Source organism: Gammaproteobacteria bacterium (genome assembly GCA_016200485.1).
GTDB lineage: Bacteria > Pseudomonadota > Gammaproteobacteria > Tenderiales > Tenderiaceae > JACQEP01.
This window is the reverse complement of sequence record JACQEP010000010.1, coordinates 173,015-285,756: the sequence shown is the minus strand read 5'-3', so window position 1 is coordinate 285,756 and position 112,742 is coordinate 173,015. Positions and strand designations below refer to the sequence as shown.

The following is a 112,742-nucleotide window of genomic DNA, read 5'->3' as shown; positions in this document are numbered from 1 at the left end:
ATCCCGGATAACACCAGTGTCCTGGTCATCGCTGGGCCGCAAGTGGATTATCTGCCGGGCGAGGTCAAGCTGATCGAGCAATATCTGCGTCGTGGCGGCAATCTGTTATGGCTGGCAGATCCCGGCCCAATGTTTGGACTGAAATCGATAGCCGAGCAATTGGGAATAGAGTTTGTGCCGGGTGTCGTCGTCGATCCCACCACCCAATTGTTCAAAATCGACGATCCTACTTTTGCTATCGTTGGCGATTATGGCCGGCATGCGATCACGCAGGATTTTAATGTCGTCACTATTTTTCCGCGCGCTGCCGGATTGAATTTTGAAGCGCAGGATGATTGGAAAGGTGAACCTTTCTTGGTGACCAGCGCCCGCAGTTGGTCCGAGACCGGCAAGTTACAGGGGCAAATCAGTTTTGATGAAGGCGTGGATGTCGGTGGCCCGCTTAATATCGGGATAGCGGCGGTCCGTGATCGTAAATTTACGGCCACGCCTTCCGCGAAAACGTCAACCGATGCTGCAGGAGAGCAGCGAGCAGTGGTGATCGGTGACGGTGACTTTTTGGCAAATGCCTATCTCGGTAATGGCGGTAATCTGAACATGGGGATGAACATGGTGAATTGGTTAAGTCGCGATGATCAACTGATTGCTATCCCGGCGAAGACCGCACTCGATACCGCACTCAGCTTGTCGCAGACGCAAATGGTATTGATTGGATTTGGCTTCCTGTTGTTATTGCCCTTGTTGTTGCTGGGCAGCGGACTCGGCATCTGGTTGCGGCGGCGTAAGGCTTAGGGCGCGCGCTATGGGGAAAAGGGCGTGGCTTAATCTGGTGCTCCTGGCAGTGATTCTGGGGTTGGCGGCGATCGTTTATTTTGAGCCTGGGATCAAGCAGCCCGTAGTTCAATCACTGACAAAGATTGACACCAGCGCTGTTAAGGAATTACAAATCAGCGTACCAGATCAGGCCCCCATCACCTTGCAGCGCGATGGTCAGCGCTGGCGTCTGACCGCGCCTAAGCAGATTTTAGCGAACCCAGTTCGCGTGCAGCGGATACTCGGGTTATTGGCAGTGAGCAGCGAGCAGCAATATGCCTCATCAAATCTAGATCTTAACAAATATGGTTTGGCAACTCCCAAGGTTAGGCTTCGAGTTGCAGGACAAGAACTTGCTTTTGGCGATCAGGATCCATTGAATTCACGGCGTTATGTCCTGATAGGACAGACACTGCATCTAATAGATCAGAGTGATATTGCAGTGCTTACAAGCGGCTGGCCAAGTCTGGTGGATTTGCGGCTGATTCCAGACGGGCAGGAATTGGCCGCGATTGAAATCACTGGTTTGGGTAAGCTAGAGCGCGGGAAGGATGGCTGGAAATATAGGGGTTCTGGTAAAACAAAAACGCCCGCTCAAACAAGGATTGATGAGTTGATTCAGTCCTGGCGTGAGGCGCAGGCAATGGAAGTTGCAATTAATGAAACTGAGGCCACTGGCGAGCAGGCCGTGTTGAAGTTTGTGGATGGTAGTGAGCTGAAGTTTGATGTTAATCGTTTTGCAGACCAAGTAGTATTCGGACGTGCCGATCTGGAGATTGAATATCATTTGAGCAGTGATCAAGCGCAACAATTGCTTGAATTCAAGCAGCCGGATGTTGGGACAGCAAAAGACAAACAAGGCGCGCCCCCGGTACGATAATCCATCATGCCTGAGCTGCCGGAAGTTGAGACTACCCGCCGTGGCATTGCGCCAATCATTGAAGGCGCGTTGGTCAGTGAAGTGATTCTGCGCAAGCGCCGTTTGCGCTATCCAGTACCACAATCCTTGATGAGCGAACTGCCCGGGCAGCGTATTCTTACCGTCGAACGGCGTGGAAAATATCTGCTATTGCGCACCGAACTGGGAACAGTGTTGTTGCATCTGGGGATGTCCGGCAGTCTGCGCATCGTTGATCCCGATCTCACCCCTGACAAACATGATCATATTGATATTGTCTTTGAAGGGCGGCGCTGTCTGCGCTTGCATGACCCGCGTCGTTTTGGCGCGGTGTTGTGGCTAGATAATACGCCGGAGCGGCACCCATTATTGGCTAATCTCGGCCCCGAACCATTGACGGCTGAGTTCAGTGGCGAATATCTCCATCAGCGTTCACGCCGTCGCACACAGGCGGTCAAACTTTTTATCATGGATAGTCGGGTAGTGGTGGGTGTGGGTAATATCTACGCCAGCGAGGCCTTGTTTCGAGCCGGTATTCGGCCGCAAACGTCCGCCAATAAGGTTTCGCAACAGCGTTATGTATTGTTGGCAGAGGCCGTCAAACAAGTGTTGGCGGCGGCAATTGAGCAGGGTGGAACCACGCTGCGTGATTTTGTCGATGGCGATGGCCGTCCCGGCTACTTTGCGCAATCACTGCAAGTCTACGGTCGCGAAGACGAACCCTGTATAACCTGCGGTGCCGCGATCCGCATGCTGCGGATGGGGCAGCGGTCTACTTATTATTGTTCGGCCTGTCAGCGCTAATTAACTAAAGGTAAACCTCCGGCTTTGCCGGAGGACTCATCAAGGTTTGACCGGTGCGGCGGTCGATGTATTGGTTTTTATCCCCTCCTCCTTTTTAGGAGGAGGGGATAAAGAGTTGTGTTACTGGCCATCTAAAGATGGCCCACGGTTTTAATGCGCCTTTGAGGCGCTTACCCAATTAAGCCACCGGCTTTGCCGGTGGTCATTTAACTTGAGCTTGAGTTTCCTGTGTGGCCGACTGGGAAACGGATGGCTCAATTTGTTTTCTCGGCTTAAGGATCGCCCCTCTCGATTGCTGAACCAGGGTTTCAATCGGCCCACTCAACGTCGCAAACTGTTCGCGGAGTTTGGCGTTACGCGGATCGAAGGGGTCGAAAACAATAAAATCGATCTTCCCCAGATTTTGCAATAATGCCTCTGGCGTGGCAGCGGGTGGTGGCAGCGGAAATACCGGGCGTTTCAGTGCCAACATGGTGCGTGCTGGCCATTGGCTGCTGGTAATAAAACCGTCTTTGATTTCTTCAGTCTGGATTACCAGTGTACGGATGATTTCGTCGTGAGGGTCCACGCTTTCGTTAATGATACTGCTGCGGTAACCGCGATCGCCCAGCATGAAGCTGGTGGAGGTGGCAAACAGCATGATCATCACAAATCCGCGTTGACCAGCGAAGCTGTGAGCACCCAGTGCGTTATTGGCGCGAATCAATAATGCTGTGCCGACGTAAAGAATAAACGCCAGCACCAACAAACCCCAGCTGTGGTCGGCGGCGGCCAGTCCGATTGCAATACCGAAAGTGAGCATCCGCAAAAACAGCGACGGCATGATTTGGTGGCGCGCGTAAAACAGCACGCAGAAAAATAACGCGGCCGGCAATATGCCTTCGGCCCAATGTGGGGGTGTCAAATCGCCAGGAACGCTGCCCATCACCAGGTCGCCCAAGGTGAATAGTGGATTGACTCCCCAGTCCAGGGCGGGCCAACCAAAGCGGAAGATGACGACAAACAGCGTTGCCAGGGCGATGCCCAGCCAAAACTGTTTTTGCTGGCGGCGGTCGATGGGGTTGCGCCACCATTCCCAGGCCAGGGCCGCAGGATAAGCGAGACCGGCAGGATGGATGCTGACCACAGTGACGATCAACAGCAGTTGCAGAAAGTAGCCGCCACTTAACGCCTTGGCCTTGGCGCGGTAGCTTCGATCCAACCATGCGCCGAGCGCGAAACCGAGCAACAGGAAAGGTCCGGCGCCGACGGCATTAATCTGCATCAACGCCAAGGGTGAAATCAGAAATAGGCCCGAGGCAAGCAGTGCGGTTTCATCGCCCCATTGTTCACGGCTCCAGCGATAAAGTAACGTAGTGGTGCCGAAAAAAATCAGCAACATGAAAACTTTCAGCGCTAAGAAACTCCCTGCCCAGTAAGCGCCTAATGGCAGAAACAACAATGCCCTGAAATCCGGTGCGCCGAGTACGACGATGGGATTAACGACGCGATCGGCAACTGTCCAATTGATGAGCAGAGCGTGGGCGGCGGTCTCATCGATCCCGTACGGCGATACGCGTATTAGTTGCAGGGCGATTATGGCGGCGCCCCATACGATAAGCGCGAGAATTCCCCAATAGCGACGAACTTTATCTAGATTCATGCAAAAATATCTTTGATATTACAAGTTTGGTTATGGTCTAGTGTGTAGTGGGGGCAAATCATAGCCGAATTTGCGAGCGGCCGCACCCATCGTTTGTGGAGTAATTTCGGGGTAAGCACTTGCATTAAGTTTGAGCATCGTGCTATACATCCGGACTAGTTGTTAGGGGTCTGTCTTTGTGGTCATAACAAAAACGGAAACGGTTTTAATACAGGGAGACACGCGATGCTGGAAAACAGTCAAATTCTCACCATTTATCTTTTGTGGTTCGTTTTTGCCCTTGGTTTGGCAGCTTTCATTCTGAAAAAAAATTCGTAGTCACTGCTGGTGTTGAGGCGGGCGAATTCCGACCTAAACACTAAGTTGTTTTAATTTTTTGGGGAACAATTGGGGAATTCTTGACCCGCGGTAATGCCTGGTTTGGGTATGCCTCCAGAAGCCGCGGTTAGGTTAAAGACAACACTGGGAGGGTGTCTTTTATATGCGCACAAATTTGTTGAAGTTTGGTTCGGCTTCGTTTATGGCCCTGGCAATGGTAATGGGATCGCCCGTGCAAGCGAATGAGGGTGGACCCACGGGGGCTGATAAAGGCAACGGTCAGAAAATTTTCGAAAACGGCAAGGGCGACGTCCCGGCCTGTAATTCTTGCCATGGCCCGGCGGGTTTGGGTGATGACAATATGGGTACGCCGCGTCTGGCGGGTCAGGGGTATCAGTTTGTGGTCAAGCAGCTGGAAGATTTCGCCACTGATCGCCGTCAGGATACGACCATGTTTGTCATGAATACCAATGCCAAGGGGTTGAGTGCGCAGGATCGCCGTGATGTTGCTGCGTATGTTAATTCGTTGAATAAGGTGACGCGCGGCAAACAATTGCAACAAGCCTCCGGTGGTTCCGATCTGGCGGCTCTGCAGGCGAATGGTGTAGCTGTTGGTCAGCCACATCTGGGTAAGGCGATTGTGAACTTTGGCGACACACATCGTAATATTCCTGCCTGTTTGTCCTGTCATGGTTTCAATGGTCGCGGAGTAGATCCTGTTTATCCGAAGATAGGCGAGCAAAAGTATGTCTATCTGACCAATCAGCTGAAGAAGTGGCGTGACGGCAGCCGAGCCAACGATCCTATGGCACAGATGCAGAAAGTCGCTCAGAAGCTGACGGACGAGGATATTGCCAATGTTGCGGCTTATCTGACCAATGCTCCACAGACCACCCTGGGCAACACTGGCGTACCTGTCGAGCATCTGCCGTAGGCGGAAGGTTCGTTCAAGGGGGCACGCAGTAAGAACCGTAGGGCGCCAATGTAGTTGGCGCCCTATTTTTTTGCAGTTTTCAAGTCATCTCAAGACAGTTATTATGTCACCTTCATTAAAGTTGGATTTGATTCATCGTTAGGTGCAGCGGGTTAAAATCTATGGCGGGTAAGCAAGGATTAAAGCAGGGAGAAAAGGTGTTGTTTGCCATTTTTGCCGCGTTTGTGGTGTTTGCGGTGATAGGTTATATCGCCATGGAAACGATACGCATGCGATCCGACAAACCCCTCTATGCGGTGACTACGCACTATGACTTTTCCACGTTGGGGAAAAAAGGCTCGAAAATTTTCCGCGAAGCGCGTTGCACGAGTTGTCATCGTGCGGTACGTAACGGTACCAACATGGGGTTGTCGCTGGATGGTGTCGGCTCGAAGCGGACTCAAGAATGGTTGTTGAATTTCATGCGTGATCCAGAAGCAACTTTTGGTTCGGCGACCCTTGATCATGGTCCGCTTCCAAAGGAGGCGTCTTATGTCGCTGAAATGCCGGTGGATCAATTGCAAGCAATTGCAGCCTTCCTTTCCGAGTTGCGCGCTGATCGTGGTTCGCCTGCGGCGGAGCAGCCGCCGGAGGGGCGTTCTGATTTTATCGACAATATGCTGAAATGGCTGGCGCCTGAAAATTGGAAAGACAAATACCAAGACGTGCGGGAAATACCAACGAAGTAGTTAAGAGTGAGAGGTGAGGTGTGAACGAACCGTGGACGCAGGATAAGGTATATACGCGTTACATCTTATGGTTTATCTATTGCTGTATTATTTACAGCATTATTGGATTTACCTGGGGCGCTCTCATGGGCGGGATCGCCGATTTTCGCCATTTTGTCGACCATCGACTCCACGGTAACCTCATTGTCCGTGCTCATACCCATATCAATCTGCTGGGATGGGTGGAGATGGCTATCTTTGCGGCGGTTTATTACATCGTGCCGCGTCTGGTGCGACGCCCGATTTTCAGTATCACACTGGTCAAGGTGCATTTCTGGACCCATAACGTGGGTTTGGTCGGGATGGTGGTCTTTTTCACGCTGGCAGGGATTACCGGCGGCCTGGCCAGCGTCGAAATGTCGCCCGAGGAGGTCGAGCTAGTCGTTAAACCTTGGCTGGCAACCATGGGGATTTTCGGAACCCTGGTGCTCCTGGCGAACTTGATTTGGGCGTATAATCTTTTCCGCACCTGTGTTGGTTGGGAGAAGAAATAATGCCTGTTGGGCGCCTGACGACTGCGTTGATAGCAATAGTCATGCTGGCGGCATGTAATGCGAACCCGGAAGGGGCATTACAGGTGGGGCAGCGTGCGCCCTTGGTCAAGACCAAGACCTTGGCCGATGTTGATGGCGACTTTAGTCGCATCACCAGTTATCGTTATCCAGACGAGCGCATGTACCAGTACTCGTTGGACGAGGCGCTTCAATCCGGTAAACCGATACTGCTAGAATTTGCCACCCCGGGGCACTGTACGGTCTGTGACGTGCAGCTCCAAATGCTCAAGGGACTACTAGTCGAATATCAGAACGATATTATTTTCCTGCATATGGATCAATACCAGAATCCAGAGGCTTTCAAGGCATTCCGGGTCAGGGGGGATCCTTGGACCTTCGTCATCGACCGAAATCAAGTGGTGCAGTACAAGCAGGCCGGACGCATGCTCTACAGCGAACTGGAGCAGGTTATCAAGCAGGTATTGCCGCAGGGATAAAGATGGCTGAGAACACGGTGTATCAGTTTGCCCCCGATAAAAAGGGCGCGATGTGGGATTCGTTGTTATATGTGCCAACCGTTTTGGCATTGGCTTCGATTGCATTGAAGTTATGGTTTGGCCCCAATCAGAATTTAGCGTATCTCTTATTGTTTCTTGCGAGCTTCTTTTTGATCGCGGGCACCAATCGTATTCTCAGCAGTCGCTTGATGTTGTTGCCGAACGCGCCGCGCGGACTGGAGTTGGGAAAAAAATCGGCGGCTGTTGTGCTCAAGAGCGGCGAGCGAGTGGAGTTGGTCAAAGATCTGCGTTATTTTCCTGACTATGCCGGTAAGTCTTTCGGGTTGACCGGGATGGATCTTGCAGGACGCAAGCGACAATTTGTGTTTCATCGCGGACAGTTTGAGAGTGAGTCCTTGTTCAGGGACATCCGATCATTGCTGGCCGCATACAAATAATCACCTTAAGAAGCCGACCGAAAAAACTCGGAAAGCCCCTTATTTACCGCTGCGGCGGCGTTGTGCCACATCCCATACCATATACCCAATGACCCCGGCGGCGGCCAAACAAGCGACGGCGATTAATGCCGCTTCCAGTTGTGAGCTTACCAAGCCTCCGATCAACATGTGTACTGAAAATCCGAATACGGTGATCGATGCGCATGCAGCTATTGTGTAAACAACTATTTCCTTCACTACTTTACACCTTAGAATCGGTTAAATAATTTTTGCATGCAAGAGTACGTGAGATTAGCGCAATTGCGGGCGAGAGAAAAGAATTCATCTAGAGTTATTGTAAGATTTTTGTTAGACACTAATGTCGCGTTTCAAATTCATTAATGACGACCAAAAAAGACTTGACTGCCTTAGTTGCGTATGCAAGTATCGGCAGTCAATATCGGTATTCATTTGTATAGTACCGGCGCGTTTTGGGTGCACACTTCTGAGGGGGAGGGTGCAGGCGAGCCGGAGGGGAATACCGGTCGTGGATTTTGTATCTGCCAAACCACAAACGGAGGGAATCATGGAAAACAACCTTACGCCAGGTAAGACCTTAATTGTGAGTCTGATCGCCGGCGTTACCACAGGAATGGGTAACGGTAGCGTATTCGGAGCCGCATTGATGTGTGCATTGGGCCGCGGCCGCTTTGAAAATTGGGGCGGTTGGGGTGGGCAGGCTTATGATCCAAGCACATTTCAGGGTTTTATCGACTGGTGCATGATCGTATTTGGTCTGGCCTTTACGGTGATCATGTTGATCGCCCTGAATCGCCACGGCCAGCTTGAAGCCGCTGGACAAAAGGCGCATTAACGCAAGTTAAGTATCTGGTGCATCGTGGCCAAGAGTGGCGGGACGCTGGGGATAGTCGCAATTAATCTAAATAAAATTTAAGGGGGTCTGCAATGGTTGAAATGGCAGCTACTGTTATGGGGATTCTGCTTGCGTTTTCGAGTATGTGGTTCTCCTGGTATCTGATGATGCCTGGTAGTCACAAATAACAGGATTTCTTAAGGGACTAAGTTTGGGTTTTTCCGCAAAGATTTAGGGGGAGGTTACATACCATGTTGAAATACCTTTTTGCGAAAAACGAGGATATCGCACCGGGCACGGCGGCGGTATTTTTTGGTTTTTCGTCTATTATCTGGTTCGTCATTGGCACGGGATTGGGCTCGTTCAATGCCGCAAAGCTCGCGTTTCCGGATTTTGTTACCGGTAGCTACTTGTTCTCGTTTGGTCACATGCGTCAGGTGCACGTTCTGGCGGTGATCTTCGGCTGGATCTCCATGGCCTTCGCCATGGCGATGATGTATATCACTCCCGCCTTGGGTAATACCCGTCTGTGGTCCGAAAAACTGGGGGTTTGGAACTGCTTCCTGTGGAACGTCGGTCTGTCGCTGGGTCTTACGTTGCTGTGGACTGGTATGAGCTCGGGTCGTGAATACTCAGACATGCCATGGTTCATCGATTTGTACATTGCTGCCTTCATTGCGCTGCCGATGGCAATTAATGTGTGGATGACCATCATCAAGCGTCGTACCCAGGGTATCTACACCACCAACTGGTTCTTCGGTGCCGGTGTATTCATGGTTACTATCGTCTTCATCGTCGGTAACAGCCCAGAGTGGTTCAATCTGACCGGTCTGAGTGAAGCCTATCTGACCTGGTGGTTCGCCCATAACGTATTGGGTCTGTGGATTACCCCGATAGCTGCGGCGATCGCGTATTACACAGTGCCAAAAGTTACCGGTAATCCGCTGTACTCGCATCGTATCGGTCACTTGCACTTCTGGTCGGTTGTGGTGTTCTACTCCACGCCTGCGGCTCACCACTTGATGTCGGCTCCGCTGCCAGAATGGCTCAAGTCATTCGCCTCTGTTGAAGGGGTGCTGATCCTGGTGCCTGCGATTGCCTTCGTGTCCAACTTGCTGTTGACCATGCAAGGTAAATGGCACATGTTCGTAGAGAACGTCGAAATCAAATACACCATCACCGGTGTGTTGCTGGCGGTTCCGCTGAACATGCAAGGTGGCTTCCAGCAGACGCGTGCCATTAACTGGTACGTGCATGGTACTGGCTGGATCGTTGCCCACGCTCACTTGGCGTTGCTGGGTTTCTCTACATTCCTGGAAGGTGCGGCGGTGTACTACGGATTGCAGACCATCCTGCGCCGTAAGCTGTATTCCTTGGCATTGGCTAACTTCCACTTCTGGTTCCTCCTGATCGGCTTCGCGATCTATTGGATCTCCATGACCATCGCTGGTCTGATCCAGGGTGCAGGCAAGATCTACGAGGTTCCATACATTGACGTTGTGATCGCTGAGCATCCGTACATGATCGCGCGTTGGGTCGGTGGCACCATGGTCTTCACTGGTAACTTAGTGTGGCTCTACAACATGTGGATGACTGCACGCGCTGGTGCCGTGATTCCAGAAGGTCGTCTGCCTCACGAATTGGCCTACGAACGTTAATAAAAAACCAGGGAGGATGCCAAAGTGGCGTTTAGAGAATATAAGATTGGATCACGCTTGTTCGGGGTTGCGCTGGGTGGCTCGATGATGATCACCCTGTACTTCCCAACGGTCGATATGACCTCGGTAGCTGCGACCGAAACCGGTCTACGCAAGCAGCTGTCCTACGGTCGTATTGGTGGTTTCTCCTATGAGGATCCATTTCTCAAAGGGGCTGGTAAGCCGAAGACTGTGGTTCTGAGTCAGGACCCCAAGACTGGTCAGCCGATTGAAACTGTTGAAGCTTATGTTTATGAAGCAGGGATTCCTTTCCCAAGCGGCATCAATCACCCCCGTACCTTGGGTCCGGGCGTGAAAGAGCTGAGCGAGGGCAAGGGTCAAATTGGCCAGGCTGACCACTCACAGGGGGCAGTATTTGTTGTGGCGCGGGACAGTGATAGCGTGTACGTCGAAAATGCGACGGCGACTCGTGGTTGGCAGCCCGCTGAAGTCCTGACGACGGGTGGTGATGCCAATACTCACTATGTGGGTTCCGGCAAAATCATGTTCGTGCGTGAGGGTTGCTGGTGGTGTCATACGTTGCTGCCTGAAGAAACCCAAGACTGGCAGTACTTCGGTGTGCCGCCACGTCTAGGCGACTATAACGGTGAGTCTCCGACTGCGTTCGGTTCCGACCGTAAAGCGCCTGACCTGTTGCATGTGGGGGCGCGTAACTCTTCCAAAGAATGGATGATGATGCACTTCTTCAATCCACGTTTGGTGCAACCGCATTCCATCATGCCTCGCTACGATTATCTCTGGGGCGAGAAAGATGGGAACGGTAACGCGATCGACTTTGCTGCCTGGAGACAGGCATACACGGATTATCGTGAAGGTAAAACGGTGTATCCGCCAGAGGTTCCATCCATGGCGTCGCAAAGCGAAATCCGTTACTTGGTTGATTTTGTCCTAAGCCTGAAGTGATATAGGGGAGAGATTACGATGGCATGGAATTTTGATAAACCGTTATATTCACTGACAGACGAGTCGCAAAACACTGCAGCACGTAAGACCTGGGAAAGCGAGAGTCTGGGTGGTATCACCGAAGACAATAATCGCCTGCCCCAGCCGGTGGTGTGGTTGTTGGCAGCGACGATTGTGACCGCGTTCTTGATCACCTTCCCGCTGTGGGGTCAACGTCCGAGTGCGGCTATCTTCTCTGAATACGTTCAGTTGATGGATACCCCTGAAGTTCAGGCGATTGCTGATGACAAAGGGAAGATGGATTACATCGTCAAAAATGTGAAGGACACCAAGTACAAGGCCTTGCAAGACCGTCACCCAGTTGAGATGGATGATCTGCGCATGGTCAAAGATCAAATCATCGAGCTGAACCGTCAGGGTGTTGATCTTGAAGAGTATACCGTCGTTGGGCAGCATGTGGTTCTCGCCAATTTCGAGGGCAATATGAAGCCAGATGGTACACGTCAGCGTAAGCAGCCGTGGTGGGATAAGGGGTATACCATCGATATCTTCTACGTGGCTTACTTCTGTATCGCGGTGGTGATCGTGATTAAACGTCTGCCGCACTTTAGCTGGCAGCCTGACCACAGCGTGGCGCACTAAAAAGGGAGATAAACCAATGATTGATATTGATAATCCACCGTTAGTATTACTGGGCGTTATTATTGTAGTCTTTGTGGCACCCTTTATTTACAGTTTCTTTGTGGATAATTACGACAAGGGTAAGCCTCAGATCAAGTCCTGATGGGGGGCTTGATGGGATCTGGGGGCGGGTTTTCCCAGATCCAAAAACTCAAAAATGCCGCTCTTTGAGCGGCATTTTTTTTAGCTATAATGTCCAGCTTGGTCAAGGTAACAGCGGTGGTTGGCGAGTGAAGGTGAGCTGAATGATGACGGGTGTTGAAGTGCCGATGAGAATGTTAGGCAGCATTCCAGAATTGGCTGTTAAATCTATTGTCGATGATCGCTGGGGGGTGGAGGGAATTTATAGTCAACAATTTAGCGTTGGCATTTTCTTTTTTCTGATCATTTGTATCCTGGTATTTACCGTGATTGTCATCAAGTTTATGCGTACCGGTACGGTGAACCCGGAGACAGGAATAAAGTCTAATGGTTTGAAGATGGGTGAAAAAATATTGTTTATTTGGATCTTTATCGGCATTGTGGTTGCGGTCATTATGGGGACGGTGCAATTGTTGCAAGGATATTTGTTCTAGAGGAGTTGAAAAATGGGTAATCTTGATAGTTTGCCGGATGGTTGGACCATATATTTGTGGCTCATTGCCGGGGTGTTGATCATTATTGCGGCAGCGGCGATGATCATCTGGGCCAAGAAAAATGAACAATTCGACGAAGATATTAAATACCTGGTATTTGATGAAAATGATCGAGACAAGATGTCGCCTGAGGAATTCAAGAAGAGTCAGGATGTCATGAAGGCGCAGATGAAGCGTCGTGAAGAGTTTCAGAAGGCAAAAGAAGAAAAACAGGCAAGGAAGTAGGATTGAATGAAGAAGGGAGAGAAGGGGATTTTGATCGCAATTGCGGTCATCGTAGTGCTGTTCGCGGGCATCAATATATACCGTCATGCGGCGGATCCTGCGCCGGATAAAGGAATCCCTTTTTATTCTACTGCACCTAAGGAAATGCAAAACACCGCCTCGGCATTGATGCGACAGCTTAAATGCCGTGAATGTCATGTGTTGTGGGCGGTGCGCGATGCGACTCAGGCGGTGCCTGCACCGTCGTTGGACGGGATGGGCTCGTTGCACGATGAGGCGTGGCTGTTTGCGTACCTGTCATCGAAAAAACCTCAAGAGATTTTGCCGTCACGGTTAAAGGCGGAATATCGAATGCCGTCTTATGCCCATTTGTCGGAGGCAGAGCGGCACACGCTGGCGTCATATTTGGCAAGTCTGAAGGTGCAGGATTGGTATCTGGCTGAGACGCGCAAGTCTGAATATGAAAAATTAACAGGGCAGGAATACAAACCAGAACTGGAGCAGGCGCAATGAATCAGCGATCAATGGCGATCTTGATGGGGGTGGTGGCAGTGGGTGCCGGGGCGCTGGTGAATTATGTGGGAGATCGCTTGCTTGGTGTGCGCCTGGAGTTGTTCTGGGGGGTGTCCACCTTTTCTCCAATCTGGGTCGTGGATATGTTTTTGGTGCCGTTTGTGGCGGGCACCGTGGTGGCGTTGATTTATGGATTGGGTGGCAAACTGTTGTGTTATTTCGCGCCAATTGTCACGCGCGGTATTAGTTATATTCAAATGATTAACTATGAAGGGCTGCCTGACGGGGTGACCGTGTTGCCGTTTTGGTATTGGATATTGGTATTGATCCTTGCCATAGAGGCGGCGGCGTTTGGTGGGGTTTTGGGCGAGATCGTCATCAAAAAAACCTATGGTCGCCGTCCGCGGCATACCCTTTATAAAAAATCCTCGGATACTGTTATAGATAGTAGCGATACGCAGTAATGGAAAAAACAAATCGATACCGTCCGCCGAGCGAGGCAGAACGGCGTAAGCGTAAACGTTATTTGCATGCCACCTTGGTCACCTGTGTTGCGCTGGCGATTATCGGTGGCGCCATCCATGTGGTGAAGCTGGGCTCGAACCGGATGTACGATATGCGCTCCAAGGCGACTTATGACTTGGCGGATATGCCGAATCGGACACGTGCTGCAGGTGAGGATATTACCCGTCATCAACGGCATGAAGTGGGGAAAATGCAAGTCGATCCGTATAGTGAGCAGGGGCTGTCGGCCTTATTGAAACCAGAACAGTGGCAAGCGCTCGATACAATGGTGACGGTCCCGGCGGGGACTTTTATTATGGGCTCCAATCAAGAGAGTACCAATGTACAGAATCGGCCACAGCATAAGGTGACCCTGCCCGCCTACAAGATCGATAAATATCCGGTGACTTATGCGCAGTATGCGCGATTTGTAGCGGCGAAGCATTATCGCCCCCCCTCGGATTGGGAGCAGGGCCGGATTGCAGTGGGGCGTGAAATGCAGCCGGTGACGATGGTGTCCTGGTACGATGCGCACAATTACTGCGCCTGGGCCAACAAGCGCCTGCCGACCGAAGCAGAGTGGGAAAAGGCAGCGCGAGGCACGGATGGCCGGCGTTGGCCATGGGGTGAGAAGATGGATACTTCGCGGTTGAATACTTATTATGTGGTGGGTTCGGCGACGGATGTGACCCGTTATCCTTCGGGGGTGAGCCCGTATGGGGCGATGGACATGGCCGGTAATATCTCTCAGTGGACCGCTGACGACTTTGTCGCTTATCCGGGTTCGGATGCGCCAGCGGAATTATTCAAGGCCAAGGTCGGCCGCGCAACCACGAGCGAGGATCGGGCAATGAAGGTGGTGGATTTGGTAGGTGTGGACGCGAAATACAAGGTGTTGCGGGGCGGTTCGTGGAAGAGTGATCCGTTTTCGACGGCGACTTATCACCGCAACTATTCCTTGCCGAATCTGGCGTCTGATTTTTTTGGATTTCGTTGTGCGGCGGATATCGCTGCTGTAGAGAAACGCTGATGAATGGTTTAATGAAAATAGTATCGCTGGTGGTGCTGTGGCTGGTGGTGCCGGTGGCCCAAGCGGATAGTTATCGTTACATGCATGTCTCGATCGAAACGCCGTGGATGATATTCCTGTTTTTGCTGGTGGCGGTGTTGATGCCTTTTATCTTGATGGCGATTCTGTATTGGCGTACGGCGATGCGGCGTAGCCGCGAAGCGGATGCGGCAGATGGAAGTGAGTAGTGGAATTAAGACCATGGGACTGATCAGAAGGTTTTTGATGTGGATGTTGTTCGCGGGTCTGATGATTGGCGGGGCAAGTGTTGCTGTGGCGCAAACCGGGCCTGCCAAGCCGGGGGATGACAGTCTGACGGTAATGCAAAAATTCAATGAACATTCCGAGGCTAAGGGCGGGGTGTTTAAGCTGACTGACAAGGCAAAGCATCAGGTTCTGTTTGTCATGGGTGCGTCTTTGCTGGTAATGATTGGATTGACCGCGTATTTTGGATTGTCGATGGCGTTTGGCGGCAAGGACGTGTTTGTAGGCCACATGATTTGTGCCGGTCTGACGGTAACGCTGGCGGTGGCGCATGCGGTGACATCCTTCGTCTGGTTTTTTCCCTTTTAATTGTTTTTTAGCAGCCGATTGACCGGTTGATGGGTTGGTATCGGTTCCCGCCATGAATCAATCCGTTAGTTCTCCTGGGATTTCCTTGAATCGTGGCGTTGGCCAAGCCATTGTCGCGCTCTATTTTGTGTCCGGCGTGGCTGGACTCGCTTACCAAGTGTTATGGGCGCGGATGTTGTCGCTGCAATTTGGCGTCAGCATCTTTGGCGTGGTGATTACTGCGGCCGCGTTCATGTTGGGGCTGGGGGGCGGCGCGCTCTATGGCGATCGGTTGGGCACCAGAATCCAGCAGCCATTGCGTTGGTTTGCGCTGCTTGAAGCGGGCGTGGCGGTTTATGCGCTGGCCTTGCCGTTCTTGTTGCAGGTGATTCAAAACACGGTGACGGGGCTGGCGCCGTCATCATTGCCCGGTTGGTATGGCCTGCAAGCTATCGCTGCTTTGATCTTGGTTATGATTCCCGCGTTTGCGCTGGGCGTCGGTTTTCCCATGGTGTTGCAGGCGTTACGCTCGACGCCGATTTCCTTGGCGCGTATTTATGGTGTTAATACTTGCGGCGGTGCTTTAGGCGCATTGCTGCCGTTATGGTTGTTGCCGAATGTGGGATGGGTGGCAGCGCTGTGGTTTAGTGCATTGCTGGGTTTGAGCGTGGCTGCGATCGCGTTTCTTTTGTCACGGCGTGTTGTTGCAGAAGCTGCAGTGGATTTGCCCGCCGGAGTAAATTCAGGTTCTTTGCCGTTGTCCTCAGTGTTGGCCTATGCGGCGGTAGGTGGCGCCGCGTTGATGCTGGAAGTGGGGTGGACGCGCCTGTTCGGGATGTTGTTGCTGCGCACTGAATACGTGATGGCGGTAATCCTGACCGTATTTTTGCTCGGTATCGGCATCGGTAGTTTACTGGCGCGGCGGCTGTGTGCGCCAATCTGGTTTGATTTGCTGCCAATGCTCGGCGCTGGCTTTGCATTGTTGAGTCTGTGGGGAATTGAGCCGTTGGCGGCGTGGGCCGAGGCAGTGGAGTTTTCCAGTCTGGCGCTGGCGATGTCGGCGCAGAGCGTAATGATTGCGTTATTGACATTGCCAGTGACGCTGATTCTTGGCGCCTGGTTGCCGCTGTTGAGTATTCGTTTAGGTGATGGCGGTGCCCGTTTGTATGGCGCTAATGCTTTAGGCGCAGCAACCGGTGCTTTGATTGCCGGTTTCGTGTTGATTCCGCTGCTGGGGACTCACGGTACCGTGATCGTGGCGGCGGTGTTGTTATTCATCGCCGGGATGACCTGGGCGCGGCGCAGTGTCTGGTTGGCCTTGCCGGTCATGTTGGTGTTGGCGTGGCCGGTGCGGAATTTGCCATCGGTCAGTGAATTGTTGCCGCAGACCCAGGCCAATAGCCGCGATGTGATGCTGCACGAAGATGTGCTGGGGATTACCCATGTTACACAACGTGCCGATGGTCAGCGTTTACTGCTGGCTGATTTGCAGCGCATGGATGCCTCAAGCGAACCCCTGGCGGTGATTTCGCAACAGAATCAGGCGCGCCTGCCGTTGTTGTTGCATCCCGCGCCGCATAAGGTGTTGTTCTTGGGGATGGGAACGGGAATCTCCGCGGCGGGTGCCTTGCCATTTCCAAATCTGGAGATTACAGCAGTTGAATTATCCGCAGGTGCGATCACGGCGGCAGAACAATGGTTTGCGCCGGTGAACGCAGATGTCAGCCGTAAGATACATGTCGTGCGCGATGACGCGCGGCGTTTTTTGCTGGTGGATAAATCCCACTACGATGTGATTATTGGCGACTTGTTTCATCCGGATCTGGTGGGGCGCAGCACCTTGTTGTCACGGCAGCAGTTCGCGCGGGCCAAGGCGCGGTTGAATGCGGGCGGGATTTTTGTGCAATGGCTGGCACTGAATCAATTCGATCCCGAATCTCTGGCCGCCGTGATCCGTAGTTTTCAGCGTGAATTTGATAATGCAGTATTTTTTGCCGATGGCTTCCGCTTGGCGATGGTGGGACGGCAAGGCGGCGCCATTGAGGCCGCCGCGACGCTGGGACAACTGGCCCGGTTGGCGCCTGAAGCTGCAGCACAGGTGACGGGTGGTGAGGGCGGCTGGACCTGGCTCGGCCGCTACTGGGGACGGCTTGAGGTCGGTCCGGGGCCGGTCCAGGACGAATGGGCGCCAGTGATTGAATATCGCCTGCCACGAGTGCGCTACGGCGGCGGCATGAATGTGGCGGACACGATGGAATGGTTGTTGGCGCGGCGGCCGGATCTGCCAACGGCCATGCGCGAACTGGCGGTGCCTGAGGGCGAACGTGAGCCCTTTGAGCGGGCCTTTGTTGCGACCGAGCTGTCTGCCCGCGCCTGGCTGGCGCAGTTCCGTGAGCGGGTGCGTGAGAGCCAGCAGCTATTACGCCTGGCCTACCAAGCCAATCCCCAGGATCGTTGGATCCGTGGTGCCGTGGCCGACCGGATGTATGGCAGTCTCGGACAAATGGCGGCCCAAGGGATGGATATGAGCCGTGCTCTCGAGGCCATCCTCAAAGTGAGTCCCGAGCATGCAGATGCCTTGCGTCAGGCCTGGCAGTTGGCAATCGAGGCTGGTCGGCTCGACAAAGCCGAGGAATATCGTAGTCGTTTGGTCCAGATTAGTCCCCTGGATGCGGCGCTAGCGGGGAAAGCTCAATCTCAGCCTTAGATCATTAAGGATGAAGTCTCTACCCCCAGCATGGTAAATTATCGCGATGAACTTAAGAAACCCCGTTTTACCACAGAGGCACGGAGAACACAGAGGAAAAACAGATGGGTGCTTTATTTCGGAAATTCACCTGCCGGAAGATCACCATCAGATCGTCAACCCATCGATTCTTGTTTTTTCTCTGTGCCTTCGTGCCTCTGTGGTGAGGAATTTAGGATGAATAGTTCTGACAAGGCCTTAGCCAAAATTCCCATTGTCATTGAGCGCGCGGCGCCCAGCCAGCGGCTGCATTGGCAGCGTCGCGCGTTTCAGATGTCGGTGATGGCGCTGCTGGTGTTGATCCCATTGACGGGCCTGTTTCGTATCGATCCGATTCAGGGCGCTTTTGTTGTACTCGGCCGCCAGGTCTGGTTTTCCGATTTCAGCATTGTGTTCGGATTCTGGGTGGCAGTGGCCTGTGCCCTGGCGATGACTTATTCGCTAGTCGGCACTGCATTTTGCGGTTGGGCCTGTCCGCAGAACACCTTGTCCGAATGGGCAAACCAGATGACGCATAAATTGCTCGGTAAGCGCGCCGATGTCAGTCTCGATGGCACGCCGATGCAACTGGCGCCTGCCAAAAACAAAATGGTGAATTGGCTGATCCTGATGGGACTGTGTATTTTGGTTGCCGGCGCAGTCGCGTTGATTCCACTATTTTATTTTTATGAGCCTGAAGCAATCTGGAAGTTTGTGAGCTTCCAGCACGATGCGCGTCTCGCGCCCTCGCTGCACTGGATCTACACCATCTTTTTCCTGATTGTGTTGATCGATGTCACCATGATTCGCCACTTCATGTGCCGCTTCATGTGTATCTATAAAGTTTGGCAGCATACCTTTAAAACCAGCCAGACGCTGCATATCGCCTATGATGAGAGCCGTAGCGATGAGTGTACCAAGTGTAACTATTGCGCCACGTCCTGTTTTCTTGGCATTGATCCGCGCAAAACCGAGGTCTATGACACCTGCATCAATTGCGGTGAGTGTGTCACCGCCTGCGATACACTGCATGCGCGCAAGGGTAAAGGTGTGAGCTTATTGAAATTCGCAGTGGGTGAGCGGCAGGGACGGCAGTTCAATGAATTCAAGACCAGTCTCAGCAGCCTGTTTGGACGCGCCACGTGGGTGTTACCGATATTTGTGTTGGGTCTCGGCATGTTTGTCTGGGGGCTGGCAACTTACGAGCGCTACCATATCGCCGCCTATCGCGCCGATACCCTGCAAGCTGATCAAGTCCTGGATTATCGAATTTCGCTGGCGAACAAGTTCTACGCACCGGCGGAATTTACGATCAAAATCGAGGGGCTGCCCGCAGGCAGTTACACGCTTGAGCGTAGTGTTGTCGCCAGCGACACGGCGGGCCGTATTAACGTCGCCCTGCATCTGAGTCCGGAATTACCCAAGGGCCTGTATCCGTTCCTGGTGCGGGTTAAAACCAACGATGGCTGGGAAGATAGTTTCCGCGTCCATCATTTTGTCGCAGGTAAAGTATGAAAGATGAAGAACACAAACCGCTAGCCAAAGAACAGCTCACTGAGATTCATAGTGAGTGGGAACAAGCCCCACAAGATCATTTTGGATACACAAGTGATGAAGAACGTCTTGCCAAGCGGGGCATGGAAGATTGGGAGTTAGTGAATTCGATTCCTGAATCGCAAAAACCCGTGCCTAAATGGTTCATCGGCGTGGTGCTGGTGGTATTGCTGGTCGCCATTGGCTTGAGCTTCCCGTTCTGGGGGGATCGCCCCGGTTACGAACGCGCCTGGGTGGATTGGGGATTTGCTGTTGCCTTGGTTTATATCTCCGTCGCGGCCACATTCGTTTATTACATGGTTCGCCTGTATGGTTCCTCGGCGGGAGGACGTCTCGATTCTGACAAGACTGACGGGCAGGATAGCTCCCAGCATGACACCAAGTAAGTGTCTGTGGTTTGGTACGGTTCTTGGTGGTGTCTTGACGATGGCGGGATGCGACGTTCCCGCTAACTCGTCGCAACATACGGTTAAGATCGTTGATCCCAGCTCGCCCGGGGCGGCGTTGTTTGTGAAGTTCTGCTCCGATTGTCATGCCCCGCCCAATGTGTTGACCCATACTGCCGCTGAATGGCCCAATGTGGTTTATCGCATGCAAGAGGAACGGCGGATGCGAGGTTTGCATTTGTTGAATGAGGACGAACGGGCAGCGTTGTTGGCCTACCTGCAGCAATATGCGAAAAATGGGTGATGTGATGCGTAATGGATTAGTGATGCTAATGATCGGATTGTTAACTGCCTGCAGTGGTTCTGGGTCAGCAGCACGCATGGCGACGCAGCAGTGGCAGGATATTGTTGTCGAGGTGCAGTCCCAGCCGGAACCGGTGCAGCCAGGCATGAATGAATTTCTGGTGCTGGCTACAGAAAAGCGTGGGCGGCCCGTGCATGACCTGGTCATCTCGATGCGGATTCGCGCCGATGAACCCTGGCGTCAGGCGATTCAGGATGGTTTCAGCGGCGTTTACCGCCGTGCCTTGAGTGTTACGGCGTCGGATACTGATCTGGCGGTGCAACTACACCGCAAGCGCGATAATGCTGAGACCGAATTGCATTTTTCGTTAGTGCCGCCCGGGGAACAAGTGCCAAGTTCAGAATCGAAGTAAAATTGAAATAAAACAAATAATCCCCAACGTCACGGCGACAAGAAAACACCAATACGCATAGCCGTAAAATTGTTGCGTCAGCACCAGTCGCCTGGCGATGTCATTGCGCAGATTTTCGACCTCGGTATATGGGACATCGCTCAAGCGGTCAAAAATTATCCGGCTCCTGATACCGGCCAGCAGCCCCTCCAGGAAATCCGTGATTCGCACGCAGTTCAGGATGTTCCCCAGGGAAAGGATCAGACACACGAGCGCCCCGCCGATAAGCCACTTTTCAAAGGCGCCGATCGCGCTGATGTTGTCGAAGTTGAAACCGATCGTGGCGATGATCAGCACAATGCCGCTCATTGATCCGCCTTGTAATTGGGTGAATACCTTGTGCGAGGATTCAAGCACCGGCTTCCAGGCATCCATGTAGGCGAAAAATTCCTCGCGCGAATAATCATTCTGCATATCAGCCTCCCCATGATTTGCGTGAGTGGTGGAGCAACTGTACAACGATTCCATGCCATCCCTGATTAAGTGTGGCACAGGGGGAGTGGTAGGGCTAACCCTTTTTTAACCTTTGTGCCAAACGTGCACTTTCTTCATAACGGCGCAACATCAGGACTTGATCGCCGCCGCGCTGGTCACGGCAATTAGGGCAGGTGAGGTAGGCGAGATAGAGATCTTTCGGCATGCGGCCGCTGTCCAGCAATTGCGATTGCATTTCGCGGACACTATTGCGAATCGTCTCCATACCACCTCGATGCAATTTGCCGCGTAGCTTTAGCGGGCTCGGCAGACGTTTCACCTGATGTGAAGGTGAATCAGCATTTTTCAGCAAGGCAATGATTTCACCTTTCCACCAACCGGTGCGGGTCAGTGTCAAGCCGGGCCAGCTTTCCGGCAATTCCAATTGTTGAATCAAGTGCCGCACTCGACCGCGATAGACGTCATAGCCCATAGGCATGTGCAGAAACGTCGGTAAGGGCAAGATCAACGCGGCATGCCCGCCCAGATCGATATCGCGATTGTTCCAATCGGGAACGGTTTCCGGGCAACCGCAGGGTAATGTCATGGTTTTTTAGGCATGCTGCGGATGGTCATGGCGACATTGGCCAGAAACAGCCACATGCCAAAACCCATCACCGAGGCGGAGGCCGAGGCCAAGGGGATGTATATCTTATGCACGCTGTCCATCTGCGGTGAATCCTGCAACAGCAATATTCCTTCCCAGGTGCCGAATATCATCAGTACGCTGTAGAAGCTGCTGACGCCGAGTACGGTCCACCAGAAGGAGTGTTCCACCAAACGCTTTGACCAAATGGGAGTGCCGGTCATTTTGGGTAGTAGGTAATACGTTGTGGCCATGGCCAACACCATCACGCCGCCGATGAGATTGATATGGGCGTGAGCCAGAGGATCAATCATATGGCCAGGGCCACCGTAGGGACTGCCGATGGAATCCAGCCAGGCGCGAATCGACGGAATCATCTGCAATACACCGTGGACACTGCCGATGAAAAAACTGGTGACCGAGACGACCAGGAATTTTACAAGATGGCGTTGCTCTGCCTGTGCTTCCATTGTGGCGTGACCGAAATAATGATGTTGGCGAACCGAGTTTTTAGGAGTTATTACAGTAAAAAAGCCCGGTCACCCGGGCTTTTTTACGCAACTGCGCCGTAGCGCAATTATTACCGCTTGATGTTCTTCACTGCTTCGCCAGACATGGCGTTGGACAGCAATACAGAAAGACCAAAAAACAATACGATCGGAACCAAAATACCTGGAAATATCATTTTATCCTCCTCCCTAAGCGGACTGGTTTAACCAAGTTCTCAACTTATCAGAACAACTCGGGCCAGTCTAGTCAAAATAAGCGGTGGGTGCAAGCCCTGCACGGTTAACGGTTATGCCTTGCCGGAGATCTTCAGGTACTTCGTGTACAGCTGGTCCTTGGTCTCGACGACATCGGGATTTTTGGGAATACAGTCCACGGGGCAGACATCCACGCACTGTGGGGTATCGTAATGCCCCACACACTCCGTGCAGAGGTTGGGGTCAATCACATAGATCTCTTCACCTTGGGAGATGGCGTTATTGGGGCACTCCGGCTCGCAGACGTCGCAGTTGATACATTCGTCCGTAATCATCAAGGCCATGGTTCTACTTCCTGCTTTACTGACAGCGCTATAGTTGAGTAATTTAGTCAAGTTTATCTGAATTTCGCCTTCAGGGCGAGATGTACTGCCGGGTGGACAAAGCTCGAAATATCTCCGCCCAAAGCGGCGACCTCCTTCACCAGGGTGGAGGAGATAAAAGCATATTGTTCGCAAGGCATCAAGAACATGGTCTCGATGTCAGGGGCCATTTTGCGGTTCATGCCGGCCAACTGGAATTCATATTCGAAGTCCGAGACTGCCCGCAGGCCACGCAGGATGACCTTGGCGCCTTGTTGGCGGGCAAAGTCTACCAGCAATGTATCGAAGCCGACCACTTCGATGTTAGGCATGTCGCCCAGTATTGTCCGGGCCAGTGCCAGGCGCTCCTCCTGGCTGAATGCGGGCGTCTTGCCGCTACGCGCGGCCACAGCGACGATGATCCGATCGAACAACGGCAGGGCGCGCTCAATCAGGTCCGTGTGGCCATTGGTCATCGGGTCAAAAGTGCCAGGATAGATGGCGATACGGCTCATGCAGGTGTGTGTCCGGGTAAAGATTAATTTCGAAATAATACCATGATGGCAGAGGGTGCGTTAGTTGCAGCACCCAAGGAAGGAGCCGATAACAAAAAGGCCGCGCCTTAATGACGCGGCCTTTTTGTTATCGGCTAATGCTATTTAAATGTCAGAGTCAGGCGGTCGTGTTGATGATACTGCCTATCGTGGAAGTGGAAGAAAGTTTATGGTTAGGTTCCTGTTGCTCAACTTCTCCAGTGTGGCTGCCATCATTATCGCCATCGTTGTCGCGCTTTGGTTGAACACGTTGGGCGTTGCTGTTTTGTTGTGGTATGGGGGTGGCTGCATTTGAAACACCGTGTATAGCCATTTCATGACCTCCTTAAGACAGGGCATAATGCCCATATGTTTATATCGACAATTTGTATTGTATCTTGAGCGCAGTAAAAAATATTGGGTCGTGCCATATCAATATTTAAATATTTGATTATTATGTATTTATATCGTTTCGTGGCAATTTTTGAGTAAATCTTTAATGAAACGTGAAGGGGGCATATTCGCCCCCTTTTTAGCGGAGAACTACTGAAGGGTATATAAACCTTAATTCTAATATGCAGATATCAGGCTTGCGGCACCGTGGCGAGGTGATAACCCACATCCCCTGCCGTCTTGCTGCGTAATAAATTCCAATTCGGCGGCAGCGCCGGCGGGCCTTGTTTGGAGGGGCTTTCGAGATAGATACGGGCACCGTCTTTGAGCCAGCCACGTTCAGTGAGTAGTTCGCAGCATTGTGTCAGGCAGTCGAGGCGATAGGGGGGATCAAGGAATATGACGTCAAATGGGGTAACAGGGCCGCGCAGGAAAGAGAATGCGTCGCTGGTGATGACGCGGCCGCAGGTGCTGTTGAGTGTGATGAGATGTTGCCGAATTTGATCAGCGACGCGTGGATTTTGTTCGACAAACACGACTTCGCTTGCGCCACGCGATAAAGCTTCCAGCCCTAGCGCGCCGCTGCCGGCGAAGAGATCCAGGCAGCGTGCGCCTTCGATAATGCCTTGCAGCCAGTTGAACAGCGTTTCGCGGACGCGATCCGGTGTCGGCCGCAGATCATCGGCGGTGGGGAAGCTCAGCTTGCGGCCGCGCCATTCACCGCCGATGATTCGAAGTTGGCCAGACTGCTTGCTCAAGGTGCAGCAGCATCAGCGTTGGCTTGGGCGCCGACGATGACGGTTAACATTTTGTCTGGGTGAATGCGACGCTTGAACGCATCTTTGATCTGCTCGGCAGTTACCGCTTCAATCTTGGCATTGAAGGTGTCGAGATAATCGAGCGGCTGATTATAAAAGCCGATTGCGGCGATGTTCTCGATAATCTTCTTGTTGCTGTCCAGTCGCAGCGCAAAACCGCCAGTGATATTTTGTTTGGCCTCGCGCAATTCTTCGGCTGTAGGACCGTCGTTCATGAAGGTTTGCAAGGTCTGCTGCAGGAGTTCCAGCGCTTGTGTGGCCTGATCTGTGCGGGTTTGCAGCCCCATCTGGAAAGGGCCAGCTTCGCGCATCGGGCTGAAATAACTGTAGGTGTTGTAAGAAAGGCCGCGCTTTTCACGGATTTCATCGCTCAGTCGCGACACCAAACCGCTGCCGCCGAGGATGTGATTACCGACGTAAAGCGGAAAATAATCCGGATCATCACGAGTGATAGCGGCTTGTCCGACCAGCAGGTGGGTCTGGGTCGAGGGGAAGTTTTTGGTAACGCGCACTGCCTGTGCACCCATTTTTACCGGTGGTAGCGCCGGCGCCGGTTCACCGGTGGGCAATTTGCCAATCAATTGTTGCGCGATTTTTTCCGCCTGCGCGCGATCGACGGCGCCGGTGATGGTGATGATGGCATTGCTGCCGACGTAATAGCGCTTGTGATGCTTGATCAGATCATTGCGTGTTAATTTTTTCAGCGATTGCTCGGTGCCGCTAGGGTCATGAGCATAGGGATGATCGCCATAAAGCGCATTGAAAAAGGCTTCATCGGCAATGGCCTCCGGCGATTGCTTCTTGGCTTGTAAGCCGATGAGTGCACGTTTGCGTTCGCGATCAAACGCATTTTGCGGGAAGCTGGGTTGGGTCAGAATCAGTGTCATGGTCTCAAGTGCCGGTTGCAGATACCGTGCATCGGTCAGGCTGCGTAGGCTGACTAAGCTCATATCACGCAACGAGGCGGTACCAAAGTCGGCGCCGATACTGTCGAAACGATCGGCGATTTGATCGGCATTGAGTTTGCCAGCGCCTTCTTCGAGTAAGCCTGCGGTCATGGCAGCGACCCCGGGTTTATCACCATCGCGGGCAGAGGCGGCATCAAACACGATGCGAATGTCGACCATCGGTAATTCCGGCGCCGGAACGAAATAGACGCGGGCGCCGTTGTCGGTTTGCCAGTGTTGGATAACAGGCGCGGCTTGGATAGAGATTGCGCTCAGACCTGTGGTCAGCACAATCAGGATGCGAAACATAATCTTTGTCATGGGAACTGAATCCTGTGTGATAGTTAAGGCTTAACGTAACGGCATATTGGCAGCGCCGGAATGGCCGGGCCGTTTGCCATCGAGTGGTTGCGGATCAAGCACAGCAACCGTAAGCCGGTCATCGGTCAGATATTTACGCGCGACATCGCGAATTTGTTCGGCAGTGACTTGCTGAATCTTGTCGGCGTATTGATCGCCGAGCTTCCAGTCATAACCTTGTGTGATCAGGGAGCCGATTTGCATCGCTTGATAAAATACTGAATCTTTTTCATAGACCTTGCTGGCGACAACTTGTGCCTTGACGCGGGCGAGTTCATCAGTGTTGACCAAATCAGATTGCAGGCGTTTGATCTCGGCGCGAATCGCCTTTTCAAGCTCGGCGATAGTTTTGCCTTGTGCCGGATTGCCTTCAATCAAAAACAAACTATCGAGCCGCGAGAAGCTGTCATAACCGGTGCCCACGCTTGCGGCAACCTGTTGTTCGCGTACCAGGCGTTTGGCAAAGCGGGCGCTGTTGCCGCCGTCCAGAATGCTGCTCAATACTGCCAGTGCATAAGGTTCCATGTTGTCATCGGTAACAGGAATCACCGGCGTTTGATAGCCCATAATCAGGTAGGGCAGTTCGGCAGGAGCCTTTACCGTAATCCTGCGCTCGCCTTTTTGTTCGACTTCCGTGCGGAGCTTGGATTTTGGTAGAACGCTGGGCTGCAACGGGCCAAAATGTTTTTTCGCCAATCGATAAACTTCCTCCGGATTGACGTCACCCGCGACCACCAGTGTTGCATTGTTAGGCGCATACCAGGTCTGATACCAGGAACGAATATCGTCAGCGGTCATTTGATCAAGATCGGTCATCCAGCCGATGACGGGGTTGTGATAGGGGCTGGTGACGTGGGCGGCGGCGTTGAAGCGCTCGGAGGTCAATGCCTCAGGTTCGTCTTCGGTGCGCATCCGCCGTTCTTCTATCACTACTTGGATTTCCTTGGCGAATTCGTCATCTAAAATTTTGAGATGACGCATCCGATCGGCTTCCAATTCCAGACTGATTTCAAGGCGGCCCTTTTCCAGGTTTTGGAAATAGGCAGTGAAGTCGCGGCTGGTGAAGGCGTTCTCGCGGCCGCCGTTGGCGGCGATGATCTTGGAGAACTCGCCGGGGGGGTGTTTATCAGTGCCTTTGAACATCATGTGTTCCAGGGCATGCGAGAGACCGGTCTGACCATCGTGTTCGTAGCTGCTGCCGACCTTGTACCAGACCATGGAGGTGACCACCGGTGCGCGATGGTCCTCTTTCACCAGGATCTTCATCCCATTATCAAGGTCATAGCTATGGACGGGGTTGTCGGCCAGGGCAGCAGTGCCGCTCAGACACAAGAACGCAGCTGCTGCTGCGCGCGATAGGTTTCGTAGCATGTTGTTTTTCCCTGTTACGTCTAAGGTGACGGTTGATTGTGATAGCATAACGTAATTGGTTAGACCCATACCATTTCTGAATTTTATGGGCATTTCGCAACAGTCAGTACACCGTTAATGTGACCACGGAGTTTTATGTTTGGTTCAAAGAAACAGCCCGTCGGCGACGTAGAGACCCCGGCGAAAACTGGGTTTTTTAGCCGCCTCAAGGAAAGCCTGAGCCGTACCCGCAGTAGCATCACGGAAGGCATCACCAATCTGGTCCTGGGCAAGAAGGCCATCGATGCCGATCTGCTCGACGAACTGGAGACCCAACTGCTGACGGCAGACCTGGGCGTTGAAGCGACCAGCGCCATCATCGATGATCTGACTGCGCGTATGAAGCGTAATCAATTAAGTGATGCCGACGCCTTGTTTGCCGCTTTGCGTGAAGACATGCGGGCGATTCTGGCGCCGGTATGTCAACCCTTGCAGGTCGATGCGGCGCACAAGCCCTATGTCATATTAATGATCGGCATCAATGGTGCCGGCAAGACCACCACCATTGGCAAACTCGCCAAGCGGCTGCAAAGTGAAGGGCGTTCGGTGATGCTGGCGGCGGGCGATACCTTCCGTGCTGCCGCAGTGGAACAATTGCAGACCTGGGGTGATCGCAACGGTGTGGCCGTCGTCGCGCAGCCACGCACGGCCGATCCGGCGTCGGTGGCTTTCGATGCGGTGCAGGCGGCCAGGGCACGGGGCATCGATGTCTTGATCGCCGATACCGCCGGCCGCTTGCATACGCAATCGAATCTGATGGAAGAGTTGAAAAAGATCCGGCGCGTGATTGCCAAGCTCGATGCCAGTGCACCCCATGAAGTATTGCTGGTGCTGGATGCCAGCATCGGCCAGAACGCCCTGGTACAGGCCGAACAATTTAACCGTGCTGTGGGCGTGACCGGCCTGGTCCTGACCAAACTCGATGGCACGGCCAAGGGCGGTGTGATTTTTGCGATCGCCAAAAAGCTGGGGATTCCGATCCGGTTTATTGGCGTGGGTGAAAGCATCGACGATCTGCGACCTTTTGATGCCGATGAATTTGTCGATGCCTTGTTGGCGCGCGGCAAGGGCGATTCATGAACCGCCCTTACAGATGATTTCGGATGGACATGATTCAGTTTAATCACGTCAGCAAAGTCTACACCAACGGGTTACCCGCGTTGGTGGATATCAGTTTTTCGCTGGCGGCGGGCGAGATGGCCTTTCTCACCGGCCGTTCTGGCGCGGGCAAGAGTACCTTGTTGAAAATGATTCCGCTTATTGAACAGCCGAGTAGTGGCCAGATCATTATTGACGGCAAAGCGCTGGATCAGATAAAGCCGCGCAAGATTCCGGCGTTGCGGCGTGATATCGGCGTTATTTTTCAGGACAGTAAACTGCTCTATGATCGCGATGTGTTTGATAACGTCGCCTTGCCGCTGTTGGTGTCGGGCGACTTGCATCCGCGCGATGTCACGCGCCGTGTGCGAGCGGCCTTGGATAAAGTGGGGCTGCTTAAACGCGAGCACGACTCGCCGCGCGCATTGTCGGGGGGTGAACAGCAGCGGTTGGGGATTGCCCGTGCCGTGGTGAATCGCCCCAAGATACTGATCGCTGATGAGCCGACGGGTAATCTTGATCCGGATTTGTCAGGTGAGATCATGGATCTGTTTCTGCAATTCAATCAGGTGGGAGTCACAGTGTTAGTGGCTTCCCATGATTTGGAATTGATCACGCGCATGGGTAAGCGCATTCTGGTATTGAAGCAAGGCAAATTGATACGTGATCACAGGGGACAGAATGTCGCAGCCACCGCGCAAGCCTAAGGCAACTCAGCAATCAGTGGTGGTTGCACGGGTGCGCAATTATTTTGGATCGCATTTTCATGTCCTGATGTCCAGTCTGAATCGATTGGGTCGAGCACCGATTGCCAGTTTCATGACCGCCGCCGTCATCGGCATTGCGCTGGCGCTGCCAGCAGCGGTGCATGTGTTCCTCAACAAGTTGCAGGCCGTGAGTTCGGTCTGGCAGGAATCTACTCAAGTCACGGTGTTTCTGAAAAAAGATGTGGCCGATGGGGTAGCGCTAGCCTTGTCGCGCGAGTTGCAGCGTTGGCCGGAAATCACCAAGGTCCACTACATCAGTCCTGGACGGGCACTCAAGGAATTTGAACAGCATTCCGGAATGACGGACGTAGTTGGATTATTAAATGAGAATCCGTTGCCTGGGGTGTTGGTGATCACGCCATCGAAATCGATATCGGCAATACAGACCGAAGCCTTATTGCCGAAGTTGCAGAAACTCAGTGGAGTAGAATCCGCGCAAATGGATGTGGAGTGGGTGCGCAGGCTGCATGGCTTGTTGTCGGTATCAGAGCGGGCCGTGCTGACCTTTGGCGGTTTGCTGGCGCTGGCGGTGTTATTCATCATCGGCAATACCATCCGGCTGCTGATTCAGAACCGGCAGGACGAGGTGGAAGTGGTAAAACTGATTGGCGGCAGCAATGCCTTTGTCCGTCGCCCCTTCCTTTATACCGGCATCTGGTTTGGCCTGTTTGGCGGCATGGTCGCCTGGCTGCTGGTGAATTTGCTGCTCGCGGCCCTGTCGGGGCCGGTGGCACAACTGGCCAGCCTCTATGGCAGCGACTTCCGGTTGGGCTATGCCGATCTCGAAACAACTGCTATCTTATTGTTTATTGGCCCTTTTTTGGGGCTGGTCGGTGCCTGGTTAGTATCGGGCCGCTACCTGCGGGCCATCGAGCCGGTATAAAAATCCTTTGAAAACAATTACGTAGGGGCACGGCGCGCCGTGCCCCTACAAGTATCAATATTAGCACTCTCATCTTTTGAGTGCTAATATAAGCATGCTGATTCTTTAATAAAGGGGGCAATGATGAGTAAAGGTAAGGAATTGGATCTCGCGTTTGCGCTGGGCAGCCCGGTGGGCAGCATCGAGGCCTATCAGGCCGTGGTTGCCCGGATCCCCGTACTCAACGCTGAAGAAGAACACGACCTGGCATTACGCTTACGTGATGACAATGATCTGGATGCCGCACGGCGTCTGGTATTGTCGCATCTGCGGTTTGTGGCCTACATCGCCCGTGGCTATCGTGGTTATGGTTTGCCCGATGCCGATTTGATTCAGGAAGGCAATGTGGGTTTGATGAAGGCGGTAAAGCGGTTTGACCCCGATATGAATGTGCGTCTGGTGTCGTTTGCCGTGCACTGGATCAAGGCCGAAATTCACGAATACATTTTGCGCAACTGGCGCATTGTTAAAGTCGCCACCACCAAGGCGCAACGCAAACTATTTTTCAATTTGCGCAAATCGCGTTCACGTTTGGGTTGGATGACGCAGGCAGAGATTCAGGCCATCGCCGATCAACTGGGCGTGACGCCAGAAAATGTGATGGAAATGGAGGCGCGCCTCAATAATCACGATGCTTCATTTGATCCGCTGGTGATCGAAGGCGAAGAAGATTTCGGCAGCCCGGCGGCGTATTTGACCGATCAACGGGCTGATCCGGCACGGCAGCTGGAAGAGGAACAATGGCAGGCGCACAATGAAGCCAAGTTGCAGCAGGCGTTGGCGCAACTGGATCAACGCAGTCTGGATATTTTGCAGCGCCGCTGGATTGCCGATCAAAAGGCAACGCTGCATGAATTGGCGGATGAGTATCAGGTGTCCGCTGAACGCATTCGGCAATTGGAAACCAATGCGATCAAAAAACTCAAAGCAGCCATGGAGGCTTGATGGCCATCAGTGGCCTCAGATCGAAATGTACTGCAATCCTATCCGCAGTTAATTCTTTCAGATAAGGTATTTTGCCCAGCAGCGGCGCCTCCAGGCGCTGCTGCAGAGTGGCAATGTTTTCTTCCAGCGCCGGCATGTTGGGATCGATTTGATTCGCAATCCAGCCCCAGAACGGAAGTCCGCGTTGACTGATCGCCTCGGCACTGAGCAGGGCGTGATTAATACACCCCAAGCGCATCCCTACGACCAGAATCACGGGTAATTGTAATACTGCCGCCAGGTCGCTGATATCCTGAAACTCATTGATGGGCACCCGCCAGCCCCCCGCGCCTTCAACGATCACCAGATCAGCATTTTGCTGTAGTTGCTTGAACTGTTGAGTGATGACATTGAGATCAATGACGGTATCGCAATTACGGGCCGCGATATGGGGTGCAATGGCCGCTTCAAACGCATAAGGGTTGATCGTTGCGTAGGGAAAAGACTGCGATGCCGCTTGTTGAAGTCGTAGTGCATCGGCGTTACGCAAACCTTCCGTTGTGACGGTGCAACCGCTGGCGATGGGTTTCATCGCTGCGACGCGCATGCCTTGGTCTTGCAGGTGTTTGATTAAACCAAGGCTGATTTCGGTCTTGCCGACGTCAGTGTCGGTGCCTGTAATAAAAAAACCGGAGGCGAAAGGTTTCATCGGCGGCTTTGTCGCAGTTGATCCAGTGAAACGTGCACCGTGCCGTCAGTTTGCAGATTGTTGCCCCAGGCGTGACCATAGACCACTTCGTAACTGACCGGTAAGGCGCCGTCCGGGAGGCGGAATTGCTCATAGGCATTCGCAAGCTGTTGCAGACGAGATTTGCCTGTTAGCGCGCGTGAGCGACCGGCGTTGACATTGTGGGCACCCATCGCTTTGAGATCACGCATTGCACCCTTGATATCGCGATAGGTGAGTGTCAAGTACTCACTGTCCATCACCGGATCAGACAATCGTGCGCGCATCATGGCGTCACCAATGTCATGCATGTCGATGAAGGCATTTACATGCACGTCGCTATCAACCAAGGCCCAGCTCTGGCGCAGCTCTTTGAGGGTATCCGGGCCGAAGGTGCTGAACAAGATGGTTCCTCCAGGGCGCAGGATACGCTGGAATTCGCCGAAGGTGCTGTCAAGATTCATGCACCATTGCAGGGTGAGATTGGAAAAAATCAAATCGATGCTGTTGTCAGCGAGTGGTAAATGTTCGGCATCGCCACAGACAAAAGAATGTTTACCGAACCAGCGTCCTAAAAAAGGGAGCCGGCTACGGGCGCGACGCAGCATGGCGGGCGCCAGATCGAGCGAAATCACCTGCGCCTGCCGGTAACGCTGCGCCAGGGCGAGGCTGCAAACGCCGGTGCCAGCACCCAGATCAAGAATGCGTTGCGGCTGGAGTTTGATCAAATCCAGACGTTCAAGCAGGCGGTTACCAACTTCGCGCTGCAAAATCGCCACGTCATCATAGCTCGCCGCGGCACGGTCGAAAGATTCTCGAACTTTGGTTTTATCGATTTGATAGATATCGTAGGGGCGATTCATGAATCGCCTCTATCCAGAAATTCACGTACCGCTTGTAAACTAGGTTCGCGATGCGACATGAATGGCGCATGTCCGGCATTAGTAATGATTGAATAGTGAGCGCCAGGTACCAGCTGATGAAACGCCTGGCCACCGGCTAGTGGCACCAGCATGTCACGATCGCCGAGCATGATCTGTAATGGCACGTTCAGCTTGTGAAGCTGGGGACGAAGATTGGCGCGGCGCAAAACCTCGAGCCCTAAGCGCAATGCTTCCAGTTGTGGCGCGGGACGACTGGCGACTTGTTGCTTAATCATCTTCAAGGCGTTTTCTTCGTCATCACAGCCACGTACTTGCAACGATAGAAAACGTTGCAAGGTCTGCATTGGATCATTTTCCAGCGAGCTGGCAAACGTTGCCAGTGATGTTGGCGCGACGGCATGAGACCAATCCTCAGACTGCACAAATTGTGGCAAAGCACCGATCATGGTGAGACGGCTCATGGCTTGAGGATAGATCAGTGCTGCCTGTAATGCGGCGATGCCACCAATCGACCAGCCGACCCAGGCCGCGTTGGCGGGTGCGGTTTCGGTGAGTAATTGCGCCAGGCGCTTTACGTCGAAACCGCCGGCAGGTAATGCGCTGCGACCATGCCCGGGCAGATCGATCAAGGTCACTCGATAATGCTGTGCTAATTGTTCAGCGAATGGCCCCCAGATACCACTGTGCATGCCCCAGCCATGAATCAATACCACGTCAGCGCCGTGGCCAATGGATTCGTGATAAAGACTCATAAACTCGACTCCAGTGCAGATAGCAGGCGATCAACATCATTCTCCGAATGCGCCGCCGAGAAGGTGATGCGCAGACGCGCGGTGCCAACGGGTACGGTGGGTGGTCGTACCGCACTGACAAAAATGCCGTGCTTCAATAAGTTTTGACTGGCGAGCAGGGCAGCATCAGCGTCGCCGATCACTAATGGTTGAATCGGTGTGATGGAGGGCATCAGCGTCAGTCCCAACTCGGTAACACCCTTTTGAAAACGTTGGATCAAATGTTGTAGCTGTTCGCGACGCCAGGACTCGGTTTGCACCAGGCGCAGACTGGTGCGCGTCGCCTCGGCGATTGCAGGCGGCAGCGCAGTGGTATACACATAGGTCCGTGCCTTTTGAATTAAATATTCAATCAATTCTTCACTGCCCGCAACAAAGGCACCAAACGTGCCAAAGGCCTTGCCCAGGGTGCCGACCAAAATCGGCGCATCTGCAGCCGCAAGATTGAAATGTTCGATGCAGCCGCGGCCAGTGGCGCCGATGACGCCGAAGCCATGGGCGTCGTCGATCAATAATGGCACAGAATATTGTTTCGCCAGTTGCGTTAATTCTGGCAGTGGCGCGAGATCGCCGTCCATGCTGAAGACGCCATCGCTCACGATGATCGCAGCATTGGAATGATGTTGTGTCAGCAACCTTGTCAACGCTTGGGTATCGCCATGGGCATAACGTTGGAGTCGTGCCAGTGCCAAGCGGGCACCGTCGAGTAGCGAGGCGTGATTGAGTCGATCTTCAAAGACGACGTGACCGCGCGGACAGAGTGCGTCGATGACACCGAGGTTGGCCATGTAACCGGTGGAAAACAACAAGGCGCGTGGTTGGCCGGTGAAGGCGGCCAGTTCTTCTTCCAAGGCATGATGCGGATGCGCATGGCCGTTGATGAGATGCGCAGAGCCGCTGCCAACACCGTAATGTTCGGCGCCACGCTGCAAGGCCCGGATCACTTCGGGATGATTGGCCAGTCCGAGGTAATCGTTGCTGCAAAACGAAATAACTTCTTTGCCATCGATAACTTGATAAGGCCCTTGTGGCCCTTCAACGATACGGCGGCGGCGATAGAGATGTTCCTGCTCAAGGCGGGTGAGTTCGGTGGATATATTTTGCATATAGCTGAAAATTTTTCTCTTCTCTTTGCAGCAGAAATACCTACATGCCCCCTCTCCCTCAGGGAGAGGGGATCAGAGTATTAATTTTATCCCCCCTCATCCTAGCCTTCTCCCTGAGGGAGAAGGGACGCTCTGTTTGGCCGCGTGGCAAGATGTGTAGCAATTTCTTCTCCGGAAAGGAGGACGAAATTCACTAAGCGGAAGCCGCGACTACAGCTATGCGCTCTTCACGCCGCTGTTGAGTATCGCCGCGCACGTTGAGATTAAGATCGCGCAACATTTTCAGATCATCCTCAACACTGCGGCCCTTGGTGGTGAGATAGTCGCCGATCATGATGCCTGACGCACCGGCCATGAAAATCATCGACTGCATATCACCGAGGAACTGGCGGCCGCCGGCAATACGAATCTCTGCGCGCGGCAGCATGTACCGATAAACAACGATTGTTTGCAAAATTTCTTGCGGCGACATTGGTTGGCGGGTGCCCATCGGCGTGCCCGGCGCCGGGTTCAGGAAGTTGAGCGGCACTGATTCAACACCTAGATTGCGCAGCGTCTCCGCCAATTCAATGCGTTGATCCAGACTTTCACCCATTCCCATAATACCGCCAGCACACACACGCAATCCTGCTTCGCGGGCATTACGAATCGTGTCAATATTTTCCTGATAGGTGTGTGTAGTGCAGACTTGATTGAAAAAGCTCTCTGCCGATTCGAGATTATGGTGATAATTTTCCAGACCCATGCCGCGCAACATCGTGGCCGTATCTTTATCCAGCGCACCCAGACTGGCGCAACGACCGATATCAGAATGTTCACCCATGGCGGTGAAATATTCCTTGAGCTTTTCTTTTTCCTTGGTCGAGCGCACGCCCCAACCTTTGGACACGACGCCGAAATCGCTGGCGCCCCACTCGCGGGCGCGTTGCGCCTGTTCCACCAATTGCGCGCTCGTGATGTAATCGTAAGCCGGTGCCGCCGTCTTATGGTGGCCGCTTTGTGAACAGAAAGAGCAGTTCTCGGAGCAGTTGCCGGAGCGGACATTGGAGATGGCGCAGACCTCGATTTCTTCGCCACGCAGAGTCTTGCGCAGGCGATCAGCGCCCGCCATCAACCATGGCAGATAGTCATGATCAAGACGGATCAGCCAGCGGCCTTCTTCGGCCGTCATCTCGCCGCCATTGAGGAGGCGGTGGGTGATTTCGTCGATACGAGAATAAGTGCGATTGTCCATGTTATCCTCTTTTTAAATGAATGAATTAGGGTGGTGTGACGCTAAAAACGGGACTATGAAGGGTAGCGTCTGCGCTGTCAACTTTAGGGATGAGCAATGGTTGACAAGTGGTTAAAAAATACCCACGAGTGGTTATTGCCCCCTACCTGTGTGCTATGTCATGGGCCGGGGGCAGCGGGGCGCGATTTGTGTCCGGGCTGCGAGGCCGATCTGCCCTATCTGAAAACGGCCTGTCAGCACTGTGCGATGCCATTGCCGGTGGCAGGGACCTGTGGTGCCTGTCAGCAAGACCCGCCGCCATTCGCGACCACGCGGGCCTTGTTTCATTACCGCGAGCCGGTGGACCACTTGATCCAGCGGCTCAAATTTAACCGTAAGCTCTATGTGGCTCGTTTACTCGGTGATTTATTGGCGCAGCAGCTTGCCGGAGTCTGGCCGCGCCCGGACGCAATTATCCCGGTGCCACTGCATCCACTACGCCTGCGCCAGCGCGGCTTCAACCAGGCCCTGGAGCTGGCCCGGCCAGTGGCAGAGGCTTTGAGTGTTCCGCTGTTGGCCCAGGCCTGCCGCCGTGAACGTGATACCCCCGCTCAATCCGGCCTGGATGCCGTGGCTCGGCACCGCAACCTAAAGGGAGCCTTTAAGGTGGATCCTGCATTGGACACGCGGCACGTCGCCCTGGTTGATGATGTGATGACCACCGGTAGCACAGTTGCTGTTCTAGCTCAGGCGCTACGCCGCGCGGGGGTAGCGCGGATCGATGTCTGGGTGGTGGCTCGAGCCGACTAACCTGGAAAGCCCTTCAACTGTCGTCTATTTTAGACAGTTGGGTTGCTGTGATTTTGAGCGTGACATGACCGTGTTACCATTGGGGCCGATTTAACCTAAAGCCAAGAATGGAGTTGTGAGATGAAGTTGCATGTTGCCACGGTCGCGCTGCTGGTTGCGGCGAGTACGGCTGTTACAGCCGGTGAATTGGATATCAGTTTGAGTAACGATACGGCTCAGGTTCGCTATTACGCGCCGATGAGCCACAGCAAATATGGCCATACCGATTTCGATATCGGGGCGTTGTATACCGAGAATGATGATCTTATGGCCAGTGCCGGAATGATGATGTCGGGCGAGGCGGGCAGTCGCGCGCCGGGTGTGCATCTGGGCGTCGGATTCAGGGGATACGGGGTATCGTTCGATAACATCAATAAGGATGTTCTGGCCTTGACCTTGGGCGGTGAAGTTCTGGTGGTGCCGCCAAGTGAGCGGCGCTTGGGAATCGCGTTTTATGGCAACTTTGCGCCGGACATCACCACTTTTGGTGATGCCAGTCAATTCTCCGAGATTGGCGGCCGGGTGCAGTATGAAGTGTTGCCCGAGGCGGCGGTTTACGTTGGATTTCGCCAGATCAAGGCAGATTTGGATCCCGGCGCGACTGTGACGCTCGACAAGGGGCTGCATGTGGGTCTGAGAATGAAGTTTTAATGCAGGGGCGAGACATGACTCGCCCCTGCTAATCACCAACGGGGTATAACGGGCAGCGAATGAATATTTCATCGACCTCCAATCTTGCCGTTTATTATGACGGCAATGCTGCCCGGCGTATTGAGCCACGCGGGGTTCCTGCGCGTGAAACGCCTGTCGTTAAGCCCGTTGGTCGTGAATCGCGTAGCGATACCGCACCCGTTGAACAAATCATTGAGGGTGAGGTTCTCAACAAGCCACGCGAAGCAGCACATGCTAACGATGAAATTTCCGGGCGCGAATTTTTGCAACGGCGCCGCTTCAACGAGCAATTGCAAAACGAATATGGGGCCGGCGTGAGTGAGGCCCTGCGCCAATATCAGGAAACCGCGCAGCTCAATATTGCGCGCGCCAGCCAAATAGATGTGTTTGTCTAAATGCGCTCACCCATGAAACCGGCCGATGATGGTCGGCTAGCTCATCTTATCCGCAATCAACGCTGGGCAGCGCTCGGTACGATGGAAGATGCCAAGCCTTATGTCGCCTGGGTGGCCTATGCCGTGGATGCTGATTTCAGCGAGTTCTGGTTATTGTTAAGCAAGCTGGCGCGGCATACGCAAAACCTGCTTGAAGAACCTGATATTTCAATTGCGATCAGCGAGCCTGATACTGGTAGCGGAGATCCGCAGCAATTGGCGCGATTGATGCTGCAAGGGCGGGTGGAAATGATCGCTCCCGAGGATGGGCGTTATTCCGAGGTTCGTGACTGTTATCTCCAGCGCTTCCCTGATGCTGAATTGTGGTTTGAGTTTGGCGATTTTTCGCTGTTCCGGTTTTTGCCGGCCACGGGGCGTTATGTCGAAGGTTTTGCCAGTACGCACCGCGTGGATCGTGAGCGATTAAAAGCTGTAGGGGTGGGTTTTAAACCTGCCCCTGCAGGTTAATCAAACTGTTTCGTGACCCAGGGCGATATCAACAGCAGCAGCAACACCCCCAGGATCAAATCCTGGTATGCAGCGAGTGCCTGGATGGCGTCGCTAATCGCATAAGCTGAAAACATGCCGCTGATAATGAGTACTAGTTTGATCATGGTCCGACTCCTGAATTACAAAGGTTTATATTATTTATAGTCGGATCGGGAAAATATTTCTGAGGCGTGGGTGGCAGTAAAACTGTGATCCAGTTCACAAAATCAGCAAAAAAATGATTTCGGGGGGTAAGTGGACTTTTTACACGTTGCAGCAGCGGTCATTGTCGACGATCAGGGCCGGGTCCTGATTGCCCAGCGGCCGCTGGATAAGCACCAGGGCGGCTTGTGGGAGTTCCCGGGGGGCAAGGTGGAGCCGGGGGAAGAGGTGCTGGCGGCGCTGGATCGCGAGCTACAGGAAGAAGTGGGAATCAACATCGAACAGGCTCGGCCCTTGATCCGGGTGCAGCATCGGTATCCCGAACGGGCCGTGCTGCTCGATGTCTGGCGCGTGGACCGGTTTCGTGGCCGCCCAGAAGGCCGCGAAGGGCAGGCGATTGCATGGCTGACGCCTGAAGAATTGCCCAGCCGCGCCTTTCCCGCCGCCAATGTGCCGATTATCGCCGCCGCCCGATTGCCGGATCGCTATTTGATCACGCCAGAGCCGGGCGATATTCCGGCATTCCTCGATCAATTACAGCAGGCCATTCCCCGGCACTCATTGCGGCTGGTACAACTACGGGCCAAATCGCTGGCGCCAGCGGAGTACCGCAATTTGGCGTCCAAGGTGATCGAGTTATGTCATGCTCAGAACGTAAAGCTATTGCTCAACGCCGAACCGGGATGGGTGGAAGAACTGGGTGCTGATGGTGTGCATCTAACGGCTGAACGATTGCGGCAATGGCATCAACGGCCCTTGCCATCCAATTATTGGGTGGCCGCGTCTTGTCACAATGCGCAAGAGTTGCTACATGCCGCGAGCATAGGTGTAGATTTCGCCGTGTTAGGACCAGTGCAAACCACCGCCAGCCACCCCGAAATAACGCCGCTGGGTTGGAATCAATTTCGCAGCCTCGTCGATGCTGTGCCGATGCCGGTCTATGCGCTCGGTGGTCTGCATGTGGAAGATTTAAAAACCGCCTTTAATTACGGTGCCCAAGGCATCGCCGCGATTCGGGGGTTGTGGGGGTGATGAATCGCATTGTAGGGACGGGTTTGAAACCCGCCGCTACGGGGGTGTATCCTGATCGGATTCAAAATCTGCCCTCGCATCCTCCACGGGGATTCTTCGCGATTCACTCGCCCATTCGCCCAGATCAATCAAACGGCAGCGCTCACAACAGAAAGGACGCCAACGGGATTCCACCTGCCAGACCACGGGTTTGCCGCAGGTGGGGCAGGACACCACTTTGGGACCGCTCATAACATGCAGCAGGTTAGTTTGAAGGGAACGTTTTCTTCGGCTTGGGTGGGACGTTCAGCGCCGCCGTGACGCAAGAAACGTACGGTGAAGCGATGTTTGCTACCACTGATTTCGGCAAAATAAGGATAACTGCTGGCGACGGTGACCCGGATCAACTGGCAAATGCTGGTTTGATCGAGATTCTTCTGGAAGAAACCGCTCTCGGCGACTTCATCGCTGGTATGGCCACTTTCACGGATCAGGCGTAACAGGATGTTGACAGACTCGCGAATCGGTTCGAAAGGTTCCAGCCAGCGGCTCATGTCGGCAGCACGACGCTCGGTGGGCTGAGACAACCAGAAATGGTAGGACGGCAAATCGAAATCACAGCAACCACCCGAGATGGCGCTGCGCTGTTTGACGCTATTCAAAAATTCATTGGAACGAATGTCGAGCGATTGCACTGGCAGGGAATGGAGGCGGTCGATCAAGACATCCATTTCGCTCAGCAGCTGATCCAGGACGGTCCGGTCAACCTTTGGATTCTCTGCCAGCTTTTCAAGGAAATTGGTCTGACGCTCCAGCTCTTTCAGGAGTTCAGTTTTGATATCGGCGCGGCTGAAGGCATTGCTCAGGTCAAACAGGGCATTCATCGACGCCCGGCTGTCCCACACGGAATCGCGGAAGGTAAAGGCGCGGCATTGTTCGAACAGAAACTCCAGCCGGAGAAATGTCCGTATCCGTTCATTCAGCGGTTGTTCGAACACGATCTGGTCGCGCACCGTCGCTTGTCGTCCCTTTAATGCCGAAGTCGTCTGTGCTTCGGAGTTATATTTTGTTGCAGTGGCGGAGTATCTGTTCACAGGCGCAACCATCGGGTTGGGTAGATGGATGCGTTATAGTTTACGCGATCATCTGACTTGCGCAACCAGACAAGTGCAAAAAAATTCACTCTGTCGCCAAACTGAACCCCATTAATCTTTTTTCTGCCCTGCTAAGGCAATATAACGGAGATTAAGGTCAAAAACTTGAGTTTTCAAGTGATTAAGGTCGTTATTATTAGTGATCACATCATCGGCCACTGCCAGACGATCTTTGCGCGAGGTTTGCACTGCAAGAATGGCGTCGATTTCGGCGTCACTTAACGCATCGCGTTCCCGCACCCGTTGCCGCTGTTGTTCCGGTCTTGTGTCCACCACCAATACCCGATCCAGATGGCTGCGCTGGCCGGTTTCAACCAGTAAGGGGATGACGAAAATACAGTAGGGGGCGTTGAGATCGGCAGCGCGTTTTTCCATCTCGGCGCGGATGCGCGGGTGGAGAATGGCTTCCAGCACCTGGCGTTTGGCAGGGGTGGCGAATACCTCGCGCCGGAGCCGGGTGCGGTCAAGGCGACCATCGGGGTCCAGCATTTCCGGGCCGAAGGCGGTGATGATTTCGTCCAGCGCCGCCTGGCCCGGCTCGACCACTTCGCGGGCAATGATGTCGGCATCGATCACCGGCACCCCCATTTCGGCAAAAAAACGGGCCACAGTGGACTTGCCACTGCCAATACCGCCGGTAAGGCCAACGATGAACATTGTATAGTGATAACTGAAACGGGGGAAAATTGCTATATCTGCCGTGGAGATGGATTTTGCAGGCGTGGTAGGGGCACGGCGCGCCGTGCCCCTACGGGCGAGGGGGATCACACCCCTACGAATTCAACCCCGCCATCTTCAAATACAACCGCGTCAAATCATTGCCCCAGATCATGGTGATCCAGCCCGCGGCAGCGAGGTAAGGGCCATAAGGGATCGGCAACTGGCGGTCGCGGCCGAGGAACAGAATCAAGCTGATGCCTACCACGGCGCCGACAAAGGCCGAAAGCAGAATCACCACCGGCAACGCCTGCCAGCCGAGCCAGGCGCCGAGCATCGCCAGCAGTTTAAAGTCGCCATAGCCCATGCCCTCCTTGCCGGTGAGTAGCTTGAAGGCCCAATAAATGCTCCACAAGCTCAGATAACCGGCCAGCGCACCGATGATCGCTGCGCCGGGATAGGTGAAGACGCTGAACAGGCTGGCGGCGAGTCCCACCCAGAGAAAGGGAAGGGTAATGACGTCGGGTAATAGCTGATGATCAAAATCGATCATGGTCAGCGGAATCAAAGACCAGGTGAGAACCAAGGCACAGGCGGCTTCCCAGCCAACACCGAAATGCCAGGCGACAAAGCCGGATAACACTGCCGTTACCGCCTCGATGATAGGGTAACGAATCGAGATATGTACCTTGCACTTTGCGCAACGGCCGCGCAGCAAGAGATAGCTGATGATTGGAATGTTTTCGATAGCGCGGATTTGATGGCCGCATTGCGGACAACGTGAGCGCGGCACCGCAAGATTGAAGGGTTCTGAAACGGCAGGGGTTAACTTGCCATCCGGATGTTGTAACTCGGCGCATTGTTCCTGCCATTGCCGCTCCAGTATCAGCGGTAGGCGATAGATCACGACATTGAGGAAGCTGCCGACAGTGGCGCCGAGGATGGTGATAATGGCAATGAAAAACAGCGGCTGGGCGCTGAGGTATTCGATTACGGTCATTGTGTAGATAATTTATCCGACCACTTGACCCATCTTGAAGATAGGCAGGTACATCGCCACCACCATGCCGCCGATAATCACGCCGAGAAAGGCCATGATCAAGGGTTCCATCAGGCTACTGAGGCCATCGACCGCATTATCAACCTCTTCCTCGTAAAAGTCAGCAACTTTGGCCAGCATGGCGTCCAATGAGCCGGCCTCTTCGCCGATGGCCACCAATTGCACCACCATATTGGGAAAGAGGCCGGTCTGGCGCATGGATTGGGTCAAGGTGGTACCGGTGGAAATTTCATCGCGCATACGCAGGATGGCATTGGCATAAACAATATTCCCAGCTGCGCCAGCGACGGTCGCCATGGCTTCTACCAAGGGTACACCAGCAGCAAACATGGTAGACAGAGTGCGGGCAAAACGGGCAATGGTGGCTTTGCGAATAATTTCGCCAAAAATTGGAGCCTTCAAAATTGATCGATCAAGAAAATCGTTAAAGGGTTGAGATCGTTTTTTGGCTTCGATAAAGGCATAGCCAGCCCCGACAAATGCGCCAATGATCAGATACCACCACTTGATCACGAAATTGGACATGGCGACCACGGCCAGGGTCATTGCCGGTAGATCTGCGCCAAAGCCCTGGAACAGGGCAGCAAATTGCGGAATGACAAAATAAAGTAAGATGAAAGAAACGATAATAGCGGCAGTTACAACGGCGGCGGGATAAAACAGAGCTTTCTTGATTTTGCCCTTGATGGCTTCGACCTTTTCCTTGTAGATGGCAATCTTGTTGAGCAATGTCTCCAAGATACCGGCTTGCTCACCCGCATTCACTAGATTGACGTAAAGGGCATCGAAATACTGCGGATGTTTGGCCAGGGCTTCGGCCAGCGAGTTGCCGCCTTCGACATCCGCCTTGATCTGGAGGATGAGCTCCATCATCGCCGGGTTCTCATGGCCACGACCGATAATCTCAAATGATTGTACAAGTGGTACACCGGAACTCATCATGGTGGCCATCTGGCGACTGAAAATGGAAATGTCTTTGGGTCCGATTTTCTTTTTCCTAGCACCCCCCAGCAGCGGTTTGGACTTCCTGTTGATTTTGAGCACATTGACACCCTGGCGCCGAAGTTCGGCCTTGGCCAGGGTGAGCGATATACCACGCACTTCGCCCTTGGCGCGGTTGCCGCGTTTGTCAGTGCCTTCCCAAAGAAAAGTATCTTGGGTCTTGGTTTTGGTGTCTGATGTTTTTTCCGCCATATTAATCCGTGATTACGCGATGAATTTCTTCGAGGCTGGTCAAACCGTTTTTCACTTTCAGTAGGCCAGATTTTTTGAGGTCAGGTACCCCTTCTTTCTCGGCCTGGTCGGCGACCTGGATGGCGTTGCCACCGGCCATGATCAGTCTACCCATTTCTTCGGAGAACGGTAGTACCTGATAAATACCGACACGTCCCTTGTACCCTTCGGTGCATTGGTCGCAGCCGACCGGTTTATAAATGGTGAGTCCTGTCTCAACGTCGGCCTCGCTAAAACCTTCTTCCAGTAACGCTGCGGGTGGGATATCGGCCACTGCTTTGCAATGAGAACACAATTTTCGTGCCAGGCGTTGGGCAATGATCAGGTTCACTGCCGAAGCGATGTTGAACGGCGCCACGCCCATATTCAACAAGCGTGATAACGTTTGTGGCGCATCGTTGGTATGCAGGGTCGAAAGCACCATGTGGCCGGTCTGCGCGGCCTTGATCGCAATCTCGGCGGTTTCCAGGTCACGAATTTCCCCGACCATGATCACGTCCGGGTCCTGGCGCAAAAATGCCTTCAGTGCCGCCGCGAAGGTGAGGCCGACCTTGGGATTGACATTGACCTGATTCACGCCGGGCAGGTTAATTTCCGCCGGGTCTTCAGCGGTGGAGATATTACGATCTACGGTGTTGAGAATATTCAAACCTGTATACAGAGAAACCGTTTTACCGCTACCCGTCGGTCCAGTGACCAGGATCATGCCATAGGGTTTATTCAAGGCATCAATATAAAGCTGTTTTTGTTCCGGTTCATAACCCAGCGCATCAATCCCGAGCTTGGCACTGCTCGGGTCAAGAATACGCATGACTATTTTTTCACCAAACAAGGTCGGACAGGTATTCACACGGAAATCGATAGCACGATCCTTGGTGATTTTGAGCTTGATGCGGCCGTCCTGTGGCACACGTTTTTCCGAGATATCCAGCCGCGCCATGACCTTGATGCGGGCGGAGAGTTTTGGCGCCAGCGATACTGGTGGATTGGTGACTTCATGCAGCATGCCATCCTGGCGGAAGCGGACGCGATATATTTTCTCATAAGGCTCGAAGTGAATATCCGAGGCGCCTTTGTTAATCGCATCCAACAATATTTTATTGATGAAACGCACGACGGGGGCATCGTCGACATCTTTTTCGCTGGTGTCGTCAGCCGGGACTTCATCACCACCGGTAATGTCGAGATCATCAAGGTCGCTGTCTTCCAGCCCCTCCATGGCCTGGGTTTTTGATTCGAGTGACTTTTCGATAATTTTGCCGAGCTTGTCTTCCTCTACCAGGACTGCTTCGGTATTGGTGCCGGTGGCAAATTTTATTTCATCCAGCGCCAGAAAATTAGTGGGGTCGGAGATGGCGACGAAGAGGCGATTGCCGCGTTTCATTAAGGGTATGACCCCGTGTTTGCGGATCAGCTTTTCGTTAATCAGGGAGGTTGCCGCCATGTCCATGTCCATGGCGTCGATGTCGAACACCGGTACCCCGAATTCATGCGAGGCTGCGTTGGCAATGGTCAAGCCATCCAGCAGTTTTTTGCTCACCAGATAACGCACCAGCGGCATTTTTTCTGCGGCAGCAGCTTGATAGGCCTGTTCGGCGGCCTCGCGCGCCATCAGACCATCGCTGACCAAGCGTTGGGCTAGGCCAGTCAGAGGTGGGGCAACAGTATTCATTCCAAAGTGAATCCCTTTACTTGATATAAAGCATTCCAACATAGTTAATTTCGACAGCAGAAGGCCATTACTTTAATCAGGCGATTGGCCTAGTCATGGAATGGCCGCAGATGCCCGGAATGATAGAGTTTCGTCTGATGGGCGCGCAGACAGGCTTCTATACTGCGCAGATGCGTACGGCATGTCAGTCATGTGCAGGCCATACAGAAGATACGGGTCGAGATGCGGCAGAAAAACTGGATTAATCAGTGATCCCAAATTAATTCGACAGATTCAATATTGAACTGACCAGTAGAATATTAATAATAAAAAAGGGCATCCGAAGATGCCCTTTTGTTCGGCCATTGGCCTGTAGGATGTTAGCAAAGACCCGCAGCTACGCAGGTACCGCCTTTGGTCCATTGAATCGGCGGCACAATTCCGTTAGGCGTTAGTGTGAAGGTGACGCTGTCTACGGCTGGCGTTCCGGTAGCAGTGATGACACCATCCACCATGGCTACGGAGGTGACGACACCACTTGCACCAGCAGCCGCAGGAATACCATTTGAGCCGGTATCAGCACCTGTAATGGTACTTACATCGAAATTGCCTTGTTGCGCAGCAACTTCAAAAGCAGTCTTATAGGGGGTGACCGCCATCACCACTTCCGAGAACTTGGCCTTCTTGGTATAGGTCTGGTATGCAGGAATCGCCACAGCCGCCAAAATACCAATGATCGCGACCACAATCATCAATTCAATCAGGGTAAAACCTTGTTGCTTCTTCATGATGTTTCTCCTCAGTTCAGTTGTTAGACAAATCTATGTAAATCACGGGTTGAATACGCTAACTCATATCGGTCCTTGCGACTAAGACTTTAGTTAGCAGTCGAGTCCTTCGTCTTGTAGTGGATGTTGCACGGGCTGTGCCAAGTGTGTCAGGAAGGCTTAATAATATGACATCGATCACAGTTCGGGTGGTTTTGGCTGGTTAAGGGCTTAAAAATGGGCGTTTTTGGACGGGTTCTAACATGCCAAGGTGACAAAAATGGTCAGTTTGTGACGTAAAGTGACGTTTGCTGGCGATTAGGTGCTGGGGTCAATGACTCTGAATAACGCGGCTAGTAATTTCTTCGGCGATGGCTGCATCCAGTGTTTCAACATAGCGCACAGTGCCGGCACGTTCTCTTGTTTCCAGGTTGAAGGAGCGTACCTGATTGCAAGACGGCCACACCGCTGGTGCCGTGGCCTGTGATCGCTGTGGCACATAAGTGGTGCTAAAGCAACACTTTACTGGGCCAAGCGAGTATGCCCCATGAACGAGTCAAAAAAATTCAGCAATCTGGCCGCCCAGGCCGGTCAACGCTGGTCTGAGTGTCGCGTATCAATCTGGGGCGATGCGTAGTATCTGTATCTACAAAAAGCTTGACATTATCCATTTATTTGTATATACAATTAAATTATGAAAATCGACTTCGACCCCGCCAAATCTGAAAAGAACACCCGTGAGCGCGGGTTGCCCTTCGACTTAGCGGAGGATTTTGAGTGGGATAGTGCTCTTGTTGTGCAAGATACCCGCAACCCCTATCCAGAATCCCGGTTCCAAGCCATCGGCTTCATTGATGAAGAACGGCTTCATGTCTTGATTTTCACTTTGACCCCCGGAGGCATCCGGGTTATCAGCCTGCGCAAGGCCAATGCAGAGGTAAACCGCTATGAAAAAGCCCAAGAAACCCAATCCTGAACTGATTAATGATGAAACCCCGGAACTAGACGCTGAATGGTTTGCCAAGGCCAAACCCGCTGCTGAAGTGTTACCACCGGAATTGTTGACAGTGCTGCCCAAGCGCCTCCCTGGACAGCGTGGCGCACAGAAAACACCGCGTAAGGTACCTGTCAATGTGCGGTTATCGTCCGAAGTGATTAAATATTTCCGAGCCACTGGCCCCGGGTGGCAGCGGCGCATGGATGAGGCACTCAAGGAATGGGTAGATGAACATCGGCATTAAGATGAGGCAACTTTGCTAAATAAAAGGCCCAGATTAACCGGGCTTTTTATTTAGTCTGTCCATGGAAGAAGCGTCTGCCAGGGCACTGTATTTCCCGATTCCCTCAGGGATCGTTTTTCGGCAATTTATTAAATGGTGTGATTGAGCGTTGCATCAAATCTTCCATTCCCACGCCCGTGCCATGAAAAATGGTTGGGGTCCGGGGCGATTCATGAATCGCCCCAATTTGCAGGTGTGTCTGTAGGGGCACGGCGCGCCGTGCCCCTACTACTCCAACCCCAATTTTTTCAACCGATACCGCAACTGCCGAAAAGTAATCCCCAGCAACTTGGCAGCAGCCGTTTTGTTAAACCGGGTTTGTTCCAGGGCACGCATGATGCTGTTTTTTTCCTGGTCGGCAAGTTGTTGGTCAATATCCAGTGTGGCGGGTTGGGTGCTGGTTTCGGCAGAGATTGCTGGCAGGTGCAGATCGGCAGCCTGGATCACATTGTGCTCACACAGCGTGGCGGCGCGTTCGAGGATGTTTTCCAGCTCGCGGACGTTACCGGGGAAGGCATGATGGTGAAGCGCGGTTTCGGCATCGGTCGAAAGCTTGGGTTTGTCTGTGCCCATGGTGGCGGCGATTTTGGTGAGCAGGTGTTCCGCCAGCAGCGGAATATCTTCGCGCCGTTCGCGCAGGCTGGGTACGTGCAGTTCGATGACATTGATGCGGTAATACAGATCTTGCCGGAACTGGTTTTGTGCCACCAGCTTGGCGAGGTCTTTGTGGGTGGCGCTGAGGATACGCACATCGACGGGTATTTCTTGTGCGGCGCCGACGGGACGCACGGCCTTTTCCTGGATCGCGCGCAAGAGTTTGACTTGCATATGCAGCGGCAGGTCGGCGACTTCATCTAAAAACAAGGTTCCGCCATCGGCCGCTTGAAACAGGCCGGGCTTGTCGGTATTGGCGCCGGTGAACGATCCTTTCTTGTGACCGAAGAATTCGCTTTCCATTAATTGTTCGGGGATCGCGCCGCAATTGACGGGGACGAAGGCTTTGTCGGCGCGTGGGCCTTTGTCGTGAATTAATCGTGCGACCAATTCTTTGCCACTGCCGGATTCGCCGCTGATATACACTGGTGCCTGGCTGCGCGCGAGTTTGAGTATCTTGCTGCGGATGGTTTTGATGGCCTCGGAGTCGCCGAGCAGGATTTCGCGTGGCGTGCTCTCGGATTTTTTATCGCGCGGTGAAAGTTTGAGTGCGGCGTTGACCAATTTGCGCAGTATGGCCAGATCGACGGGTTTGGACACAAAATCAAAGGCGCCGGCTTTGAGTGCGGCAACGGCGGCATCCATGTTGCCATGCGCGGTGATCATCGCCACGGGTAATTCTGGATAGTGTTGTTGTATGTGTTCAACCAATTCGATGCCATTGCCGTCTGGCAGGCGCATATCGGTGAGGCAGAGATCATATTTTTTTTCGGATAATCGTTGACGGGCCTGCTGTATATCGGCGGCAGTATCGGCGTCAATCTCCATGCGCGCCAGCGTGAGCGTGAGTAGCTCCAGGATGTCGGGCTCATCGTCAATTAACAGGACGAGGTAACGATCACTCACTTACGCGACCCTCCGCCGTCGGGGGTCGGCAAAGATCAGGCGAAAACAGCTGCCACCACTGGTGGCGGGCAAATACGCCAAATGCGCCTGATTGCACTCGCTCAATTCGCGTGCAATGTATAAGCCTAGCCCTGTGCCTTTGGTCTCAGTGGTGAAAAAAGGCTCGAAGATGTGTTCCGCTGTTTCAGGATCAATGCCCGGCCCATTGTCGATGACATTGAGATAGGGGATGGGGGCGTCATGTTGCATGCCGACACGAATCTCAACCTGCGGATGACTGCTGTGATTGCGGCTGTGACGCACGGCATTGTGGCAAAGATTCCAGAGAATCTGATGCAGTTGGCTGGGATCAAAGTGCACGCTTAATGAAGATGGTATAACGGAAATAGTAATCCATGCCGTATCAATTTGCTGGCTACGGCTGAATTCATCAATAAAATCCTGCAGCCAGGGTTCGAGCATGATGTCCTCGGGTTTTGCCTGACGGCGGCGGCCAATTTGCAACACATTTTCGATGATGTGATTCATGCGTTGCGAATTGCTGCGAATGATTTCCGTCAGGCGCAACTCGCCGCTATCAAGGTGCGAGGATTCGGCCAGCAATTGTCCGGCGTGGCTGATGGCGCCGAGTGGATTGCGAATCTCATGGGCAATGCTGCCCGCCAGCCGGCCGAGTGATGCGAGTTTGAGTTGCTGTGCCTGTTGCGACAAGGTGGCGGTATCTTCGAGAAAAATCAGCGTGCCACCTTCATCGCCCAGTTTGGCAAAGCGTGGCAGCACTTCGGTGACGCTCTGCGCCGGGCGAAAGCGCGCCGGGGTGAAATCTTCATCGTTGTTCCAACGATGATATTGTTCCGCCAGCGGCGGGCAAAATTGGGTCAGCGGCAGACGTTGTGATTCTGTTGGCAGGCCAAGCAAGTGTCGCGCCGATTCATTGACCAGCCACAGACGTTCGTTTTCATCCATCACTAGAACGCCGGTTTGCATGCGTTGAATCACGTATTGCGCCAGTTGTTCCATGTTGGCAAGATCGACGCCGCGCTGTGCTGCCAGGGCCTCACTTTCACGGATACGTTTGGCGAGGGCATGACCGAGCAGGGCCGTGGCGAAGAAGGCCGCACCAAGCAGCCCGGCGTGGGTGTAATCGGTGCTTTGCAGCGGATTGGTGAGCTGGAAATAGATATGTTCGCCAAGTGTGAAAATCGCCGCTGTGGCCGCAAAGCGAATCGCGGCTTGTCCTGCCAGTAACACACTGCCAGCCGCGACGGTGACAATCAGTAACATGCCCAAGCCGCTCTTAATCCCGCCGCTGGCGTGCATGACGACGGTGATGACGGCAATATCGAATAGCACCTGGCCATAGACTTGGGTGGTGAAATCTGGCCGCCGCCAGGCGATGGCAAAGGTGATGCCGATGGCGGCGATGAGATAAATCACCGCCGTGGTGGCAAAAAGCTCAGGGAAGAATTGGCCAACGGCTGGAAGATCGGTATTGGTATACGCGAGAATGACGAACAGACCGGCCAGGATCAGGCGATACAGGTTCAGTAAACGCAAGGCCCGCCAGCCGGCGTGAGAGGTCTCGTGCTCAGCCTGGGTGTCGGCGTTATCGATCTCGACCGGGTTTGCGGCCATCCAATCTCCGCTGGTTTGGGGTGTGGGGTAATCAATCGTAGGGGCGGGTTTGAAACCCGCCCCTACGTGTTATATATCGGTAGTTTGGCGCGGGAGTTCAATGATTGGCGCGGTTGGCGTGATCCTCGCAACAATAATTGTGATTATTGCGTACTACGGCCTCGGCGCGGGGGACGTGCAGGCCGCAAAGTTCGCAGCGGATCATGTCCGCCGTTTTGCCGGGTACATCGCGTTTGTCGCTGGCGGGAGGCTTGACTAAAAAGGTACGGCGCACGAAGTAAATCGCGACGATCACGAGTGCCAGCAGAATGATAAGTCTAGTCACGGGCTATCCCATCCAGGTTGGTGAAATGGTCGGGGTGACAGGATTTGAACCTGCGACTTCTGCCTCCCGAAAGCAGCGCTCTACCAGGCTGAGCCACACCCCGAGTTTAGTAATGGCGGTTGACGGAAAATTCGGCGAGTGTAAATAATGCCTTTTTATACGGTCCGGGAGGGAGGTCGGCGATTGCGGCCATGGCCTTGTCGGCCTCCTCCTGTGCCAGGTGCGCAGTGTACGCGATCGCCCCAGTCGATTCAATTGCGCGGATTACTGCACCAATATGCTCGCGCCCGCCTTCTTCGATGGCATGACGAACTGCGGTTTGTTGAGCGGAGGTGCCCACTTTCATGACATGAATCAAGGGTAGTGTCGGTTTGCCTTCGGCCAGGTCGTCGCCGATGTTTTTGCCCATTTCCTGGGGCGAGGCGCTGTAGTCCAGAACATCGTCGATCAGCTGGAAGGCGGTGCCCAGGTGCATGCCATAGGCGGCCATGGCCCGCTCTACGGCGGGGGGCTGGTGGCTAACCACGGCGCCGAGTTGGGCGGCGGCTTCAAATAATTTGGCGGTCTTGGAGTGGATGACTTCCATATAGCGGGCCTCGGTGGTGTCTGCATCGTGACAATTCAGCAGCAGCAGAACCTCGCCCTCGGCGATAGTATTGGTGGCGTGGGCCAGGATTTCCATGATCCGCATGTTCTGCAGTTCCACCATCATTTCAAAGGAGCGGGAGTAGAGAAAATCCCCCACCAGGACGCTGGCCTGATTGCCCCAGACGTTGTTGGCGGTATCCTGCCCACGCCGCATCTCCGAGCCGTCCACTACGTCGTCATGGAGTAGCGTGGCGGTGTGGATGAATTCAATAATTGCAGCAATATCAATATGTTGCTGACCATAATAACCAAAGGCGCGGGCGCTGAGCAGGGTCAGTAACGGACGCAACCGTTTGCCGCCACTGTTAATAATATAATGGCTTACCTGATTGATCAGTGCGACCTCTGAATGCAGGCGGCGTTGGATCAGCAGGTTGACCGCCGCCATGTCGGTCTGCGTCAGACTGAGGATGTCCTCGAGGTCAGGTGGGCCCCCAGTCGTCGCTGGGTGGGTCAGGTCGGTCGAGTTATAATAATTAAGCATTTGCCCATTTTAGAAGTGAATGCCCATGGCTTACAAGACAGCAAGGGAATGTTTTGGGTTTGACGCGGGGCCCGAAGACGGCTAAAATTGCGCGTTCTTTGGTTTGGGTACCATATCACGCCTAGCCGAATATGGCGCTAGAGCAACAACGGTTTTTGGAGAGTACGGCATGTACGCTGTCATTGTTACGGGTGGAAAGCAGTATCGCGTCGCTGAAGGCGATGTGGTGCGTGTTGAAAAATTGCCGGCTGAAGCCGGTGCCAGCGTTGAGCTGGATAAGGTTTTGATGGTTGCTGACGGAGATAAGGTCAAGATTGGCGCGCCCTTTGTGGCTGGCGGCAAAGTGACTGCTACCGTTAAGGCTCACGGTCGTGGCGAGAAGATCAAGATCGTCAAGTTCCGTCGCCGTAAGCATCATCAAAAGCAGACGGGTCACCGTCAGGATTACACCGAATTGCAGATTACCGGCATCGCTGGTTAATCGCAGATTAGTTTAGGAGTAGAAAGCCATGGCACATAAAAAGGCAGGCGGTAGTAGCCGCAACGGTCGCGACTCAGAAGCGAAACGCTTAGGCGTGAAGCGTTTTGGTGGCCAGTTCGTGTTGGCCGGTAACATTCTGGTGCGTCAACGCGGCACCCGTTTCCACCCCGGGGTGAATGTGGGTTGTGGTAATGACCACACCTTGTTCGCCAAATCAGATGGCACAGTCGTGTTCGAAGTCAAAGGCCCGGCGCGTCGCAAATTTGTGAGCGTGGTTCCGGCTTGATTTAGATGTCACAAAAGTAATATCCGAGCCCCGTCCACGACGGGGCTTTTTGTTTGTGGTTGGGTTTTCTGGATTTGTAACCGCGAAGGCCGCTAAGGGCGCAAAGAAAAATGTATCAGCAGGCGATCAGTGATTTTGTTTTTCTTGGCGTCCTTAGCGCCCTTGGCGGTTTATGCTTTTTTAATAACTTTTTTAATAAGCTACAGCTCGTGCCATGAAATTTGTTGATGAAGCTTATGTTCGCGTGCAAGCCGGTGACGGCGGCAATGGCTGCGTCAGTTTCCGGCGCGAGAAATATATTCCCTTTGGCGGCCCGGATGGCGGTGACGGCGGTGACGGCGGCAGCGTGATTCTGGTGGCCGAAGAAAATCTCAATACCCTGGTCGATTTCCGGCACGTGCGCGATTATCGCGCTGAGCGCGGTGAAAATGGTGGTGGCAGTGGTTGCACCGGCAAGAGTGGCGAGGACAAAATCATCAGGGTCCCGGTCGGTACCTTGGTGCTGGATCAGGATACCGAAGAATTGATCGGCGATCTGGTGAGGCCCGGGCAGCAGCTAAAAGTGGCGCAGGGTGGCCGCCATGGGTTGGGTAACACCCATTTCAAGAGCAGCACCAATCGCGCGCCGCGCCGGGCGATCCCTGGGACGCCGGGTGAAGTGCGGCGCTTGAAGCTGGAGCTCAAATTGCTGGCTGATGTCGGTTTGCTTGGCATGCCCAATGCCGGTAAATCGACATTGATCCGTGCGATTTCCGCTGCGCGACCGAAGGTTGCCGATTATCCATTCACCACGCTCTATCCTAATCTTGGGGTGGTGAAGGTAGACCTGGAGCGCAGTTTTGTGGTTGCCGATGTGCCGGGTTTGATTGAAGGCGCTGCTGGTGGTGCAGGTCTGGGCATTCAATTCCTTAAACATTTGTTGCGCACCCGCTTGTTGCTACATCTGGTAGATATCGCGCCCTATGGTGATAGTGCAGATCCGGTTGAGCATGTGCGTAAAATCGAGGCTGAGCTGGCGCAGTTTAGTGATGAGCTGGCGCAGCGTGATCGCTGGCTGGTTTTGAACAAGACGGATTTGTTGCCGGAAGAAGAGCGCAAGGCGCGGTGTCGTGATATCGTCGAACGCTTGCAGTGGCAAGGACCGGTATTCGAGGTGGCGGCGATCAGCGGTGAAGGTACACGGCCATTGATTTATGCGATTATGGAATATTTGGATCAGCATCCGCGTGATCTGGCGGAGTTGCCACATAACGAAGAAGTTTGAGCGAGGCTAACGAACTTTGATTTTTATCCCCTCCTCCTTTAAGGAGGAGGGGATAATAGTTTTGTGTCACTGACCGTTGTCGAATGGCTCGTGGTTTTGGGGTGCTCGGTCAAAGTCGCTGGTTTTGCTGGCGCGATTTAACTGGTTTTTAAACATTTTGAGATTGATTCATGACTGACAATCGCCAACGCTTGGGTAAATCGCGCCGCTGGGTGGTGAAGGTCGGCAGTTCTCTGGTCACGAATGATGGCCGCGGTTTAAATCACGAAATCATTGCTGCCTGGGTCGAACAGATCGCGGCGCTACGCCAGTCCGGTGCGCAGGTGGTGCTGGTGTCTTCCGGTGCCGTCGCTGAAGGCATGAAGCGTCTTGGCTGGAAGACGCGTCCTCGTGAATTGCACCAGTTACAGGCCGCGGCTGCCGTCGGACAGATGGGCTTGGTGCAGGCCTACGAGTCTTATTTTCAACGCTTTGCCATACACACCGCGCAGGTGTTGCTGACCCATGAGGATCTGGCGGATCGCCGTCGTTATCTCAACGCCCGGAGTACCTTGCGCACCCTGCTTGATCTGGGTGTGGTGCCGGTGATCAATGAAAACGATACCGTGGCGGTGGACGAGATTCGCTTTGGCGACAACGATACACTGGCGGCGCTGGTGGGGAATCTGGTCGAGGCCGAATTGCTGGTGCTGCTGACCGATCAGGCCGGTATGTATGAGAGCGATCCGCGCCAAAATCCGAATGCGGTGTTTATTCGTGAACGGCAGGCGGGTGATCCTGATCTGATTCGAATGGCCTCCGGTGGTGGGGTGGGTTCGCTGGGCCGGGGTGGGATGGTGACCAAGGTCAAGGCAGCAGAGCGCGCGGCCCGGTCCGGGACGGCGACCTTGATTGCCCCTGGCCGCGAGTCTGGCGTGCTGCAGAAGATCGCTGCAGGCGAGGAGATCGGTACCCTGCTGTTGCCTGGTCGTCAGCCCTTGGCCGCCCGTAAGCGCTGGATGGCGGGGCATATGAAGCTCACGGGTCGTTTGACCCTGGATGATGGCGCAGTGAAGGTGCTGTGCGAGTCCGGCCGCAGTCTGCTGGCAGTGGGGGTGAGGGCGGTCGATGGTGAATTTGGCCGGGGCGAACTGGTGGTTTGTCAGAATGCGGCTGGCAAGGAGATCGCCCGCGGTCTGGTGAATTACAGCGCCGATGAGACCCGCAAGATCATGGGGCAGGCGAGTGAGCGGATTGAGTCAATCCTCGGTTACGTGGACGAGCTGGAGCTGATCCACCGCGATAACTTGGTGTTGATGTAAAAGATCAGATAAAAGATAAAAGGGGAAAGGTAAGAGGCGTGTGGCGCCTTTCACAGAAGCGAAAAAGCCGACACTCAGTCGGCTTTTTACTTTGATCTTTTACCTTTTCTCTGAATTACAGCGCCTTGAGGTGCTGGTTCAGGCGGCTCTTGTGGCGGGCAGCCTTGTTCATGTGGATCAGGCCCTTACGTGCCATAGAGTCGATGACCGGGACGGCGGCCTGGTAGGCAGCAGTGGCTTCGGTCTTGTTGCCGGCCTTGATGGCGCCCACAGCCTTTTTAATAGCGGTGCGCAGCGTCGAACGCTGGCTGGAGTTCAGCTCACGGTGTTTTTCGGCCTGACGGGCGCGTTTCTTTGCTTGTGCGGTATTAGCCAAGGTAAAGCTCCTTACAAAATTCTGTCTATCGTGACCATTCGAGGGTCGAAGGGCCGGTAATATCCCCGATTTGAGCCCTTTTGTCAACGTCCAATGGCGTGTTGGTAAAGAGTTTTTGCCTCTTCCTGCCTGGGGGAGCATAGGTATCTACACAAGTCACGATGAGCATGTATTCTGTCACCGTCTTCAACCATCCTCGGCAACTGCTCTGAAGTACATGGATGTACAAATGCCGCGAGAGGGCATGGATGCCCGAAGCGGCCATGCGTTGCCCTCGACTGCCAGCTCCCGGCGCAGTCTACCTCGCCCATCCATGGGCTCGTACCTCGTGCATCCATGCACTCGCGTCCGTTTCGCGTCCACATCCCGCCCAGGGTGCGAATTTTCGCACCCGTTCGGAGGGGAAAAGGTCCACTGGACCTTTTCCTTTTCCCTCCTCACCCTTATCCAAGGAGAGGGGCAGATTCTCCCCTCCGAGGGGTGCCCCGAAGGGGTGGGTGGTGGGCATAATGCCGAGTCGTGACTTGTGTAGGTACCTATGTTCGAGGAGCGGGGTAACGGGATAGATTGTGCGGCGTGTATTTAGTTTGAGTACCCGCTACAATCCCTTGTTTTTGCGGCGCTTTGGCAGGGAATGAGGTAAATTCAAGGGATTATGAGTAAATCGCTGGCCAAATCCACTGCCAAGGTGGGCATGCTAACCATGTTGTCGCGGGTGCTGGGCTATATCCGTGACGTGGCCATGGCCCGGATGTTCGGTGCCAGTGCCGAGGCCGACGCCTTCTTCGTCGCCTTTAAAATCCCCAATCTGTTGCGGCGGATCACGGCCGAGGGGGCGTTGTCCCAGGCCTTCATCCCGGTGTTATCGGAATACCGCACCCAGCGCGGTGAGACCGAGGTCCAGCACCTGGTCGAGCGTGTGGCCGGCACCCTGTTTGGGGTGCTGACGCTAATTATGATCGTTGGCGTGGCGGCGGCGCCAGTGTTGATCATGGCCTTTGCCCCGGGATTTATTGATGAGGGCGGCAAGTTCGATCTCGCCAGCGCGCTGTTACGGGTGACGTTCCCCTATATTTTATTGGTCTCGCTCTCGGCACTGGCGGGGGCGGTGCTCAATAGTTATGGCCGGTTTACCATCCCGGCGTTGATGCCGACGTTTCTGAACATCTCCATGATCAGTGGCACCCTGTGGCTGGCGCCGCTGCTGGATGAGCCAATCATGGCCGTGGCCTGGAGCGTGTTTTTCGGCGGTATTTTACAGCTGGTGCTGCAATTTCCGGCGTTGCGCAAGATTGGCCTATTGCGTTGGCCGCGTTGGGGCTGGCGCGATTCCGGCGTGCGGCGGGTGATTAGTCTCATGTTGCCGTCGATTTTTGGCTCATCCGTGTCGCAGATCAATTTGTTGCTCAACACCATCATCGCTTCGTTCATGATCAGCGGCAGCGTGTCGTGGTTGTATTACTCGGATCGGTTGGTGGAATTGCCGTTGGGCGTGATCGGCGTGGCGTTGGGGACGGTGATCCTGCCGAGCCTGTCGCGCAATGTGGCCGAGCGTTCTGCGGCAGAATTTTCGCAAACCCTGGATTGGGGGATGCGCTGGGTGATGCTGATTGGTATCCCAGCGACGGTCGGGTTGATGGTGTTGTCTGGCCCCTTGCTGGCAACGCTGTTTTATTACGGCGAATTTACCCGGCATGACCTGGAAATGTCGAATTACAGCCTGATTACCTATTCCTTTGGTTTGCTGTCGTTCATGCTGGTGAAGGTGTTGGCGCCTGGTTTTTATGCCCGTCAGGACACGCGCACGCCAGTGCGCTTTGCCATGATCTCGATTGCGGTGAACATGGGTTTTAACCTGCTGGTGGTCGTGCCCATGATTCTGCTGCATTTGCCAGCGCCGCATGCGGGATTGGCGCTGGCGACGGCGTTGGCGGGCTATGTCAATGTCTGGCAGTTGTACCGTGCCTTGCGGCGTGAGGATATTTATCAACCGCAGGCCGGTTGGAAACGGCTCTGGGGGCAGATGTTATTGGCCAACGGGGCGATGGCGGCGCTGTTGCTGTTTGGGGTGCCCGGGCTGGAACAATGGGCGACCTGGAATGCAGCACAGAGGGGCCAGAACCTTGGGTTATGGGTGGGTGCGGCATTGCTGGTGTATGGGGTGACGCTGCATTTGCTGGGCGTGAATCTATCGGGCTTGCTGGGGAGGCGGAAGCGGGCGTAAATGTTATACTTTCCAGCCTATTTTTCAGGACTAAAGCGATGGAATTAATTCGCGGTCTGCATGGTTTGCGGCCACGCCATCGCGGCTGCGTGCTGAGCATCGGCAATTTCGATGGTGTGCATCTGGGGCATCAGGCGGTGCTGGGGCAATTGGCGGAGGCTGGGGGCAAGTTGAATGTGCCGACGCTGGTGGTGATGTTTGAACCACAGCCACAGGAATATTTTTTGGGTGCCAATACGCCGCCGCGCTTGATGCGGCTACGCGAGAAATTGCAGGCCTTACGGCGTTATTCGGTGGATCGGGTGTTGGTGTTGCCGTTTAATGAACAGTTGGCGCAAATGCCGGCTGCTGATTTTATCGAACGTGTGTTGGTGCAGGGCTTGGATGCGCGTTATGTTGCGGTTGGCGATGATTTTCGTTTTGGTCATCAACGCCAGGGCGACTTTGCCTCGTTGCAGGCGGCAGGTGAGCGGCACGGCTTTCAAGTCGTGAACATGCACAGTTTTAATATTGACGGTGAGCGGGTGAGCAGCACGCGTATTCGTCAGGCGCTAGTGGCGGGTGATATGGCGACGGCGGAAAAATTGCTGGGGCGCAGTTATCGCATGACGGGTCGCGTGGCGCGTGGTGATCAGCGCGGTCGGACGATAGGTTTTCCTACCGCTAATCTTTATTTGCACCGCAAAGTAACACCGGTGCAGGGCGTGTTTGCAGTGGAGATGTTTGGTGTAGAAGGTGAGCCGCAACCGGGCGTCGCCAATGTTGGTATCCGGCCGACGGTAGATGGCACGCGAAGTTTGTTGGAAGTGCATTTGTTAAATTTCAGCGGTGATTTATACGGTCGCTATGTCGAAGTCGCGTTTTTGAAGAAGCTACGTGATGAAAAGCGGTTTGAATCGCTGGAAGCACTTAAGGCGCAGATTGTGCGGGATGCGGAAACTGCGCGGGCGTATTTTGCGATGGATTCAACGCCTGGTAATGATCGGCAATTACAAATTAAATGAAAAAATTTCGACCCCCTCTCCCTCAGGGAGAGGGCGGCGAGTGCATGGATGCACGAGGTAGGGCAACGCATGGAGCAGTTGCCGGGGGTGAGGGGGTAAATTTGTTTTATCCCCTCACCCTAACCTTCTCCCTCTGGGAGAAGGGATTGTAAATTAATGTAGGGTGCGCCGTGCGCACCATGATGATTGAATTTTTTAATTTGAAGAGCACACGATGGCGGATTACAAACATACCTTGAACTTGCCCAATACCGAATTTCCGATGAAGGCAAGTTTGCCGAATCGCGAACCGGAAATGGTAAAACAATGGCAGGCGATGGATCTCTACGGCAAGTTGCGTGCAGCGGGCGACCGTCGCGATAAATTCATCCTGCATGACGGCCCGCCCTATGCCAACGGCCAGATTCACATCGGTCATGCCGTGAACAAGGTGTTGAAGGATATTATCGTCAAATCCAAAGCGATGAGCGGCCTCGATGCGCCCTATGTGCCGGGTTGGGATTGTCATGGCCTGCCCATCGAATTGCAGGTCGAAAAGAAAGTCGGCAAGGCAGGCTACAAGGTTGATGCCAAAACTTTTCGTCAGGCCTGTCGCAGTTATGCTCAGGAACAAGTGAGTCAGCAGCGCGAAGACTTCAAACGCCTGGGCGTGATCGGTGATTGGGATAATCCTTATCTCACCATGGATTATAAATTCGAAGCGGATATTGTTCGCAGCTTGGGCCGCATTGTGAAAAACGGCCATTTGCACAAAGGCAGTAAGCCAGTGCATTGGTGTGTCGATTGCGGTTCGGCATTGGCGGAAGCGGAAGTTGAATACGAAGACAAAACATCGCCTGCCATCGACGTGCGCTTCACGGTGCTGGATGATGTGGCCTTCATGCAGCGTTGCCATCACGTTGAAGCACACGAAGGCAAGGGGCCGATTTCAGTCGTGATTTGGACCACCACGCCCTGGACCCTGCCTGCTAATCAAGCAGTGTGTTTGAATCCGGATCTGGATTACGCCGTGGTTCAATGCGAAGGTGAACATGGTGTCGAACGTTTGGTGATCGCCGAAGCACTGCTGAAAGACGCGATGGCACGTTATGAATTCAACGATTACCGCATCGTGGCTTACAGCAAGGGCAGCGCGCTGGAAGGTTTGGAGCTGGCGCATCCGTTTTATAACCGCGAAGTCCCCATCATTCTTGGCGATCACGTGACAACCGACGCCGGTACCGGTGCGGTGCATACCGCGCCGGGCCATGGTCAGGATGACTATGTGGTCGGTACACGTTACAGCTTGAAAGTGGATAATCCGGTGGGTGGTGACGGCAAGTTTCTACCGAATACCGAATTGTTTGCCGGTGAACATGTGTTCAAGGCCAATGATTCAGTGATTGAAGTGTTAAAGAGCAAAGGCAAGCTGGTGCGTGCAGCTGCCTTGCGTCACAGTTATCCGCATTGCTGGCGCCACAAAACGCCGATAATTTTCCGCGCCACGCCGCAGTGGTTTATCAGCATGGAGCAGAATGGCCTGCGCGATCAGGCGATGCAGGCGATCAAGGATTCAAAGTGGTTGCCCGACTGGGGGCAGGCGCGTATTGAAGGCATGGTTGCCAAACGTCCGGACTGGTGTGTTTCGCGCCAGCGCACCTGGGGTGTACCGATTGCCTTGTTTGTGCACAAGGAAACCGGGCACTTGCATCCGCGGACTGAAGAATTAGTTGAGACTGTTGCCAAACGTATCGAGCAAGGTGGTATTGATGCCTGGTTTGATCTTAACACCGCTGACTTGTTAGGTACCGATGCGGCGCAGTATGACAAGGTGAGCGATACGCTGGATGTTTGGTTTGATTCCGGTGTGACCCACGCTGCCGTGCTGGAGCGACGTCCAGAATTACAACTGCCTGCGGATTTGTATCTGGAAGGATCGGATCAGCATCGTGGTTGGTTTCAGTCGTCATTGCTGACAGCGGTAGCAATGCGCGGTAAAGCACCATACAAAGCGGTGTTGACGCATGGCTTTACTGTCGATGCCAAAGGCGAAAAGATGTCCAAGTCCAAGGGCAATATCGTCGCGCCGCAGCAAGTCGCGAATTCACTGGGCGCCGATATTCTGCGCTTGTGGGTCGCGGCGACGGATTATCGTGCCGAGATGAGTGTGTCGGATGAGATTTTGAAACGCACGGCGGATGCATATCGCCGGATGCGTAATACGGCGCGCTTCCTGCTTTCAAATTTGAATGGCTTTGATCCGGCGCTACACAGTGTGCCGGTCGATCAGATGCTGGCGCTGGATCGTTGGGCGCTGCAACGGGCGCGTCTGTTGCAGATGGAAGTGAAAGCCGCTTACGACAAGTATGAGTTCCACCGGATTTATCAGGATGTGCATAATTTTTGCGCTGTCGATCTAGGCGGTTTTTATCTCGATATCGTTAAAGATCGGCAATACACCACGCAAACCGAAAGCATCGCGCGCCGTTCCTGCCAAACAGCGATGTATCACATTGCCGAGGCCATGGTGCGCTGGTTGGCACCAATTCTCAGTTTCACCGCCGAAGAGATCTGGAGCAATATTCCGGGTAAACGTGCCGAATCCGTTTTTTTAGCGACCTGGCATGAATTCCCTGTCGTGAACGAAGAGGCCTTTGGTGCTGAATTCTGGACAGAGGTGCTGGAAGTCCGCGAAGCAGTCAAGAAAGAGTTGGAACGTTTACGTGTTGCTGGCGGAATTGGTGGTTCACTCGATGCCGAAGTCGATCTGTTCTGTGGCCGCGAGTTGCATGATCGCTTGATAAAGTTAGGTGATGAATTGCGGTTTGTGTTGATCACTTCCTATGCCCGTGTTCATAACACCACGGTTGTTCCAGAAGAGACCACGCATTACACGCTGAGCAATAATGATGAAATATGGGTGCAAGTGTCTCCCTCTGAACATGGCAAGTGTGTGCGCTGCTGGCATCATCGCGACGATGTGGGAACCAATGCCGAACATCCTGAGTTGTGTGGTCGTTGTGTCGAGAATGTCGCTGGTAACGGTGAACAGCGGCGTTTTGCTTGATGACCACTAGAGCCTATCTCAACGTTGTAAAGAGATAAAAAACATGGCTGTATGCATTACTCCCTCTCCCGCCTGGCGGGAGAGGGGATGAAAATGAGTGCCCCTGGTATTATCGTGCCGATATAATCAATTTTGAGATGGGTTCTAGTATGTTGCGTTGGTTATGGTTGTCGGTGGCAGTGATCGCGCTTGACCAGATCACTAAAAATATCGTGGTATCTATGTTGCCACCCTATTCACCTGTGGAGTTGCTTCCTGGGTTGAATTTCATGTTGGCCTATAATACTGGGGCAGCGTTTAGTTTTCTGGCAGACGCGGGTGGTTGGCAGCGCTGGTTTTTTGTGACGTTGGCGCTTGCGGTGTCGGTATTTATCGTGCTGTGGATCAAACGCCTGACAGTCGCTGAACGCTGGGTTGTTGTGGGTTTGACCTTGGTATTGGGTGGCGCTTTGGGAAATGTTTGGGATCGCATTGTCATCGGTCACGTCGTCGATTTTATTGATGTCTATTATGAGCAGTGGCATTGGCCGGCATTTAATATCGCTGACTCGGCGATTACGGTGGGCGTGGTGTTGTTGCTGATCGATGGGTTGAGAAGAAAAAATGCCGACGATGAAAGCGCGAAGCGCAGTGAATGATTTTTTGCGTGGTATCGCCTACGGCGATGATGTTGGGTTACGGCTTCGCCTAACCCAACCTACATATATGTGAGATATCTATGGACGTTTTATTAGCCAATCCCCGAGGTTTTTGCGCCGGCGTCGATCGGGCGATCAGTATCGTTGAGCGAGCGCTGGAAGTGTTCGGCGCGCCGATCTACGTTCGTCATGAAGTGGTGCATAACAAATTTGTGGTCGATGGTCTACGTCAGCGTGGTGCGGTATTTGTTGATGAACTGAGTGAAGTGCCGGATGATGCGACGGTCATTTTCAGCGCGCACGGGGTTTCCAAGGCGGTTTGGCATGAGGCCGAACAACGTGGTTTAAAAATATTCGATGCGACCTGTCCCTTGGTAACTAAAGTGCATCTGGAAGTGATGCGCTACGCCAAAGAAGGCCGTGAAGTGATTTTGATAGGTCATGAGGGGCATCCCGAAGTGGAGGGTACGTTAGGTCAGTACGCGCCTGAAGTGGGGAAGGGTGGGGCTTATCTGGTTGAGGATGTGTCGGACGTTGCTGCGTTATCGGTAAAGAATTCTGATCACCTGGCCTTTGTCACACAAACAACACTGTCAGTGGACGATGCGCGTGCAATTATTGATGCGCTGCGCGAGCGGTTTCCAAAGATTGTTGGGCCACGCAAAGATGATATTTGTTATGCCACTCAGAATCGTCAGGATGCGGTGAAAGATCTGGCAAGCCGTTCTGAAATGATCCTGGTCGTGGGTTCGCCTAACAGCTCAAATTCCAATCGGTTGCGGGAATTGGCAGAGAAGTCGGGTGCCAAGGCGCATTTGATTGACGACGCGAGCCAAATTCAGCGCGAATGGTTGCAAGACGTTCGCTCTGTTGGTGTGACGGCTGGCGCATCAGCACCAGAAGTTTTGGTGCAGGCGGTGATCGAGCGGCTGAAGGAATGGGGCGCGGCGCACGTTGAGCAAGTGACGGGACGTGAAGAAAATATTACCTTCTCCCTGCCGAAAGATTTGCAGAAAACCTCTGCTTAATTCGCTGAAGCAGCGTCTGCGGCGTTGCAAATGGGCTCAAAATGCTCATTTACTATGTGTAAACTCGGCAACCGCACTGAAATACATGGATGTATGAATGCCGCGAGAGGGCAGGAGCCCGAAGCGGCCATGCATGGCCCTACCTCGCACATCCATGTGCTCGTCCGCTTTTTCGCCCATTTGCGCCTTGCATCCATCTGCTTGATCGAATTAATCAGAGGTTCCTTAAGTGGTTGTAGGGGCGATTCATGAATCGCCCCGGCGTGAATTACATCGCACCAGACTCCGCTTTAGTGAATTAACCAGAACTTCCTTAACAGCTTGTTGAAATAGGTGTTTAGTCCCTTCTCCCTCAGGGAGAAGGCTAGGATGAGGGGGTATGCATGCAAGGGGCGGGTTTTAAACCCGCCCCTACAATTGATCTCCGCTGCGCCCTGTTATAAAAAAATCGCGCATTGCGCCCATTGTTTGATTGAATTAAGCAGTGTTTCCTTAATCCCATCCCGGCTTGCCATTACGGGTCTTGGTGCCGGTAGAGTTAATAACAAGGTTGCCATCCGTGGCCTGGGCACCTTGTGGGACAGCGGTAAGTTGAACACATTCCTTGATGCCGGCGCCGCAGGCAACGGCAGACATTTGATAAAAGTTATGCTCTGACGGGGCGTTGGCCGTGTAACCTAGGTCAGCCAACATTACTGTATAGGTGTTGTGGTCGGTAAAGTAACGCTCTTGTAGCGCAATACCATTGGTCAGCAGTGCAATGCCATCGGATCGCCGCGATTTGCGTATCTGGTCCTGGTAGGCTGGGTAAGTGATCGCGGCCAAAATTCCAATGATGGCCACGGCGATCATCAGTTCAATCAAAGTAAAGCCGATGCGTCTTCTGTGCATATCTCGCTTAATTCCTTCTTATTTCACGCCATGAAAGACGGCGCCCTGTTTTGGCGACTTTCGGGTTGAGCTTGAGTATCGTATCTTTGTTGATGATTGCTTCCTCATTACCTAAAGTAACGCCCCCCAGTCCAGCCTGTGAGCCGTCGTTTAAAAGTTGTACACCCGAAGCCGGAATGTCTTTTAGGCGATCATTCTGATCCAGGATTTTGTTGCGGGTGATGTCAACAAGTTCAGACGGTGGCGGCGCGCCGTTATCGGCACGGACGAACATAAACCAGCTTGCTCCGCCTTGATCGCATTTATCGGCACTCGGCGTAAATGTGGTGAAGTAAACGATGTCATTACGCACGAGGGCATTGGTGACGACGCGTTCACCCGTGCTGGCAGAGGCGGAATCAAGGTCTATGTACCAGCCGGAACTGGGTGCTTTTGGATCATCGTAAGCGATGTGAATATCTTTTGTGATGCGGGCATTAACGTTGCCGTTGTCAGTGTTGACGCTGCCAGTTTCCACGGTCTGTGCCTGTAACGCACTGCGTGAAAGATTGCCATGTCCACTATCTCTTACACCATAGAACGTTTGAGTTTGATGATTGCCAATATCGTTACGGCTGAGGTATTGCCCGGTGCCAAAATAAATCATCAAATTGGGCGTGTTATTGCTGGTGTTGGGGATGGACGCAAGGCGTGCAACAGCCGGTTTTGCCGTAATCGGCTGGCGTTTTCCGGCGCGATTGAGCGCAACAAACAGAGGTTTGGGCTCAGCTGTATTACCATAGGTGATTTTCCAGTTGCTTGTGTCGGTACTGCTGAGATCAAATGCCCAAAGATTGCCGCGTAAGTCGCCGGCGTAAACGCGATCCATAATGCCATCACCATCGCTATCGACAGCTGATGGGGAGGATAAACCGTTTTTATCGTCAGTACCGCCGCTCGCGGTAGTGATTTCGACGTAATCGCTACCATAGTTCCAACCATCACTGAGATCGGCATCGAGGAACAGAACCAAAAGCTTGGCGATGCCACTGTCGGAATTGTAACCATTGCCGACGATTGCGGCCCAGCGATTGGGTCCATTGCCGCCGCGTTTGGCGTTGGTGAGAGCGATGACGGGGCGGGCGAGGGTAAAGCCTAAATCACTGGTTTTGCCATTATTGTCATTCGCCGCCGTGAACTCCCAAAGTACGATATTGGAAGCATTGGCTTCACTAAAGGTATTGGGATTCGTAACATCAAGGGCATAAATACCACGACCACCCGCACCGAGGGCACCCACAAGCACGGTATGCCAGTCAGCAGTACCGCCAGTCGTTGCACTAAAGAAGGCATCGCTGACTGCAGGTGTTTGATCAACAAAATAATGATGTGCGTAATTCGGGTCGCTCAGGCTACGCAAATTAGCCGTGATGCTGAGTGGCACATAGGCGAGAAGTTCCTTGCCAGTACTGGCATTAAAGCTGTGGAGCATGCCGTCATTAACGCCGACATAGACGATTGGCGTGCGATTTTTATTGGTGTTCCAGAAGTCGCTGTAGCGGTGCTTGGCATCGCCGAAGGGATCAATATTGGGATACATCAATCCTGGTGCGCCGACGAAGATTGGCCCGGAGTTGATGATGTCACCCAATACGCCATCACGCACGCGCAGATCTTTACCTTCATTGCTGCGATCACCGCGTAAATAATTCACGGTCAGGTTGTTGCCAAGGTATTGCTGTTGAGCCGTGCTGAGTGAGTCCCATTTGAATGAAATCCCTTTGCGGCCATCGTAACTGAGGATTTGTCGGTCACTGGGCGCGGTTGTTTCAAGCTGTTCGCTGGCCTTCCATGATGTGTTGAGCGCACCTGTTGCATCTCGGTTCATTGCAATCAGATCACCAGACCAAGTGCCGGGGGTAAATTGAGTGAAAAACAGGTTGCTGCCCGCTGTAAAGTTGGACGATGTGATGGCCACCCGGCTGGCACTGTTGACGCGGCCGGTGATGTTGCGTACCGCTGAGGTCAAGGTGTTCACCAGGGCATCCGGTTTTTGGGCGCTGAAAAATAGGCCCCGGCTATTCACAGTGGCGTGCCAGAGGTCATCGATTTTTGCGGTATCGGTTATAGATGGATCGGGCCAGGCAAAACCCGGGGTACGAATATTTGTCGTTTCCGGATCGTGTTCACCAATCAGACCAAAGGCAACGCCATAAGTGTTCATGTGTTGATGATCGGCGGGATCATTAGGCGTCGTGGGAACCTTGTTTGGCAGGCCGGATAAATCATTTTCGTAATAATACATCGCCACATCGGCAAGAGTATTGCTGTATGCGTCTGCGTAGGGATTGCCGTTATCGCCATCGATGTTGCCAACATCTGGTGATTTATCATTGTAAAAACCATCGGTCATGAGGATGGTGGCGTTGAGCTGACAAGTACCTCCATCTTCACGGTTTAATATGGGTGAATCACCATTGTTGCCAAAGAAATTCCCAGTTTTATAGTACTCGCCGATCTGTTTTAGCTGTTGACGTAAGGGGGTAGTATTGGCGGCGCCAGTCTCAAACAATTTTTTGAGTACAGCGGAGCGATTGGCGTCGGAGCTGTCACCAATGCGGATGCGTTGAGTGCTATTTAGAGCGCCGTAGCCAAGCCGGGCATTGCTGGCTTCGTTAATGGCCTTGCTTAGAGCGTATTTTGCCTCATGGTTACGACTGCGGTGGTAGCTGAACCAGTTGGCGAAGTTGGTTTGTTGTTCTGTTGTTAGGTTTTGTACCCATTGCACCTCTTCCTCACCATTTTCGTAAAGGCCATTTTTGTTTTTGTCATTCCATTTATAGTAGCGCCAGCCCTTGCAATCACTTAAGGAGTATCCTTTTGTGCCACACCATTTTTTCCAGGCATCGCTACTGTAGTAGCTACGGTCCTTCTCTGCAGACTGAGTTAAAAGATTAATGTTACCCTTGCCAGGATTGTAGGGATCAATCAGGGCGCTATCAATGTTCATGTTCTCATATGCTTTTCCACTCTTGTCATTTCCCTGCCAAGGCTCGTAGATCCGATCAGGATTGTAGTAAAGAGTGTTAAAGCTATAGGTGCGAATGCGCCATTCTTCCTCAGCCGCAACTTCGCAAGTGATGATGCCGCTGTCTTCGAAAATGGATCCATAGCTAAACTGACAACCAGAGCGGTGTATGACTTGGTCGATAAATTGCGTGCCACCCTTCGGCTGGGCGCTGGCAAACCGGCCTTGATTCTTGAGGTCGGGCGTGAGGGTTTCCCACGCCATACTTCCCGAATCATCATTCAGAAAGAAGATATTGGGAGGTACGGCATTGCCCGTGAAAAGCGGGCTTTGTTCCAGTGCGCCAGGTGCAGCATGAGTAATGGGGGTGCCAGTGGCGATTGCCAGGAAAAATCCGGCCAGCAAAGCCTGGATACGATTTCTAACAGGTGGTTGAAAAACTCCCTCTCCCCGAGGGAGAGGGTTGGGGTGAGGGGTTAAATGACTCATAACCGTTTGATTTTTAAATTCCATTCTCGGCAACTGCTCTTTGTGTTGCCCTGCCTCGTGCATCCATGCACTCGTAGCCTTCTCCCTCAGAGAGAAGGAACTAAAAGCATTTTTCAACAACCTGCTAAATGACTGAGTGATCGGCATCAGGGATATCTCGTTATTGCGCTAATTCATATTCAAAGTGGGTTTGCACCAGGGCTGTGGCAATGCCCGTGCTGTCGGTGCCGCGCGTGGTGATACGGACCAATTGAGGTTTCGGCGAGCAATCTCCGTAACCGCAGATTTCTCCAGGGGTTGTTTGTTCCAGAATCTCAACCTTGTAGCAAGCAGGCTGGTTACCATTGTTGCCCATGACTTTGGTGACAGTGCAGCCAGCACCCGCTTGCCACTTGTTGGGATCAAATAGGCTACTGGTGCTGAGCGCCCCCATTTTATAGATGCTCGAGTGTTCCCCGGCGCTCATTTTTTGCAAGTTTTGATAGGTATTATTTTGGGCGATCGATGCTTCGGCTTCAGTCAGCCCCGCCTCTGCCGCAAGAAAGGCAACTTTCTGATTGCGATCATTGGCGGACATTTTTTCTTCCATGGTGGCGGTGCTCATGGCGCTGATGCCTATCATGGTCATCACCAACAGGATTAACAGACTGATGATTAATGCCGAGCCGTGTTGTTGCTTCATGACTGGATAGCCTTATTGCGGAGTTTAACGGTCGTGGTAAAGGCGCGGAACAGACGCCGGTCTGTGGTGTTGGCGGGCTGGGTAACCATTGCACCATTGAACCAATAGCTTTGTGGGCCTGGCGCGAGATTCTTCTCCAGCGAGGTGAACAATAGATGAAGACGCAGGCTCACCACTTTTTTCATATCGGCATGATTGGCGGCGACATAGCGGAGGGTATTACCATCGCCATTGACGTCTTCGCCGTAAAGGATTTGCATGTCTTCGATGCCTTCTATTAGAGGCTCAGGCACAACGCTAGGAGTCCCCCCTTTTTCCTGTAAGCGGCGACGGTAGAGATTGCGAAGGCCAGTGTTGGTATCAGTGGCAAGGTAATAGATCGCGGAGTGAAGATGGCCGATTTGAGCATCGCTCCGATAGGTGTTGCTCAAAGCACTGGCGATGGTGATCTGCCCAGTGCTGGTGTTGACAGCGTTAAGTCTAACAATTTCAGCATTATGGCAATCGCTGATAATGACTATGTCGCCGTTCTCAAATATTTTGCTATCGTTTTTGTTTATAGAAATTGAGGTTCCTGCTGCGTTAATGACGGCGAAGTTGTCTTCAGTGGAGTTAACCAAGACAGCGTCGGTATTCTTGATGACCTCGCCTGTTTTTAACGTTTTGTCGGCGTATATCGGCGCCGGTAACATGTTCGACTCATAACCTGCAATACCGGAACCAAAATCGGGCAGATCAGCGACGTGATTTTGGGGGGTGACGCTACTGTTACAACCCAGATTCCCCGCCATTCTTAAGTCATGTCCGAGCACATCCAATGCAAAGCGGGCATTCTCCTGAAGGCGCCCCATGGCCTCCTGAACGCGGTAGGTTTGTTTCGATGAGCTAAAAATCTGGATGACGCCTGCGATCAAAATCATCCCCAATGTAATGGCGATCATCATCTCCACCAAGCTCAAGCCGCGCTGCCGTAACGCCAGATTACCGATTCGGTAGGGTGCGCCGTGCGCACCAGAAGTTGGATTAACTGATGCCGCGTGCGCATGGCGCACCCTACATGGCTGGAGGTGAAGTTGAATTCTCATAAGCGGAAATTCGTGCTGAAACAGGCGTAGTCGGCGGCCTGATCGGCAATGCACTGAGCATGAGTGCTGCTATCCCAAGCCTCTTGCCAGAGGATGACGACTGAATAAGTATCCCCATTCAGGGTGATAATGCCGCGCCCACCAGGCAATAATGGTTGTTTGAGGTTAGTGAGTTGTTGGTGCCACTCATAGAGATCGTATTGCGACAATTGACTGCTGCTACAACCCTTGTTCAGACAACCAGGATCCTCTGGCTTGGCGTTAGCGCTGTCATAGCCCGCATACAGGGTCGCGCCGCGAGGATTGGCGCGAATGCGGTCAGCCATGTCCATCACCATCGTCGTCGCCTGGCTCTTGAGATAGGCACTATGGTTGTTGCGCAGGGCCGAGGCTTGTAATCCGGCCACGCCCAGCAGCCCGACAGCCAGAATGACGAGGGCGATCAGAATTTCCAATATAGTAAGACCACGCTGTTTTAAAGCGAAGTGAGTTCCGTTCACTTGAATTCCCCAATATTGCGCCCTGGGTTTCTTTTGTCGTCATCAGGGTCGCAGATGCAATTACGTTGGCAAGCTTAACTGCTAGCCTAGTGTTCGAAAAGGGCTGAGGGCTTGCTGGAGACGAGCGGCAGATTTAACACGACAAGTGGTAAAAGAAAGGGCGCCCTGAGGCACCCAATGACACAATTTATGACTGGAGTTGGCTACCAGCTGTGATCATAGCTGCCATTGTTATTGGCATCCCAGGTTTTGATACCCGTGCTTGTCAATCTTACGTTGCCGTTTCCGGCCTGTGCCCCTACGGGAGCCGCCTGCAGGGTGTAGGTGTTGGCAGTGACGGCGGTAATGGAAAGATTGTAGGTGGGGGTGCCACCGTCAATCGGGACCGTGCTTGAAAAAATCCCCCCAGCCCCGAGTGCAGCACCAACATAGGTATTATTGGCAGCAAAGTAGCGTTCCATCGCATTACTTAAGCTTACCAAAGCCCCCTGAGCATCCGCACGCCGCGCTTGCTGAACTTGACTGACATAGGAAGGGTAGGCAATCGCCGCCAGTATGGCGACGATTGCCACCGCGATCATAAGTTCAATCAAGGTAAATCCCTTTGTTCTCCTTTTCATGCGCAAGTCTCCACTATTTACTGTTAACAGGCTCATTGTTTCTGCCAATAGGTTTTAATCGGCGGCTGTAATAACTCTCTCGAGATCTTCTTGTTCGTGTCGGGGTCCTTAATACATTTTTCGGCGCCGCAGAGAATGACGATCGCATTGTCAGCGTTATTAGTGCCTAATGCCTCGCCGTTAATGATTACGCTTGGCGTTGAGGCAAGGCCGCCTCTGGTGAGAGCAGTTTTCCGGTCCGATGTGGTCAAATTGGTGCTATCGGCCGAACCGTCCAGATTAGCCTTTGGTGTGAAGTCAGTGACATTGACCAAATAGAAATTGGCAACGCCTTGACTAGGGGCGCAGCTGTTGGCAGCGGCAGCAGTTGGTGTATAGGTGGTAAACAAGACCATGCCTGCCAATGTCACTGAGGGTGCCACCACTTTTTCACCAATAAAGTTACCCGCGGAATCCTTCAGCCAAATATACAATCCTTTCTTTCCGGATAGGGCAGCACTAGTTGTGGTTACCCCCTGTCCAATGTCATTGGCCGTCGCATCATAGAGATCTGACAGGGTGATGGCGGTGTAAACAGGGCTGCCATTTGCGTCGAGAGCAGGACCATAGATATTTGTGTCGCGAATGATGAAGAAAGCATCATGTACGGCGGTATCTAATGGGTGTTCACGCCAACCTGAGCCGATGGCAATATTAAGATTAGATTTATCGAGGGACAGTGATACATCCGTAGCATAGTAGAAGCGGCGGTTGCCAGCCACGGTGGTGTCGCCGAGTTTGGCGATGACACCAGCTGTGGCCAGGTTACCCGCCCCAGTGTTACTAGTGCTTAGGTCAAAGCGCCAGATCTGGCCGCCCATATCTCCAACATACAAGCGATCGGCATAACCATCATGATTGATGTCGATTATGCTGACATCGGATGGAATACTGTACTTCATGTCGCTCAGAACCAGATTCGGGTTGCCGCCGTTGCTGGAGCCGGCAGGTCCTGCTTGCCAGAGTTTGGCGCCAGTATCGGCATCAACAATGAAGACGGCACGACCCATGGTGTCATTTTGAACAGTGGTATTACTATCCTGGGCAGGATCATAGCCACCACCGAAGATGAGCACGTTTCTGTCAGTACCATTCAGTTTGATTTTGGTTTTTTGAGCAGACGACCAGGTTTGGGCCAACTCGCTGAACTCTCCAACGCCGCCCGTAATTACCCATTTGAGCACGGGGGCGCTACGGTTGGTGACATTGAGGGCATAATAATTCTTGCCACCGCGACGCATGCCCTGATAGAGGTAAGCAAATTCGCCAGCTTCGGTAGCACCGCCCGCAGTCAACAATACTCCATTGTCATTGGCGTCATTGACCCACTTGGTTAACGGCCCATCTAAACCATAAACTGTCGAGATGTTTGATGAGTTATCATACAGGGTTGCCAAATTTGGCAGTAATTCCTGCGGTGTAAAAGAGAACACCTCAGTGCCATTGCTGGCATTGATTGCCGCCAGATTACCTTCACTGGTGCCGACGAACAGTGTGATATCTGGGCTGGCATCGGTTCCGCCGTAGGTAATAAGAACAGGTTTAGAGTGGAGTGGAGCTCCCATATAGTGGCGAATGTCGGTCACCGAGGTATCAGTATCCTCATCCAGCAGATCCACGCCGCGCACCCATTGTAGCAGCTCAGTTCGACGTACATCTGTCATCGCGGCATCACCCAACATGGTTTTGGTGACAGCCGTATTATTTTCATTCAGACTATTGCTCGCGGCGGATAAAATCACGTTATTGGGCGCCGTGGCGCCTGTGTAGGTGTACACGGTTCGTGGCAAGGCCAATACACTGGCCGCGCCGCCCTTTTTGACATCATCACCATCTGGGGCCTCGGTTGCAGGTGTCCAGAAACTAGTTGCCGTGGTTTTGAAGAAACCCGTGTTCACATCAACAGCATCGACTAGATTGGCATCGACTATTGTTGCTGGATCGCCGGTCAGTTTGAAGCGCTTAACGTTGCCATACCATTTTGGCTCCGAGCTCGGTTTGAACAGGGCGTAATACAGTTCACTACGATGCGCAAACCGATTAAATGCATTCACCGAAACCGCCGGGGCGATAAAGGAAGTATTGACGGCCAGGATATCGACCATGATGCCGTTAAATGCATCTGTCAGTTCGGTGGAATTCACTGCGGTATAAAACTTGCCACCGCCTTTCGTGGCTGCATTGGTCAGAAGCGTTTCGGCAGCAGTCGGAGGATTAGGAGCCACGTGAACAACGTCTTGGCCAAAGCCTACGGTATACAGGCTCACTTTTTGGTCGCCGTCAAGGTTGGTTCGGCAGTCCTTGGTATTCATATACTGCGCTAGTTCGTCCATGCAGTCGCCGCTACAGGTGGCAGATCCCGTGACCCCGGAAAATCCTGAAAGAGCCTTAATCGCAGTGTCCGCATCCGTATCGTAAGTTGGTTCACCATCAGTTAGAAATACGACGAAATTCTTCTGACATGGGTATTCGATTGGGCTCTTATACTTATTGCTGTTAGCGGGATCCAACACACTGGCCACGTTATGGGCTGGGCTGGTGCTATTACCAAACTTCACGGTGTCACCGCGATAATACAGATAGGATTCGTACAAAGTTTCGGCCAGGGGGGTGTAACCGCCCGCGGTGAAAGCGTTAACGGTGTCGATGTAGCTTTGCTTGTTAGCATCGGTCAATTGCTGCATCGGCATCACGAAGTAGCCACCCAAATTTGATGTGGTGCTCCTATTGTCGTAACGCATGATGGCAATATTGACATTGTGGAGGCTACCCATCAGGTTGGCGAATACCTCCTTTACGGTTTCCAGGCGCGTCTTGCTGATGGTGATAGTGGGATTGGTGCGCCAGTTCAGATAATTGCCGCTGTAGAGAGTGTAGTTGCCGCCGGTGGCAGCCCAGGCAATACCCTTGGCAACGTTCGAATTCCATGGGCCATTGGCGCCATTGGCAGGGTATGGTTTTCCATCGCCACTCGCCTTGCCATGTACCCCCCAATCCGTCTGACACTCAAGATAATTGGTGTGCTGGCTGGTGCTAAGACCACCCCAGGTACTGCTGTTATTTTGTGCAAACCGGCCCGAATAATAACCGGAAGCGCCTGCGCTACTGCCTAATGCACTGGCAGAAGCATTACACTTGTTGGCGCTAGTGCTGACATATTGATTAGTGGTACTGCAATCCGGTGGAGTGCCGGTAGTGCTCCAATAGACCCTGGTAGCGCTACAGCTGCCGGTATAGGTTCCAGTGGCATCATAGGTTGGGGAGGCAGCTGTCTCGGTGACATCCGCTGTATTCATACTGCCTGAAGTGTCGATGATGAACGTGATATTGGGCCGGATATCTGAGGCGGCCAGATTATTGCCCAGATAGACTTCGACATCCTCAGCCATGACTGAACCGCCCATCCATAAAGCGGCACTGGTGATTAAGGTAAAGTACTTAAGCTGTTGGAATATCGTTTTCATAGCACGCCTCACTTAATTGCCCGAGTACTGGAGCATTCTAATTCGAACCTGGTTAATGGCTTACCACATGACCTTGAGAACAGTTTTGTTTTCCTTTTGATAAATCACTGTGCCCGGCCTTCCGGATAGATCACGAACTTTATTGAGGTTAATTACTTTGCTATCCATATAAAATATGGTTTCGCTGTTCACTGTCAGTTCTAGCGGACATTCTTTACATCCGTACGCACGCAGAGTGCCGCCATCAGTTTCTTTATTAAGATCGACAGTAATATTGTCCACCTCGGCACCATGTTCTCGAGGTGCTGTGGCGCCAGCAGTCTGTAACGAGACAAGAAGTCCTGCAGCAAGCAGAGCTGGTACCAAACCTTTATTACGCGCGAAAATGATCATAATTAATTTCTCCAAGTTGAAACGTAATTAGCGGGGCTCGACATGACCGAGGCCTTGGATATGTGTTGTAGCAGCACCGCTGTTCGCAATAGAAGCTGTACTTGTCACTTGATAGCCGTTACATATGAATGGCGATTCCTGGGTAACTGGGTTGCCTGGACACGCGTCGGCTTGTTCGCCTTGGAAAGTGACTGTGTATGTGCTGGCTGCCAATGGATCCACTGTAGCATCGGCTATAGGTCCAATGGGGTTTCCCTGGCCGACATTAGCGGCTTGAAGTAATGGGTCATTCGCTTGGGCATATGCGGGGGCTCCTAATGTGCCTGCATTAATGACATTGCTAATTGTAGTTTCCGCTTTCTGGAACGACTGTGTTGTGTGATGGAAATTAGTGGCCATACGCTCTTCTATGGTGGCGTTGGATACAGACGCAATACCAATGATCGTGAGTACTAGCAGGATCATCAGGCTGATAACCAGTACCACGCCTTTCTGTTTATTTCGGTAATCTATAGTCACTTTCATAACTTCGCTCACGTTATTTGGTTGCGCAAGATTATGGTACGCGTATACACCTGTCTTAACAGGTTGTCGTTGAACGGGCCGACAGGTGTTTCATTGAGCAGGGAGTAGGTGCCGGCGGCGCTCAGGCCTACTGAGTTCACTGTGTTTACTAGCAATGCAATTCGTACGCTGACAATTTGCGTTATGGTCATGCCGGCATTGGCTGCAACATATTGATTGGCAATGCCATCGCTATTTGTATCGATGCCATAGAGAATCTGCATGTCTTCGACACCTTCGGCAATCACTTGCGCGGCGCCGCCATTAGAGCTGCACATGAGATTCGTGCCGTCGGTGAAATATAGGTTAGTTGCAATGCCACCAATACCTGTACCGTTGCCAAGGCAATCAGTGGCGGATTGATAATTGACTTCAATAGTATCGCTGCCTGCTGCTATGGTTATGCCGGCGATGGCATTGGCTGCGGCATTGTTCAGGGTTCTGGCAATGGTAACTCTGTTCGGTGCTGCGGTGGCAACCGCGAATCCTGCCATCTGAATATCATTGGCCAGTGAATCCAAGGCAAAGCGGGCATTTTCTTGTAATTGCACCATGCCATTTTGCACGGTATGGGAGGATTTGCTGCTGAGAAATATTTGAGTCACGCCGGCCATGAGTATCAGACTGATAGTGATGGCCACCATCATTTCAACCAGAGTAAGTCCGGCTTGACGAGTGCGTGAATTCGGCAAAATGCGTGCTTGATGATTCATGGCTGTATTGTCATCGATATGTTTTGATTGACCGTGGCTGCCGCGCCCGCGCTTTGGTTGGAGTTACGCTCAGACCAGTTGATAGTGATAGTATGACTTGAGTTGTCTGTACAGGCATCGAGGTCGAGTGCATTGTTATCGTTACACGTGATAGTGGCTGTCGAGCCGGGTAATGTGTTTCTTACGCCTCCTACGAATGTGCCACCTGAAGAAACGCCGCAGAACCATTCAGAGAGATCAAAGGTCGCCATGTTGGTCGGCGTACAAGGCGCTGCCGCGACGGCGGCGCCACCATTGAAATTATCGCTGCAGTAAGGGACGGGCGGTGCAGCGCAGCTGGCGGCGTTTAAATTGGCGATATACAGGTTATTGTTCACGCCATCAATATTGGCGCGCATCCGTTCAGCAATCTCGTTGGCGAAGAGTGTGGCTTGTGTTCGATTTTCAGATCCCCCAGTGCTGCGTAGGCCGACGATTTGTAGTGCGGCAATGCCCAGCAAACCAACGGCGAGGATAATCAAGGTCACCAGGATCTCAATCATAGTGAGACCGGTCATTTTTGATTTTCCTGGACGATGATAAATGTTCACGTTGTCACCTATGGACAAGCAAGGGGGGCAGTGTTGACGCGACAGGTGAGCGAGATGGTGATTGTGCGGCCCATTTCGCCGGTTCGGCTATCACACAGTGAGAGTGTGTCAGCGACGTTCACCCGGCCGCTGGCTTGGTATTGAAATGTTGCAACATTACCAGCACTGGCGAGCGTAGAGCTGCCCTCAAGTGCTGCAAAATTGCGCACGACTGTTCCGTTGGCGGCGACAGTGACCGCCCAGCCACTGGCCCAGGTTGCACCAGCGGACGTGACATTAATCGCGGCATTGCGCTTGATCGCCTCGCTACGCGCCAGGTTCATGGCGGTAACGAACTGGTTGGCTTGAGTGGTTATCCGATTACTCGCGACCATATCGGTAAAACTGGGCACCGCGACCGATACCAAAATCGCCGCTATCGCGAGCGTAATCATCAGCTCGACCAGCGTAAATCCGCTTTGGGGGGGTGCTTTGTAAAGTGTGAACTGCATATCACTCAGCCATTTAGGGTTTCGACGTATTAGTTATCGGTAGGCTGATAAGGGAGTTGACCCGGTTCGCAGGGGGACTGGGGTGAGTGGTGTTGCGGGGCCGATGAGCGGCCGTGACCGACCGAAGGCAGTGGAATTTATGTGATAATTGTCACATGACTGAGTGTGTGATTGTTGGTGGTGGACTCTCCGGGCTATTGCTGGCGCGGGAGTTGTGTCTGGCAGGGGCTAAGGTCACGCTCATTGAACGTGGTGAGATCGGGCGCGAGTCCTCGTGGGCGGGGGGCGGGATTCTGTCGCCGCTTTATCCGTGGCGTTATCCGGAGGCGGTAACGGCCATTGCAGCTTGGGGGCAGCGAGAATTTCCCAAGCTAATTAACGAGTTACATGAAATTTCCGGGATTGATCCGGAATATGTTCAAAGTGGCCTGTTGATTCTGGATGCCAAAGACGAGGCTCCGGCGCTGTGCTGGGGTGAAAATCATCAAGCCAATATCCAATCTATTGATTTTGATGAGTTTTCATTAATTGAACCGAATATCGGTGCGGCGGCATCAGCACTTTGGCTGAAGAATATCGGGCAGGTTCGTAACCCTCGTTTGCTCCAGGCCCTGGTGGTTATGTTGCAGCGAAATGGAGTTTCGCTGGTGCCGAATTGCGAGTCAAAACGCATTTTAATTCAAGAAGATAGAGTGATCGGACTGGAAACGAGCCAGGGCCGGATCGTGGCCGATGGCGTGGTGGTGGCCGGCGGCGCCTGGAGTGGGCAAATTCTCGGTGGGCTGATGTCGCAAGTGCAGGTCAAACCGGTGCGTGGCCAGATGATTCAATTTCAGACCCCGCCAGGGACGGTGTCACGGATTGTGCTGCGAAACGGCAAGTATGTGATCCCGCGGCGTGATGGATTGGTGCTGGTCGGCAGTACGCTGGAAGATGTCGGCTTTGATAAATCGACCACCGATGAGGCTTACCAGGCACTTTATCAGGCCGCGGTAACCATGATTCCGTGCTTGGCCGAGCATCCGGTGGTGCGGCATTGGGCCGGATTGCGCCCTGGCGCACCAGAAGGGATTCCTTATATAGGTGGCCATCCCCGGTTTGCCGGGTTGTACGTTAATGCCGGACATTTTCGTAATGGCGTGGTAACCGGGCCTGCAGCAGCCCGTTTATTGGCCGACATCATTCTTGAACGGCAACCGGTGTTGGATGTTCGGCCTTATGCCTTGTCCGGGGCGCGTGCAGCCCAGGTAGAATTGGTATAAAGTGTATAAAGTTAAATCGTCGGGAATTATGGCCGATACAATGAGTATGACCTCGAATTATCCCCTCACCCGTGGCGAAGTGATTGAAGCCATGCGGAAAAAAGGCGTGAATCCGACCCAGCAACGGGTCGAGATCGCACAAGTCCTGTTTTCCAGGCCCCAGCATGTGTCGGCCGAGCAAGTGTTGGCCATGGTTAACAAGCAACGGTCCGTCGCCTCCAAGGCCACGATTTACAACACCTTAGGTTTGTTTGCCAGCAAGGGTCTGGTCCGGGAAGTGATTGTCGATCCGACCAAGGTCTTCTACGACCCGACGATGTCCCCGCATCATCATTTTTATAACGTCGATACCGGCGAGCTGTTGGATGTTGACCCCGGCTGCGTGGTCATGGGTCAGCTGCCGCAACTACCCCCTGGTACCGTGGCGGAAGGAGTCGATGTGGTGATTAAGGTTCGTAATCAGCAGGCGTAGTCTTGCTTCAGGTTGTTTCACCCCAGCCCGTTCTATATACTCCTCCCCGTTGCCGGATTAGCTCAGTTGGTAGAGCAGCGCATTCGTAATGCGAAGGCCGTAGGTTCGACTCCTATATCCGGCACCATCATATTTTCTCCGTTTCGCTCACTCCTCTCCTGGAACTCGTTTTGACCGTGTTAGACTCCGACAACAGGGCTCGCTTTGGGGTTGTATTCAATGATGAAGAATCCACGTCAGGCAGTGGATGCCGAGGGATGGCTTAAAGGCGTAAGAAGGGTGGTTTCACCTAATTACGATGAACGTCCGTCGGAAACCGAAATCAATTTGCTGGTAGTGCATGGGATCAGTTTGCCACCAGGCGAATTCGGCGGGCCATACATCGATGCGCTGTTTACCAATACACTGAATTCCGCGCAGCATCCTTTTTTTAAAGAGATAGAGGGGGTGCGTGTGTCATCGCACATTTTGATCCGGCGTGATGGTGAAATTGTACAGTACGTGCCGTTTCAGAAACGCGCCTGGCATGCGGGGCAATCCTGTTTCGCCGGGCGTGAGCGTTGTAATGATTTTTCGATTGGTATTGAGTTGGAAGGGTGCGATGCTCAACCCTATGAGCATGTTCAGTATTTACGTTTGGCGGCGGTGATCCGTGCAGCGATGAAACATTATCCTGGAATCGTGCGTGAACATGTTGTGGGGCACAGCGATATTGCGCCTGGACGTAAAACCGATCCTGGGCCATTCTTTGATTGGCGTTATTTGCGACGTTTACTAAAACCGAGAAAATGACATGCGTATCGGAATCGATCTGGGTGGGAGCAAGATAGAAGCGATGGCACTGGCCGATGACGGCGCGGAGCTTGCGCGACGTCGGGTGCGAACGCCGCAAGGCAATTATCCGGAAACGGTGCAGACGGTGGCCGATCTGGTCGCGGCGCTTGAACAAGATACGGGTTTGAAGGGATCGGTCGGTGTTGGCACGCCGGGCGCGATTTCGCCTGCGACGGGATTGATCAAGAATTCAAATTCAGTATGTTTGATCGGTAAGCCGTTACAGCAGGACATTGAAAACTTATTAAAACGCCCGGTGCGTTTAGCCAATGACGCGGATTGTTTTGCACTTTCTGAGGCGACTGATGGTGCCGCGATGGGTGCGAATAATGTATTTGGCGTGATTATTGGAACGGGCACCGGCGGTGGAATTGTGGTGCATGGCCGCTTGGTACAAGGGCCGAACGCGATTGCCGGTGAATGGGGCCACAATCCGATTCCCTGGCCGCAATGGGATGAAATGCCGGGACCTCCCTGTTATTGCGGCAAGCGGGGCTGTATTGAAACGTTTCTGAGTGGTCCGGCACTGACGCGTGATCATTACAACATGACGCGGCGTAAATATTCTGCCGCTGAACTGAGCGCGCTGGCTAATCAGAGGCATCATGAAGCCAATGAAACCCTGGCGCGCTATGAGGATCGTTTGGCGCGGGCCTTGGCCTCGGTGATCAATGTGCTTGATCCGGAAGTGATCGTGTTGGGCGGCGGTGTTTCCAATATCGAATCTTTATATGTTCATGTGCCCAAAATCTGGGGTAAGTATGTGTTTTCGGATACGGTGCTGACCCGATTGGTGTCCGCCAAGCATGGCGATTCTTCGGGCGTGCGCGGGGCGGCGTGGTTGTGGCCGCTGGAGCAAGCTGTAAATTAGAAAAATGCCGATGCTGCGGCTGAAGCGTCAGCCATTAAAATTTTTTGGTGTGTGGCTGACGATAGGCGTGATGCTGGTTGCCTGGGTGTGTTATGAGTCGTTAACGCCATCGCCGATCAGCGTCGAAGGTCTGAAATATGCCGACAAGTTGGGGCACTTCTTCAGTTATTTTACGATGATGGCCTGGTTTGGACAGTTATTTCAGCGGCGCGGGCATTGGCTGTGGTTGTTGTTTTTTATCGCGCTGGGATATGGGCTTGAGTTATTGCAACTTTTCTCAGGTTACCGCAGTTTTGAGTATGCCGATCTGGCGGCGGATGCCGGTGGTGCTTTGCTTGCCTGGGTGTTGGCAAGCACAAAATTTAGAGAGCGTTTATTAAAGGCGGAGCGATATCTGGCCTGATATTTTACTATTGATCTATTGCGGCCGATTATTAACATGGCGGCAAAATAGATCGGATCATTCGAATGATCGCGGCAGAGCCGCTCCTACATATTTCATCACCGGGTTAATAAGGTGCGGCCGGCATAGTAGGGGCACGGCGCGCCGTGCCCCTACCGTTTTGAAACCGGCGCCGAATAAGCCAGCTACCGAGTAAAGTCAGTATCAGAAGCGCTACGATAGGATAGGTGATTGCAAAGATAATCGGCGTCAAGATCGCTTGTGTCAGCAGTTTCAGCGATGCATGTTCGCTGATGATCTTTGCCAGTTGTGGCGAATATTGATAATAATATTTTACGAACACACGTCCGATCTCCGATTTTAGTAATACCTCATCGCGGAAGTTACGCAAGGTCTCGACATGGGGGTCAAGGAAGGAGCCATAAGCCGCCGTTGCGATAAAGCAGCGGTCTACCTGAACATAATCGGTCTCACCCGTTGTGTTGTCACTGAAGTTGGTATCGATTTGATCCGCTTTCACCTGCGCGATGTTGCGTAGTTTCTGGCTCTCTACATTCGGTTGTAGCGAAATATTGATAATGGCTGTGGCGCCCGGCGCAATATCAAACAGTGAGCAGCGTACCACTTCGCCCGGTTCCTTGACGCAGCCACCATTGTTGGTGGACGCATGATGGTAGAGGGTGTTGGGTGGGAGCCAATCCTTGAACCGTACATTGGTGGCGGTGGTAGGGCCGGCATTGTAGATGCGAATCTGGAAAGTCAGCGGTATGCCCTTCTTGATGGTGGAAGGATATACCGATTGGCTAATGCTCAAGTTGGCAGTGAGTACGCCATTGGCAGGGGTTAATAAATAACCGTGCGCTTGTCCCTGATACATGCCCCAGCCGATGATTTGTCCGTTGTTGTTGATGGCGGTGGCGTCATGCAGTTCCCAGTCGGCATTATTGACGATGCTGGTGATGTCTTGGATGGTGACGGAGGTTTCGGTGAGTCCTTTATCTAACACGGACCATGTGCTTCCGCCATCGGTGGTGGAATAAACGCCCTTGCTATTGGTGCCGGCGTAGAGGGTGTTGGCATCAATAACTTCCAGGCCGAAAACCTCGATGTCGCTTAAACTGGCATTGCTGATGTTTGACCAGGTGCCGACAGAATATTTGTATACCCCTTTGGCGGTAGCCGCATAGATAGTGTTAGCGGAATCACGCTTGATGGCGTGGACGGTGCTATTGAGCGGAGCGGCACTGATGTTGCTCCAGGTAACTCCACTGTCTGTGCTTTTGAAAACGCCACTCTTGGTGCTGGCGGCATAAAGATCCCAGGTACTGGTGATCAATAAACTGGAGATAGGAATGTTTTGTAGTCCGGTATTTACAGGAACCCAGCTGTTGCCATTGTCCGTCGAGCGATAAACGCCATTGGCAGTGCCTGCGTACAGTCGATTGGGGCTGGTGTGGGTGTCGAGCAGCAAGCTGTAGACATTGCCGTTACTCAGCCCGGTATTGCCCAAGGTCCATGAGTTACCATTGTCGTCGCTGCGGTAAACACCGTTCATGGTGCCTGCATAGAGACGCACCGGGCTGGCACTGGTATCGGCAACCAAGGCGTACACATTCCAGTTATTCAGTCCGGTGTTGATTGTGTTCCAGCTGGTGCCGCCATCGGTGGAACGATAAATCCCTTTGTCAGTGGTGCCTAGCCAGTAGGTTGCGGGATTGGTCAAGGTATTGGCAACGATGGTAACGACTTTTGTCCCGGCAGCGGCACTGAAGGCGGCTTGCCAGCTATCTACGTTGAGTTTAAAAACGCCTTTTGAACTACCGGCCAGAATGACCGGCGGTGAAGTGGGCACATTCAGGATTTCGTATGTGTCGCCCGTGACGGAGCCGCGCGTGATATTGGTCCAGTTTGCGCCTCTGTCGTCGCTGTACCATGAATTGCCATCATGCGTGGTGAGATAAAGGGTGGCGAAATTTGAACTGAACGACATCGAATAGACGCCACCCGTCTGAAAGTTGGCGTTGCGGGTCCAGGTCGTGCCTTGGTCAGTGGTAGTAAACAGGCCGCGTGTGGTACCGGCATAGAGTTTGCTGATGTGGCTCGCGCCAACTGTTGTCAAATCCTCGGTGTCAAACTTGAGTGAGTAGACCGCCTCGGTATTGGTCATGCCGGTGGTTTTTTGAGACCAGCTTAGCGGGGTATCAGGGTTAATCGATGTGGAGTAAACACTACCCCCCAGGGTTCCCGCAAACAGGGTGCTGGGTTCATTGGGATCGATGGCCAAAGCGGCGACTTGCAGGGGGACAAGTCCGGTGGAGGGGGTGGCGCGGGCATCACCATTGGATTGTTGCCAAGTGGCGCCTGTGGTGCCTTCGCGGAAACGGTAGACGCCGCGTGTGGTCGCGGCGAAAAACTGGGTCTTGGTGGAAGGTTGTTGGATAAGATCATAGACCGCGCCAGCCACATCTGTGATTTGCTTCCACGTCGTGCCGGTGTCATTGCTTTCGAACAGACCCACTTCGGCACCAACAAACAAGTGATTGGGATTGCGTGCATCTATGAGGATGACAAAAACGTGGGCGGGATCGGTACCTGTGCCTATGGTGGTGGGTTTATCGATGCCTTTAGAAGTAAAGAACCAAGTGACGCCGCCATCGACGCTCTTGTATAAGCCACCGGCAGTACAGGCATAGATGAGGTTGGTGTTTGTCTTGTCGAATTCGATGCAGGATACATGTTTGTCGTTGAGGCCGATATTTGTTACATCCCAGGTCAGACCTTTATTCAGGGATTGATAGATGCCGGCGCCATTGGCATCACCCGTGAGTACTCGATTGAGATTATTGGGGGCGACGGTAATGACAGAACGTTCAGTGCTTGCAAACTGATACAGAAAGGCACGCTCATTACCATTGGCGCCAATGGATTGTCCAACAACGATCTCGCCGTTGTTGATCCCTTTGGCAAAGCTGGTGACGTCCTTATCGAGGGCACCCAAATTGATAATACCCTTTTCGGTTGAGCTCAGGATTGCACGCCGTCCCAGATTTTCCGATGAGCCGTTAAACGCCCATCCGGCAACGATTCCTGAATCGTTGATAGATGCTCCCTCGCTGCCGGTAAAGCCGCTGAGGGTTTGCAGGCTGGTGACGGTGTCTTTATCGGGCAAATAAATAAACGCGGTTGGCTGGGCATTACTATCCTGGGCGCTGCCTGTGACCTGGCCGCGTTGATTGATGGCATTGGCCCAGCCTTCTGCGCCACCGAGCGTGGTGAGTGTTTTGAGTGAGCCGGTGACGTAATCAAAAATAAATGGGCGTCTGGCGCCGCTATCGAGTTTGCGGATGCCTACTACTTCATCGAGCCCGTTGATGCCGCGCGCCTCAAGCATGCCACTGAAGGTATCAAGTTCATTGATGGTTTGCCCATCGCGCCACAGTTGTGCCCGATTGGGAGAATTGATGATGTGGCCAGCGATGAGACCACTGTCACCGGCGGAAACGGCTTTGCCGGAGTTATGTAATGTTAGCCAAGAGCCTCCACTTCTATACACCGCGCGTGGCGGTGTGGTGGTCGTGTCGATGCCGACAATCTGACCAGAGTCAGTGATACTCAGTGGCTGGATATTGGCGCCAAGGTCGGTGATGGTGTAGGTGGCTGCCTGTGCGCCACCAATAAATAGCGATAAACATCCCATCAGGAAAAAATATGAGCAACGGAATACGGCTTGGAAAAGACGATAGTTCACGTGCCAACCTTTGACTGCAGCGATGGCCGGTTAAGAAAGCGCGCCCCCAGCTCTTCCAATGTGGGCACCGAGAGACCGGCCGCATCGGCAATCTGCAAGGCGCGCTCCAGACGTTGTGATGCCGTGCGGCCGAGGCATTTATGTTCGGGATCGCCGGCAAAGGCCTCCAGCATGCCATTGATCAGTCGTTCTCGTGGCAGCGAATCTCCGACCAGGTATTCCTGAATCGTCATCACGTCATCGGCCACCGCACGCGCCAATGGTTGATGGTTGCGCCAGAGCTCCGTGACGGTGCCGCCAGTGATCAGGCCCGCAATATTAATGGTCAGGATATAAACATTCTTGCGTACCAGCTCATAACGAAGCGCTTCGGCATCGCTAAGAATGGTGCTGGGGATGGCGATGGCATTGAGTGCTGCGCTGACCGTGTGAGCATGCGGACCAAAAACCGGCGATGGCAGCAACACTTTTGCGTCCTGACCTTTCTTTTTTTCGAACCACACGGAGATGATTGTCGGGTTGTCGAGGCCGTGGTGTTCCCAATCGCGCGGCAGCAATTCGTTTTGTAGCAACACCAGCCGGTCGCGCCAGGCAATTGGCGTTTTTTCAAGCAGTGGCTGGAGGTCGGCCTCTGCGACAGCGACTAATACCAAGTGCGGTGCCGGGATGGTGAGCGCTTCCTGTTCCAGCTCCATATGGCGCAGGATGGGGATCAGCGGATGTCCGCAACGTAATAGTCCACGCGCGAATACACCGGCCATTTCACCGATACCGATTATGACAATGGGGGGCTGCATGAATTTAATTATTGGAAGTCAAAGACCCGGAAACAATGCCCATTAAAGCCGGCAATTATACCCGTGGCGCAATCTTTGGTCATGCACTATTCAGGAGCGGTGCCCGCGCTGCCAGAGAATTTCGTGGCCGTGATCGAAATGGGTGAGGGTTCTTGCCAGCACAAATAACAGATCCGACAGGCGATTGAGATAGATCAAGATTTCAGCATTGACGGGCTCGGATCGCATCAGCGTGGTCACTCGCCGTTCGGCGCGGCGGCAGACGGTACGCGCCACGTGGCAGCTGGCCGCGCTTGGGCTGCCCCCGGGGAGGATAAATTCCTTGAGTGGCGGCAGCTCGGTGTTGAAGGTGTCCAGCCATTTTTCCAAGCGCTGGATGTGTTCGGGTTTAATGACGCTATGCCCCGGAATGCACAACTCGCCGCCGAGGTCGAAGAGGTCGTGCTGGACCGCTGTCAGGCAGGATTCGATGGCCTCTGGCAGCGAATGGGAGAGCAGCACTCCAATATGGCTGTTGAGTTCGTCCACCGTGCCAAAGGCTTCGACACGCGGACAGTCCTTATCCACCCGCTGGCCGTTGCCCAGACCGGTGGTGCCGGAGTCACCGGTACGGGTATATATCTTGGAGAGTCTGTGTCCCATGTTGGAATGCCTGTCCGCAGTAGTTTCTGATAACGTATAAATAAAGTTACGATAACAGAAGCGGTTCCTGGCTGGCCAGCATGACACTGTGCCCTTTAAGTGTCGGAAAACTTTACACTTGGCCCGCTCGGCAGGGTTGGTGCAATTTAAATCTCTATATATAACAATCCGTTATCTTGTATGGTACGTTTTTTGCATTTAAAAATTAAATACCCGTTCTGAGTGTTGTCGGCAGGTTTAATATTATATAATTGCTCAGATTTTGTGGATTTAGCAGGTTAAGGTTTGGAGAGTTGGAATGATGAATGAACATGGGCAGCAGGATCAATCTCAGGATAACGTGCCGGTGACCGCGCCGGAGAAAGGCACCGATCAGTCGCGGCGCCAGTTCACCCGCGCCAGTCTTATCGCTGCCCCCGTCATCATGACCTTGGCCAGCCGTCCGGCGTTGGGGTATTACAACTGCACGCTATCAGGGTTGCTCTCGGGGAATCTGTCCAACACAAGCACTGGCACCTGTTTTGGTAGGTCTCCCGGTTTCTGGAAGGGTGGGACTTTTTTCGCCGAAGGAAAAAAAGCCAGCCGCACACAATATGGCACCGCGTATCGTAATAAAGAAAATTGGCCCGCGCCCGCGCTCCCCACTACGCTGTTCCACTCCATTTTCGCGGGTAGTAAGTTTGGCGGGGCCACGTTGATCCAGGTGATGGATATGGATGGCAGCCAGGATCCCTTTCAGATGGGCTTTCAGACGGTGGCTGCATACCTTAACGCCTTGGAGGCGTGGGGGTTGCAACGCTTTGGTCTGAATCAGGAAAACTGGGGGATGTCACCGGATACGGTGATCACACTGTATAACAATAACTACGGTAATACCGCCGCACTGGCCGCGCTGTTCGATGCCTGGAATCACGCCGAGGATCGCGCGGGTACCGTGCAGACGCTGTTCGGTTCCTGATAATATCGGGTAATAAGAACGGTCACGCCGCTTTTAGTCAGCGGCGAGACGCATTATCATTGCTGGCATGAAATCGCAGCGCTGGCAATTGATGCCGGGGTTTAACCCTCTCTGGCATACCTGGGAAGACGAGGTAGTCGTGTTTGACCGCTTCTCCGGTGATACCCATCTCTTTGATACACTCAGTGCGGTATTGATCCGTTCTCTGACTAGATTACCATTTGAGCAACAGGTATTGATTGAACAAATGGCTATATCTCACGCCTGTGAGGCCGATGCGGAGTTCGTGGAATTGATTCAAGCCAGATTGCAGGGGCTGGCGCAGTTGGGTGTGATCGAGTGCCTGCCGGATTGACCCTGTCCTCGCTTTCTGCGGCAGAGTTGCGGCAACGGTTGGCGGATCCGGGGGTCTATCTTCGCACTGGGCCATTGGTTGTTCACCTGCGATCGTCCTTACCAACAGTCGCCGAAGGCATTCATTTGCTTTATGGTGATTATCCTTTGCTCGAATCAGAGTTTGCGGATTTTCACGTCAAGCTGGCGCGTCCGCGCAATTGGCGCCATTGGTTAAAACCACAAGTCGAATTTTCATTCGACGGTTATCATCCCTTCAAGCCGTTGCCGCTGAGTCAGGCCTTCCCGATGTTTGAGTGGGCGCTCAACTGGTGTGTTGCCAATCATATTCATCGTTATTTGAATATTCATGCAGCGGTCATTGAAAAAAATGGTTATGCCGTAATTTTGCCGGGACCGCCGGGGTCGGGAAAAAGTACGCTGTGTGCTGCCTTGATTAATCGTGGCTGGCGATTGCTATCAGATGAAATGGCATTGCTAAGTCTTGAACAGAATCTGGTGATCCCTATCCCCAGGCCGGTCAGTCTTAAAAATCAATCGATCGATATTATTCGGAATTATGCGCCCGAGGCAGTGCTCGGGCGGCTGGCCGTCGACACCCATAAAGGCGTGGTGGCGCATATGAAACCGTCACTGGCTAGCGTTCAGCGGGCAAATATTCCTGCAAGAGCGGCATGGGTGATTCTGCCTCGTTACGAGGCAGGTGCGGAGGCAGTGTTATCCCCGCTTTCCAAAGGCCGGATCTGCATGCGGCTGGCAGAAAATAGTTTTAATTATAATATTCTGTCAGGCAGCGCTTTTAAAGCGTTGACCTCAATGCTGGATCAATGCCAGTGCTACAGTTTCAAATATAGCCAGCTGGATGATGCGCTACAAATATTCAATGCGTTGGAGCCAGCACAATGAATATCCGGCGCAATTTGGTCACAGAAATAATTCGCTCGCCGGAGCAGAGTCGTCAGTATTCACTCGCCGAATGGGATTTGCTAATCAGACAGGCACGTTTCGCCGAGTTGCTAGGCAGAATCGCGGTGATTCTGCAACGTGGTGGCTTGCTGGAAACTGTGCCAGCACAACCCCGCGTCCATCTTGAATCTGCGATATGCGTTGTCGAAAAACATGCGCAAGTCGTGCGTTTTGAAGTGGCGAAAATAGCACAGGCAGTGGCGACATTAAACGTGCCAATCGTGTTGCTCAAAGGCGCTGCCTATCTCATGGCAGATTTGCCACCCGCGGTGGGACGGTTATTTTCCGATATCGACATCCTGGTGCCAAAAGAAAGGCTGGCAGCCGTTGAGAATGGCTTGATGTTGCATGGCTGGATGACCACGCATCATGACGCTTACGATCAGCGGTATTATCGAATCTGGATGCATGAGATACCACCATTGCAACATATGCAACGCCAGACGGTGTTGGATGTGCATCACACGATTCTGCCGCCAACAGGACATTTGCCGCTCGACCCTGCAAAGCTGTTTGCCTCGGCGCAACCTGTCGACGATATGGCAGGTGTTTTGGTGCTGAGTGATTGCGACCTGGTTTTGCATAGTGCGGCCCATTTATTCAGTGATGGTGAGTTGGAGCATGGGCTGCGGGATTTGAGCGATCTTGATTTGTTGTTGCGGCATTTTTCGGCAGATGAAGGTTTCTGGGATCAGCTGTGTGCACGTGCGGGAGAGTTGGGTTTGGGGCGCCCCTTGTTTTATGCCTTACGGTACACGCAACGAATGTTGGCGACCCCGATTCCGGAGAGTGTATTATCCCGCATCGCAAGCATGGGGGGTGGTCAGGCCATGAGTCGCTGGATGGATAGTCTGTTTACCAGGGCGCTGGCGCCGACGCATGAAAGTTGCGAAGACTGGTTTACGCCGACGGCTCGCTGGTTGTTATATGTGCGGTCACACCACCTGCGGATGCCGCCTCATTTATTGATCCCGCACTTGGTGCGTAAGGCGTTCAAGCGTCATACGACTTCGGCGCCGCTGGGCGGGGATAATTGATGGTGAATGCAGTTTACAAGAACCCACAATTTCATAGCCTGATTCTGGGCGGGGTACGCTCCGGGAAAAGCAGGTATGCCCAGTCGTTGGCTGCGGTGAGCGGTTTGCCGGTGGTGTATATTGCTACTGCCACAACAAGGGATGTGGAGATGCAGGCGCGTATCGAGAAACATCGTGCCGAGCGGCCTGCTGACTGGGTATTGATTGAAGAGTCCATTGCCTTGGCGATGGCTTTGCAGCAGCACGCGGCGCAGGATCGTTGTCTGATTGTTGATTGTTTGACCTTGTGGTTGACGAATTTGTTGCTGCTGGAAGATGATGCCGAATTGGAACGGCAGCGAGAGGAGTTGCTGAAGATTGCGGGAAGTTTGCCGGGGCGCATCATTTTTGTCAGTAATGAAGTGAATATGGGTGTGGTGCCGATGGGACAGCTCAGTCGGCGATTTTGTGATGAAGCAGGTGTGTTGCATCAGGCGCTAGCGACGCAATGCGAACAAGTGGTGTTGATGGTGGCAGGGCTGCCGTTGCAGATGAAAGGATAAAGTCGTGAGTCTTGAGTGGTTGCAAAATCCGGTGAAATCTATTGCCAGTGCGGCACAGCAACATGCGCTGGCTTATCAGTTACAGCTGACCAAACCGCCGGGCTCATTGGGGCGGCTCGAAGAATTGGCCGTGCAGTTGTGCGCGATGCAGAACACGGATCGGCCGCGGGCGGATAAAGTAAGTATTACTGTGTTTGCCGGGGATCATGGTGTAGCCGATGAAGGTGTGTCGGCGTTTCCACAAGTCGTAACGCGGGAAATGGTGCGCAACTTCGCCAGCGGCGGTGCCGCGATTAATGTATTGGCACGACAGTTGAGCGCTGACCTGGAAGTGGTGGACGTTGGTGTTAAATATGAACTGGGCGCCATGGCTGGCGTAATTGATCAGCGGGTGGCGGATGGAACCGCGAATTTTGCCAAGATGCCGGCGATGACTGAAGCACAAATGGCGCAGGCATTGGCAGTAGGGCGCGCAGCAGTGCAACGCGCGCTGGCGCGCGGTGCAGAACTCTTTATCGCAGGTGATATGGGGATTGCCAATACTACGGCAGCGACAGCGATTGCGGCGGTGTTGTTAGGAAAACCTGTGCGGCAGTTAGTGGGGCCTGGTACAGGGTTGAATCAGGTGGGTGTTGAACACAAGACGGCAGTGATTCAGAAGGCGATTGATGTGCATGCGCCGGCGGTGAACGGGCCGCTCGATGTGTTACGATGCCTGGGCGGGTTTGAGATAGCAGCAATGGCGGGAGCGTATCTGGCGGCGGCACAGGAAGGCTTGCCGGTGATTGTTGATGGTTTCATCGCCAGCAGCGCGGCGCTGGTGGCGCAACGTATGCAGCGTGAAGCGGGTGCGTGGTGGTTTGTGGCACACGCCTCGGCCGAGCCAGGGCATCGCCATATAGTGGACGCTCTGGCGTCACAGCCATTGTTGGACCTTGGCATGCGCCTGGGTGAAGGCAGTGGTGCGGCAACCGCTGTGCCATTGTTGCGTTTGGCTTGTGCACTGCACAACGAAATGGCGACGTTTGCGCAGGCGGGTGTTTCGGAAAAGTCATGATCATGAGTATTTACCACAGAGGCACGGAGAGCATAGAGTTTTTCGCCACTGATGGGCCGATGAATGTTTCGCTCTATCGTAATCGCATGAATCAAATATTTGCGGGGCGAAACGTTAGTTATCTCAATGGAGATAATGATCATTCAGTTCACTATTATCCAATACCTTTGTGTTCTCCGTGTCTCTGTGTTGATTAATTATAAAATGGACGATCAGACAACCATTATCGATTTGATTCGTCACGGTGAGCCAGTCGGTGGCAGCAAATACCGTGGCCAAGTCGATGATCCGCTGAGTGAAAAAGGTTGGCGTCAGATGCGCGAAGCGGTCGGAGATCATAACCCGTGGCAAGCCATTGTCAGTTCCCCGTTGTCACGTTGCGCTGAATTTGCGCGCGAACTGGCGCAGCGGCACGCATTGCCATTGAGTTTTGACGATCGCTTTAAGGAAATTGGTTTTGGTGCCTGGGAAGGTCGTACCAAGGAACAAATTACGGCCACTGATCCACAAGCGCTATTTCGGTTTTACAGTGACCCGGTTGCCAATACACCGCCTGGTGCCGAGTCATTGCTGCAATTCAGGGAACGAATTGGCACCGCTTGGCAGTCATTGCTTGAGCAACATGCTGGGCAGCATGTGCTGCTGGTCGGGCATGCGGGTGTGATACGGATGGTGGTACGTCAGGTATTGGATGTACCGTTGGAACGGATTTTTCGTATCGATGTGCCGAATGCGGCGATCAGCCGGATTCGAATCGATGGTGTTGGGCAGCATGCGCTTGCCAGTTTGATGTTCCACGCGGGGCGTTTGTAAATGTTGCGCCCATTCTGGATTGCGCTGCAATTTCTGACGCGGGTTCCCACTCCGCGCTTAGGTGATTTATCTCCCACAGATCTTGGTCGTTCGATGCTGTTGTACCCGTTGGTGGGGGGGGGCATCGGTGTATTGTTACTGTGTCTGGCAGGATTGCTGTGGACTACTTCGACCATGATCGGGGCGGCAGTGATTCTCGCCGCTTGGGTGATGATCACGGGTGCCTTGCATATTGATGGTTTGGCCGATAGCGTCGATGCCTGGATTGGCGGTCATGGCAATCGTGATCGAACCCTGGCGATCATGAAAGATCCGTATTGCGGCCCGATGGCAGTGACGGCAGTGGTGTTGATGCTGTTACTGAAGTTTGTGGCCCTGCAGAATTTGTTGGACGGCGAAGACTGGATCAGTCTGTTGTGGGTGCCGATAGTGGGGCGGGCGTCGGCGCTGGCATTATTGTTGTGGACGCCTTATGCACGGCCCGATGGTATAGGCGCTGTGCCCGCACAGAATATGCCGCGTGTACCTGCCTATATTGTTCTGGCCGTGGTTGCTATTTTAGCAATCCTGGCAACAGGTTGGGCAGGGCTTGAAATGCTGATCGCTGTGGCTGCTGTATTGTATTGGCTGCGCTGGATGATGTTGCAACGTTTGGGCGGAACCACGGGCGATACTGCGGGTGCCAGTATTGAAATCACGGAGACGGTGGCGCTATTGGTTTTGGCGCTGTAGGCCGTTTAATTAACAAAGGTAAACCTCCGGCTTTGCCGGAGGGCTCATAAAGGTTTGACCGGTGCGGCGGTCGATGCATTGGTTTTTATCCCCTCCTCCTAAAAAGGAGGAGGGGTGGCGCGTAGCGACGGGGTGGTGGTTGGTGAAAGGTTCACTGGTGTGTGGTTCGTCACGCACACCACCCCGCCCTGCGGGGCACCCCCCCTCATGATCATGAGGAGGGGATAAAGAGTTGTGTGTTGCTGCGCAAGAGCCTGCCCCGCGAAGCGCTTTGGGCACGCTTGGTGGGTTACGCAAAAAATGCTAACCCACCCTACATTTATAAGGCTGCGGTGAGTTTAGTTGCGGTTTCCAGTTTTCGGTTCAGCAAGCGACCAATGCATTCAAGATCAAGATGCGTTTCGACAGCATCGGCCATACGTTCGATGCCCGCTTCGCGCAGAGTGCGATAATCAAAATGAATAATTTGATTCAATCCCGCCCAATCCAGTAATGCCGCACAGGTTTGGGGATGATCGAACAGTCCATGCACGTAGGTGCCGAGAATTTGATTGTCATCTGAGCGTACGCCATCATTGCGATCGGCAAAAATTACTGCGGGCTGTTCCAAGGCAGGCCCGTAGCTGACGCCGCAATGAATTTCATAACCTTCTATGGCGGCGTCGGCAAATGCCAAGCGACCATTAACGCGCCGCAGTTGTTTTTCAGCTTCGAGAACTGTGTTGAATTCAAGTAAGTTCAGTCCTGAGCTGCTGCCGGCATTGCCTTCCAGTCCCAACGGGTCATGAATTTCTCGCCCCAGCATTTGCAGGCCACCACAAATACCTAACAGCTTGCCGCCATAACGCAGATGGCGGTTGATGGCCTTTTCCCAGCCGTGCTGCCGTAACCAGGCGAGATCGCTACGCACACTTTTGCTGCCGGGTAGAATAATAATATCGGCGGTAGGAATGGCTTGTTGCGGGCCGATAAATTGCAAATCTACTTGCGGATGCAGGCGCAGTGCATCGAAGTCTGTGTGATTGCTGATGCGTGGTAATCGGGGGGCGATGATTTTGAGACGATGCCCCGCGTGAGTGGTTTGCTGTGACTGAACGCTATCTTCTGCCTCCAGATGCAAACCTTGTAGATACGGCAGTACACCGAGCACCGGTTTGTCCGTCGCGTTTTGCAGCCAATCCAGACCCGGTTGCAGCAAACTCACATCGCCACGAAAGCGATTGATCACAAAACCCTGCACTCGCACCTGTTCTGTCGCTGACAGCAGGGCCAGCGTCCCATGCAAATGGGCAAATACGCCGCCGCGATCAATGTCGGCGATCAGCAGCACCGGGCAATCGACCGCCTCGGCAAAACCCATGTTGGCGATGTCACAGTCGCGGAGATTGATTTCAGCGGGGCTGCCCGCGCCTTCGACGATAATGACTTCATACCGGGATTGCAGTCGCTGGAAGGATTCCAACACCGCCTGCATCGCCACCGGTTTGTAAGCGTGATAATCGCGGGCATTCATCGTTTGGCGGGCACGGCCATGGATGATGACCTGGGCACCGGTATCGGTGTTGGGCTTAAGCAGCACCGGGTTCATGTCAGTATGCGGCTCCAAGCCGCAAGCCTGGGCCTGAAGCGCCTGGGCGCGGCCAATCTCGCCGCCATCCACCGTCACTGCGCTGTTAAGCGCCATATTTTGTGGCTTGAACGGCGCAACGCGAATGCCGCGCCGTTGCAAAACACGGCATAATCCCGTCACTAGCGCGCTTTTGCCGGCGTCGGAGGTGCAGCCCTGGATCATGAGAACCTGTGCAGTCATGGCGGGAAATTATAGCCGACAAGTGGCCATGTTCGGCGCCATTTAGCACGACCTCGGGTACACTAGCTTGATTCTGGGGGAATTATGACCGTTTTCCTGATGTGTTTGCTGGGTGTCATTCTGGCTCGCTGGCTGGGGGAACCCAAGCGCTGGCGGCCCGCCGAGGCATTTGGCCCCTGGGTCTATGGGGTCGATGAACTGATTTATACCACCGGAGAATCCTCCACCCGCCAGCGCCGACGCCGGGCATTGGTGGCTGTGGCCTTATGTGTGCTGCCGTTTGTGCTGCTGGCGGCAATCCTGTCGGCACTTGGGCCATTTGGGCTGATGTTTGACGTGCTGGTGTTATATCTTGCCCTGAGCAGCGCTGATATTGAGTCGCAAGTTGAAACAGTGCTCGATCGTTTACGGCGGTTTGAAATCAATGAAGCGCGGCAATCGTTGGCACCGTTAGTGGATTTTCAGGTCTCAGGAGTGGAAGAGCCCGGTATTTTGCGTGGCTTGCTGGAGTGGATGTTTAGCCGCGCCAATTCGGGGTGGTTTGCACCTCTGTTCTGGTTTGTGATTGCGGGTGCGCCAGCAGTGGTGTTGTATCGCCTGGTGGAGTTATTGAGCGGCATCTGGAATGAAAATTCAGAGCATGATCGCGAACTGGCCTGGGCGGCGACTAAAGTTCGTCGGCTATTGGAATGGTTGCCGGCGCGATGCCTGGCGCTGACTTATGCCTTATTGGGTGACCGGTCGAGGGCATTGGGGTGTTGGCGCGAATATGCCCTGGTGTGGCGCGATACCAATAATGGTGTTTTGATTACCACCGGCAGCGGTGCGATGGGAGTGAGCGTGGGCGGGACTGTTCCCAATGATGAAACAACCCGTTATCGTCCATTATTGGGGGATGGCCCGGCGCCCAAGATCAATGATGTGGAACGTGCCATGCGGATGATCAGCCGTGGCGTGTGGTGGTGGTTGGCAGTAATTTTTGTGGTGGAGTTGATCTGAGCGTGAGGCGGTCCGGGTTCTTTACCTGGCCCTGGCCCTGGTCTGGTCGATAGTATTGGATGGATAGGGTGCAGCTGATTTTGCAGCTCGCCCAAAGAATTTTAAGGAAACTTCATGGTAGACGAAGGCTCACCTACAGAAAACTGGCGAAACAAGTACTTGGAATCGCTGGAACAACTGGAGATCAAGGAGAAGGTCTGGAGCTTCTCTGATGAAGTGCTGCGCCGTGGTTTGGGGCGCCTGGCACTGATTTCCACGGGTGTTGATACCGAGCTCGATAAACAGATCAGTGCCTTGCGCCGAGCTTTGCAGGATCGCGATAACGCCCAGGAAATCGACCGCTTGGTGGCTAGGTTGGCCGAGCATGTAAAAGCGCTGGATGAACGGAAAACACGTGAAAAGAAGCATGTCCCTGATCCTGCCGAAGCGCTGGCCTTGTTATTGGAAAGATTTTCCGTTCCTAAACGATACCGTCGCCGTTCCGAAAAGTTGCAACAAAAACTGCGCTCGTCTGCTGAGGGTGTCAAGCTCGAAGAGTGGGTGACAGAAGTCGCCGCCTTGCTGAAAGACTGCCTCCAGGAGGCGGTAGAAATTGGCGGACAAGCAGATGAGACTGGATTCTTTGGCCGCTTGTTTGGCCGCAAGGAGGGGGCGGCTGTAATTACGCCCAAGCCATCTACTGAGAAGGCAAGTGTCGGTGTAGCGGATGATAGTTCAGTGGCGCCTACACCCCGCTCAAGTTATATCCCTTATAAAGAAGGACCAAAAGAAAATTACACGCCGCATGCATTTCGTATTGAAGATCTGTTTCTGGAATTTCTGGAATGTTTGGCATTTCCACCACCGTTTTTCGATCGAGTGCAGGAACTCAAGCAAACTTTACTCGAAGGCATAGAGGCGGAGGAGGTGCGTGCAACCACCGAAGCCGTCATTATGCTGGTGGTCGATATGCGCAATGCCCTGGAGCAGGAGAAGGCAGAGCTTGAGGCGTTTCTCCAGCAAATGACTCAACGTTTGCGTGAGCTGGATAATGTCGTCGAAGGTGTGGAAGGGCATCGCAAGGCTTCATTTGAAGGTGGGAAGCATCTCGATGCCATGATGAAAGCGGGTGTTGATGAGATTCAGGATGCTGTTAATTCGGCAACCGATATTAACCAGTTAAAGACATCGATTCAGGGGAGCCTGGAAAATATCAAGCAGCGGCTCGCCGAGCAGCGCCAGCATGAGGATCAGCGTCAGAAAGCGTTGGAAATGCAGTTAATGGCGATGGCGCAGCATGTTAACATCATGGAAAACGAAAGTCGCAGCTTGCATCTGCGTCTGGAAGAAGAGCGTGCCCAGGCCTTGACCGATACGCTCACGGAAATTCCCAATCGATTGGCGTATGAGCAGCGTGCAGTGCTGGAATATGCGCGTTGGCAACGCTACAAACATCCATTGAGCCTGATCTTGTGTGACGTTGATCATTTTAAAAATATCAATGATACCTATGGCCATAAGGCCGGTGATCGTGCCCTGAAGGTGATTGCCAAGATCCTGAAGAAGAGCGTTCGCGATGCGGATTTTCTGGCGAGGGTGGGGGGCGAGGAATTCGCCATCATCCTTCCTGAAACTCCCTTGGGCGATGCGATGACGGTGGCGGAAAAACTCCGTGCCAATGTGCAGGCGTTGGAGTTTGCTTATAACGGAACCCCGGTGCCGATTACTGTCTCGGGTGGAGTGGCGCAGTTTAAAGAGGGAGATGATGCGGAGAAGGTCTACCAGCGGGCAGACGAGGCATTGTATCGGGCCAAGAAGCAGGGTCGTAATCAGTTCCAAAGCCAGAAGTAACTGGCGGTTAACCGCCCATTTCTTTTAGCTTCTTCTCCATCACTGCAATCTGTTCGCTCATTTGTGTCGAGATCTTGGCCATTTCCTGGCGCAGAAAAATATTCTCGATGTGCATCTGAATGTGAAAGCCAAGTTTCTCGAGCACGGCCAAGTCGTCTTTGTTGAATTCAGTGGCGCCGATTTTATTGATGACCTGGATGGCACCATTGACTGTTTTGGTAGTGACGCCATTCACAGGGACGCAAAGCGTGTTATAGGTGACGTAACCGGTCTTGAGTGCAACGGCATCGTGTGCGCCCATCTGCTGTTCCATGCCGCTCTCGAAAACGGGTTTGCCTTCTTTGATCACGCGGCCAACAATAGAGTTTGATTCCGGGACATTGATCTGGCGTTCCTGGACGCCTGTGCCGCATTGGACCCAGATATTGGCATCGACCGGATCGTGAATAAAAATGCTGCACCGCTCGGCTTTTACCACCTTGGGCATGATTTCAACAAAAAACTGTAGGAGTTCCCGGTTGCCAGCCTTTTTCCAGGCATTGTCGATAGCAGCCTGTTTGGTTTTGAGTTCTGTGAGTTTTTGTATCAGTGCAGATTTTTCCATAACGACTTAACCATTTTTCGAGGGTGATATTGATATCGTCTACGCTTGGCAAGTGTCTGTCAACCAGGATGTTATTCAGCTCGTAGTGCCTCAATCGGGTCGAGTCTGGCGGCGCGGCGGGCGGGTAGCAGGCCGGCAAGCAAACCGATACTGATGGCGACCAATTCCGCCAAAATCAAGTAAAACGTGGAAATATGCGTCGGCAAAGCGGGAATCAGCCAGTGCAATAACAAGCTGCCGCCAACACCGATAAGCATGCCGGCCAGGCCGCCGATCATTCCCAAGGTCACAGCTTCGCTGAGAAATAGCCATTGAATCTGGCGGCGTTCCGCGCCCAGTGCGCGCAGTAAACCGATTTCGTTGGTGCGTTCAGTGACAGCGATGGTCATGATGGTGAGAATACCAATGCCACCGACCAGCAACGAAATGCTGCCAATCGCGCCGACAGCGAGTGTTAGTGCGTTGAGTATAGTGTTAAGTGTCTTGAGCATTTCTTCCTGGGTAACGATGGTAATGTCATCTTCACCATGGCGGGCCTTGATGACTTGTTTAATGCGATTAGAAATTGTGTCTGGATTGGCGTCTGTGGCATAAAGCACATCAATTTCCATCAGGCTTTCGCGATTGAACACTTCCATCGCGCGCGCGGTATGGAGATAAATGGCATCATCGAGATCAAAGCCGAGTAATTGGCCCTTGGATTCCATGACGCCAATGACGCGATAACGAAAGCCGCCAATGCGCACAATCCCTCCCAGTGGGCTGGCGTGACCAAAGAGTTCAGTGCGGACTTTACTGCCAAGCACAACAAATGCGCGCGGGTTGATGGGATCATCGGCAGGCAAAAATTGCCCGAGCGCCACTTTAAACTGCCATACGTCTGGTGCTTGCGGGCCTACGCCGAAGAGCGTCGCGCGACGGCTACGGTTGCCAATCTCGACGGCAGCATTGCCTTGTACGACCGGCACCACACCGAGTACCTGGGGAATATGACGCAGCGCTTCGGAGTCGCTCAAGCTCAACGGACGCACGTTGCTGATTACGGCGCCCGGAATGCCATGGGTCGTGGTGCGCCCTGGGCTGACGCTCAACAAATGTGTGCCGAATTGCGTAAATTCCTCTAGTACGAAACGGTGTATGCCTTCGCCGATGGCAGTCAACAACACTACGGCCGCAATACCCACAGCAATGCCGAGAGTGGTCAGAAAGCTGCGCAAGCGTTGACTGCGAACCGCGCTCAGGGCAAGAAAGATGCTGTCTTGAGTGCGCATATTATTATCTGCGTGTCAGCGCTTGTACCGGGTCGAGCTGTGCGGCACGGCGTGCGGGCAGCCAGCCAAAGACAAGGCCCGTGATCAAGGCCACGCTCAGCGCGCCGATGATGGCCCAGTTGGGAGCCGAAATTGGGAAGGTTGGAAAAATGTGGCCGAGCAGGGCTGTGCCCAGCAAGCCAACTGCTAATCCAATCAATCCGCCGAGCAAGGAGAGCAGTCCGGCCTCGCTCAAAAATAAGGTAAGAATTTCGCTGGCAGGTGCGCCCAAGGCTTTGAGCAGTCCAATTTCGGCGGTGCGTTGTGAAATCGCCACCAGCATGATATTCATGATCAAAATGCCAGCGACCGCCAAACTCACGGCGGCAATGCCACCGACCGTAAACGTCAGGGCAGTAAAAATGCGATCAAACGTGGCCAGTACCGCGTCCTGAGTAATCACGGTCACATCCTCCTCGCCATCGTGACGATCGCGCATGATGGATTTGATGGCCGATTGCGCTTCATCGAGTGAGTCGCGGCCTTTGGCCTGAACTAAAATCCGGAACAGGGATTCGGTGTTGAATAAGGTTTGCGCCGAGGCGACAGGAATGACCACCATATCGTTCAAATCAGTCCCCAATGATTGTCCCTTGGCGGAAAGTACGCCGATGACACGAAAACGATAATCGCCGATGCGCAACCATTGACCAAGCGCTGGAGTATTGCCGAACAGTTCCTGTTTTACCGTCGGGCCGATGACGCAAAACGGCGCACCACGTTCGGGATCAGTTTTGGGGAGGAAGCGTCCTTGCGCCAGTTCCAGATGCCGGATCTGTTCCAGTGCAGAAGTCGAGCCGAGAATCATGACTTCACGTTCGCGTTGTTTCCAGGAGACAGGCGCAGCGCCGATGACGAGTGGTGCGACGTGTTGTACCGCCAGGCTGCGATAAAGTGACAGCGCGTCGGCAAGCGTCAGGTCGCGCGGTGTTTCGCCCAGCATCGGTGGCGGGCCGCCGACTGTTTCGGAGCGACCGGGAAACACAATGACGAGATTGGTGCCTAGATCAGAGAATTGATTGGTGACATAACGGCGTGCACCTTCGCCGAGCGCGGTTAACATCACCACGGCACCGACGCCAATCGCCATCGCAAGTAACATCAGCAGACTGCGGCGGCGATTTCCGGTAAGCGCCTGCGCGGTGTAATGCAGGACATCTTCCGGCCGCATCATTTCTGCACGTCCTCTTCGATGCGGCCATCGATCATATGAATCTGACGTCGAGCCCGTTTCCCGATTTCAGGGTCATGGGTGACAACGATCAACGTGATTCCCTTTTCGCGATTCAGCAATTCCAGGGTTTCAATCACTTCGTGGCCAGAGGCACGATCAAGATTGCCGGTGGGTTCATCGGCCAGGATCATTTCCGGCTCGGTAATCATCGCCCGGGCAATGGCGACCCGTTGCCGTTGCCCGCCGGAAAGTTGATCCGGTCGATGGTCGGCGCGGTCGCTGAGTCCAAGCTGCTGCAATGCGCGTGTTACTTTTTCTTTGCGCACATCGGGTTCAATTCCGGCCAAGGTCAGTGGCAGCGCAACGTTATCGGCGGCGGTTAAGCGCGGGATCAAATGAAAAAATTGAAATACGAAGCCAATGCGTTCACGCCGTGTTTTAGCCAGCGTATTTTCATCAAGCTCACTCACCAGAGTACCATTTAAATGGTAACTGCCTTGGCTGGGGCGGTCGAGTAAGCCGAGAATATGGAGTAAGGTCGATTTTCCAGAGCCCGATGGCCCCATCAGTGAAATATAATCACCGGGTGTGATCGTGAGATTGATATCACGCAGGGCATGAACCACTGAGTCGCCAACGCTGAAATCGCGAACAATGCCCTCCAGGATGATCATTTGGCGCTTGTGTCAGCAATGGCATGGGCGCCATCTTCAACACCGGGACGATCCAGTGAGGTGACAACGTGTTCGCCCTCCTGCAATCCCTCGCTGACCTCGGTAAAGTCCCAATTGGAGATCGCAGTTTTAATTTGACGCAGACTGAGTTTTTCGGTGTCTGGATTAAATACAAGCACACGAGGCCCTTCCATCACCGCGAGCGTCGGGATGCGTAATACATTCTTATGCGTTGAGAGAATAATCTCGGCATCGGCGCTATAACCAGCCAATAGTGTGGGTGTCGATTTATCCAGTGTGAACTCTACCTCAATATCGATCGTGCGCGCCTGTTTTTCCCGGTCAAGCACATAATCGGCAATTCGCCGTACTTTCCCAACAAAGCGCTGGTTGGCAAAGGCATCGAGTGTGATGCGTGCGGGCATGCCGGCGGTAATGTTGGGTGCATCCACTTCATCAATCGGCGCGACAACATAGAAGCAGTGTGTATCTACCAGATCAACCACCGGCAAGGTGGCAATGCCTGGCGGTGAAGGAGTAACATATTCATTCAACTCGCCGTTGATTTTGGCGACCACGCCATCGAAGGGCGCGATCAAAAGTGTGCGTGCCAGATTGGCGGCGATCACATCCATCCTGGCGCTGCTGACACCGGTTTGTGTCTTGGCGGCATGGCACTCGGCCTGGCTGGCCTTGGCCTTGGTGACGGCCTGATCGATCTGTTCTTCGCTGACGGCGCCGGATTTTTGCAGTTTCAATAAACGATTGGCATCACGATCCGCGACATCAGATTGCAAACATGCCGACTCAGCCCGTGCACGTGCGCTTTGATGTTCCTGTTCCGCAAGCCGTAACTGCGCCTGTAAATCATCATTCCAAAGTTCAAGCAGCAATTCACCAGCGCGTACCTGATGGCCTTCCTTGACTGGTAATTTGGCGATTTGACCGCCGACGGCGGGAGAGAGTCCGGCGCGACGGCAGGCCTTGATGGTACCCGCTCGCGTGTTAGAGACCGTTGCTTCAACTTCGCCACGCGAAACCTGTGCCACCGTGACCGGGATCGGCTTCGGGCGAGACCAATACCAACCGGCACCAATCAGTAATATCAGAATGGCGATAAAAATTACGAGCAGCCGTATGCGTTTAGTGGTCATCCCGAAGACATGCCTCGCGGTTGGGGTGGACTATAAAGCCATTATGAAGCAAATAGCGTCAAGTCTGTAGCGCGGGTTGGATTTTGGGCGCGTGCTATAATGAGACAATAATAACTCAGGGGTACCTAATCATGAAATGCGCCGTATATCGTAGCAAGCGCAAGGAATTTACCTACCTTTATTTGCCTGTTGCCGCCGATGTTTCCAGTGTGCCCGAGGGCTTGCGCAAACTGATTGAGCCGTTGGAGCGGGTGCTGGAGTTTGAACTGACACCAGAACGCAAGCTTGCCCAGGAAAATACCGCTGCGGTTATGAAGCAACTTGCTGAACAGGGCTGGTTTCTGCAAATGCCGCGTGAAGATAGACCGGATTTGCATTCCTGATCGGGTGTTTTTGAGGCGCTTGACGCTGATCAGGTGTGGCGTATAGTGAGGGTGTAGTGGGTTAATTGCAGTCACGTTACTATTCATCCAACAGCAAGGGGGAAACATGAAACGGAAATTGATGTTTACAGTACTGGCGGCTTCTCTTTCATCGGTAGCCTTCGCCGGCCAGAACAACGTCGGTACCTGCGGCTGGGGTTCCAAGGTGTTTGAGGGACAGTCGGGTATTGCACCGCAAGTATTGGCGGCTACCACCAATGGCACATTCGGTAATCAAACCTTCGGTGTTACCTCGGGTACTTCCGGTTGTACTCAGGACGGCACAGTCTCTTCCAGCTGGAAGATGGCCATGTTTCTGGACGGTAACATGAACAAGTTGGCCCGCGACATGTCCGTCGGTCAAGGTGAGGCACTGGAGTCGCTGGCCGCGCTGATCGGGGTTGAAGAATCGCAAAAGGCGGCGTTTTACCAATTGACCAAGGCCAACTTCTCGCACATCTTCAGTTCCGATGCGGTCACGGCTGAGCAAGTGCGTCTTGGTTTGAAAGATGTGTTGGCCGCTGACGAAGCTTTTGCAAGTTATGCAACCAAAGTCTAAATATAGTACGACTCCTTCCCCCTTCTAGGGGGAAGGAACTAAATCGGATCGTTTTAATTACCATTTTATTGAGTTTGGATGCCCACTAGCCATGACGGCTAGCGGGCGTTTCTGTTTTAGCGATAAGATTGAAAAATGGTTCGCGCTTGATGAAATACCGCTCATCCTTAATTCAAAAATTGCTACGCTCGATAATGCTGCTGGTATTGTTACCATTAAGCGCCAGCGCAGCCTATGTCGATGAATTAATTGCAGCGGCTCATAGCAAACAGCTCTCTGCTGCCCCTGAATGGCACGCCTTGTTGCATTATTATCCCAATCTCGTATTGCCGGGTGTGCATAGCCTGGCCGATGACCCTGCCTTTCTTAATGCACCCGATGGCAAAACCAATCCTGAAGCCGAATTGGATGCGACCTTGCGCCGTTTCTTTGAGCCGCCAGTAAATCCGCTGGAGAACCCCGAATCACAGCATGCCCAATGCACATTTATCGCCCGTTATCATTGGCTGCGACAGCAATTGAATTTTGACGATACTCAATTAATTCCACAGTCTTGTGCGCGATTCGAACAGTGGTTTGCAAGTCTGAATCCGGCAGGTGTAACTTTAATTTTTCCCGCAGCTTATCTCAATAATCCGGCCTCGATGTTTGGTCACACCTTGTTACGTGTCGACGCCAAGGATCAGACCGAAAAGACGCGATTGCTAGCCTACGCAGTGAATTATGCAGCAGTCGTAGATGAAAAAGACAATGGCGTCACATTTGCAGTCAACGGCCTGATTGGTGGTTACGCTGGTATGTTCTCGGTCATGCCCTATTATCTCAAGGTACGTGAATACAGCGAGATGGAGAATCGCGATATCTGGGAATATCGACTCAATTTTACCGAGCCAGAAATTGAGCAAATGTTAAGGCATCTCTGGGAGTTGCGCGGAATTCGTTTTGACTATTATTTCTTCGATGAAAATTGTTCCTATCATCTGTTGTCATTGTTTGAGGTGGCGCGTCCAGAGCTGGAGTTAACGCGTGAGTTTCGCTGGTGGGCTATCCCCGCGGATACCATTCGTAGCGTGGTCGAGCAAAAGGATTTGGTGGGCGACGCGGTTTATCGCCCAGCGGGTATTACGGAGTTAAAGCATCAATTGCAGTTTGTTGATGACGATAGGCAGCGCATGACGCAAGCGCTGGCTAATCGCGCCCTTGATGTGAATAGTCAGGAGTTCAAGGGGCTAACAGTCGCTGAGCAGGCAAAAACACTTGAGTTTACGCACGCCTATCTCAATTACGATATTGCCAAGGGGCATCGCACCGATACCGAGGCGGGTCCATTGCTCTTCGAATTGTATGCGGCGCGTAGCAAGGTGGATACCGGGCCAGCATTTTCGCCGGTACCCACGCCTGCGGTACGGCCGGAACAGGGACATGCCACGGCGCGGCTGGCCTTGGGCTTAGGTTATCAGGATCAGTGGTATCAGCAGCTGAGAGTGCGGCCCGCCTATCATGATCTGCTTGATCCACAGGCGGGATACGAAGAGGGTGCGCAGATTGATTTCCTGGATTTTAGTTTTCGCCATTGGAATAGCGGACCCACACGATTAGAGTCATGGGTGCCGGTATCCATCGTTTCTTTGGTGCCACGCAATCGTTTTATCAAACCGGTTTCCTGGAAAATACGCACGGCATTTGAGCGTAAGCGGTTGCATGATGGCAGCGAGCCTTTGTTATTTACCGTTGAGGGTGGAGCAGGGTTGACACAGCAGCGTAATGTGGCGCAAAGAATCTATGCCATGATTGAGGGTGGATTAGCTGCGCATGATCGTCTGGATAAGCATGTATCATTGGGCTTGGGGCCGAGTGTGGGGATGTTATGGCAGGTGAATCCGCTTTGGCGGCTAGAGGCTGGGGCCAAGGTTTTGCGTTATGGGGTAGGTGAGCACCAGACGCGTCATCAGTTGCGCCTGGAACAAAACGTTGTGATTACCAATGACAGTGCGATACGGGTTAATTTGTCGCAACAACAGGAATATGAACGGGTATGGTCAACGGCCGAAATCGCCTGGCAGCATTATTTCTAGCGTTTAGCGGGCTGTTGAAAAGTGTGTTTAGTTCCCTCTCCCTGAGGGCATAGGTATCTACACAAGTTACGGCGAGAAAGAACTGTATGTATTCTGTCACCGTTTTCAACCACCCCGTCCGCTTCGCGTCCCCCCCTCCTTGTCCAAGGAGGGGAGTTTTTCAACAACTTGTTAGAACGCTACTGCTGATCGGGCTGCTCTTCGGTCTGACAGGTTGTGCGAGCATGTTCTTTCAGCCACATCGACAGCAAATCATTTCGCCAGAACGGCTTGGTTTGCAGTACGAAGATGTTTACATCAAGGTTGATACCGATATCACCTTGCATGCCTGGTTTCTGCCTGCCGTATCCACGGCCAAAGGCACAGTTTTTTTCCTCCACGGTAATGCTGAAAACATCAGCACTCACATCGGCAGTGTCTATTGGCTGCCCGCAGCGGGATACAACGTCTTTCTGCTCGATTATCGTGGTTATGGCCGTTCTCAAGGGCAGGCATCGCTTGATCACATGTTAAGCGATCTTGATCAGGCGTTTGCCTATGTGCTGAAGCGGGCGGATGTTGGTCCGGAACGTGTAGTGATTCTGGGGCAAAGCCTGGGCGGTGCCTTGGCGACTTATTTTGCTGCCCATGGTCAGCAGCGCGATAAAATCAGGGCATTGACGATCGATAGTACCTTTAGCAGTTATCGGGCGATTGTCCAGGAAAAAATGGATAGCCTCTGGCTGACCTGGCCGTTGCAATGGTTACCGACGCTAACGATCAGTCGTGATTATGATCCTGTGACCGCGATTGCCAACCTGCCGTCAATGCCGGTCTTGATTATGCATGGCGATCAGGATCAGATCGTGCCGCCGCATCATGCCGAGGTCTTGTTTGCGGCAGCGCATGAACCCAAAGAGTTATGGTTGTTGCCGGGAAAGCGTCATATCGAAAGCTTTAGAGATCCAGAAGTGCGTCAGCGTTGGCTGGATTATTTGCAAAGAAAAATGCCGTAATAAAACCCAACGCGGAGGCGCAGAGGTTTTTGTAGGATAAGGCGGGTGTTGACGCGGATTTGTTGATTTTTTTTTGCATCTTTGCGTTGATGGGTTTTTAAGTGGATTATGCTTCGTCCTCCAGATCCGCGAAATTGGCGGCGACTGCTGCGATATCCTCCGGGGTAAATAGCGCCGGGCCGCCTTGAGTTAACAAGCCATGCAGAGCGCGGATTGTGGCACAGACATCTTCCGGCGCCATCATCACCAGACGATCATTACGTGACGCTTCAATCAATTCAGTGATGTTAATTTTTTTGAGGGTCAATTTTTCGAGCAAGGGTTGATAGCGCCATAACATACCCTGTGCAGTTTCAAAATCATCGATGTGATAGCGGATATCCTGACGCACGGGAAATTCAAAGCGATTGGCGGCAATCAGCCAGGCGACTGCGCCGACAACAGAGGCGGGCACCATCAGTATCCAGCCCATCTTGTTCATGGCGCTATCGTCGATCCAGTGCTGGTTCCAGCTGTAAAACACCAGTCCGAACAACGAGAAATAGACCAGCATGGCGGCGAATACACCGATCAGCTTCGCTCTATCTTGTCCTGCCTTGGTGCGGCGCACATAATCGAGCCGTGACAGGTCAAATGATTGTTCAAAGCGCTTAAGGATGGCCTTGCGCAGGTTACGCCGGGAAACAGGTTTGTTTGACATGAGGGTTATCTTTACCGCGAATATGGGGCGCAATTATCGCAGATCGGCGTCGCCAGGCAAGCCGAGCCAGCTCGTCCATTCATGAAATAAAGAAGATTCCAGGGCGGCGACGGCTGAACGAGGCTTGAGGCTGGCCTGAAATACCGGTTCCCCATCCAAGGTGCAGGCGTGGCCGCCCGTCTCGCTGAAGATCAGGAGTCCGGCGCCATAGTCCCACAAGTTTTGGCGGCCGTGGAGGTAGACGTGGCAGCGGCCAGCGGCCAGCCAGCACCAATCGAGGGCGACCGAACCGAAGCTGCGTTGTGAGGCATAAGGTGGTGTCGCTGCCAGACGTTGCGCCAGTGGCTGGGGCAGGCGTTTCAGATCGACCAGGCCTATCCCCTGGGCCAGCGGGGGTTCGGGACGGTGCGCGCCCAATCGTTCGCCGTTGAGAAAGGCTCCCCCATTGCGTTGGGCGTAAAAACATTCGTCACGTACCGGATCGTAGACCAGTCCGAGCATGATGTCGTTGTTGATCAGTAAAGAGAGTGAGACACCAAAATAGGGTATGCCGGCGGCGAAGTTACTGGTGCCATCCAGCGGATCAAGACACCAGAGACCGGTGCTCGATTGAGCGAACAGGTGTTCCTGTTCCTCCGCCGACATTTCCTCGCCCAAGAATTGATACTGTGGCCAGCGTGCTTCCAGGTCGCATTGTATGCGTTGCTGAGTAGCTAGGTCGGCATCGGTGACGATGCTTTGGTCAGCCTTGAAACTGCGCTCGACGCAATGTAAGCGCGGCAATAATTCCTCACGCGCGGCAGTTCTGATAATCGAACGCAATTCGTCTAAGCCGGGTGATGTTGTGATCATGGCATGAGGTGCATTTAAAAAAATGACGCAAAACCAACAAAGATACCTTGATCAAGCGATCCGTGTGGTCCCTGATCAGCGCTGGCATTGATTTTACGATAACCAAATCGCAATTCATTGTCCTGCGGTAACGGATAATGTCCTTGGATCGACATTCCCCACATAAATTGGCCATCAATCAATGCGAACGGCGGTGGCGCCCAAAAGGCATCGGCATCAATGTCGAAAGGAATTTTTCCACCTTTGGGGAAGTGTGCGGCACCGCCGATGGCCGGGGCGATTATGTCATTGTTTTGATATTGAGCAATCAAGGCAACAACTTTGGGAGCGGCGGTATAACCATCGCCAAAGGTCTGGGTATAACTGATGATCTCGCCATCCGCCCGCAGCAGGAAATTATGAGGCCAGGTTTCTTGAGAGTAGAGAAAACTATAGCTTGGCAGGATGCGATATTCTTTGTATTCGATCAATTGTTTCTGATAGTGGGCTTCTACCCCATCTTCATTGAAATTGAGCCCCGCCGTGTCTGTGTGGCCGAGTGTCGATGTCGCGACCAGCGATGCGCCGCACAGTATTTTAATAATCAATTTGATATTCATGAATAAATTTCTTCAAGTGGATAGTTTGATGATATGTGAATCCCAGTGGCGGCGTAACACTTTTTCTTCAGAGATGCATTTGTCTTGCACGGATATTCCAGCATGATGGATTGAATCTGGGTCTCCGGTGATCAAAGGATGCCAGGAAGGTAACGATTTCCCTTCGCTGAGACGACGATAAGCGCATGTTTCGGGAAGCAGTCGAAAATCATGCGGATTATCCAGACTCAGCGCCAAGCAATCAGGAACCACTTTCGTGCGTTGCTCATAACGCTGGCAACGACAGCTGGCGTTATCGAGAAACCGGCAGGCAATGTTTGTAAAAAATATTTCACCATTTTCGTCTTCGAGCTTGTTAAGGCAGCAACGGCCACAACCATCGCACAGCGATTCCCATTGCGATAGTGTCATTTTGGATAAAGGAACACTTTCCCAAAAGTTATTCTTGCGCCGAAGCATAGACCCTCAATAATTTCTGCATAGCGTCCGATTTATTAACAACGCCATCTATATTACCTGAAATAGCATGTTTTGTTAGGGGTATCGCGCAATGGATTTGGAACAAGCACAAAAATTACTGGAACGGCTGCGGCGCGCTTACCTGGATGAGCTGCCGACAAAGCTGGATCGGGTCGAGGATCTGGTATTGCAACTGGGGCGCGGTGAGGAAGGTCGTTACGAAGAACTCTATCGCAATGTGCACAGCATCAAAGGTTCGGCGGGTACCCATGGCTTTGGCGAGCACAGTAGCATCTGCCACCAGTTTGAGGATCAATTGAGCACGATTGACATTGATGCCCCGAAGTTATTGGCGCAGCAAGTGGATATTTTACTCAAATATGTGGATTTACTGCGTGAGGCGACGGATGTTGCGGCAGCAGGGAGAACTTATGCCGGTGTACACGAGCAGCTCAATGAATTGCGCCGCGCTCGTTTGAGTAATCAATATCCGGGGTTGATTATCGAGTCGTCGAATACCACGGTCATGTTATGCCGACAGTCGCTGGCGCAATTGCCTGTGGAATTGACAGTCGAGCGGAATGGGCTGATTGCCCTGGAACGATTATTATATTCGCGCTATGCATTTGTGGTCAGCGGCTATCAGCTCGAAGGCTTGAATGGATTGGCGGTAATGAGTGCGTTGCGCATGTCGGGGATAGCGGATAATGACGCGCCCTTCATCATGCTGACTTCGGGGCGAGACATGAATGTGCCTGGTCCCTTTAAGCCCGATGCGATTATTAAACGTGACACCCAGCTAGTGGCTGAATTGAGACAGGCAGTGAAAAAGATTATCGAGAGGACGAAGCACTAACCAGCCTGGTAGCGGAGATGCAACTCCATCACCCGCTGCACATAAGTCCGCGTTTCATCATAAGGAGGAATGCCACGGTGGCGTATCACGGCATTCTCGCCGGCATTGTAGGCGGCCACAGCAAGTCGTACATCCTGATTAAACATGACTAGCAAGTCACGCATATAACGCACGCCGCCCCAGATGTTCTGTTCAGGGTCGAAGGTATTACGCACGCCGTAACGATGGGCGGTTGCCGGCATTAACTGCATCAGGCCACGTGCACCTTTGGGCGAGATCGCATACGTGTTATAGGCGGATTCTGCCTGAATGATGGCGTGTACCAAAGCCTCATCGACCTTATAGGCCTCAGCGGCTTCGGCAACGATGGATTTCAATTCGGCCGGTGGACGGGCGGCGAGTAGAGGTGTTGTGGCTTGATAGGTCACATAACGCTGCGGACTATCAGTGCGCCGGGGTTCACGGTAGACCTTATCGATTTTGATCCGTTTTTTGGCGGGAGGAATATTGGTGTAGTTGATAACGCCGTCGGCATCGCGATAGACATAGATGTCGGCCATCGCCAGCGGGGTGGCCAGCAATCCGGTAAGTGTCAGTGTCGCGACGCGTACAGCGTATCTCATAGTCGTCTCGGTTAGCCTAAGCGGTAATACGATTGTAGATATCTATAGTATCGGCCGTTGCGAACGGAGTCACAGTTTGGCGACCAGGCCTAATACCCGACTATTCTACATAATTTTAAAGGGGAAATCTTGCTGGAAATTTTTAGTGGATAACTCTATAATAATCAACATATTAATGATTTATTTTGTAATGTTTGAACAGGGGTAATATTCTGGTTCATTTTATGGTATTTGCCTAAAATCCCCTCTACCCCCTCTCTAATCCTGTATAATTCCGGGGGGCAATAGTGAAATTTTATAACTATAATACAGACTTAGTGGCGACACTATCCGGGCAGATAGAGAGAAGAGAGCAATGTACGAATCATTTTATGGCCTGAAGGCGAATCCTTTCCGGCTAGCCCCCGATCCCCGTTTTTTTTATCCGAGCGCCGGTCATAAGCGCGGATTGGCGTATTTGCGTTATGGCTTACAGCAGGGGCAGGGGTTTGTTGCCGTTACCGGCGTGCCGGGGACCGGCAAGACCATGTTGCTGCAAACTCTGCTGGCGGAATTGTCGGCACAAACCTCGGTCGTGGCTACCCTGTCGAGTACCAATCTGAGTGCGGATGATGTATTGCGGGCGGCGGCAGATGCCTTTGGTGTGCGCCCCTCTGGCACGAGCAAGTCTGAGCTTCTGACTGCTATCGAGCGTTTTTTTACCACTACCGTGCAGAATGGCAAGCGCGTGTTATTGATTGTGGATGAGGCGCAGAATCTTCCTGTGCAGTCGCTGGAAGAATTGCGCATGTTGTCTAATTTCCAGCTGGGCAATAAAGCACTGTTGCAAATTATTTTGTTGGGGCAGCAACAGTTACGGCAGATTCTGGCCGATCCTGATATGGAGCAGCTCTCGCAGCGCATTATCGCGGCTTGCCATTTACAACCCATTTCAGCCGAGGAAACCCGCGCCTATATTGAGCATCGTTTACGTCTCGCAGGCTGGAGCGGTGATCCGTCTATTACCGGCGAAGCTTTGGCGCTCATATGTCGTTGTAGTAAAGGTCTGCCACGGTTGATCAATGTATTCTGTGAGCGACTCTTCTTGTCTGCCTATCTCGATGAGAAACATCTGATTGATGCCGGCGCTGTGCATGCCATGATTGCTGAATTACGGTATGAGGCGGGTGCGGGTTGGGATTTTACCCAGTTGGATGCGCTATCGCTGGCGGAAGAAAAACTTGCACCATTGCCGGATCCAAATGCTGTGTCAAATGAACAGCTGCCGATTAGGGACAGTGATCATCACAATCTCGCATCCGAATCGAGTGTTATGTCTCCGGCGATAGAGGAAGTAGAAGATACTGGTAACGTTCGCAATCAGCCTCCGGTTATGGATAATACGCCTGAAGTTGACCGTTTCGGACGTGTTTACACTCCGGCGCCGGAAACCATACCTGATGTTGATAACGAGCCTATACCGCTAAGAGCGGAGGATGCTGAAACAGAGATTAAACCGCGAGAACCGGCCAAGGTTATCGTGTTACCGCTACGCCATAATAATGCTGTTGCTGATAATGCTACCGCTAATAACGATGTTCCGATAGCAGTACCTGTACAACCCGCAAAAGTAATCGCTAATCATCGTGCAGGAAAGGGTTTATGGTGGGGGCTTGGCTCGACGTTGATGGTGGCGAGTATCGGTGCCTGGTGGTTGATGCAATCGTCAATGTTTGGATCACTTTGGAGTTTGATTGAGAACAAAGTACGGGCTGTAGGCAATGAGACGACGATTGATGGGCGTATCCCCATTGAGACGCCTGAAACAGTAACAATGTCCTCAGAAAGCGGCGCGTCTCCTGCTGAGGCGACGGTGGTTGCTGAATTACCTGCTGAGCCAGAAGCTCCAGCGGTAACGCCTGTTCCGGAACCACAAGTTAAAAAGAATGAGAAGCGGGTCGAGACAAATAAATCGGTGATGGAAGAAGCTGCTGTTCAAAAGCGTGATGTTCGCGCAATGTCAGCGGAGTTAGCCCCGAAAGTTTCTATGGCGAGATCGTTGCCAGCAGTTAATAAACCACAAGCATCATCTGCAACGTCAAAATCATCTGTGGCCGACAATAAAATCGAAGCTCAAAATGGTGGGGCAGTGAAAGAGGCAAATGCACTCGTGGCGCCACCACCGGTCGCAAAGATAGAAACAGCAGAAGACAGGCTATCGGCCCAAAGCGTTGCGGCGGCTGAAGTCACCAAGGCTAATCCACAAATAGATGAACGGTTATCGCGGCGTGAGTTGGCTTTGACGGAGCTATTGTTCACTTTGGAGCAGAGTTACAACAATGGTGAACTGTCGTCGCTTGTCGGGTTGTTCGCCAAGGATGCATCAGCCGATGGCAGTCAGGGTAATAAGCGTATTGCTCGTGATTACAAAGAGTTGTTTGATTCGACTGATATGCGGCGAATGGATATCAGTGACGTTAAGTGGCAAGACGTTGATGGAAAATTATTAGGTACCGGTAATTTCGAGGCTAGTGTGTGGCGTAAGAGTACGGAGTCACCGCTGGTAAGTAGTGGTCGAATTCAGGTGAGCGTTGTGCAAGAAGGAAATCGTTTTGT

General features: G+C 53.1%; 120 protein-coding genes and 2 tRNA genes (2 of these 122 running past the window's edge). 66 read left to right on the top strand and 56 right to left on the bottom strand.

What is annotated here, in order from left to right; all coding sequences use genetic code 11:
- The 3 genes in view from HY272_06700 to mutM are tightly spaced (at most 10 nt apart) and all read left to right on the top strand, a layout consistent with a single transcriptional unit that may run on beyond the window.
- Positions 1-792, top strand: partial view of a GldG family protein gene (locus tag HY272_06700; protein MBI3772371.1) — the 3' portion only. Its footprint begins 591 nt before the window's first position; 792 of the gene's 1,383 nt are visible here — the last part of the coding sequence; the start codon falls outside the window, past its left edge; its stop codon occupies positions 790-792.
- Positions 793-802: 10 nt separating this feature from the next.
- A complete protein-coding gene (locus HY272_06695; GenBank protein MBI3772370.1) occupies positions 803-1,693 on the top strand; it encodes a DUF4340 domain-containing protein in 891 nt (296 codons plus the stop codon).
- A 6-nt stretch (positions 1,694-1,699) separates the two neighbouring features.
- Positions 1,700-2,515, top strand: a complete 816-nt coding sequence (gene mutM / locus HY272_06690; protein MBI3772369.1) for a bifunctional DNA-formamidopyrimidine glycosylase/DNA-(apurinic or apyrimidinic site) lyase — start codon at positions 1,700-1,702, stop codon at positions 2,513-2,515.
- Positions 2,516-2,717: 202 nt separating this feature from the next.
- Here mutM and HY272_06685 read toward each other — a convergent pair whose 3' ends face one another.
- Positions 2,718-4,157: a hypothetical protein gene (locus HY272_06685; protein ID MBI3772368.1), complete on the bottom strand. Its 1,440-nt coding sequence runs from the start codon at positions 4,155-4,157 to the stop codon at positions 2,718-2,720.
- Positions 4,158-4,638: 481 nt separating this feature from the next.
- Here HY272_06685 and HY272_06680 point away from each other — a divergent pair, with 481 nt between their 5' ends.
- The 21 genes from HY272_06680 (at position 4,639) to HY272_06580 (ending at position 20,659) form a co-directional block, all read left to right on the top strand.
- Positions 4,639-5,409, top strand: a complete 771-nt coding sequence (locus HY272_06680; GenBank protein ID MBI3772367.1) for a c-type cytochrome — start codon at positions 4,639-4,641, stop codon at positions 5,407-5,409.
- A gap of 161 nt (positions 5,410-5,570) precedes the next feature.
- The gene (locus HY272_06675; GenBank protein MBI3772366.1) at positions 5,571-6,137 is read left to right on the top strand and encodes a cytochrome c; all 567 of its coding nucleotides are present in this window, start codon (positions 5,571-5,573) and stop codon (positions 6,135-6,137) included.
- Between the two features lie 20 nt (positions 6,138-6,157).
- Positions 6,158-6,670, top strand: coding sequence for a cbb3-type cytochrome c oxidase subunit I (locus tag HY272_06670; GenBank protein MBI3772365.1), 513 nt, complete (start codon positions 6,158-6,160; stop codon positions 6,668-6,670).
- Entirely contained in the window at positions 6,670-7,167 is a 498-nt protein-coding gene (locus HY272_06665; protein ID MBI3772364.1) for a thioredoxin family protein, read from the top strand. Before HY272_06670 ends, HY272_06665 begins: the two co-directional genes overlap by 1 nt.
- Positions 7,168-7,169: 2 nt before the next feature.
- Positions 7,170-7,625 carry a hypothetical protein gene (locus tag HY272_06660; GenBank protein ID MBI3772363.1) on the top strand — a complete coding sequence of 152 codons (456 nt, stop codon included), beginning with the start codon at positions 7,170-7,172 and terminating at the stop codon, positions 7,623-7,625.
- A gap of 565 nt (positions 7,626-8,190) precedes the next feature.
- Positions 8,191-8,478 (top strand): hypothetical protein, encoded by a 288-nt coding sequence (locus tag HY272_06655; GenBank protein ID MBI3772362.1) that lies wholly within the window; start codon positions 8,191-8,193, stop codon positions 8,476-8,478.
- A gap of 251 nt (positions 8,479-8,729) precedes the next feature.
- Complete coding sequence (locus HY272_06650; protein MBI3772361.1) at positions 8,730-10,136, top strand: cbb3-type cytochrome c oxidase subunit I; 1,407 nt, start codon at positions 8,730-8,732, stop codon at positions 10,134-10,136.
- Between the two features lie 84 nt (positions 10,137-10,220).
- Positions 10,221-11,099 (top strand): cbb3-type cytochrome c oxidase subunit II, encoded by an 879-nt coding sequence (locus HY272_06645; GenBank protein ID MBI3772360.1) that lies wholly within the window; start codon positions 10,221-10,223, stop codon positions 11,097-11,099.
- A gap of 18 nt (positions 11,100-11,117) precedes the next feature.
- Positions 11,118-11,741 carry a hypothetical protein gene (locus HY272_06640; GenBank protein ID MBI3772359.1) on the top strand — a complete coding sequence of 208 codons (624 nt, stop codon included), beginning with the start codon at positions 11,118-11,120 and terminating at the stop codon, positions 11,739-11,741.
- 284 nt (positions 11,742-12,025) lie between these two features.
- Positions 12,026-12,355 carry a hypothetical protein gene (locus HY272_06635; protein MBI3772358.1) on the top strand — a complete coding sequence of 110 codons (330 nt, stop codon included), beginning with the start codon at positions 12,026-12,028 and terminating at the stop codon, positions 12,353-12,355.
- Positions 12,356-12,367: 12 nt separating this feature from the next.
- Entirely contained in the window at positions 12,368-12,640 is a 273-nt protein-coding gene (locus HY272_06630) for a hypothetical protein (GenBank protein MBI3772357.1), read from the top strand.
- A 6-nt stretch (positions 12,641-12,646) separates the two neighbouring features.
- Positions 12,647-13,153, top strand: coding sequence for a cytochrome c (locus tag HY272_06625; GenBank protein ID MBI3772356.1), 507 nt, complete (start codon positions 12,647-12,649; stop codon positions 13,151-13,153).
- The gene (locus HY272_06620) at positions 13,150-13,617 is read left to right on the top strand and encodes a hypothetical protein (GenBank protein MBI3772355.1); all 468 of its coding nucleotides are present in this window, start codon (positions 13,150-13,152) and stop codon (positions 13,615-13,617) included. The genes HY272_06625 and HY272_06620 overlap by 4 nt, the downstream gene beginning before the upstream one ends.
- Positions 13,617-14,687, top strand: coding sequence for a formylglycine-generating enzyme family protein (locus HY272_06615; protein ID MBI3772354.1), 1,071 nt, complete (start codon positions 13,617-13,619; stop codon positions 14,685-14,687). Before HY272_06620 ends, HY272_06615 begins: the two co-directional genes overlap by 1 nt.
- 11 nt (positions 14,688-14,698) lie before the next feature.
- Positions 14,699-14,914: a hypothetical protein gene (locus tag HY272_06610; GenBank protein MBI3772353.1), complete on the top strand. Its 216-nt coding sequence runs from the start codon at positions 14,699-14,701 to the stop codon at positions 14,912-14,914.
- Complete coding sequence (locus HY272_06605) at positions 14,901-15,299, top strand: hypothetical protein (GenBank protein ID MBI3772352.1); 399 nt, start codon at positions 14,901-14,903, stop codon at positions 15,297-15,299. Before HY272_06610 ends, HY272_06605 begins: the two co-directional genes overlap by 14 nt.
- Before the next feature lie 52 nt (positions 15,300-15,351).
- The gene (locus tag HY272_06600; GenBank protein MBI3772351.1) at positions 15,352-17,985 is read left to right on the top strand and encodes a fused MFS/spermidine synthase; all 2,634 of its coding nucleotides are present in this window, start codon (positions 15,352-15,354) and stop codon (positions 17,983-17,985) included.
- A 216-nt stretch (positions 17,986-18,201) separates the two neighbouring features.
- The gene (locus HY272_06595; GenBank protein MBI3772350.1) at positions 18,202-19,518 is read left to right on the top strand and encodes a 4Fe-4S binding protein; all 1,317 of its coding nucleotides are present in this window, start codon (positions 18,202-18,204) and stop codon (positions 19,516-19,518) included.
- A complete protein-coding gene (locus HY272_06590; GenBank protein MBI3772349.1) occupies positions 19,515-19,943 on the top strand; it encodes a hypothetical protein in 429 nt (142 codons plus the stop codon). The genes HY272_06595 and HY272_06590 overlap by 4 nt, the downstream gene beginning before the upstream one ends.
- Positions 19,930-20,247, top strand: coding sequence for a hypothetical protein (locus HY272_06585; protein MBI3772348.1), 318 nt, complete (start codon positions 19,930-19,932; stop codon positions 20,245-20,247). Before HY272_06590 ends, HY272_06585 begins: the two co-directional genes overlap by 14 nt.
- A gap of 4 nt (positions 20,248-20,251) precedes the next feature.
- A complete protein-coding gene (locus tag HY272_06580; protein ID MBI3772347.1) occupies positions 20,252-20,659 on the top strand; it encodes a hypothetical protein in 408 nt (135 codons plus the stop codon).
- Here HY272_06580 and HY272_06575 read toward each other — a convergent pair.
- From HY272_06575 to HY272_06535, 9 genes are all read right to left on the bottom strand, one after another.
- Positions 20,645-21,112, bottom strand: a complete 468-nt coding sequence (locus HY272_06575) for a hypothetical protein (protein ID MBI3772346.1) — start codon at positions 21,110-21,112, stop codon at positions 20,645-20,647. The two genes, HY272_06580 and HY272_06575, sit on opposite strands and share 15 nt — an antisense overlap.
- Positions 21,113-21,206: 94 nt before the next feature.
- The gene (locus tag HY272_06570; GenBank protein MBI3772345.1) at positions 21,207-21,719 is read right to left on the bottom strand and encodes a hypothetical protein; all 513 of its coding nucleotides are present in this window, start codon (positions 21,717-21,719) and stop codon (positions 21,207-21,209) included.
- A complete protein-coding gene (locus tag HY272_06565; protein ID MBI3772344.1) occupies positions 21,716-22,228 on the bottom strand; it encodes a cbb3-type cytochrome c oxidase subunit I in 513 nt (170 codons plus the stop codon). The genes HY272_06570 and HY272_06565 overlap by 4 nt, the downstream gene beginning before the upstream one ends.
- Positions 22,229-22,554: 326 nt before the next feature.
- The gene (locus HY272_06560; protein MBI3772343.1) at positions 22,555-22,806 is read right to left on the bottom strand and encodes a YfhL family 4Fe-4S dicluster ferredoxin; all 252 of its coding nucleotides are present in this window, start codon (positions 22,804-22,806) and stop codon (positions 22,555-22,557) included.
- Positions 22,807-22,859: 53 nt separating this feature from the next.
- On the bottom strand, positions 22,860-23,339 hold the full coding sequence (gene coaD, locus HY272_06555; protein ID MBI3772342.1) for a pantetheine-phosphate adenylyltransferase: 480 nt from the start codon (positions 23,337-23,339) through the stop codon (positions 22,860-22,862).
- A gap of 157 nt (positions 23,340-23,496) precedes the next feature.
- Positions 23,497-23,691 (bottom strand): hypothetical protein, encoded by a 195-nt coding sequence (locus HY272_06550; protein ID MBI3772341.1) that lies wholly within the window; start codon positions 23,689-23,691, stop codon positions 23,497-23,499.
- A 250-nt stretch (positions 23,692-23,941) separates the two neighbouring features.
- A complete protein-coding gene (gene rsmD, locus HY272_06545; protein ID MBI3772340.1) occupies positions 23,942-24,508 on the bottom strand; it encodes a 16S rRNA (guanine(966)-N(2))-methyltransferase RsmD in 567 nt (188 codons plus the stop codon).
- Positions 24,505-25,824 (bottom strand): insulinase family protein, encoded by a 1,320-nt coding sequence (locus tag HY272_06540; GenBank protein ID MBI3772339.1) that lies wholly within the window; start codon positions 25,822-25,824, stop codon positions 24,505-24,507. Before HY272_06540 ends, rsmD begins: the two co-directional genes overlap by 4 nt.
- Before the next feature lie 42 nt (positions 25,825-25,866).
- On the bottom strand, positions 25,867-27,246 hold the full coding sequence (locus HY272_06535) for an insulinase family protein (protein ID MBI3772338.1): 1,380 nt from the start codon (positions 27,244-27,246) through the stop codon (positions 25,867-25,869).
- A 135-nt stretch (positions 27,247-27,381) separates the two neighbouring features.
- On the opposite strand from HY272_06535, the gene ftsY reads away from it, so the two are divergent.
- The 4 genes from ftsY (at position 27,382) to rpoH (ending at position 31,017) form a co-directional block, all read left to right on the top strand.
- A complete protein-coding gene (gene ftsY, locus HY272_06530) occupies positions 27,382-28,365 on the top strand; it encodes a signal recognition particle-docking protein FtsY (GenBank protein ID MBI3772337.1) in 984 nt (327 codons plus the stop codon).
- A gap of 29 nt (positions 28,366-28,394) precedes the next feature.
- Entirely contained in the window at positions 28,395-29,090 is a 696-nt protein-coding gene (gene ftsE / locus HY272_06525) for a cell division ATP-binding protein FtsE (protein MBI3772336.1), read from the top strand.
- On the top strand, positions 29,065-30,033 hold the full coding sequence (locus tag HY272_06520; protein MBI3772335.1) for an ABC transporter permease: 969 nt from the start codon (positions 29,065-29,067) through the stop codon (positions 30,031-30,033). Before ftsE ends, HY272_06520 begins: the two co-directional genes overlap by 26 nt.
- A gap of 120 nt (positions 30,034-30,153) precedes the next feature.
- Positions 30,154-31,017 carry an RNA polymerase sigma factor RpoH gene (gene rpoH, locus HY272_06515; protein ID MBI3772334.1) on the top strand — a complete coding sequence of 288 codons (864 nt, stop codon included), beginning with the start codon at positions 30,154-30,156 and terminating at the stop codon, positions 31,015-31,017.
- Here rpoH and bioD read toward each other — a convergent pair.
- The 5 genes from bioD to bioB form a co-directional block, all read right to left on the bottom strand.
- Positions 30,995-31,705: a dethiobiotin synthase gene (gene bioD / locus HY272_06510; protein ID MBI3772333.1), complete on the bottom strand. Its 711-nt coding sequence runs from the start codon at positions 31,703-31,705 to the stop codon at positions 30,995-30,997. The two genes, rpoH and bioD, sit on opposite strands and share 23 nt — an antisense overlap.
- Positions 31,702-32,586, bottom strand: a complete 885-nt coding sequence (gene bioC / locus HY272_06505; protein MBI3772332.1) for a malonyl-ACP O-methyltransferase BioC — start codon at positions 32,584-32,586, stop codon at positions 31,702-31,704. The genes bioD and bioC overlap by 4 nt, the downstream gene beginning before the upstream one ends.
- Positions 32,583-33,359 (bottom strand): pimeloyl-ACP methyl ester esterase BioH, encoded by a 777-nt coding sequence (gene bioH / locus HY272_06500; GenBank protein ID MBI3772331.1) that lies wholly within the window; start codon positions 33,357-33,359, stop codon positions 32,583-32,585. Before bioH ends, bioC begins: the two co-directional genes overlap by 4 nt.
- Complete coding sequence (bioF, locus tag HY272_06495) at positions 33,356-34,504, bottom strand: 8-amino-7-oxononanoate synthase (protein MBI3772330.1); 1,149 nt, start codon at positions 34,502-34,504, stop codon at positions 33,356-33,358. Before bioF ends, bioH begins: the two co-directional genes overlap by 4 nt.
- 193 nt (positions 34,505-34,697) lie before the next feature.
- Positions 34,698-35,738: a biotin synthase BioB gene (gene bioB, locus HY272_06490; protein MBI3772329.1), complete on the bottom strand. Its 1,041-nt coding sequence runs from the start codon at positions 35,736-35,738 to the stop codon at positions 34,698-34,700.
- Positions 35,739-35,834: 96 nt separating this feature from the next.
- Here bioB and HY272_06485 point away from each other — a divergent pair, with 96 nt between their 5' ends.
- The 4 genes from HY272_06485 to HY272_06470 all read left to right on the top strand — a co-directional run bounded on the left by HY272_06485 (position 35,835) and on the right by HY272_06470 (position 38,140).
- On the top strand, positions 35,835-36,527 hold the full coding sequence (locus tag HY272_06485; GenBank protein MBI3772328.1) for a ComF family protein: 693 nt from the start codon (positions 35,835-35,837) through the stop codon (positions 36,525-36,527).
- A gap of 120 nt (positions 36,528-36,647) precedes the next feature.
- A complete protein-coding gene (locus HY272_06480; GenBank protein MBI3772327.1) occupies positions 36,648-37,217 on the top strand; it encodes a hypothetical protein in 570 nt (189 codons plus the stop codon).
- 59 nt (positions 37,218-37,276) lie between these two features.
- A complete protein-coding gene (locus HY272_06475) occupies positions 37,277-37,633 on the top strand; it encodes a hypothetical protein (protein ID MBI3772326.1) in 357 nt (118 codons plus the stop codon).
- 12 nt (positions 37,634-37,645) lie between these two features.
- A complete protein-coding gene (locus HY272_06470) occupies positions 37,646-38,140 on the top strand; it encodes a pyridoxamine 5'-phosphate oxidase family protein (protein ID MBI3772325.1) in 495 nt (164 codons plus the stop codon).
- Here the strand turns inward: HY272_06470 and HY272_06465 are convergent.
- Positions 38,137-38,286 (bottom strand): hypothetical protein, encoded by a 150-nt coding sequence (locus tag HY272_06465; protein MBI3772324.1) that lies wholly within the window; start codon positions 38,284-38,286, stop codon positions 38,137-38,139. The genes HY272_06470 and HY272_06465 overlap by 4 nt on opposite strands.
- A 130-nt stretch (positions 38,287-38,416) precedes the next feature.
- Between HY272_06465 and HY272_06460 the strand changes: the two genes are divergently transcribed.
- Positions 38,417-39,355: a Nudix family hydrolase gene (locus HY272_06460; GenBank protein ID MBI3772323.1), complete on the top strand. Its 939-nt coding sequence runs from the start codon at positions 38,417-38,419 to the stop codon at positions 39,353-39,355.
- A gap of 36 nt (positions 39,356-39,391) precedes the next feature.
- Here the strand turns inward: HY272_06460 and yacG are convergent, their stop codons facing one another.
- The 8 genes from yacG to HY272_06420 all read right to left on the bottom strand — a co-directional run bounded on the left by yacG (position 39,392) and on the right by HY272_06420 (position 46,355).
- Entirely contained in the window at positions 39,392-39,586 is a 195-nt protein-coding gene (yacG, locus tag HY272_06455; GenBank protein MBI3772322.1) for a DNA gyrase inhibitor YacG, read from the bottom strand.
- A complete protein-coding gene (gene zapD, locus HY272_06450) occupies positions 39,583-40,428 on the bottom strand; it encodes a cell division protein ZapD (GenBank protein MBI3772321.1) in 846 nt (281 codons plus the stop codon). The genes yacG and zapD overlap by 4 nt, the downstream gene beginning before the upstream one ends.
- 111 nt (positions 40,429-40,539) lie before the next feature.
- The gene (locus tag HY272_06445; GenBank protein MBI3772320.1) at positions 40,540-41,145 is read right to left on the bottom strand and encodes a dephospho-CoA kinase; all 606 of its coding nucleotides are present in this window, start codon (positions 41,143-41,145) and stop codon (positions 40,540-40,542) included.
- A gap of 115 nt (positions 41,146-41,260) precedes the next feature.
- Entirely contained in the window at positions 41,261-42,145 is an 885-nt protein-coding gene (locus tag HY272_06440) for a prepilin peptidase (protein ID MBI3772319.1), read from the bottom strand.
- A 12-nt stretch (positions 42,146-42,157) separates the two neighbouring features.
- Positions 42,158-43,399 (bottom strand): type II secretion system F family protein, encoded by a 1,242-nt coding sequence (locus HY272_06435; GenBank protein MBI3772318.1) that lies wholly within the window; start codon positions 43,397-43,399, stop codon positions 42,158-42,160.
- A 1-nt stretch (position 43,400) separates the two neighbouring features.
- Entirely contained in the window at positions 43,401-45,110 is a 1,710-nt protein-coding gene (pilB, locus tag HY272_06430) for a type IV-A pilus assembly ATPase PilB (protein MBI3772317.1), read from the bottom strand.
- 359 nt (positions 45,111-45,469) lie between these two features.
- The gene (locus HY272_06425; GenBank protein ID MBI3772316.1) at positions 45,470-45,877 is read right to left on the bottom strand and encodes a prepilin-type N-terminal cleavage/methylation domain-containing protein; all 408 of its coding nucleotides are present in this window, start codon (positions 45,875-45,877) and stop codon (positions 45,470-45,472) included.
- 310 nt (positions 45,878-46,187) lie between these two features.
- On the bottom strand, positions 46,188-46,355 hold the full coding sequence (locus tag HY272_06420; GenBank protein MBI3772315.1) for a hypothetical protein: 168 nt from the start codon (positions 46,353-46,355) through the stop codon (positions 46,188-46,190).
- Between the two features lie 195 nt (positions 46,356-46,550).
- On the opposite strand from HY272_06420, the gene HY272_06415 reads away from it, so the two are divergent.
- Together HY272_06415 and HY272_06410 are read left to right on the top strand one after the other, a co-directional pair.
- The gene (locus HY272_06415) at positions 46,551-46,832 is read left to right on the top strand and encodes a BrnT family toxin (protein ID MBI3772314.1); all 282 of its coding nucleotides are present in this window, start codon (positions 46,551-46,553) and stop codon (positions 46,830-46,832) included.
- The gene (locus HY272_06410; GenBank protein MBI3772313.1) at positions 46,804-47,097 is read left to right on the top strand and encodes a BrnA antitoxin family protein; all 294 of its coding nucleotides are present in this window, start codon (positions 46,804-46,806) and stop codon (positions 47,095-47,097) included. The genes HY272_06415 and HY272_06410 overlap by 29 nt, the downstream gene beginning before the upstream one ends.
- 267 nt (positions 47,098-47,364) lie before the next feature.
- Here HY272_06410 and HY272_06405 read toward each other — a convergent pair whose 3' ends face one another.
- The 5 genes from HY272_06405 to ispB all read right to left on the bottom strand — a co-directional run bounded on the left by HY272_06405 (position 47,365) and on the right by ispB (position 51,788).
- The gene (locus HY272_06405) at positions 47,365-48,696 is read right to left on the bottom strand and encodes a sigma-54-dependent Fis family transcriptional regulator (protein MBI3772312.1); all 1,332 of its coding nucleotides are present in this window, start codon (positions 48,694-48,696) and stop codon (positions 47,365-47,367) included.
- On the bottom strand, positions 48,697-50,331 hold the full coding sequence (locus HY272_06400; GenBank protein MBI3772311.1) for an ATPase: 1,635 nt from the start codon (positions 50,329-50,331) through the stop codon (positions 48,697-48,699).
- A 97-nt stretch (positions 50,332-50,428) separates the two neighbouring features.
- Positions 50,429-50,656, bottom strand: a complete 228-nt coding sequence (locus HY272_06395) for a hypothetical protein (GenBank protein MBI3772310.1) — start codon at positions 50,654-50,656, stop codon at positions 50,429-50,431.
- A 26-nt stretch (positions 50,657-50,682) separates the two neighbouring features.
- A tRNA-Pro gene (locus HY272_06390) sits at positions 50,683-50,759 on the bottom strand.
- A gap of 3 nt (positions 50,760-50,762) precedes the next feature.
- Complete coding sequence (gene ispB, locus HY272_06385; protein ID MBI3772309.1) at positions 50,763-51,788, bottom strand: octaprenyl diphosphate synthase; 1,026 nt, start codon at positions 51,786-51,788, stop codon at positions 50,763-50,765.
- 169 nt (positions 51,789-51,957) lie between these two features.
- On the opposite strand from ispB, the gene rplU reads away from it, so the two are divergent.
- The 4 genes from rplU (at position 51,958) to HY272_06365 (ending at position 55,120) form a co-directional block, all read left to right on the top strand.
- Positions 51,958-52,269 carry a 50S ribosomal protein L21 gene (gene rplU, locus HY272_06380; GenBank protein ID MBI3772308.1) on the top strand — a complete coding sequence of 104 codons (312 nt, stop codon included), beginning with the start codon at positions 51,958-51,960 and terminating at the stop codon, positions 52,267-52,269.
- A 28-nt stretch (positions 52,270-52,297) separates the two neighbouring features.
- The gene (rpmA, locus tag HY272_06375) at positions 52,298-52,555 is read left to right on the top strand and encodes a 50S ribosomal protein L27 (GenBank protein ID MBI3772307.1); all 258 of its coding nucleotides are present in this window, start codon (positions 52,298-52,300) and stop codon (positions 52,553-52,555) included.
- A gap of 214 nt (positions 52,556-52,769) precedes the next feature.
- Positions 52,770-53,819 (top strand): GTPase ObgE, encoded by a 1,050-nt coding sequence (gene obgE, locus HY272_06370; protein MBI3772306.1) that lies wholly within the window; start codon positions 52,770-52,772, stop codon positions 53,817-53,819.
- 170 nt (positions 53,820-53,989) lie between these two features.
- The gene (locus tag HY272_06365; GenBank protein MBI3772305.1) at positions 53,990-55,120 is read left to right on the top strand and encodes a glutamate 5-kinase; all 1,131 of its coding nucleotides are present in this window, start codon (positions 53,990-53,992) and stop codon (positions 55,118-55,120) included.
- 115 nt (positions 55,121-55,235) lie between these two features.
- Here HY272_06365 and rpsT read toward each other — a convergent pair whose 3' ends face one another.
- Positions 55,236-55,496 carry a 30S ribosomal protein S20 gene (gene rpsT, locus HY272_06360; protein ID MBI3772304.1) on the bottom strand — a complete coding sequence of 87 codons (261 nt, stop codon included), beginning with the start codon at positions 55,494-55,496 and terminating at the stop codon, positions 55,236-55,238.
- 655 nt (positions 55,497-56,151) lie between these two features.
- On the opposite strand from rpsT, the gene murJ reads away from it, so the two are divergent.
- The 5 genes from murJ (at position 56,152) to ispH (ending at position 63,436) form a co-directional block, all read left to right on the top strand.
- A complete protein-coding gene (gene murJ / locus HY272_06355; protein MBI3772303.1) occupies positions 56,152-57,720 on the top strand; it encodes a murein biosynthesis integral membrane protein MurJ in 1,569 nt (522 codons plus the stop codon).
- A gap of 38 nt (positions 57,721-57,758) precedes the next feature.
- Entirely contained in the window at positions 57,759-58,724 is a 966-nt protein-coding gene (gene ribF, locus HY272_06350) for a bifunctional riboflavin kinase/FAD synthetase (GenBank protein ID MBI3772302.1), read from the top strand.
- A 214-nt stretch (positions 58,725-58,938) separates the two neighbouring features.
- A complete protein-coding gene (gene ileS / locus HY272_06345) occupies positions 58,939-61,770 on the top strand; it encodes an isoleucine--tRNA ligase (protein ID MBI3772301.1) in 2,832 nt (943 codons plus the stop codon).
- A 149-nt stretch (positions 61,771-61,919) separates the two neighbouring features.
- A complete protein-coding gene (locus HY272_06340; protein ID MBI3772300.1) occupies positions 61,920-62,408 on the top strand; it encodes a lipoprotein signal peptidase in 489 nt (162 codons plus the stop codon).
- Between the two features lie 80 nt (positions 62,409-62,488).
- Positions 62,489-63,436 (top strand): 4-hydroxy-3-methylbut-2-enyl diphosphate reductase, encoded by a 948-nt coding sequence (ispH, locus tag HY272_06335; GenBank protein MBI3772299.1) that lies wholly within the window; start codon positions 62,489-62,491, stop codon positions 63,434-63,436.
- 492 nt (positions 63,437-63,928) lie between these two features.
- On the opposite strand, the gene HY272_06330 is transcribed toward ispH, so the two are convergent.
- The 12 genes from HY272_06330 to HY272_06275 form a co-directional block, all read right to left on the bottom strand.
- Positions 63,929-64,327: a type IV pilin protein gene (locus HY272_06330; GenBank protein MBI3772298.1), complete on the bottom strand. Its 399-nt coding sequence runs from the start codon at positions 64,325-64,327 to the stop codon at positions 63,929-63,931.
- A gap of 7 nt (positions 64,328-64,334) precedes the next feature.
- Positions 64,335-67,739, bottom strand: coding sequence for a hypothetical protein (locus HY272_06325; protein ID MBI3772297.1), 3,405 nt, complete (start codon positions 67,737-67,739; stop codon positions 64,335-64,337).
- 244 nt (positions 67,740-67,983) lie between these two features.
- Positions 67,984-68,505 (bottom strand): hypothetical protein, encoded by a 522-nt coding sequence (locus HY272_06320; protein ID MBI3772296.1) that lies wholly within the window; start codon positions 68,503-68,505, stop codon positions 67,984-67,986.
- A complete protein-coding gene (locus HY272_06315; GenBank protein ID MBI3772295.1) occupies positions 68,502-69,590 on the bottom strand; it encodes a PilW family protein in 1,089 nt (362 codons plus the stop codon). Before HY272_06315 ends, HY272_06320 begins: the two co-directional genes overlap by 4 nt.
- Positions 69,587-70,090 (bottom strand): type IV pilus modification protein PilV, encoded by a 504-nt coding sequence (pilV, locus tag HY272_06310; GenBank protein ID MBI3772294.1) that lies wholly within the window; start codon positions 70,088-70,090, stop codon positions 69,587-69,589. Before pilV (HY272_06310) ends, HY272_06315 begins: the two co-directional genes overlap by 4 nt.
- 203 nt (positions 70,091-70,293) lie before the next feature.
- A complete protein-coding gene (locus HY272_06305; GenBank protein ID MBI3772293.1) occupies positions 70,294-70,710 on the bottom strand; it encodes a prepilin-type N-terminal cleavage/methylation domain-containing protein in 417 nt (138 codons plus the stop codon).
- 32 nt (positions 70,711-70,742) lie between these two features.
- Positions 70,743-74,213, bottom strand: coding sequence for a hypothetical protein (locus tag HY272_06300; protein MBI3772292.1), 3,471 nt, complete (start codon positions 74,211-74,213; stop codon positions 70,743-70,745).
- 60 nt (positions 74,214-74,273) lie between these two features.
- On the bottom strand, positions 74,274-74,606 hold the full coding sequence (locus HY272_06295; protein ID MBI3772291.1) for a hypothetical protein: 333 nt from the start codon (positions 74,604-74,606) through the stop codon (positions 74,274-74,276).
- Positions 74,607-74,633: 27 nt separating this feature from the next.
- Positions 74,634-75,131, bottom strand: a complete 498-nt coding sequence (locus HY272_06290) for a hypothetical protein (GenBank protein ID MBI3772290.1) — start codon at positions 75,129-75,131, stop codon at positions 74,634-74,636.
- Between the two features lie 8 nt (positions 75,132-75,139).
- Positions 75,140-75,883, bottom strand: a complete 744-nt coding sequence (locus HY272_06285) for a PilW family protein (protein ID MBI3772289.1) — start codon at positions 75,881-75,883, stop codon at positions 75,140-75,142.
- Positions 75,880-76,440 carry a type IV pilus modification protein PilV gene (gene pilV / locus HY272_06280; GenBank protein MBI3772288.1) on the bottom strand — a complete coding sequence of 187 codons (561 nt, stop codon included), beginning with the start codon at positions 76,438-76,440 and terminating at the stop codon, positions 75,880-75,882. Before pilV (HY272_06280) ends, HY272_06285 begins: the two co-directional genes overlap by 4 nt.
- 41 nt (positions 76,441-76,481) lie before the next feature.
- Positions 76,482-76,964, bottom strand: coding sequence for a GspH/FimT family pseudopilin (locus HY272_06275; GenBank protein ID MBI3772287.1), 483 nt, complete (start codon positions 76,962-76,964; stop codon positions 76,482-76,484).
- Between the two features lie 155 nt (positions 76,965-77,119).
- Here HY272_06275 and thiO point away from each other — a divergent pair, with 155 nt between their 5' ends.
- The 6 genes from thiO (at position 77,120) to vanZ (ending at position 80,806) form a co-directional block, all read left to right on the top strand.
- On the top strand, positions 77,120-78,226 hold the full coding sequence (gene thiO / locus HY272_06270) for a glycine oxidase ThiO (protein ID MBI3772286.1): 1,107 nt from the start codon (positions 77,120-77,122) through the stop codon (positions 78,224-78,226).
- A gap of 40 nt (positions 78,227-78,266) precedes the next feature.
- A complete protein-coding gene (locus HY272_06265) occupies positions 78,267-78,698 on the top strand; it encodes a transcriptional repressor (GenBank protein ID MBI3772285.1) in 432 nt (143 codons plus the stop codon).
- A gap of 51 nt (positions 78,699-78,749) precedes the next feature.
- Positions 78,750-78,825: transfer RNA gene (locus HY272_06260), tRNA-Thr, on the top strand.
- Between the two features lie 95 nt (positions 78,826-78,920).
- The gene (gene ampD / locus HY272_06255; protein ID MBI3772284.1) at positions 78,921-79,490 is read left to right on the top strand and encodes a 1,6-anhydro-N-acetylmuramyl-L-alanine amidase AmpD; all 570 of its coding nucleotides are present in this window, start codon (positions 78,921-78,923) and stop codon (positions 79,488-79,490) included.
- Position 79,491: 1 nt separating this feature from the next.
- A complete protein-coding gene (locus HY272_06250) occupies positions 79,492-80,403 on the top strand; it encodes an ROK family protein (GenBank protein ID MBI3772283.1) in 912 nt (303 codons plus the stop codon).
- A gap of 10 nt (positions 80,404-80,413) precedes the next feature.
- The gene (gene vanZ / locus HY272_06245) at positions 80,414-80,806 is read left to right on the top strand and encodes a VanZ family protein (GenBank protein ID MBI3772282.1); all 393 of its coding nucleotides are present in this window, start codon (positions 80,414-80,416) and stop codon (positions 80,804-80,806) included.
- 106 nt (positions 80,807-80,912) lie between these two features.
- On the opposite strand, the gene HY272_06240 is transcribed toward vanZ, so the two are convergent.
- The 3 genes from HY272_06240 to HY272_06230 all read right to left on the bottom strand — a co-directional run bounded on the left by HY272_06240 (position 80,913) and on the right by HY272_06230 (position 85,993).
- Positions 80,913-84,554 carry a DUF11 domain-containing protein gene (locus tag HY272_06240; protein ID MBI3772281.1) on the bottom strand — a complete coding sequence of 1,214 codons (3,642 nt, stop codon included), beginning with the start codon at positions 84,552-84,554 and terminating at the stop codon, positions 80,913-80,915.
- Positions 84,551-85,351, bottom strand: a complete 801-nt coding sequence (locus tag HY272_06235) for a hypothetical protein (protein MBI3772280.1) — start codon at positions 85,349-85,351, stop codon at positions 84,551-84,553. The genes HY272_06240 and HY272_06235 overlap by 4 nt, the downstream gene beginning before the upstream one ends.
- Before the next feature lie 90 nt (positions 85,352-85,441).
- Complete coding sequence (locus tag HY272_06230; GenBank protein MBI3772279.1) at positions 85,442-85,993, bottom strand: cob(I)yrinic acid a,c-diamide adenosyltransferase; 552 nt, start codon at positions 85,991-85,993, stop codon at positions 85,442-85,444.
- A 298-nt stretch (positions 85,994-86,291) separates the two neighbouring features.
- On the opposite strand from HY272_06230, the gene HY272_06225 reads away from it, so the two are divergent.
- The 8 genes from HY272_06225 to HY272_06190 all read left to right on the top strand — a co-directional run bounded on the left by HY272_06225 (position 86,292) and on the right by HY272_06190 (position 92,452).
- Positions 86,292-86,951, top strand: a complete 660-nt coding sequence (locus HY272_06225; GenBank protein ID MBI3772278.1) for a hypothetical protein — start codon at positions 86,292-86,294, stop codon at positions 86,949-86,951.
- A gap of 67 nt (positions 86,952-87,018) precedes the next feature.
- Positions 87,019-87,306, top strand: coding sequence for an HPr-rel-A system PqqD family peptide chaperone (locus tag HY272_06220; GenBank protein MBI3772277.1), 288 nt, complete (start codon positions 87,019-87,021; stop codon positions 87,304-87,306).
- A complete protein-coding gene (locus tag HY272_06215) occupies positions 87,303-88,211 on the top strand; it encodes an HprK-related kinase A (protein MBI3772276.1) in 909 nt (302 codons plus the stop codon). Before HY272_06220 ends, HY272_06215 begins: the two co-directional genes overlap by 4 nt.
- The gene (locus HY272_06210) at positions 88,208-89,308 is read left to right on the top strand and encodes a nucleotidyltransferase family protein (GenBank protein MBI3772275.1); all 1,101 of its coding nucleotides are present in this window, start codon (positions 88,208-88,210) and stop codon (positions 89,306-89,308) included. Before HY272_06215 ends, HY272_06210 begins: the two co-directional genes overlap by 4 nt.
- Entirely contained in the window at positions 89,308-89,850 is a 543-nt protein-coding gene (gene cobU / locus HY272_06205; GenBank protein MBI3772274.1) for a bifunctional adenosylcobinamide kinase/adenosylcobinamide-phosphate guanylyltransferase, read from the top strand. The genes HY272_06210 and cobU overlap by 1 nt, the downstream gene beginning before the upstream one ends.
- A gap of 4 nt (positions 89,851-89,854) precedes the next feature.
- Positions 89,855-90,907, top strand: a complete 1,053-nt coding sequence (gene cobT, locus HY272_06200) for a nicotinate-nucleotide--dimethylbenzimidazole phosphoribosyltransferase (GenBank protein ID MBI3772273.1) — start codon at positions 89,855-89,857, stop codon at positions 90,905-90,907.
- Positions 90,908-91,111: 204 nt separating this feature from the next.
- Entirely contained in the window at positions 91,112-91,720 is a 609-nt protein-coding gene (locus HY272_06195) for an alpha-ribazole phosphatase family protein (GenBank protein ID MBI3772272.1), read from the top strand.
- Between the two features lie 3 nt (positions 91,721-91,723).
- Complete coding sequence (locus HY272_06190; GenBank protein MBI3772271.1) at positions 91,724-92,452, top strand: adenosylcobinamide-GDP ribazoletransferase; 729 nt, start codon at positions 91,724-91,726, stop codon at positions 92,450-92,452.
- A 319-nt stretch (positions 92,453-92,771) separates the two neighbouring features.
- Here the strand turns inward: HY272_06190 and HY272_06185 are convergent, their stop codons facing one another.
- On the bottom strand, positions 92,772-94,262 hold the full coding sequence (locus HY272_06185) for a cobyric acid synthase (protein ID MBI3772270.1): 1,491 nt from the start codon (positions 94,260-94,262) through the stop codon (positions 92,772-92,774).
- Positions 94,263-94,346: 84 nt separating this feature from the next.
- On the opposite strand from HY272_06185, the gene ampE reads away from it, so the two are divergent.
- Both ampE and HY272_06175 read left to right on the top strand, forming a co-directional pair.
- Positions 94,347-95,261: a regulatory signaling modulator protein AmpE gene (gene ampE / locus HY272_06180; GenBank protein ID MBI3772269.1), complete on the top strand. Its 915-nt coding sequence runs from the start codon at positions 94,347-94,349 to the stop codon at positions 95,259-95,261.
- Positions 95,262-95,375: 114 nt separating this feature from the next.
- Positions 95,376-97,091, top strand: a complete 1,716-nt coding sequence (locus HY272_06175) for a diguanylate cyclase (protein MBI3772268.1) — start codon at positions 95,376-95,378, stop codon at positions 97,089-97,091.
- 7 nt (positions 97,092-97,098) lie between these two features.
- On the opposite strand, the gene HY272_06170 is transcribed toward HY272_06175, so the two are convergent.
- The 5 genes from HY272_06170 to HY272_06150 form a co-directional block, all read right to left on the bottom strand.
- On the bottom strand, positions 97,099-97,695 hold the full coding sequence (locus HY272_06170) for a GAF domain-containing protein (protein MBI3772267.1): 597 nt from the start codon (positions 97,693-97,695) through the stop codon (positions 97,099-97,101).
- Between the two features lie 71 nt (positions 97,696-97,766).
- The gene (locus tag HY272_06165) at positions 97,767-98,966 is read right to left on the bottom strand and encodes an ABC transporter permease (GenBank protein MBI3772266.1); all 1,200 of its coding nucleotides are present in this window, start codon (positions 98,964-98,966) and stop codon (positions 97,767-97,769) included.
- Between the two features lie 4 nt (positions 98,967-98,970).
- Positions 98,971-100,176, bottom strand: coding sequence for an ABC transporter permease (locus HY272_06160; protein ID MBI3772265.1), 1,206 nt, complete (start codon positions 100,174-100,176; stop codon positions 98,971-98,973).
- Complete coding sequence (locus tag HY272_06155; GenBank protein MBI3772264.1) at positions 100,176-100,853, bottom strand: ABC transporter ATP-binding protein; 678 nt, start codon at positions 100,851-100,853, stop codon at positions 100,176-100,178. The genes HY272_06160 and HY272_06155 overlap by 1 nt, the downstream gene beginning before the upstream one ends.
- Positions 100,850-102,007, bottom strand: coding sequence for an efflux RND transporter periplasmic adaptor subunit (locus tag HY272_06150; protein MBI3772263.1), 1,158 nt, complete (start codon positions 102,005-102,007; stop codon positions 100,850-100,852). Before HY272_06150 ends, HY272_06155 begins: the two co-directional genes overlap by 4 nt.
- Before the next feature lie 131 nt (positions 102,008-102,138).
- On the opposite strand from HY272_06150, the gene HY272_06145 reads away from it, so the two are divergent.
- From HY272_06145 to HY272_06130, 4 genes are all read left to right on the top strand, one after another.
- Positions 102,139-102,390, top strand: coding sequence for a YcgL domain-containing protein (locus HY272_06145; protein MBI3772262.1), 252 nt, complete (start codon positions 102,139-102,141; stop codon positions 102,388-102,390).
- 106 nt (positions 102,391-102,496) lie between these two features.
- On the top strand, positions 102,497-102,988 hold the full coding sequence (locus tag HY272_06140; GenBank protein ID MBI3772261.1) for a DUF3015 domain-containing protein: 492 nt from the start codon (positions 102,497-102,499) through the stop codon (positions 102,986-102,988).
- Positions 102,989-103,137: 149 nt separating this feature from the next.
- Entirely contained in the window at positions 103,138-105,063 is a 1,926-nt protein-coding gene (locus tag HY272_06135; protein ID MBI3772260.1) for a DUF4105 domain-containing protein, read from the top strand.
- A gap of 224 nt (positions 105,064-105,287) precedes the next feature.
- Entirely contained in the window at positions 105,288-106,058 is a 771-nt protein-coding gene (locus HY272_06130; protein ID MBI3772259.1) for an alpha/beta fold hydrolase, read from the top strand.
- A 106-nt stretch (positions 106,059-106,164) separates the two neighbouring features.
- On the opposite strand, the gene HY272_06125 is transcribed toward HY272_06130, so the two are convergent.
- Genes HY272_06125 through HY272_06110 form a run of 4 tightly spaced genes read right to left on the bottom strand, consistent with a single transcriptional unit; the run spans position 106,165 to position 108,668 of the window.
- A complete protein-coding gene (locus HY272_06125; GenBank protein MBI3772258.1) occupies positions 106,165-106,758 on the bottom strand; it encodes a hypothetical protein in 594 nt (197 codons plus the stop codon).
- A gap of 33 nt (positions 106,759-106,791) precedes the next feature.
- Positions 106,792-107,610, bottom strand: a complete 819-nt coding sequence (locus tag HY272_06120) for an inositol monophosphatase (protein ID MBI3772257.1) — start codon at positions 107,608-107,610, stop codon at positions 106,792-106,794.
- A 14-nt stretch (positions 107,611-107,624) separates the two neighbouring features.
- Positions 107,625-108,209, bottom strand: a complete 585-nt coding sequence (locus HY272_06115) for a hypothetical protein (protein ID MBI3772256.1) — start codon at positions 108,207-108,209, stop codon at positions 107,625-107,627.
- Positions 108,210-108,221: 12 nt separating this feature from the next.
- Entirely contained in the window at positions 108,222-108,668 is a 447-nt protein-coding gene (locus HY272_06110; GenBank protein MBI3772255.1) for a YcgN family cysteine cluster protein, read from the bottom strand.
- A gap of 91 nt (positions 108,669-108,759) precedes the next feature.
- On the opposite strand from HY272_06110, the gene HY272_06105 reads away from it, so the two are divergent.
- Entirely contained in the window at positions 108,760-109,524 is a 765-nt protein-coding gene (locus HY272_06105) for an Hpt domain-containing protein (protein ID MBI3772254.1), read from the top strand.
- Here HY272_06105 and HY272_06100 read toward each other — a convergent pair.
- Positions 109,521-110,147, bottom strand: coding sequence for a lytic transglycosylase domain-containing protein (locus HY272_06100; protein MBI3772253.1), 627 nt, complete (start codon positions 110,145-110,147; stop codon positions 109,521-109,523). The genes HY272_06105 and HY272_06100 overlap by 4 nt on opposite strands.
- Positions 110,148-110,502: 355 nt before the next feature.
- Between HY272_06100 and HY272_06095 the strand changes: the two genes are divergently transcribed.
- Positions 110,503-112,742: the 5' portion of an AAA family ATPase gene (locus HY272_06095; protein ID MBI3772252.1), read on the top strand. The gene runs 31 nt beyond the window's last position; 2,240 of the gene's 2,271 nt are visible here — the first part of the coding sequence; it begins with the start codon at positions 110,503-110,505; the stop codon falls past the right edge of the window.

Excerpts from the sequence above, each read along its gene's own strand:
- HY272_06400 (MBI3772311.1), bottom strand. The coding sequence starts at position 50,331 with ATGGCCGCAAACCCGGTCGAGATCGATAACGCCGACACCCAGGCTGAG.
- rpmA (MBI3772307.1), top strand. The coding sequence starts at position 52,298 with ATGGCACATAAAAAGGCAGGCGGTAGTAGCCGCAACGGTCGCGACTCA.
- thiO (MBI3772286.1), top strand. The coding sequence starts at position 77,120 with ATGACTGAGTGTGTGATTGTTGGTGGTGGACTCTCCGGGCTATTGCTG.
- ftsE (MBI3772336.1), top strand. The coding sequence starts at position 28,395 with ATGATTCAGTTTAATCACGTCAGCAAAGTCTACACCAACGGGTTACCC.
- HY272_06620 (MBI3772355.1), top strand. The coding sequence starts at position 13,150 with ATGAATCAGCGATCAATGGCGATCTTGATGGGGGTGGTGGCAGTGGGT.
- HY272_06230 (MBI3772279.1), bottom strand. The coding sequence starts at position 85,993 with ATGGGACACAGACTCTCCAAGATATATACCCGTACCGGTGACTCCGGC.
- HY272_06105 (MBI3772254.1), top strand. The coding sequence starts at position 108,760 with ATGGATTTGGAACAAGCACAAAAATTACTGGAACGGCTGCGGCGCGCT.
- HY272_06650 (MBI3772361.1), top strand. The coding sequence starts at position 8,730 with ATGTTGAAATACCTTTTTGCGAAAAACGAGGATATCGCACCGGGCACG.
- bioF (MBI3772330.1), bottom strand. The coding sequence starts at position 34,504 with ATGCAAAATATATCCACCGAACTCACCCGCCTTGAGCAGGAACATCTC.
- HY272_06125 (MBI3772258.1), bottom strand. The coding sequence starts at position 106,758 with ATGTCAAACAAACCTGTTTCCCGGCGTAACCTGCGCAAGGCCATCCTT.
- bioC (MBI3772332.1), bottom strand. The coding sequence starts at position 32,586 with ATGAATCGCCCCTACGATATCTATCAAATCGATAAAACCAAAGTTCGA.
- HY272_06320 (MBI3772296.1), bottom strand. The coding sequence starts at position 68,505 with ATGAAGCAACAACACGGCTCGGCATTAATCATCAGTCTGTTAATCCTG.
- HY272_06115 (MBI3772256.1), bottom strand. The coding sequence starts at position 108,209 with ATGAATATCAAATTGATTATTAAAATACTGTGCGGCGCATCGCTGGTC.
- HY272_06655 (MBI3772362.1), top strand. The coding sequence starts at position 8,191 with ATGGAAAACAACCTTACGCCAGGTAAGACCTTAATTGTGAGTCTGATC.
- ftsY (MBI3772337.1), top strand. The coding sequence starts at position 27,382 with ATGTTTGGTTCAAAGAAACAGCCCGTCGGCGACGTAGAGACCCCGGCG.
- coaD (MBI3772342.1), bottom strand. The coding sequence starts at position 23,339 with ATGAGCCGTATCGCCATCTATCCTGGCACTTTTGACCCGATGACCAAT.
- bioB (MBI3772329.1), bottom strand. The coding sequence starts at position 35,738 with ATGGACAATCGCACTTATTCTCGTATCGACGAAATCACCCACCGCCTC.
- HY272_06535 (MBI3772338.1), bottom strand. The coding sequence starts at position 27,246 with ATGCTACGAAACCTATCGCGCGCAGCAGCAGCTGCGTTCTTGTGTCTG.
- HY272_06210 (MBI3772275.1), top strand. The coding sequence starts at position 88,208 with ATGAATATCCGGCGCAATTTGGTCACAGAAATAATTCGCTCGCCGGAG.
- HY272_06300 (MBI3772292.1), bottom strand. The coding sequence starts at position 74,213 with ATGAAAACGATATTCCAACAGCTTAAGTACTTTACCTTAATCACCAGT.
- HY272_06685 (MBI3772368.1), bottom strand. The coding sequence starts at position 4,157 with ATGAATCTAGATAAAGTTCGTCGCTATTGGGGAATTCTCGCGCTTATC.
- HY272_06130 (MBI3772259.1), top strand. The coding sequence starts at position 105,288 with ATGTTCTTTCAGCCACATCGACAGCAAATCATTTCGCCAGAACGGCTT.
- HY272_06680 (MBI3772367.1), top strand. The coding sequence starts at position 4,639 with ATGCGCACAAATTTGTTGAAGTTTGGTTCGGCTTCGTTTATGGCCCTG.
- HY272_06560 (MBI3772343.1), bottom strand. The coding sequence starts at position 22,806 with ATGGCCTTGATGATTACGGACGAATGTATCAACTGCGACGTCTGCGAG.
- HY272_06315 (MBI3772295.1), bottom strand. The coding sequence starts at position 69,590 with ATGAGAATTCAACTTCACCTCCAGCCATGTAGGGTGCGCCATGCGCAC.
- HY272_06150 (MBI3772263.1), bottom strand. The coding sequence starts at position 102,007 with ATGACCACTAAACGCATACGGCTGCTCGTAATTTTTATCGCCATTCTG.
- HY272_06185 (MBI3772270.1), bottom strand. The coding sequence starts at position 94,262 with ATGACTGCACAGGTTCTCATGATCCAGGGCTGCACCTCCGACGCCGGC.
- HY272_06695 (MBI3772370.1), top strand. The coding sequence starts at position 803 with ATGGGGAAAAGGGCGTGGCTTAATCTGGTGCTCCTGGCAGTGATTCTG.
- pilB (MBI3772317.1), bottom strand. The coding sequence starts at position 45,110 with ATGAATACTGTTGCCCCACCTCTGACTGGCCTAGCCCAACGCTTGGTC.
- HY272_06165 (MBI3772266.1), bottom strand. The coding sequence starts at position 98,966 with ATGCGCACTCAAGACAGCATCTTTCTTGCCCTGAGCGCGGTTCGCAGT.
- HY272_06640 (MBI3772359.1), top strand. The coding sequence starts at position 11,118 with ATGGCATGGAATTTTGATAAACCGTTATATTCACTGACAGACGAGTCG.
- HY272_06155 (MBI3772264.1), bottom strand. The coding sequence starts at position 100,853 with ATGATCATCCTGGAGGGCATTGTTCGCGATTTCAGCGTTGGCGACTCA.
- HY272_06275 (MBI3772287.1), bottom strand. The coding sequence starts at position 76,964 with ATGCAGTTCACACTTTACAAAGCACCCCCCCAAAGCGGATTTACGCTG.
- HY272_06120 (MBI3772257.1), bottom strand. The coding sequence starts at position 107,610 with ATGATCACAACATCACCCGGCTTAGACGAATTGCGTTCGATTATCAGA.
- ispB (MBI3772309.1), bottom strand. The coding sequence starts at position 51,788 with ATGCTTAATTATTATAACTCGACCGACCTGACCCACCCAGCGACGACT.
- HY272_06440 (MBI3772319.1), bottom strand. The coding sequence starts at position 42,145 with ATGACCGTAATCGAATACCTCAGCGCCCAGCCGCTGTTTTTCATTGCC.
- rpoH (MBI3772334.1), top strand. The coding sequence starts at position 30,154 with ATGATGAGTAAAGGTAAGGAATTGGATCTCGCGTTTGCGCTGGGCAGC.
- HY272_06485 (MBI3772328.1), top strand. The coding sequence starts at position 35,835 with ATGGTTGACAAGTGGTTAAAAAATACCCACGAGTGGTTATTGCCCCCT.
- HY272_06470 (MBI3772325.1), top strand. The coding sequence starts at position 37,646 with ATGAAACCGGCCGATGATGGTCGGCTAGCTCATCTTATCCGCAATCAA.
- HY272_06630 (MBI3772357.1), top strand. The coding sequence starts at position 12,368 with ATGGGTAATCTTGATAGTTTGCCGGATGGTTGGACCATATATTTGTGG.
- HY272_06425 (MBI3772316.1), bottom strand. The coding sequence starts at position 45,877 with ATGAAGAAGCAACAAGGTTTTACCCTGATTGAATTGATGATTGTGGTC.
- HY272_06100 (MBI3772253.1), bottom strand. The coding sequence starts at position 110,147 with ATGAGATACGCTGTACGCGTCGCGACACTGACACTTACCGGATTGCTG.
- mutM (MBI3772369.1), top strand. The coding sequence starts at position 1,700 with ATGCCTGAGCTGCCGGAAGTTGAGACTACCCGCCGTGGCATTGCGCCA.
- HY272_06290 (MBI3772290.1), bottom strand. The coding sequence starts at position 75,131 with ATGAAAGTGACTATAGATTACCGAAATAAACAGAAAGGCGTGGTACTG.
- HY272_06340 (MBI3772300.1), top strand. The coding sequence starts at position 61,920 with ATGTTGCGTTGGTTATGGTTGTCGGTGGCAGTGATCGCGCTTGACCAG.
- HY272_06195 (MBI3772272.1), top strand. The coding sequence starts at position 91,112 with ATGGACGATCAGACAACCATTATCGATTTGATTCGTCACGGTGAGCCA.
- HY272_06480 (MBI3772327.1), top strand. The coding sequence starts at position 36,648 with ATGAAGTTGCATGTTGCCACGGTCGCGCTGCTGGTTGCGGCGAGTACG.
- HY272_06565 (MBI3772344.1), bottom strand. The coding sequence starts at position 22,228 with ATGGAAGCACAGGCAGAGCAACGCCATCTTGTAAAATTCCTGGTCGTC.
- HY272_06570 (MBI3772345.1), bottom strand. The coding sequence starts at position 21,719 with ATGACATTACCCTGCGGTTGCCCGGAAACCGTTCCCGATTGGAACAAT.
- HY272_06235 (MBI3772280.1), bottom strand. The coding sequence starts at position 85,351 with ATGCAGCCCCCCATTGTCATAATCGGTATCGGTGAAATGGCCGGTGTA.
- HY272_06410 (MBI3772313.1), top strand. The coding sequence starts at position 46,804 with ATGAAAAAGCCCAAGAAACCCAATCCTGAACTGATTAATGATGAAACC.
- HY272_06265 (MBI3772285.1), top strand. The coding sequence starts at position 78,267 with ATGAGTATGACCTCGAATTATCCCCTCACCCGTGGCGAAGTGATTGAA.
- HY272_06585 (MBI3772348.1), top strand. The coding sequence starts at position 19,930 with ATGACACCAAGTAAGTGTCTGTGGTTTGGTACGGTTCTTGGTGGTGTC.
- HY272_06580 (MBI3772347.1), top strand. The coding sequence starts at position 20,252 with ATGCGTAATGGATTAGTGATGCTAATGATCGGATTGTTAACTGCCTGC.
- bioH (MBI3772331.1), bottom strand. The coding sequence starts at position 33,359 with ATGAGTCTTTATCACGAATCCATTGGCCACGGCGCTGACGTGGTATTG.
- HY272_06645 (MBI3772360.1), top strand. The coding sequence starts at position 10,221 with ATGATGATCACCCTGTACTTCCCAACGGTCGATATGACCTCGGTAGCT.
- HY272_06295 (MBI3772291.1), bottom strand. The coding sequence starts at position 74,606 with ATGATCATTTTCGCGCGTAATAAAGGTTTGGTACCAGCTCTGCTTGCT.
- HY272_06305 (MBI3772293.1), bottom strand. The coding sequence starts at position 70,710 with ATGAAAAGGAGAACAAAGGGATTTACCTTGATTGAACTTATGATCGCG.
- yacG (MBI3772322.1), bottom strand. The coding sequence starts at position 39,586 with ATGAGCGGTCCCAAAGTGGTGTCCTGCCCCACCTGCGGCAAACCCGTG.
- HY272_06220 (MBI3772277.1), top strand. The coding sequence starts at position 87,019 with ATGAAATCGCAGCGCTGGCAATTGATGCCGGGGTTTAACCCTCTCTGG.
- HY272_06415 (MBI3772314.1), top strand. The coding sequence starts at position 46,551 with ATGAAAATCGACTTCGACCCCGCCAAATCTGAAAAGAACACCCGTGAG.
- HY272_06590 (MBI3772349.1), top strand. The coding sequence starts at position 19,515 with ATGAAAGATGAAGAACACAAACCGCTAGCCAAAGAACAGCTCACTGAG.
- ribF (MBI3772302.1), top strand. The coding sequence starts at position 57,759 with ATGGAATTAATTCGCGGTCTGCATGGTTTGCGGCCACGCCATCGCGGC.
- HY272_06605 (MBI3772352.1), top strand. The coding sequence starts at position 14,901 with ATGGAAGTGAGTAGTGGAATTAAGACCATGGGACTGATCAGAAGGTTT.
- HY272_06445 (MBI3772320.1), bottom strand. The coding sequence starts at position 41,145 with ATGTTCATCGTTGGCCTTACCGGCGGTATTGGCAGTGGCAAGTCCACT.
- HY272_06110 (MBI3772255.1), bottom strand. The coding sequence starts at position 108,668 with ATGCTTCGGCGCAAGAATAACTTTTGGGAAAGTGTTCCTTTATCCAAA.
- HY272_06550 (MBI3772341.1), bottom strand. The coding sequence starts at position 23,691 with ATGGCTATACACGGTGTTTCAAATGCAGCCACCCCCATACCACAACAA.
- ampD (MBI3772284.1), top strand. The coding sequence starts at position 78,921 with ATGAAGAATCCACGTCAGGCAGTGGATGCCGAGGGATGGCTTAAAGGC.
- obgE (MBI3772306.1), top strand. The coding sequence starts at position 52,770 with ATGAAATTTGTTGATGAAGCTTATGTTCGCGTGCAAGCCGGTGACGGC.
- ampE (MBI3772269.1), top strand. The coding sequence starts at position 94,347 with ATGACCGTTTTCCTGATGTGTTTGCTGGGTGTCATTCTGGCTCGCTGG.
- HY272_06595 (MBI3772350.1), top strand. The coding sequence starts at position 18,202 with ATGAATAGTTCTGACAAGGCCTTAGCCAAAATTCCCATTGTCATTGAG.
- HY272_06145 (MBI3772262.1), top strand. The coding sequence starts at position 102,139 with ATGAAATGCGCCGTATATCGTAGCAAGCGCAAGGAATTTACCTACCTT.
- pilV (MBI3772288.1), bottom strand. The coding sequence starts at position 76,440 with ATGACCGGTCTCACTATGATTGAGATCCTGGTGACCTTGATTATCCTC.
- HY272_06610 (MBI3772353.1), top strand. The coding sequence starts at position 14,699 with ATGAAAATAGTATCGCTGGTGGTGCTGTGGCTGGTGGTGCCGGTGGCC.
- HY272_06660 (MBI3772363.1), top strand. The coding sequence starts at position 7,170 with ATGGCTGAGAACACGGTGTATCAGTTTGCCCCCGATAAAAAGGGCGCG.
- HY272_06465 (MBI3772324.1), bottom strand. The coding sequence starts at position 38,286 with ATGATCAAACTAGTACTCATTATCAGCGGCATGTTTTCAGCTTATGCG.
- HY272_06635 (MBI3772358.1), top strand. The coding sequence starts at position 12,026 with ATGATGACGGGTGTTGAAGTGCCGATGAGAATGTTAGGCAGCATTCCA.
- murJ (MBI3772303.1), top strand. The coding sequence starts at position 56,152 with ATGAGTAAATCGCTGGCCAAATCCACTGCCAAGGTGGGCATGCTAACC.
- ispH (MBI3772299.1), top strand. The coding sequence starts at position 62,489 with ATGGACGTTTTATTAGCCAATCCCCGAGGTTTTTGCGCCGGCGTCGAT.
- HY272_06675 (MBI3772366.1), top strand. The coding sequence starts at position 5,571 with ATGGCGGGTAAGCAAGGATTAAAGCAGGGAGAAAAGGTGTTGTTTGCC.
- HY272_06520 (MBI3772335.1), top strand. The coding sequence starts at position 29,065 with ATGTCGCAGCCACCGCGCAAGCCTAAGGCAACTCAGCAATCAGTGGTG.
- HY272_06625 (MBI3772356.1), top strand. The coding sequence starts at position 12,647 with ATGAAGAAGGGAGAGAAGGGGATTTTGATCGCAATTGCGGTCATCGTA.
- HY272_06475 (MBI3772326.1), top strand. The coding sequence starts at position 37,277 with ATGAATATTTCATCGACCTCCAATCTTGCCGTTTATTATGACGGCAAT.
- HY272_06615 (MBI3772354.1), top strand. The coding sequence starts at position 13,617 with ATGGAAAAAACAAATCGATACCGTCCGCCGAGCGAGGCAGAACGGCGT.
- HY272_06665 (MBI3772364.1), top strand. The coding sequence starts at position 6,670 with ATGCCTGTTGGGCGCCTGACGACTGCGTTGATAGCAATAGTCATGCTG.
- HY272_06365 (MBI3772305.1), top strand. The coding sequence starts at position 53,990 with ATGACTGACAATCGCCAACGCTTGGGTAAATCGCGCCGCTGGGTGGTG.
- HY272_06140 (MBI3772261.1), top strand. The coding sequence starts at position 102,497 with ATGAAACGGAAATTGATGTTTACAGTACTGGCGGCTTCTCTTTCATCG.
- HY272_06170 (MBI3772267.1), bottom strand. The coding sequence starts at position 97,695 with ATGGAAAAATCTGCACTGATACAAAAACTCACAGAACTCAAAACCAAA.
- HY272_06600 (MBI3772351.1), top strand. The coding sequence starts at position 15,352 with ATGAATCAATCCGTTAGTTCTCCTGGGATTTCCTTGAATCGTGGCGTT.
- bioD (MBI3772333.1), bottom strand. The coding sequence starts at position 31,705 with ATGAAACCTTTCGCCTCCGGTTTTTTTATTACAGGCACCGACACTGAC.
- rplU (MBI3772308.1), top strand. The coding sequence starts at position 51,958 with ATGTACGCTGTCATTGTTACGGGTGGAAAGCAGTATCGCGTCGCTGAA.
- HY272_06575 (MBI3772346.1), bottom strand. The coding sequence starts at position 21,112 with ATGCAGAATGATTATTCGCGCGAGGAATTTTTCGCCTACATGGATGCC.
- HY272_06540 (MBI3772339.1), bottom strand. The coding sequence starts at position 25,824 with ATGTTTCGCATCCTGATTGTGCTGACCACAGGTCTGAGCGCAATCTCT.
- HY272_06330 (MBI3772298.1), bottom strand. The coding sequence starts at position 64,327 with ATGCACAGAAGACGCATCGGCTTTACTTTGATTGAACTGATGATCGCC.
- vanZ (MBI3772282.1), top strand. The coding sequence starts at position 80,414 with ATGCTGCGGCTGAAGCGTCAGCCATTAAAATTTTTTGGTGTGTGGCTG.
- HY272_06250 (MBI3772283.1), top strand. The coding sequence starts at position 79,492 with ATGCGTATCGGAATCGATCTGGGTGGGAGCAAGATAGAAGCGATGGCA.
- HY272_06135 (MBI3772260.1), top strand. The coding sequence starts at position 103,138 with ATGAAATACCGCTCATCCTTAATTCAAAAATTGCTACGCTCGATAATG.
- ileS (MBI3772301.1), top strand. The coding sequence starts at position 58,939 with ATGGCGGATTACAAACATACCTTGAACTTGCCCAATACCGAATTTCCG.
- HY272_06160 (MBI3772265.1), bottom strand. The coding sequence starts at position 100,176 with ATGCGGCCGGAAGATGTCCTGCATTACACCGCGCAGGCGCTTACCGGA.
- HY272_06435 (MBI3772318.1), bottom strand. The coding sequence starts at position 43,399 with ATGGCGGAAAAAACATCAGACACCAAAACCAAGACCCAAGATACTTTT.
- cobU (MBI3772274.1), top strand. The coding sequence starts at position 89,308 with ATGGTGAATGCAGTTTACAAGAACCCACAATTTCATAGCCTGATTCTG.
- HY272_06225 (MBI3772278.1), top strand. The coding sequence starts at position 86,292 with ATGATGAATGAACATGGGCAGCAGGATCAATCTCAGGATAACGTGCCG.
- HY272_06175 (MBI3772268.1), top strand. The coding sequence starts at position 95,376 with ATGGTAGACGAAGGCTCACCTACAGAAAACTGGCGAAACAAGTACTTG.
- HY272_06285 (MBI3772289.1), bottom strand. The coding sequence starts at position 75,883 with ATGAATCATCAAGCACGCATTTTGCCGAATTCACGCACTCGTCAAGCC.